This is a genomic window from Salicola sp. AFF1, from assembly GCF_056783195.1.
This window is the reverse complement of the sequence record NZ_JBXAYL010000004.1, coordinates 1-115,343: the sequence shown is the minus strand read 5'-3', so window position 1 is coordinate 115,343 and position 115,343 is coordinate 1. Positions and strand designations below refer to the sequence as shown.

The following is a 115,343-nucleotide window of genomic DNA, read 5'->3' as shown; positions in this document are numbered from 1 at the left end:
GGAAAACCAAAGCGCACCGGCCCTGGTTCAAGACTTATCCAGCCCTCACGCGGACCGGTCTCAACATAACCGTCCAGATCGCTGGTTGAGGGTGCGCCTCCGGCCGCTTGCGCCGTCACCTCACTGAAGCGCCCCCGCAATCGCCACGTGCCTTCCTTGGGCAGAGTCAGTGATACTCGCTCCATCAACCCCGTTGGATCATGCTCGGCCAAACGCCGCTGATCTTCTGCGTTAAGCACACCACTGTGCCGGACCAGCGCGCTCATCAACCCCAGATCCAGGTCCCGCGCAAGCGCTTTCACGCCATCACTGTTGCGCACTACCCGTCCAGCAAAGGCCCCCGCTTGCCGCTGCCCCCAACGGAAACCCGAGCCGCGTGCCTGCAAAAGCCACCCCTTGTTGGTGCGCTGCCAGAGAAGGTCCAGATTCAGGTCATTCAGGGGCGTCACAGCGCCCTGGGAGGACCTCAGCCCCAACTCCGGCAACTGGAGTTTCATTCGGGCCTGCTGGGGGCGCCCGCCACGAAACTGCAGCCAGGCATCCCCTCTGGCCTGAAGGGCGTCGATGGCCAGATCCCGCCACTTGTAGGGCATAAACAGCTCACTGAAGGTCCCCGCCGCCTCCAGGTCCAGAAAAAGATCCCCTGTGAGGCCGCTGCTGAGCAGGTGCCTGCCCTGCAGTGCAAAGGCCCCAATGCGCCCCTTCCCATCGCCGGCGCCCAACAGGCGCCCGCTGGCAGAGAAAAGACCATCCTCGAAGCGCACGTCCATGGCCGGAATCCTGAGCTGTATCGGATCCCCCTCGGCCGGTTCAACCCGCAGGCGCACATCCGTCACGCTCACCACCGGGTCGGACAGCAGCTGGCCCAGCCACTCGATACAGGCCCCCAGCCGCTCGTCCAACGCCTCCAGGGCCCCGGAGGCCGGATTGGCAACCGCCTGAACCTCCTCACTATCCCCGGCCGGCTCCCAAACACCAGCGACCGCAAAACGCCCGTCCGGCTTCTGAACCAGCGTCGCTTCACTACCACTGGCGCGGAATTCGCGGAACACCAGGCGCCAGCGAAGCAGCGACGCCCAGCTATCGAGCCGTATCCTCAGTTGCCCCAGTGATGCGTCCGCCTGGTTCTTCCTGCCAATGCGCAGATCCGCCACCCGAACCACAGGATCCACTCCCTGCCACTGGCCACTCAACCCACTGATCTCAACAGGCCTGCCAAATGCCCCTGTCAGCGCCGTTTCAATCTCGGGTTCGAAGTGATGGAGGTGGGCCATGAACTGGCGCCCCAGCCCCACATAAAGGGCCACGAGCATCAGCAGCGTCAGGGCGCTTACCCAGACCAGGGTCACCATACGGTTGAGCAGCGCCCACAGCGCCGGTGGGATCCTTCCCAATGCCATCCGTTTCATAACACAGTCCCCGGGACCAGGCAGCCGATTGGGCTAGAGCAGGACCACATCGTACTGCTCCTGGCTGTAGACCAGCTCAACCTGGAACTTGATGGTCTTGCCAATGAAGGTCTCGAGATCCGCCACATTATCCGAGTCCTCATCCAGAAGACGATCAATCACGCTCTGCGAGGCCATGACCAGAAGTCCCTCCACGTCATAGGCCCGGTTAATGCGCATGATCTCACGGAAAATCTCGTAGCAGACCGTCTCCGGTGTCTTGAGAAAACCCCGGCCATCACATACCGGGCAGGGTTCGCACAGCAGCTGGCCCAGGCTTTCGGTGGTACGCTTACGCGTCATCTCCACCAGTCCGAGTTCGGAAACTCCGGTAATTTTGGTTCGGGCGTGATCCCGCTCAAGCATCTTCTCCAGCATGCGCAATACTTGGCGCTGATGCTCTGGATCGGCCATATCGATGAAATCGATGATAATGATTCCACCCAGGTTACGCAGTCGAAGCTGACGGCTGATGGCTCTCGCCGCTTCCAGATTGGTCTTGAAGATGGTTTCCTCAAGGTTGCGATGGCCGACAAACGCACCGGTGTTCACATCAATGGTCGTCATCGCTTCGGTCTGGTCAATAAGCGCATGGCCGCCGGATTTGAGCTGTACGTGGCGGCTTAGCGCCTTCTGGATCTCATCCTCCACGCTGTAGAGATCAAACAGCGGCCGCTCACCGGGGTAGAACTCAATCATCTCGCGCAACTGCTCAACGAACCGGTCCGCGAACGCCAGCAGCTTCTCATAGCTTTCCCGGGAGTCAATGCGGATCTTTTCGGTTGGAGTCCGCACCAGATCCCGCACCGTGCGGATGAACAGGGGGAGGTCCTCGTAGATCACCCCCGGGGCCCGCACATCCCGCGCCCCTTCCATGATGGAGGCGGACAGACGGTTGAGGTAATCCATGTCCCGGCGAATGTCGTCTTCACCCACACTCTCGGCGGCGGTACGAACAATGTAGCCCCCGGCATCCAGCTCGTACTCGCTGGCAGCCGACTGGATCAGATCCCGCAGGCGCCTGCGCTCAGCCTCGCCCTCAATCCGTTGGGACACGCCGATGTGCGACATCGCCGGCATATAGACGAGATAGCGTGATGGAATGGACAGGTGGGTGGTCAGGCGTGCGCCCTTGGTACCGATGGGGTCCTTGGTCACCTGTACGATGATCGACTGGCCCTCGCGCAGCAGTGAGCGGATGTCAGGCACGGTGCGCGGTGAGCCGCTGTCCCCATCACCACCAAGCTCGGCCACATCCGAAGCATGGATGAAGGCCGCCCGCTCCAGGCCAATATCCACAAAAGCCGCCTCCATGCCGGGCAATACCCGCACGACCCGTCCTTTGTAAATGTTACCGACAATCCCCTTGTTCCGGGTGCGCTCCACATAAGCTTCCTGGAGCATGCCGTTTTCCACCAGCGCCACCCGCGTTTCAACGGGCGTGACATTGATCAGGATCTCTTCACTCATCCATTGCCACCCACCACTGATGCACTGGCTGGTCCACCTGATAGAGAAGGTCCGTCACCGCCTCAAGCGGCAGGCCCACCACGGCGGTATAGCTGCCGATCACCTCCGCCACCAGCGCCGCCCCGCGACCCTGAACCCCAAACGCCCCAGCCTTATCCAGGGGCTCACCTGTGGCCACATAGTTATCAATTTCGGCGCTGGAAAGCGGGCGCAATCGCACCCTCGAGGTAACCACGCGTTCCCGCACCGCACTGGGCCCGGCCAGGGCCACACCACTCATAACCTGGTGCTCCCGCCCGGAAAGACGCGCCAGCATGGCACGGGCTTGCTCCGCATCAGCCGGCTTGCCCAGTATCTGGCCATCAACCACAACCGTTGTATCCGCCCCCAGAAAGACCCGCCCGGGCTCATGCCAGCCCTGTTGGCAGGTCAGCGCTTTCTGCCTGGCCATCCGCAGTACGTAGAGGTCTGGAGCCTCTTCCTCTCCAGGGGATTCATCAATGGCAACAGGGGCGTCCTGATACCGGACCCCAATCTGATCCAGGAGTTCACGCCTGCGGGGTGATGCAGAGGCCAACACCAGTGGCGCCAGGGCAGAACGGCTCATTCGGATTACTCCAGCTTACGATTCACGAAATCCCAGAAACCGCGGAACACTGGCCAGATCAGGCCACTGCTGACCGCGGGAAGCAGGTAATTAAAGCCCCCGCCGGCCTCTCCCAGTAACTGGTGCAGGAAGTGGACCACCATATGCGCAACGCCGATCATGAGAAAGACCACAAGGGATTGCTGCGCCAGCCGGAAGAGCTGAAGCCGCTGATGGGACGCAAGAACCATGAAGGCGAGGAGCGCCATGGCAAGGGCATTCATGCCCAGAATGTCCGCCCGCAGCACATCCACCAGAAGCCCCAGGCACCAGGCCAGAACGATGCCAAACGCTTGCGGGGCTCGCAGCACCCAGTAGATCACAACCAGGCCGACCCATTCCGGGCGCCAATGCCCAAACTGCTGTGGAAACAGCGCGATTGTCCCGACCAGCGCTGCAACAGCGCTCAGGATCGCAACCGGGTAACTGATCGAACGCAGCACCACTTCAGCCTTCCCCTCCTGACGGCTCCGGTTCACTGGCTGGCTCTGACGCGAGACCGCCACTGAAGACCACCAGGACCAGGCTGCTGCTATCGAGCTTCGCCAGGGGCCGCGCCTCGACCTGGGCAAATGGCTCTCCCGGGTTGTGCTCCAGGCTGCTGATCCGTGCCACCGGATACCCCTGAGGGAAGCGCCCCCCGAGGCCAGAGCTCACGAGCAGGTCTCCAACCTCGATATCCGCAGTATCCGGAACATGGGCCAGTTCCATACGATCAGGCTCACCCGTACCAAGCATGATAGCGCGCAACCCGTTACGATTAACCTCAACGGGCACCGCATGACTGTTGTCGGAAATCAGAATAGCCCGGGACGAATAGGTGCTGGTATGGACAATCTGCCCCATGAGCCCACGAGCATCCAGAACGGCCTGCCCCTCTGCCACGCCGTCGGACTCGCCTTTATTCAAAACGATTTCATGGGTCAGGGGATCCGGGGTCACCCCGATCACATCCGCCACCAGGACCCGATCATCCAGGTTTTCAGAGGCGTTGAGCAGCTCCCGCAGGCGTGCGTTTTCAGCGGCGAGCGCAGCATAGCGCTGTGCCCGGCGCTCCAAAACCAGCAGACGGGATTCCAGGGCCTCGTTCTCCTGCAGCAGCTCTGAGCGGCTGGTTGTGAGATCTCCCAGCCATCCAACAGCCCGTTCCGGCGCATTGCCCAGCCAATAAACCGGGGCCAAACCGGTCATCAGCCAGCCCCGCACGCGATCGCCATAGGGCAGGTACAGGTCCGCACCGATCAGCACTCCGGACAGAAGCACCACGAGCAACAGCCTGGAGCCAATAAGTGGGCCTTGGGTGAAAAGCGTGTTGATGGACCGTCCCCCGTTCACAACGACAACCGCCGCTGGCGCCTGGGCGGCAGCGGCGGTGCCTGCAGTTCAACCGGAACCGATAACGGTGCGTCAACCGTCCTGGGAGAACATGGTTACGCCGCTCCGGTCAATGCGTTCCAGCGCCTTGCCACCACCCCGCGCCACACAGGTCAGCGGGTCTTCCGCCACAACCACGGGTAGGCCGGTTTCCTCACTGATCAGGCTCTCCAGCCCCCTCAGAAGCGCCCCGCCACCGGTCAGGACAATGCCGCGCTCGGCGATGTCCGAGGCCAGCTCGGGAGGCGACTGCTCGAGCGCACTCTTGACGGTCTGGACAATCTGCGCCAGCGACTCCTGAAGCGCCTCCAGTATCTCGTTGCTGTTGAGGGTGAACTGGCGCGGCACGCCTTCAGCCAGGTTGCGACCGCGGACATCAATCTCGCGGATATCCAACCCCTCGTAGGCACAGCCGATCTCGTGCTTGATGCGCTCGGCCGTCGAGTCCCCGATGAGGCTGCCATAATTGCGGCGGACATAGGTGACAATGGCTTCGTCGAACTTGTCACCACCGACTCGTACTGACTCGGCATAGACAATGCCATTGAGCGAAATGATCGCGATCTCCGTGGTGCCACCACCAATGTCGACGATCATGGAGCCACTCGCTTCTTCTACCGGCAGCCCGGCGCCAATGGCAGCCGCCATGGGCTCCTCGATGAGAAACACTTCCCGGGCACCCGCACCGAGAGCGGACTCACGGATCGCCTTGCGTTCCACCTGGGTACTCTTGCTGGGCACGCAGACCAGAACCCGCGGGCTCGGGGTAATGAAACTGTTCTCATGCACTTTATGGATGAAGTGCTGGAGCATTTTTTCAGTGACCACGAAATCCGCAATCACGCCATCCTTCAGCGGACGGATGGCGGTAATATTGCCAGGCGTTCGGCCCAGCATGCGCTTGGCCTCGCTGCCCACGGCTGCCACTTTTTTCTGACCGTTGGATGTGCTTACGGCAACAACGGAAGGCTCATCCAGAATGATCCCTCGACCACGGACGAAGATGAGCGTGTTGGCAGTTCCCAGATCAATGGACAGATCACTGGAGAACGCGCCTCTGAGTCTCTTGAGCATCGGTGCTGTTTCAACCTGGCTTTACGGATTCGATGGCCGGCCTCGCCCTCCCCGTTTCCGTGGCGAAACCTCTTGGATGCCGGAACTTTAGCAGTGGCGGGGGGTTCAGGCAAGACAGCACGCATTGTGCCTGCTTAACAAACAATGGAACAGATCGGCTGCCACAGCCCCAGAATACCCCATGCGCCATCACCAGGGCCCGCGAGGAATGCTGCCAGCAATCGCCACTCCGGCTTCCGCTTTGAAGCCCCGGGGTTCAGAATGCATGCGTATCTGCTATCATCGCGCGTTCCAAAGGGAAGGAATCGGCATGAGCATTTCCAGAGACAAAATCGAACAGGTGGCCTGGCTGGCTCGCATCCAGCTTGAAGAGCCCGAAAAAGAAGCGCTCGAAGGCAAACTGAGCGACATCCTCGGGATGGTTGACCAGCTCCAGGCGGCGGATACCGACGGCATCACCCCAATGGCCCACCCGCTGGACGCCACCCAGCGGCTGCGCCCGGACGAAGTCACAGAAACCAACCAGCGCGAACGGTTCCAGGCCGTAGCCCCCGAGACACAGGACGGGCTCTATCTGGTACCGCGGGTAGTGGAGTAAGCGCCGGATGCAAACCAGAACGCTTTCAGAACTGGCCAAAGCCCTGGAATCAGGTGATACCACCAGCGAAGCCCTGACCCAGGAAACCCTTGAACGCATCCGTGCTCATGACGGGGACTACAACAGTTTCATTACCATCGCGGACGAGCGCGCCCTGGAACAGGCCCGACGTGCCGACCAGGCTCGGGCCAGCAGCCAGGCGGGCCCGCTCACGGGCGTCCCCTTTGCGCACAAGGACATATTCTGCACAGAAGACCTGCGCACCACCTGTGGCTCGCGCATGCTCGAGAACTTTGCACCGCCCTATAACGCCACGGTTGCCCAGAAGCTGGACGACGCTGGCGCCGTGTGCGTGGGCAAGACCAACATGGACGAGTTCGCCATGGGCTCGTCCAACGAGACCAGCTACTTTGGCCCGGTGACCAACCCCTGGGGGGACAACCTCGTTCCGGGTGGCTCCTCCGGCGGCTCCGCCGCGGCTGTCGCCTCGGGCCTGGTCTGCGCTGCCACCGCCACCGACACCGGCGGCTCCATCCGCCAGCCAGCGGCACTGTGCGGCCTCACGGGCCTGAAGCCCACCTATGGCCGGATTTCCCGCTACGGTATGATCGCCTTCGCATCCAGCCTGGACCAGGCCGGCACCCTGACCCGCACGGCCGAGGACAGCGCCCTGATGCTCAACGCCATGGCTGGCTTTGACCCGAAGGACTCGACCAGCCTCGACCGAAAGGTTCCCGATTACACCAGCAACCTCACGAGCGAGCTGAACGGGCTCCGCATTGGGTTGCCAAAGGAATACTTCTCGGACGAGCTGTCACCGGCGATGGCAGAGCAGGTCCACAATGCCGTCCGCGAGTACGAAAAACTTGGGGCCATCGTTCAGGAAATCAGCCTGCCGCACTCACACCTGGCAGTCGCCGCCTACTACGTGATCGCCCCGGCCGAAGCCTCCGCCAACCTCTCGCGCTTTGACGGGGTGCGCTACGGCCACCGCTGCGAGAATCCGCAGGACCTCAACGACCTCTACCTGCGCTCGCGCTCCGAAGGCTTCGGCGAGGAGGTCAAACGCCGCATTCTGGTGGGCACCTACGCCCTCTCGGCCGGCTTCTTCGACGCCTACTACCTCAAGGCGCAGAAAGTCCGCCGCCTGATCCAGCAGGACTTCACCAACGCCTTCAACGAGGTCGACCTGATCATGGGGCCCACATCGCCCTCGCCGGCCTTCGCCCAGGGCGACAAGACCGATGACCCGATCAACATGTACCTGGAGGACGTGTTCACCATCGCCTCCAATCTGGCGGGCGTGCCGGCCATGTCGATCCCCGGCGGCATGGTGAACAACCTGCCGGTGGGGCTGCAGATCATCGGCAACTATTTCGACGAAGCCCGCATGCTGAACGCCGCCCACCGTTTTCAGCAGGTGACGGACTGGCATAAGCAGGTGGCGCCGAACAGCGTGTGATGGATCGCCCAGACAGGAACAACCACTCGCGCCGGTAACAGCGGACCGGGCAGAAGGATTAATGACAGCTGGACCGCCCCGGGCGTGGGCGCGGGGTGGTTTTACAGGAAGCGCGGTCGCCATGGATGGCGACCGCGCAGCGTCCAGGGATGGATTCATAGCGATTCCTGTAAAACCACCCCGTGCCCGCGCCTGCATTACGGCCAGCAGGCTAGAGACAACTCCGCGGGAGCAGACAATACCATGCAATGGGAAACCGTGATCGGGCTGGAAGTCCACGTACAGCTCGCCACCCAGTCCAAGATCTTCTCCGGCGCCAGCACCGCCTTCGGCGCCGACCCCAACGCCCAGGCCAGCGCCATCGACCTGGCTATGCCCGGCATGCTCCCCGTTCTCAACGAGGGGGCCGTACGCATGGCCGTCCAGTTCGGCCTTGCCGTTAATGCCGAGATCGCACACCGCTCGGTATTCGACCGCAAGAACTACTTCTACGCCGACCTGCCCAAGGGTTACCAGATCAGTCAGATGTACCACCCCATCGTGGGCAAAGGAGAGGTCAGCGTGCACCTGTCCAATGGCAGCGAACGCACCATCGGCATCGAACACGCCCATCTTGAGGAAGATGCCGGCAAATCCCTGCATGAAGACTTTCAGGGCCAGTCCGGTATCGACCTCAACCGTGCCGGGACTCCCCTGCTCGAGATTGTCTCCGAACCGGACATGCGCAGCGCCGAAGAAGCCGCCGCCTACCTCCGCAAGATCCACTCAATCGTCACCTATCTGGGCATCTCCGACGGTGACATGTCCCAGGGGTCCATGCGCTGCGACTGCAACGTCTCCGTGCGCCCCAAGGGCCAGACCGAGTTCGGCACCCGCACCGAGATCAAGAACGTCAACTCCTTCCGCTTCGTGGAAAAGGCCATCAATACCGAGGTGGAACGCCAGATCGAACTGATTGAAGATGGCGGCAATGTGGAACAGGAAACCCGCCTGTACGATGCGGATCAGGACGAAACGCGCTCCATGCGGACCAAGGAATTCGCAAACGACTACCGCTACTTCCCGGACCCTGACCTGCTTCCGGTCGAGATCAGCGACCAATACGTCGAACGCATCCGCGACCAGCTCCCGGAACTGCCAGACGCCAAGCAAGCCCGGCTCATCAGCGACTATGGCCTGAGCTCGGATGAAGCTGCGCCACTGGTCCAGAGCCAGGCAGTGGCTGACTACTTCGAGCAGGTCGCACAGGCCAGCGGCGATGCCCGCCAGGCTGCCAACTGGATCATGGGCGAGCTGGCGCGACTGTTGAACCAAAGCGAGCGTGAGATCCAGGACTGCCCTGTCAGCGCAAATGACCTCGCCACCCTGATCCTGCGGGTTCAGGACGGCACCATTTCCGGCAAATTGGCCAAGCAGGTCTTTGAAGCCCTCTGGAATGGCGAAGGCAGCCCGGACGAGATCATTGAACAGCAGGGCCTCAAGCAGGTCTCCGACAGCAGCGAGATCGAGGCACTGGTTGACCAGGTCCTCACTGAAAACCAGGCGATGGTGGATGACTACCTGGGTGAGGACGTCGCCAAGAAGCAGAAGAAGAAGTTCAACGCCCTGGTTGGGCAGGTCATGAAAGCCTCCCAGGGCAAGGCCAACCCAGCCCAGGTGAACGAGATCCTCCAGCAGCGGCTCGCGAACAACCAATAGAGGACTACATTTTGTAACAAAACCGCACCCTCCCGTGCGATGGCACAGGTTTGTGGACCCCGGGAACAACGGCTACGCTTTCGTTAAATCGCGTTACCCGGGGTTGACTCATGGCAGCGACATCCGTCCTGGATCGCTTGAGCGAGCGGCCTGGCCTGCGCCACCACCACCGCATTCAGGTCACGCTGAAAGCCTCCCTTGAACGGGGCGGGGAGTCGCTGCCAGACACCACCATCAACACCCTGTCCCGCTGTGGACTCCAGGTGGTGTGCCCACCGGAAACGCTGGAACAACTCATTCCCAACGGCCAACCCGTAGCCCCGCACATGGCCATCCCGGTTCACGTCACATTCCGCCTTCCAATCCACGGTGCCGGAAGTTCCTGCATTCGCGCCCGGTGCGGAGTGGTCATGGTTCGCCGCACCGCCCGGGATTGCTACCACGTCGGAATGTCCTTCACCGCGCTCGCCGACGATGCGCATGCCCTGCTCGAGCATTACATCAGAGAGCAACTTGCCGCCGGTGCCTGAACACCCTTCTTACCCACCCCAGGACTCTGGTATAATCCTTTGTTCAGTTGAAGCCGGCTCTTATAAGAGGCGGTTCCATTCCGAGTCAACAGCGGTACAGAGCGCGATGACCCAATACAACCTCACGCACCTCAAACAGCTGGAAGCGGAAAGCATCCACATCATGCGGGAAGTAGCAGCCGAGTTCGACAACCCGGTGATGCTCTACTCCATCGGCAAGGACTCCTCGGTGATGCTCCACCTGGCCCGCAAGGCCTTCTGGCCCGGACGGATCCCCTTTCCCATGCTGCACGTGGACACCACCTGGAAGTTCAGGGAAATGATCGAATTCCGGGACCGGATGGCCGAGAAGTACGATCTCGACATGATCGTCCACATCAATGAGGAAGGCGTGAATCAGGGCATCGGGCCCTTCAGCCACGGCAGTGCCAAACACACCGACGTGATGAAGACCCAATCACTCAAGCAGGCACTCGAAAAGCACAAGTTCGATGCCGCTTTCGGTGGCGCTCGCCGGGACGAGGAAAAATCCCGCGCCAAGGAGCGCGTCTACTCCTTCCGGGACGAGAACCATCGCTGGGATCCCAAGAACCAGCGCCCGGAGCTGTGGAACATCTACAACGGCCAGATCAACAAGGGCGAAAGCATCCGCGTCTTCCCGCTGTCCAACTGGACCGAGCTGGACGTCTGGCAGTACATCCATCTCGAGAACATCGAGATCGTGCCGCTGTACTTCTCCAAGCCGCGCCCCGTGGTCGAGCGCGACGGCACCCTGATCATGGTCGATGACGACCGCATGCCACTGGAGCCGGGTGAAGAGCCCGAAATGAAGTCCGTGCGCTTCCGCACCCTGGGCTGCTACCCGCTGACCGGCGCCATTGAGTCCGAAGCGGATACGCTGCCCGAGATCATCCAGGAGATGCTGCTGACACGCAGTTCCGAGCGCCAGGGTCGGGTCATTGACCACGACAGCGCCGGCTCCATGGAGAAGAAGAAACAGGAAGGCTACTTCTAAGCGCGCCCAACCCGGTTTTCGGAGACAAGACCCAATGTCACATCAGTCAGACCTGATCGGCACCGACATCAACGCCTATCTCAAGCAGCACGAGCAGAAAGAACTTCTGCGGCTGCTGACCTGCGGCAGCGTGGACGACGGCAAGAGCACCCTCATCGGCCGGCTGCTGCACGACACCAGCATGATCTACGAGGACCAGCTGGCCGCGCTGGAGTCCGACAGCTCCAAGGTGGGTTCCACCGGCGAAAAGCTGGACCTGGCGCTGCTCGTGGACGGCCTCCAGGCCGAGCGGGAACAGGGCATCACCATCGACGTGGCCTACCGCTACTTCTCGACGGACAAGCGCAAGTTCATCATGGCGGATACCCCCGGCCATGAGCAGTACACACGGAACATGGCCACTGGCGCCTCCAACGCGCAGCTTGCGGTCATCCTGATTGACGCCCGCCACGGCGTACTCACCCAGACCAAACGCCACTCCTTCCTGGCGTCGCTTCTGGGGATCAAGCACGTGGTGGTCGCCATCAACAAGATGGACCTGGTCGACTACAGTGAACAACGCTTCAACGAGATCAAGGAGGCCTACCAGCACTACTGCGGCCACCTCGGTCTTGAGGACGTACGCTTCGTCCCCATTTCCGCCCTGGAAGGCGACAACGTCGTCAACGCCAGCGATAACATGCCCTGGTTCGACGGCCAGCCCATGATGCAGGTGCTGGAAACCGTACCGATTTCCCGCGACAAGGATTTCGAGCACTTCCGGTTCCCAGTGCAGTATGTCAACCGCCCGAATCTCGACTTCCGGGGCTTTTCCGGCACCATCGCCAGTGGCGTGGTCAAGCCGGACGATGAAGTGGTTGCCCTGCCCTCGGGCCGCTCCACCCGCGTGGACCGGGTCGTGACCTTCGAGGGCGACCAGGAGAAGGCCCATATCGACCAGGCCGTCACCCTGACCCTGAAGGACGAGATCGACGTCAGCCGCGGTGACATGCTGGTGCACGCCGGCAACATGCCCGAAGTGGCCACGGCCTTTAACGCCAACGTCGTCTGGATGACCGACGACCCCCTCGCTCCTGGACGCCAGTACGACATCAAGCAGGGCCCACGCTACACCTCCGGCGCCATGCGTAAGGTCCACTACAAGACCGATGTCAACACACTGGAGCAACAGCAGGGCAGCGAACTGGCCCTGAATGAAATCGGGCTGTGCGAGTTCGCCGTCAGCCACCCGCTGGCCTTCGACCCCTACCCGAACTGCGGCTCCACGGGCGCGTTCATCATCATTGATCGACTGACCAACATCACCATCGGCGCCGGCATGATCAAGAGCACGGCCAGCGACGCCGAAGGGCTGATGAACCCGGTCACCATCGAGGAATGGCAGCGCCGGCTCGACCAGAAGCCATTGATCATCAACTGTGGTGGGGATGCCGCGGACAAACTGGCCACAGCGCTCCAGCGCAGCCTGTTCGACGTGGGCAAGACCGCCACCGTGCTCGACAATACGAACACGGACTCGGAACAGGACCGTGGTAATATGGCCGAGGTCATGCGCAGCCAGGGACTGATCGTGCTGACCGCCGGCATCAGCGGCACGCCAGCGGACTACAGCGTCAATGCCGATGATGACGCCGGTATCAGCAAGGCGGTCCAGGAGCTGTTGCAAACACTACGCCGGGAACAGCGGTTGCAGGGCTGACCCATGGCCATCCACCAGCTCCGGCTCATAAGGGCCACCCTCCCCGGCGGCGGCCAGCCTGCCCAATCCACCGCGGGCGAGGCCATGGCCGAGCCGGGCGAGGATTACGAGGCGCTGCACCGTCAGCTCAAAAAGCTGTTCAACAGCCGGCCCGGCAAGGCTTACGGCCGCTTTTCAGACGACATCGCCAGCCACCCCATGCGCGGGTGGCTGGGTGACTACCTCGACGGTCGCCAGACCTTCGAGGCCTTCACCAACCAGGTCCTGGACCAATGGCAGGACGAAATCACCCGCGCGGACACGGACCCCGAGCGCCCACTGCTGATCGTGCATGAATCACTGGCCGATGGTGAGGTGCTGTACCTGTTCGCACTGGAAATGGATCCGGTCTTTACCCTGGACCCCAGCCTGGAACTCAAGCCCACCGAAACCATCAGCCGCTCCCGCCTGAACCTCGCGGCGCGGGTTGAGCTGGAAGGCTGGCGCGGCGAGCAGGGATCGGACAACTACCTGACGGTGCTCCAGGGTCGGGGTACCGGCGAGATCGGCAAGTGCTTCACGCGCCTGGTAGGCTTCCAGCAGGAAGTGGACGTAGAGGCGGAAACCCAGACCTTTCTGGAAGCGGTGGAGTCCTTTGCCCAGCAGCAGAAGGAGCCGGAACACGCCCAGACCGTGCGCCATCGCGCGTTTGAATTCTGCAACGAGCAGGAGGCACTGGGCGAGCCGGTACCGCTCTCAGCCCTTTCGAGCTATATTGATGACAGTGAGCCAGAGCGCTTTGCCGACCATGTTGCCGAATCCCAGGCGGTAGGGCCGGACCAGGTCCTGCACCCGGACCGGCGCAAGGTGAAGAAACTGGTCCGGATTGCGGGCAAGGGCAACGGACTGAGCCTGTCGTTTTCCTCCGACCTGGTCAACCAGGCCGTCCACTACGACCGCGACCGGGATGCGCTGGTGATCACCCAGGTTCCCCGCAGCCTCAAGGAACAGCTCCAGAGCTTTCTCGATCAGGGGGATGAATAACGGGGGTTTTTAAGGGACGAACATGCATCAGCGGGGGCTCTCATTGTGACCACCAACGCCGCTAGCTCGAACGCCAACCAGGGTGACACAGCCCTGACAACCTGCTTGCGCGAGGAGACCCGCCCCGAACACGACCGCATTGAAGCGGCCTTGGACATCCCCGACAGTATCCGCGAGCCAACGGATTACGTACGCTTGCTGGCCGGCTTCTATACGTTCTACCAGCCGTTGGAACAGCAGCTTCTGAGGCTCGATTGGCAGGGCAGCGACATTGATATGGAAGCGAGGTGCAAGGCCCCGCTTCTGGCCAGGGATCTGGAGGCCTGCGGCACGAAACCGGAAGGGCTCACCTTTTGTTCCCAGCTGCCGCCGCTACGGGACGCAGCTGAAGGCCTTGGCTGCCTTTATGTGCTGGAAGGAGCCACTCTGGGCGGGGAGGTTATCCATCGCCGACTGCATACAGGCCTTGGCTCCTGGCTGGAAAACCGGGACCGTTTCTACCGCTGCTACGGCGACGAGAGAGGCCGTATGTGGCGAGCGTTCAAGCAGGCTGCGAACCATTTCGGTCAGGCATGCGACCCGGCAGACCAAAGCCGCACCATCGACACAGCAAGGACCACCTTCCGGTTACTCCAGGCCTGGCTGGAGCGGCGCTGAAAACGCGTAACGCCGACCGGACTCCCCTTTGATGCTGTACATGGCCTGATCCGCCGCCCTCAGAAGAGATTCCGGATCCTCGCCATCCAAGGGATGGATCGCAATCCCCACACTGCTCGAAAGCCGGATATCACCGTGCTCAAAACGCAGTGCCTCCAGTGCCGCCACCAACCGCTGCGCACAGGCAGCCCCGTCTTCGCGGGCCGAGGCAATATTCTGAAATCCCTCCAAAAGACACACGAACTCATCTCCGCCCACCCGGGCCACCGTATCCCCCTCCCTCAGCACCGCGACGAAACGCTCTGCCACCCGCTGGAGAATGGCATCGCCAACCTCATGGCCGTAGTGATCATTGACAGGCTTGAAACCATCCAGATCCAGGAACAGCACAACCACATGCTCCCCTGTTCGGTTAACACGACGGAACACCTGGTTCAGCCGGTCGTCGAGCAGGTTGCGGTTGGGCAGCTGGGTCAACGCATCATGATTGGCGCGATACCGAAGGAGCCGTTCCACCTCACCGGCAAGATGGCTGGCAAGCCCATTCATCAAACGCTCCGCCGCCATATGATGGGCTTCTCCCCAGGGCAGGCTGCAACCACGCACCTGCCTTTGCCAGGCACCAAAGGAACGACGCGGATGAATACGGGGGCCACCGTCGGGCTTGTTGGTAACATCGCCCTCATTCGGGTCGCCCGCCCACAATTCGTGACGGACACGCTCACTACGCAGAAACAGCAGGGCGTCATTACGACCGCTGCCCAATCGCGCATAGAGAAAACCGCCCAACCAATCATACGAATGGCCCGCGGGTAGGGCGTGAATGCGATCCCGGATGTGACTACTGCTGACAGGCGCTAGCTTGGCCTCCTCGGCCACCTCGCTCTCGATTGCCTCCACAACGCCCGCCGGCACCTTTCGACCCAAGGTCACGCTCTGGCCGTGCAACCGCACCACCAGCGCTTCCGCGTCAAAAGCCTGAAGGATCTCACAGTGTTGCTTCAGCGCTGACAGCAACCCGACTTCGTCGTACTCAAGTTGATGGAGCACGGTGCGCATCTGGCCCACAATGGCCTCCGCCTCCTGCTCACGCTCCCTCTGTAGCGCCACGCGCAAAGCATCACCAGTACTCTGGACCACCATCCGCAGATAGGAGCGCAACATGGGCGAAATACGGTGCGGACGGGAATGATGGCACAGGATCATGCCCCAGAGCCCACCGTCGATCATCACCGACAGTGACAGACTGGATTCAACGCCCATGTTGCGCATGTATTCACGGTGTACCGGTGAAATGCTGCGGGTGGCACACCACGTCATATCCAAGGATGCTTGAGTGACGGGGTTCGGAGCGGGTACTAACGGCACAGCTTCATAACGGACTTCCGGTGTATGACGCACAGGATTAACCGCATAGAGGGCCCGGGCCTGCACCGGGATATCCGAAGCCGGGAAATGGTGGCCCAGGAACGAGGGCATGAACGCCTCGCGACACTCCGCGATCACCTCCCCATTCCAGTCTGAGTCAAACCGGTAGGCCATCACCTGGTCATAGCCGGTGCGACGGGCCACTTCATCCACCGCCGTCTGAAGGACCGTCATACTGGATGTTACCCGGCGGAAACCAAAATGGAACTGTTCCAGAGCCCGGAAAACGGTAGCACTCGTTTCTGACGCTGCAGGATAGGCTTCCACCTCGAGCACCAGCATGGCGCCGGTGCGATAGAGTGAGACCATGACCGACACCGGCGTGCCATCTGCCGCTTCCAGTTCCAGGTCGGTACGCTGAGGGGGTTCCCCGTCAACACTGGCATCACAGCCATGCAGAAACTGGCGCAATGCGGCAGGCAGAACCGTATCCAGCGAACGCCCAACCGCATCGGGCTGCTCCAGTCCAGGATAGTGAGCCAGGTTGGCGCTTACCTGAAGAACCTCAAAGGTCTCCGGGTGGGCAACCAACAGGCAGCCATGGGGCTGAATGGCATCCGGTATATGGATGGGTTCCCTATCACAGCCACTGAGGTCGCCAGTGGACGCGGGATCGGGATCTGGCGTCATATTGATGCGTGCATCCCCAGTCTGGCGGTTCGCCTTGCTGGCCAACCTGAAAGTCATTTCACTAACGACATAGTGGGCAACCCTCGCCAACTTCGCAAGCAAGTACCTCTCCCTCAACTGCAGACCGTTCCGAAACAGAGGTTGGCGTCAGGGTAACTGACAACGAGCCAGCACCCTGCTGACCACACTCGCTTCAGAGGACACTTACATCCCTACCTGTCCAGACGTTATAATCGCCGATCTTCCAACCACACAGAACGCCAGCAACCATGGGAAAGAAACTCTTCATCAAGACCCACGGCTGTCAGATGAACGAATACGACTCCTCGCGCATGATCGACCTGCTGCGCGAGAGTCACGAGGTGGAGTTGACGGATACCGCCGACGACGCGGACATCCTGCTGCTCAACACCTGCTCAATCCGCGAGAAGGCCCAGGAAAAGGTCTTCCACCAGCTTGGCCGCTGGAAGCACCTCAAGAAGGATAATCCGGACGCCATCATCGGCGTTGGCGGCTGCGTTGCCAGTCAGGAAGGTCAGGCCATCATCGACCGGGCCCCCTACGTGGACATGGTCTTTGGTCCCCAGACCCTGCACCGGCTGCCCGAAATGATTACCAAGGCCGATCATGAAGGCAGCGTTGGCGTGGTGGACGTGAGCTTCCCGGAGATCGAAAAGTTCGACGAGCTTCCTGGCCCGGGCGTGGACGGCCCCACCGCTTTCGTCTCCATCATGGAGGGCTGCAGCAAGTATTGCTCGTTCTGCGTGGTGCCCTACACCCGTGGTGAAGAGCTGAGCCGTCCGGTCGAGGACGTGCTGGAAGAAGTCCGGGACCTGGCCAGCCAGGGTGTTCGGGAAGTCAACCTTCTGGGCCAGAACGTCAACGCCTACGACGGCGAGACCCTTGATGGCGACACCATGGACCTGGCAGAGCTGATCACCTGGGTGGCGGACATCGACGGCATTGACCGCATCCGCTTCACCACCTCCCATCCGGTGGAGTTCTCGGACGCACTGATCAACGTCTACGCTCAGGTGCCAGAGCTGGTCAGCCATCTCCACCTGCCGGTCCAGGCCGGCTCGGACCGGATCCTGGCCCTGATGAAGCGCGGCCATACCGCCCTGGAATACAAGTCCAAGATCCGCAAGCTGCGCCGCATCCGCCCCAACCTGAGCCTGTCGTCGGACTTCATCATCGGCTTTCCGGGTGAAACGGAGAAGGACTTTGAAGACACCATGAAGCTGATCAACGACGTTGGCTTCGATGTCTCGTTCAGCTTCGTCTACAGTGCCCGCCCCGGCACTCCGGCAGCGGACCTGCCCGACGACACCCCCGAAGACGTCAAGAAGGAGCGTCTTTCAATCCTGCAGGACCGGATCAACCAGCAGGCCATGGCCATCAGCCGGAATATGGTCGGTAATATCGAGCGTATCCTGGTCACGGGTGTATCCAAGAAGGATCCGGGTGAGTACCAGGGCCGGACCGAGAACAACCGGGTGGTCAATTTCCGCACCGATGTGCCGGACGTGATTGGCTCCTTCGTGGACGTCGAGATCACCGAGGCATTGCCGAATTCCCTGCGCGGCGTCATGATCGACGCCAACCGTTACTGAATCGAGGCCCTTTTGAGCGCCGATACCCGCGAATTCCAGCTCGAACCCGCCGACACCGAACGTCTGGCCGCGCTCTGCGGCCAGTTCGATGAACACCTCAAGCACATTGAAAAACGCATGGGGGTGCGCATCGGCTACCGGGGGCACCACTTCCGGGTTACCGGTGATGGCGAGGCAGCCACTGCCGCCATGGAGGTGCTTAAGCACGTCTATCGAGAAACCGAAGCCAACGACGACATCAGCCCGGACACGGTCCACCTGTTCATCCGAGAGTCCGGCTTTGAACGGCTGCCCGAGACCAGTGACTACAACGGCACCCAACAGGTCATCGATACCCCCCGACTCAAGATCCAGCCACGGGGGGATAACCAGCAGCGCTATGTACACGCCATCCGGACTCATGACATCAACTTTGGCGTGGGTCCAGCCGGTACCGGCAAGACCTGGCTGGCGGTGGCCTGTGCCGTGGAAGCGCTCAAGGCGGAAGAGGTCAAGCGCGTCATGCTGGTGCGCCCGGCCGTAGAAGCCGGCGAAAAACTCGGCTTCCTGCCGGGAGATCTGTCCCAGAAGGTTGATCCCTACCTCAAGCCGCTCTACGACGCCCTTTATGAAATGCTCGGCTTCGAGCAGGTCAACAAGCTCATCGAGCGGGGCGTGATCGAGATCGCACCGTTGGCGTTCATGCGCGGACGCACACTGAACAACTCCTTCATCATTCTGGACGAGAGTCAGAACACCACCCGGGAACAGATGAAGATGTTTCTCACGCGCATCGGTTTTGGCTCCACGGCCATCATTACCGGTGATATCACCCAGATCGACCTGCCGCGTGGCCAGCATTCCGGGCTGGAGCATTCACTGCGGGTACTGCGGGATGTGAAGGGCATCGGCATCACCTATTTCGGCGCCGAGGACGTGGTCCGCCACCCGCTGGTCCAGCGCATTGTGGAAGCCTACGACGACTGGGACGACCGCAACGCATGAGCCAAGTCACCCTCGATCTGCAGCCCGCAACCCACAGCGCCAACGTCCCCACCAGGCATGATTTCCAGCGCTGGGTACGACAGGGCTGGCAGGGTGATCATGACACCGAGGTCACGCTGCGGCTGGTCGATGAAGCCGAAGGCCATGAGCTCAATCAACAGTACCGCGGCAAGGACTATCCCACCAATGTCCTGTCCTTCCCGTTTGAAGGACCGGCTGGCGTGGATCTGGGCCTTCTCGGCGACCTGGTCATCTGTGCTGGCGTGGTCGAACACGAAGCCCGGGAACAAAATAAGCCCCTTGAAGCCCACTGGGCACACCTGGTCATTCATGGCATGCTTCACCTTCAGGGTTATGATCATCAGGACGCCGCCGAGGCAGAGGCCATGGAAAGCCTTGAAGTACGCCTCCTTGCGGAACTGGGCTTTCCCGACCCCTATCGGTAGCATCCCGCGTACAGGAATCCGGAAGCGACCCCATGAGCGACGACTCATCCAATAGCCAGACGAAGAACTCCTGGCTGGAGCGATTATCCCAGGCCTTTTCCAGTGAGCCCCGTACACCTGAAGACCTGCTGCGCATCCTGCGCGACGCTGAGTTCCAGCAGCTGATCGACTCGGATGCTATGAGCATCATCGAGGGCGCGATGCAGGTCACGGACATGCGCGTGGAGGAGATCATGATCCCGCGCTCGCGCATGGTCACCGTCAAGGCGGAAGCGGATCCTGGCTCCTACATCAACGAGGTTATTGACTCCGCCCACTCACGCTTCCCGGCCATCGGGGATACATCCGATGACATCATTGGCATCCTGCTCGCCAAGGACCTGTTGCCGCTGGCCCTGCGTAACAACCTGACCCGGGACAGCATCCGCGACATCCTCCGCCCAGCCACGGTGGTGCCCGAAAGCAAGCGCTGTAACCAGCTGCTCAAGGAGTTCAAGGAGAACCGTAACCATATGGCAATCGTGGTGGACGAGTACGGCGGCGTGGCCGGGCTGATCACCATTGAGGACGTGCTTGAACAGATTGTGGGGGACATTGAGGACGAGCACGACGTGGATGACGATGACCGGATCCGCGAGCGCGAACACGGCATCTACGCCGTCAAGGCGCAGACCCCCATTGACGAGTTCAACGAATTCTTTGGAACAGCGCTGGATGAGGAAGCCTTCGACACCGTGGGCGGATTGATGCTCAAGGAGTTCGGCCGCCTGCCCAGACGGGGCGAAACCACGACCGTGGACCGGTTCCGGTTCAAGGTTCTCAACGCCGACAACCGCAAGATCCGCCTGATCCAGGTTAAACCCATCGCATGATGCCAGACACACCGTGATCCATAACCGCCTCTTCCGAATTCCCGCGCTGATCGGCGCCGGCGCACTCCAGACGCTGGCCTTTGCTCCCTTCTATCTATGGCCCACTGCCCTGTTGTCCCTTGTGCTGATCCTGCTCCTGTGCAGCGCCCGGGACGCAAGACCGCTGTTCCGGGACGGCTGGTTCCTGGGGCTGGGACTGTTCGGCAGCGGCGCTTCCTGGGTCTACGTCAGCATCCATGAATACGCGATGACGCCGGCTCCTTTGGCAGCGCTCATGACGCTTCTGTTTGCCATGGGCCTGGCCCTGTTTCCAGCCATTGCCTTCTGGTGCTGGGGGCGACTTGCCGGCAGCCACACCGGACGGAGTCTCTGGTTGTTCCCAGCGGTCTGGGTCCTGATGGACTGGGTGCGCGGCTGGCTCCTCACCGGCTTTCCCTGGCTTTATGCCGGCACCGCCCAGGTAGACGGCCCGCTCGCCGGCTGGGCGCCGGTTCTGGGCGTGCACGGCGTCACGCTGATCACAGCCGCCACGGCAGCCCTTCTGGTGGCGGCATGGCACCACCATCGGTCAACCGCCCGCTGGATCCCCGCCGCTTTCACGGCGCTCGCCCTGCTGCCCTGGCTGGCCGCGCCACTGCTCAACCTGGCGCAATGGACCCAGCCCGACGGCGATCCGCTATCGGTGGCGGCCGTCCAGGGCAACATCTCCCAGCATGACAAATGGGACCCGGCCATGCTCCGGAAACAGATCCGGATCTACCGGGAGCTCACGGAGCCCCTCTGGGGCCGGGACCTCATTCTCTGGCCTGAAACCGCCCTGCCCGCCACCCAGGGACAGGCCGTCCAGGTATTGGATGCCCTCGAAAGCCGCGCCTTTGCGAACGGCACCACCCTGATCACCGGCCTGCCCTGGTACGGTAACAGCCGGCACTATCCAGAGCCGGTGTTCCATAACAGCCTGATGACTGTGGGACCCGGACAGGGCACCTATCACAAGCAACGGCTCGTTCCTTTCGGTGAGTACGTGCCGTTTGAGTCACTGCTGAGGGGCACCCTCCAGTTCCTGAGCCTGCCCATGTCGGTTTTCCGGCCCGGCCCGGAAAACCAGCCGCCGCTACGGTTCCAGGATGTCAGCACCCACCCGGCCATCTGTTATGAAATTGCTTATGCGGATTTCGTCGCCCAGCAAGCGGCGGACACCAGCTTCCTGACCACCGTGAGCAACGATGCCTGGTTCGGGCATTCCCTGGGCCCCTTCCAGCATCACCAGATTGCGCGCATGCGCGCCCTGGAAACCGGCCGGGAACTGCTGCGCAGTACCAACAACGGCCTAACCTCGATTGTTGACCGGCAAGGCCGGATCCGCGCCCAGGCCAGGCACTATGAACGGGATGTTCTGAAAGGAGAGATCCAACCGGTAACAGGAACCACGCCTTTCATGGCGACAGGCTCCTGGCCGGTGGTAACGCTGGCGGCCGTGTTGATCGTCTTCGGCCGCCAGCGCCGCAATACCCGTTAAGCGACGAAGGCGACAAGCCCATCAAGGGCCATCAAACCACCCAGAAGTACGCCACCGAGAGCGAGCGCCAGCAGCGCATTCACGGAATACTTAAGGGCTTTGTACTGGCGCCGGTTGGTCTTTTTGAGCTCACGCACCCTGGCCAGAGCCGGAGAAATGCGCGCAAACAGGTTGTTGGCAAAGCCACGCTGGTCGCCATCCATGTTGGGCACGACCGTCAGGCGCATCAGGCCCTTGTAGAAGAAATTGATCACCCGCCCCAGCAACCAGGTGGGCCGCTCCACGTCACACATCAGGATGAGCCGGTACTGGTCCGCGTCGTTGTGGGCATAGTGGAGGTAGGTCTCGTCAAAAATCAGGTCGTCCCCGTCCCGCCAGGAATAGTCCCTGCCATCGATGTTGATGTAGCAGCGATCATCATTCGGGGTTGCCAGGCCCAGGTGATAGCGCAGCGAACAGGCCACCGGGTCCGCGTGGCGCGTAAGCTGGGAGCCCACCGGCAGGATCGAGAACATCGCTCCGTTCACCGACGGTACCTGATCCAGGATCTTCAGCGTTTCCGGGCAACTCGATTGTGCCGAGTTGTGCTTGGTGCCGTACCACTTGAGGTAGAACTTGCTCCAGCCGTACTTCTGGAAGGTGCGGAAGCCGATGTCGTAGTAAGCACTGGAGTCCGGATCACTGGTCTGGTCGAAAACCCGGTCCTCATACAAGCCCAGCGCTTCCTGACGGATGGTTTCCCAGTTGTCCTGGATCACCTGGAGTTCCGGGAACTGCTCCCTGTCCATGATGGGCGCCCGCGCCCGCTTTTTCGTGAACAGGTACAGCAGGCAATTCAGCGGACTGAAGATCGGCCAGCCCTTGCGCCAGTATTCACCAGCGCTCTTATACCGTTCCTGGCCCCGGAAGCGGTACACGTAGACCATGGAGCCCACGACAAAACCAACAATCAACAGAAAAACGGCCAGAGAGACCGACATAGCAACACTCCCAGAATACATGCCTCAATGAAGCATGCATTCTGGGACAGTTAGAGAACTCATTCAAAGAATGCAGGCTCAGACTGTGCTGGGATCCACATCCGGCGTATGCGCCGTGACCCGCTCAAAGTAGTGGGATTCACACCACTCGCACGGCTCCAGGCGCGTGGTTTCCGCCAGTGTTCTCATACGGCCACAGTTCAGGCACCGCAGCACCCCCGCCATGGCCAGCTCACCCGCGAAATAGTGGTCCGGATCCGTATCCTGCAGTTTCTGCTGCAACTCCAGGGTATCCAGCCGGGTAGGGTCGGCAATCGACAACAGGCGATCGACCAGCCAGTCCTCAATCAACTCCAGGTCCACCCGCAGCCACTCGGCCACACCGTCGCCCGTTCCGGAGACAAACCCCAATAGATGGGAGAGATCCCGACGCAGATAAGTCGAGAGCAGGTTGAGCTCATCACGGGTCAGTTCCGTCACCTCCTGCTCAAACTCAACCGCTTCCTCAATCTCCTGCTGCAGCTGTTCCCAGGTACGCTCCTCCGCCTCCGCCAGACGGGACTCCACCCGTTCGAGCATGCGATTATAGGACTTCTCGGCACCGTCACTGAGACGGGGGCGCTGTTTTTCGGCCACGGTTCTCTCCTTATCTTGAATTGGCGATCAGCATGCCTACCTGTCACCTTTTCTCTACGCTAGAATGAGTCCTCTCCCGATGCAACAGCCATTTTTCGATCCGAAAGCATAAGGCACCCGAACCCATGGAAGAGCATTACCGCCCCGACGCCGTCGAACGCAAAGCCCAACAGTACTGGGAAACCAACGATGTCTTCGCGGTACGGGAAGATCCCGGCAAGCCCAAGTACTACTGCCTCTCCATGTTCCCCTACCCCAGTGGCAGACTGCACATGGGGCATGTGCGCAACTACACCATTGGTGATGTGATCGCGCGCTTCCAGCGGATGCAGGGCAAGAACGTACTGCAGCCCATGGGATGGGATGCCTTTGGCCTGCCGGCTGAGAATGCGGCCATCAAGAACCAGTCGGCACCGGCCAGCTGGACGCGGCAGAACATTGAGCACATGAAGACCCAGCTCAAGCGCCTGGGCTTCGGCTACGACTGGCACCGGGAACTGGCCACCTGCGATCCCGAGTATTACCAGTGGGAACAGTGGTTCTTTACCAAGCTCTATGAGAAGGGGCTGGTCTACAAGAAGAACGCCACTGTTAACTGGGACCCGGTTGACCAGACGGTGCTGGCGAATGAACAGGTTGTGGAAGGCCGGGGCTGGCGTTCCGGTGCCGTGGTGGAACAGAAAGAGATTCCCCAATGGTTCGTCCGGATCACCGAGTACGCGGATGAATTGCTGGACGATCTGGACAAGCTCGACGGCTGGCCCGAGCAGGTCAAGGCCATGCAGCGCAACTGGATCGGCCGCTCCGAAGGCGTGGAACTGGACTTTGAAATGGAGGACGGCAGCGAGACCCTGAGGGTCTACACTACCCGTCCGGACACGCTTTACGGCGTCACCTACATGGCCCTGTCCGCGCGCCACCCGGTGGCGGAACAGGCGGCCGAGCGCTCGCGGGAAGTGGCGGATTTCGTCGAGGAATGCCGCAATACGGTCGCCTCCACCGCGGATATGGAGACCATGGAGAAGAAAGGGGTGGAGACCGGGCTCTACGCACTCCACCCGCTGACCGGTGAGCGCGTCCCCGTCTACGTGGCCAACTTTGTGCTGCACGAGTACGGCACCGGTGCCCTCATGGCTGTGCCCGCCCATGATGAGCGCGACCACGAATTTGCCCGCAAGTACGGCATCGCCATCCGCCAGGTGATCAGCCCCAATGACCAACGGGACGTGGATACCTACGAGGAAGCTTTCACCGAAAAAGGCCTCCTGATCAGCTCCGGCCCCTACACCGGGATGAGCTCGGACGAGGCCTTTTCGGCCATTGCACAGGACCTGGAAAAGCGCGGCATCGGGCAACGCAAGACCAACTACCGTTTGCGCGACTGGGGGGTTTCCCGCCAGCGGTACTGGGGCGCGCCCATCCCCATGCTGACGCTTGAAAACGGCGAATCCGCGCCGGTACCGGAAGACGATCTGCCGGTTACACTGCCCGAAGACGTCACCATGGACGGCGTCCAGTCGCCGCTCAAGACCGATCCCGAATGGCCAAAGACCACCTACAACGGGGAACCGGCCTTCCGCGAGACGGACACGTTCGACACCTTCATGGAGTCCTCCTGGTACTTTGCGCGCTTCTGCAGCCCCTGGAAGGACGACGGCATGCTGGACCCCGAGGCGGCCAACTACTGGCTGCCCGTGGACCAGTACATTGGCGGCATCGAGCATGCAATCCTGCACCTGCTGTACGCCCGCTTCTTCCACAAGCTGTTGCGTGATGTCGGCCTGGTCAACAGCGACGAGCCCTTTAACCGTCTGCTGTGCCAGGGCATGGTGCTGGCCGAGACCTGGTATCGGGAAGCAGCCAACGGTGCCACCCAATGGTTCTCGCCCCAGGACGTGGAGGCCGAGTACGATGGCAAGGGCAACGTGGTCAGCGCCACGCTGAAGTCCGACGGCCAGCCGGTCTACCCCGGCGGCGTGACCAAGATGTCCAAGTCCAAGAACAATGGCATCGATCCGCAGGCGATCATTGACCAGTACGGCGCCGACACCGTGCGCCTGTTCATGATGTTCGCTGCTCCGCCCGAGCAGGCCCTGGAATGGTCCGACAGCGGCGTGGAGGGTGCCCACCGCTTCCTGCGCCGGCTCTGGCGCATGGTGCACCAGCACGTCACGGCCGCAAGCACCGGCCATGCCCTGCCCAGCGAGGCGGATGAAAACCAGCAGGCCATGCGCCGCAAAACCCACCAGACCATTGCCAAGGTCACGGACGACTTCAGCCGGCGCCTGACCTTCAACACGGCCATCGCGGCCGTCATGGAGCTGCTGAACGAGGCCGGGCGCTTTGAGGTTCGCGGTGACGGCGACCGCGCCGTGATTCAGGAGGTACTGGAAACCGCCGTGCTGGTCCTGGCGCCCGTGGCGCCGCACATCACGCACGAGCTGTGGCAGGCCCTGGGCCATGACACCGCCGTGGTGGATGCACAATGGCCCGTTGCGGATGAGTCCCTGATGAAAGAAGACCAGATCGAGTTGGTGGTGCAGGTCAATGGCAAGCTGCGCTCGCGCATCCAGGCCGACGCGGAGGCCGAACGCGACCAGCTGGAAGCCCTGGCCCTCGCGGACGACAACGTGCAGCGCTTCATCGCGGATAAGACCGTGCGCAAGGTGGTTGTCGTGCCCGGCAAGCTCGTCAACGTGGTCGCCAACTGATCCGCCGGAGGTCCGCCATGGCGCAGGCCGCCTGGAAATCCCTTCTAACGGTGGCGCTCGCCACCGTTCTCTCCGCCTGCGGTTTCCAGCTTCGGGGCACGGCCATGGTGCCGCAAGCCCTGGCACCGCTGGCCCTTTCCTGCAACCAGGAAGTGCCCGAGCCGGTATGCTCGGGGGTTCGCGACCGGCTTGACCTGTACCAGGTGCGGGCAACCAATGAGCAATCCCCAGCGTACCACCTCACCCTCAGCGGTTATGGCGAACAACGGCGTACCAGCGCCCTGAATGAACGCGCGGCCGCCGCCGAATACGAACTCAGTGCCCGGACAACCATGGAGCTCACCACACAGGACGGTATTCCACTGCTTGCGGAGACCGAGGTAAGCGCCAGCGAGTTCTACCAGGCCGATGAGCAACAGGTGCTTGCGGGAGAACGCGAGCAGAAGGGCATGGAAGGGCTGCTCCAGCAACGGCTGATCCGGCGGATCACGCGCCGGCTGATGCCGTTTACTGAACAGCGCATCCGCCAGCTGCGCCGCGAGCAGGACCGCAGCAAGGACACTAATGAATGAAGGTAAGTCCCGAACAGCTCCCGGACCAGCTTGCCAAACGCCTGGACGCTGCCTACCTGGTAACCGGCGATGAACCGCTTCTGGTCCAGGAGGCCTGTGACCGTATCCGGGAGCGGGCCGTGGCGGAGGGGTACGAGGAGCGTACCGTCTTCCAGACGGATCCACAGTTCGACTGGCAGCAGGTTCATGATGAGGCCCAGGCGCTGTCTCTGTTCGCCAGCCAACGGCGTATCGAAGTGCGCCTGCACAGCGGTAAGCTGGGCAAGGGCCGCGAGGTTCTCGAAGCTTTCGCCAAGGCCCCGCCGGAGGATGTGGTATTGGTCGTGTCCGGTCCCCGCCTCGACAGCAGCGAAACCAGCAAGTCATGGTTCCGGCACTGGCAGAAGGTCGGACTCCATGTCCCCGTCTGGCCGGTGGACCCGGCGGACTTCCCCCGCTGGCTTGCACGCCGCGCCGAGGCCATGGGCCTGAAGCTCACCCGCAACGCCGTGGCCCAGCTCAGTGAGCGCCTGGAAGGCAACCTGCTCGCGGCACACCAGGAACTGGAACGGCTCAGGGTGGTGGCCGGCGACGAGCCCGTGGATGATGCGGTGGCCATTGGCGGCGTTGAGGACAGCAGCCGTTACAATGCCTTCGAGCTCAGTACCGAAGCGCTGTCTGGCAACCGAATCCATGCGCTTCGGATGCTGCGACGCCTGGAGGAGGAAGGCACCAACACACTCGCCATTCTGGGCGTTCTCCAGCGGGACCTGAAGCATCTCACCAACCTCCAGCACAGTCTGCGCCAGGGCAGCAACGCCGCCACCTGGTTCAAGCACAACGGCGTCCGCCAGCCGCCTCTCAGAAAAGCGCTGGAAAAAGCCTCTCGCCGACACAACAGCCATTCCATCAGCAGGGCGTGGCAACAGGCCAGGCAGGTGGACCAGGCCAGCAAGGGCAAGGACCCGGCGCTGCCGCCCTGGTCCGCCCTTGCCGCCCTGATCGAAACGCTCTCCGCTTAGCCGAACTCGGCCTCGTCAAGCGCCATCATGCTGTCGCCCCCATTACGGATGGATTCCGCCAGGGCGACCGATTGCGGCAGGATGCGATCAAAGAAAAAGCGCGCGGTCTTGACCTTACCGCTGTAGAAGCCGGAGGTATCCCCTTCCGCCTTCGGAGCCGCCGCCTGAACCATCCGTACCCAGAGATAGGCTTCGGCGGTAAGCCCGAACAGATCCAGATAGTCCACGGCCGCCGCCCCGACTTCCGCCGGGTTACCGTCCGCCGCCTTGATCACCTTCTCCGTTACGTCGGACAGGCGCTCAAGCGCCGCCGCCAGGGGCTGGGTGAACGCCTGGATCGTCGGGTCGTCCTGATTCGCGTTGATGTAATCCGCAACCTCGTTGGCGAACAGCTCGTAGTACTTGCCGCCATTGGCCACCACCTTGCGCCCCATCAGGTCCATGGCCTGGATGCCATTGGTGCCCTCATAGATCTGGGTGATGCGGGTATCACGCACCAGCTGCTCCTGACCCCACTCGCGGATGTAGCCATGGCCACCATAGACCTGCTGACCAATGACACAGGTATCCAGCGCCCTATCGGTCAGGAAGGCCTTGGCCACCGGCGTCAGCAACGCCACCATGCCATCCGCCTTTTCCTTTGCCTCGGCATCCTCGGCGAACTTGGCCTGGTCCAGCCACTGCGCGACATAGGTGATAAAGGCACGACCGCCCTCGGTGTGGGCTTTCATCTTGAGCAGCATGCGGCGGACATCCGGATGCACGATGATCGGATCCGCTGCCTTGTCCTGGGCCTGGGGTCCGTTGGGGGAACGGCTCTGCAGGCGCTCGCGCGCATAGGCCAGGGCGTGCTGATACGAGGCTTCCGCCGCCCCCACGCCCTGAATGCCCACGCCGAGGCGCTCATAGTTCATCATGGTGAACATCGCCATCAGCCCTTTGTTGGGCTCACCCACGAGCCAGCCGCGGGCATCGTCAAAGTTCATCACGCAGGTGGCCGAGCCGTGGATCCCCATCTTCTCTTCCAGCGAACCACAGGAAACACCATTGTGGGCGCCCAGCGAACCATCCTCGTTCACCTGATACTTCGGCACCAGGAAAAGAGAGATTCCCTTGGGGCCGGCAGGGGCATCCGGCAGTTTGGCGAGCACCAGATGGATGATGTTCTCCGCCATGTCGTGATCGCCCCAGGTGATGAAAATCTTGGTACCGGAGACATTGTAGGAGCCGTCGTCATTGGGCTTGGCCTTGGTCCGGATGATGCCCAGGTCCGTACCCGCGTGCGGCTCGGTCAGGTCCATGGCGCCAGACCAGGTGCCGTCGTACATCCTGGGCAGGTACTTCTCCTTGAGCTCCTCACTGCCATGGGCGTGCAGCGCCAGGCAGGCGCCAGCAGTGAGCATGGGGCAGAGCCCAAAGGCCATGTTGGCCCCCTGCATCATCTCCTCGACCTGACCCACCAGGCTCTTGGGCATGCCCATGCCACCATAGTTCGGGTCACCCCCAAGACCGACCCATCCCCCTTCGGCGAAGGTCTGATAGGCCTCTTTGAAACCATCGGGCGCGGTGACCTCACCATCCTGCCACTGGCAGCCCTGCTCGTCGCCACTCTGGTTGATGGGCGCCAGTGTGCCTGCTGCGATTTTCCCAGCTTCCTCCAGAATGGCGTCCGCTGTTTCCGGGTCCACACTCTCGCTCAGCTCGGGCAGCGATGACCATTGCCTCGGCGCATCAAAAATCTCATTGAGCAGGAAGCGCATATCCTGCAGGGGAGCCTTGTAGTCCGCCATGGATTGATCCTCATGCTGTAAAGTTCTGCGGCGTATTCTACACCGCGCTTTCTCACAGAAAAGCCCGCACGCGGCGGGCTTTTCTGGGTTGACCGGACCTTATTCCTGATCAGAACGCGAAATGTTCCTCCGGCATTTCCATCAGGTTCTCGGCGCCACTGGTCATGGCATCAGCGTGGGCCTTGGCCCGCGGCAGCATGCGCTGGAAGTAGAAGCGCGCGGTCTGGAGCTTGGCCTTGTAGAACGCTTCCTCGGAGGTACCCTCCTGCAGCTTGCGATGGGCAACCTCGGCCATCTCCGCCCAGAGGTAGGCGAGCACCCCATAACCGGAATACATCAGATAATCGTAGGAGGCCGCACCCACCTCTTCACGATTCTTCATGGCCGAAGAACCAAGCTTCATGGTCAGGTCGCCCCACTCTTTGTTGAAGGCCGCCAGTGGTTCGATGAACTCGGCCAGCTCCTTGTTGTCACCATGCTCCTTGCAGAACAGGTGTACTTTCTTGGTGAAGCGCTTGAGGGATTCGCCCTGGGTCATCAGCACCTTACGGCCCAGAAGGTCAAGTGCCTGGATCCCGGTGGTGCCCTCGTAGATCGCACCGATGCGCGCGTCCCGCACGATCTGTTCCATGCCCCACTCGGAGATGTAGCCGTGACCGCCGTAGACCTGAACGCCCAGGTTGGCAGCCTCGATACCGGTCTCCGTGAGGAACGCCTTGGCGATCGGCGTCAGGAAGCTCAGGAGCTCATCGGCCTCCTTGCGTGCTTCAGGGTCTTCACTGCGCGTGGTGATGTCCGCCTGTTGAGCCGCGTAGTAGATCAGGGCACGCCCGCCTTCAGCCAGCGCCTTCTGGGTCATCAGCATCCGGCGCACGTCCGGGTGCACGATGATCGGGTCCGCCTTGCCTTCCGGGTTTTTCGCGCCGGAAAGCGCCCGCATGGCCTGACGCTCCCTGGCATACTCAAGGGAACCCTGGAAGGACAGTTCAGCGGAGCCCAGCCCCTGGATCGCGGTGCCGATACGGGCAATGTTCATGAAGGTGAACATGTAGCTCAGCCCCTTGTGCGGCTCGCCAATCAGGTAGCCGATGGCCTCGTCAAAGTTGAGGACGCAGGTGGCGTTGCCGTGGATGCCCATCTTCTCCTCAATGGAGCCCACGGAGACGGCGTTGCGCTCGCCGGGATTGCCATTGGCATCGGGAATGAACTTGGGCACGACGAACACGGAGATACCCTTGGTCCCTTCAGGGGCATCCGGCAGCCGGGCCAGTACCAGGTGGATGATGTTCTCTGCCATGTCATGGTCGCCGGCGGAGATGAAGATCTTCTCGCCGGAAATGCGATAGCTGCCATCGGCATTGGGCTGCGCCTTGGAGCGCAGGATGCCCAGGTCGGAACCACAGTGGGATTCGGTCAGGCACATGGTACCCGTCCACTCACCACTGATCATCTTGGGCAGATAGGTCTGCTTCTGCTCCTCAGAGCCGTGAGCCTCCAGCGTGGACATGCAACCATGGCTCAGCCCCGGATACATCCCAAAGGACCAGTTGGCGGTGCCCACCATTTCGCTCATCACCATGGAAAGCGAATTCGGGAGCCCCTGGCCACCCAGCTCCACATCACCAGTCATGGAGGGCCAGCCACCTTCAATGTACTGCTGGTAGGCTTCCTTGAAGCCGCTCGGCGTTTTCACTTCACCGTTTTCCAGCTGGCAGCCCTCATTATCGCCGGTCTGGTTCAGGGGCGACAGGACCTCCTCACAAAAGCGGGCGCCTTCCTGGATAATGGCATCCACCATGTCCGGGGTGGCTTCCTCGCCGCCGGGAATGTGCTGGTAATGCGTCTCAGCGTCCAGAAGTTCATTCATGACAAACTGGATGTCACGCAGCGGGGCTCTGTACTGGGGCATGGTTTTCGACCTCGGTTCATGCAATTAAACGGGTGTTTGAAACATACGTTTGGGCCGGGTCTGATGTCAAGGGACACAGCCACCAGGAACACATTTTGCCGAGCAAGGGAGGGATTCAGGCTATGGCGCTGAAACGGGGTTCAGCATTGAGGGGATCGGTGGAATCCAGGGAAGGCATATCATCCACATCCCGGAAAAGGTTCACCCGGGCATCGCCATCACCGGAGCGTCCAGACGGAGAGGCCTGCGTTTCCCCTGTTGGACCGGGGCTGTCATCCCCCTCCTTCTGGCTACTGGAACGCAGCTCTGACTGTGCCTGGAGCAGCTGGCGGGTTGCCTCCTGGGCCACGCTTAGATCCTGGGGAGAGGGATCGGCCGGTGCCAGCGCAGCGGAGCGGACGGTGCGCATCTTGCTGATTGTGGCCCTGGGATCATCGCGAACGGGGCTGGTATCAATGGAAACCTGCCCGCCCACGGCATAGAGCTGCCCCTCCGGTCCACGCTGATAGGTGTACGTCGGCGCGCCAGCGTACTGGCCGCCCACCACCTGGTGAGCCTGTTCATGCTGGCGCACCTCCCGGTCACGGCCACGCAGCTCCTGAATTACCGAGTCCTCCTCCGGAGTAGGTCTCTCTGATCCCTGCTCCGGATCTTCACGGTTCCCCTGGCTGGCCTCCTGCCCGCGCTCTTGCTGGTTCCCGCTGCGAGCGGACCCCGGACGTTGCGAGTCCGCGCTATTGCCCTCAGAGGAAGGGTTCGAACTCTGTTGCTGCGGGGACTGCTGGCCTCCCTGCTCACTGATGGAAACCTGAACGCCCGCACCGCCATCGCTGTCTTTGCTGCGGGGCGCGGTGGGATCAGGCTTAGGAACTGGCGTTGTACTGACGGATTGCGTGGAAGCGACTAAAGAGCCGTCAGCACTGGACGAAAGGGGCCGTGGCACAGCGCTGGCAGCTGCACCTGGGGTTGCGTTGCTGCGGGTTACAGCACCGCCGCCATTAGTGATTGCTGGCTGTATGGATGTAAGCTGCACGGCAATTCCATTCCGGATTCAGGCACGTTCATCGAGCAGCGTCCCCACCATCTCGTCCGCTGTCCGAACCACTTCAACCGAGGCTTCCGCATTGCGCTGATTGACCTTCAGATCCACCAGAGACTCCGCAAGGCCGTCACTGTTAGCACCGGCTTTACTCGACGCAACCTCCTGAGCAGGGGCGTCCGTGGTCCCCGTCCGCGCAATGCGCCCAGCCGCCTCCTGCATGCCCTTTTGAGCATTCTGGACGCCGTTCACACCTAAGGACATCGCATTACTGATCACGGGCCCACCTCACGCCCAGAGTATTCACATGCATTACACCACAGCAGTGTTCAATTTTCAAACAGCGGCATAAGATCCCAGCCTAATGGTCTGGCAAAGGTAAAGAGAGATGGCGCGCGGCTTCCTCCGCCATAGCCTCCATCTGTTCAGATGCCAGCCAGGGCACGCGCCCCATGCAGGGAGCCGGCATGCGCTCGCACAGCGTGTTGAAGGTGTCTTCCTCGCGCGCCATAGGCTCCGGCGTACAACGGTTGGCAATCCACCCCGCCAGGCGGCAGCCGTCACGCTGGATCGCATCGGCACTAAGCAGGGCATGGTTGATCGCCCCGAGACGAAGTCCGACCACCAGGATCACGGGCAGCTGCAGTTCCTTCACCAGATCCGTCCAGGTTTCATGATCATTGAGAGGTACCCGCCAGCCACCAGCGCCCTCCACCAGGAAAAGGTCCGCCGGTCGCGTCATGGCACCCCGGCAGAAACCCGCCAGGCGCCCTGCGCTGACCTGGCGCCCGGCTTCCCGGGCCGCCACGTGCGGCGCGATCGCTGGCTCCAATGCCACCGGGTTAATGGTTTCATACGCCATGGATTCAGTCATCGCTCCGGACAGCGCCAGGGCATCCGCGTTGCGCAGCCCCTCTGGTGTCCGTTCACACCCCGAGGCCAGCGGCTTCATCGCCCGGGTACGGAGTCCATTGCGAGCAGCCAGGCGCAGCAGCCCCGTGCTGACGATGGTTTTACCGGAATCGGTGTCAGTACCTGTCACAAAGAAGGATTGTCTTGGCATCAGCGTTACACAACGAGTGGGGGTTATTGGCCGGGGCCGGTAAGGTGAACATAGGCCACTTGCCAGGTTGCGGGCACACCATGGCCGGGGTCCCGATGGCGGTTATAGGCCCGGCGCATGGCCTTCAGGCGCCCTGGCCCGAGCGCGCCGCGATGACGCTGTTCATCCTTATAGCGGGCGCCCAGCGTCTTGAGCTCACCCAGCAGCGCCATCACATCGGGGTACCAGAGAACCAGTGGTTCCACATCAACGGTCACCCCTTCAAAGCCGGCGGCCAGCCGCGTTTCCAGTTCCGCTGGCGTCAGGAAACGATTGACATGGCGCCGCCCTGGGTCGGCCTCCGCCCAGGCGGCCTCAAGCTCGGTCAGCGTTCCGTCCACCAACGTCGCCAGATGGGCCTCGCCGCCCGGTCGGAGTAACCGGGCCATCTCCTGGGCAACGGCACTGGTGTCTTCGCACCACTGGATCATCAGGCTGGAGTGGAGCCAGTCCAAGCTGCCCGAGGCCAGTGGCAGGTTGGCCGCATCAGCTACCAGCCAACGCGCGTTCACGCTCCGGTGCGAGCGCGCATAGTCGATCATGCCAGGCGACAGATCGGCAGCGATTAACTCAGCCGGCGCCAACGCTTCAGCCAGTCTGGGCAGGCTGAAACCGGTACCGCAGCCAAGGTCCAGCCCAACGCCCCCCACTGGAGGGTCCATACGAGCCAGCAGGTTCAGGGCCACACGCTGCTGCAAGCGTGCCGCCTCGTCATAGCTGTGAGCCGCGGCCCCGAAATCCTCTGAGACCCGGTGGCGACTGACTTGATTGGCCTGGGGGGCATTCATGGGGTCAACGACTCCAACGTCTTACTGATCCAATCCGTCACGCCTGGGACGGTCCCCGGCCAATGGCAGGCCTCAGCTGCCAGATGGTACCGCTCACCGGCGAGCCCAAGCGCCCCTGGCACCGAGGCGTTCACCAGCGCATCCCGGGCACCAAAGAGATGCCGGGCCCAGGCACCTGCCTGTTGCCACAACGCCCGCTGATCCAGTGCTGCCAGCCATTCAAGGCTGTTCACCAGCCCCCGTTCATAGTCGGGCGTGAGGGCCGGCCAATCCTGAGCCTGCAATTCCCGCCGAACTGTTCTCGGAGAAGGAGCACCCTGGCTCACCAGCGCACAGAAGCGCCCCAGGGTCTGCTCCACATCCGCCAGGACGCCCTCCCGGAAACCACGGAACTCGGCCTCCGCCATACCGGTGGGCCAACCCGGAGCCTCCAGGAAGCAGGGTGTGGAACAGAGCGTGATGACACCTCCAACCCTGTCGGAAAACCGTTCGCGCGCCGCCATTGCGACCTGCCCGCCCAGGGACCATCCGAGCCAGGGTACCCCCCAAGGTACCGTTTCCATGACAGCCGCCAGCGCCGCATGGAGATCGCCATGCCTGGCCGCCATGCTGGTGGGATCCAGTATCACCGGCTCTACCCCCTCGGGCAGCAAGGCACAAAGTGGCGAGGCGGGGATGCCCCAACCACCGACGACCACCACCTGCCTCATGCGACCCCCGATTCACTGCGCGCGGCCTTGAGTGCCTCCAGCAGGCGCTCCATGTGTTCATCCGTATGGCTGGCGCTGAAAGTGAAGCGCAGACGTGCCTCGCCCTGGGGGACCGTAGGCGGACGAATCGCCGGTACCAGGATATCCCGCCGCGCCAAAGCCTCACTCAGCGCCATGGCCCGCTCCGAGGGCCCCACGATCAGGGGCTGTATCGGCGTCCAGGACTCCATCAACCGGTAACCGAGGGCTGCTGCTTCGTCCCGGAACCAGGCCACCAGCTTCGCCAGCCGCTCCCGCCGCCAGCCCTCTTCCCGGCACAGTTCCAGGCTGCGCAGGGTGGCGGCCGCCATTGCCGGTGGCATGGCCGTCGTGTAGATGTAGGTCCGGGCCTTCTGGAACAGGTAATCCACAAAGGCGCGGGAACCGGCAACAAAGGCACCGCCAACGCCCAGCGCCTTGCCCAGGGTTCCCACGAGTATGGGGACGGCGGACTGGTCCAGCCCCCGGACCTCGGCAATGCCGCCACCACTGCTGCCCAGCACACCCAGGCCATGGGCATCATCCACCATCAGCGGCACGCCCCGCTCGCGACAGAGAGCGGACAGGCCATCCAGCGGCGCCAGGTCGCCGTCCATGCTGAACACACCATCGGTTGCGACCAGCGCACAGCGCTCGTCCGCATCAAGCATGCGCGCGGCAGCATTGGTATCCGCATGGGTATAGCGCTTCAGGCGGGCGTCCGCAAGACGCGCACCATCAAGCAGCGAGGCGTGGTTGAGCCGGTCCTGGAGGATCACGTCATGGCGGCCGGCCATGGCGGCGATCACGCCCAGGTTGGCCATGTAGCCGGTGGAGAACAGGGCGGCTGCTTCACGGCCTGTATGGGCCGCCAGGGCTTCTTCAAGCTGGTGATGGCAACGGTGGTGGCCGCTGACCATATGCGAGGCACCGGCCCCCACACCATACTTGTACGCCGCCTGGGCAAGGGCCTCGGTCACCCCCGGATGACTGGCAAGCCCCAGGTAATCATTGCTGCAGAACGCCAGCATTCGCCGACCATCCACAACGATCTCCGGGCCCTGGGCAGAATCCAGGACCCGGCGCTCCCGCAGCAGCCCCTGCTGCCGCAGCGCTTCGAGCTCCGCGTCGTAATCAGGCATTAGCCGCGTCATAGAACAGGGCACTTTGGCGTTCCTGCTCCATGCGGCGGCTCAGCTCCTCGGCTTCATCCTCGTCCGAGCGGTGTGTTGCCAGCGGCTCCGGCACAATTCCCAGGCGCCGGAACAGGGCTCGGTCCTGCTCGGCCTGCGGATTGTCCGTGGTCAGGAGCTGGTCACCGTAGAAGATGGAATTGGCACCGGCCATGAAGCACAGCGCCTGCATCTGGTCGTTCATGTCCTCACGGCCTGCGGACAGGCGCACATGGCTCTTCGGCATCAGGATGCGCGCTACCGCGATGGTCCGTACAAACTCGAAGGGATCCATATCCTCAACGTCTTCCAGGGGCGTGCCCGGCACCTTGATCAGCATGTTAATGGGGACGCTTTCCGGGTGATCCGGCAGGTTGGCCAGCTGCAGCAACAGCCCCGCCCGGTCATCCTCATCCTCGCCCATTCCCATGATACCGCCGCAACAGACCTTCATGCCGGCCTTACGCACGTTATCCAGGGTATCCAGGCGTTCCTGATACGTCCGGGTGGTAATGATCTGGTTGTAATAACGCTCGGAGGTATCAAGGTTGTGGTTGTAATAGTCGAGACCCGCCTCCGCAAGCTCACCAGCCTGGTCCTCGGTGAGCATACCCAGGGTCATGCAGGTCTCAAGGCCCATCTCCTTCACGCCACGGACCATCTCCAGCACATGCGGCATATCCTTCTTGGTGGGACTGCGCCAGGCCGCGCCCATGCAGAAGCGGGTGGCACCAGTGTCCTTGGCGGCCTTCGCCTGTTCCAGAACCTTCTCCACCTGCATCAGCTTCTCTTTCTCAAGACCGGTATTGTAGTGACCGCTCTGCGGGCAATACATACAGTCTTCAGGGCAGGCGCCGGTCTTGATGGACAGCAGCGTGGAAACCTGCACTTCATTGGGATCGAACCACTGGCGGTGCACCTGTTGGGCCCGGAAAACCAGGTCATTGAATGGCATATCCAGAAGTTCACGGACCTCCTTGAGGGTCCAGTCGTGACGGATGGCATCGGAAGCGGTCATACTGGTGTCCTTATTCCTGCTGATCGATGGTCTGCCACACGGAGGTGCCCAGACGAATGAAAACCATGATAAGGATGGCCGGACGGCTGTCAACCAGAGCAACCAGACTGGTTAACAAGGGTAACACAGACCGGTTCCGCCTGAGCCGCTGCGTCATCTGCCTGGGCCCGGATGAGAGCCACGGGCTCTGCCACGCCTGCTTGCGCGATCTGCCAGGGACCCGCCCCTGTTGTGAACGCTGCGCCCTGCCACTGTCCATTGGGGAACGCGGCGCCAGCCTGTGCCAGCAGTGCACCCGTACCGACCCGCCGCAGGACCTCAGCCGCATCCCCTGGCGTTACGAGTGCCCGGTGGATCGGATGATCCAGAACTATAAATATCACGGTGCCCGCGCCCAGGGGGCCGCGCTCGCCCGCAACTGGCTGGCAGCCTGCGGCACGCCCGAAACCCTGCCCCAGGCGCTGATTCCGGCCCCCATGGACAAGCGCCGACTGCGCGAGCGCGGCTTCAGCCAGACGGGCGAACTGGCGGACTGGTTCAGCCGCGCTACAGGCATTCCCGTACTGGCAGACCGGCTAAGGCGCCATCCTGGCTATCAGGCCCAGGCCAACCTTTCGCGCTCTGAGCGCCGGCGCAACCTCCAGGAGGCATTTTTTGTTTCCAACGGCAATGATCTACCAGCCCATGCGGCGCTGGTAGAGGACGTGGTCACTACCGGCGCCACGGCGGAGGCCATGGGCCACTGCCTACGCGAAGCCGGCGTTCGGCGGCTGGAGGTCTGGGCACTTGCGAGAACGCCGTAAACATTATGCCAGCCGCTCAAGAACCCGGTCGGCAAGCGCCAGAGAGGCGGTCAGCCCGGGGGACTCGATACCGAACAGATTCACAACGCCGCTCAGTCCATGCGTTTGCGGCCCCTGGATGCAGAAATCCGCGGGTGGGTCGTCCGGCCCATGGATGCGGGGCCGAACGCCCGCGTAGGCCGGCGTGAGACGCCCAGGCTCCATCGCTGGCCACCACCGTTGGACCGCACTGGCAAACGCGGGTGCCAATGATTCCGGCACGGACCACTCCAGCTCATCCACCCAGTGCGCATCCGGACCAAAGCGCGCCTGTCCGGCCATGTCCAGAGTAAGGTGAACGCCCAGGCCACCGGCTGCCGGCAGCGGATAAATCAGGTGCTTAAAGGGATGACGACCGCTGTAGGCAAAATAATGTCCCTTGGTAAACCACTGCCGGGGTAGCGCTTCAGAGGGCAGCCCTTCCCAGCGACGCGCCAGCGGCACCGCCCCAAGTCCGCCGGCATTCACCACGACCTCGGCGCTGAGTTCACAGGGATCATCGCCACCAACCTGAATCCGATGGCGCCCCTGCACGCTCTCGATGCGCTCCACCGGCGCCCGCCGCACCAGCCAGCCCCCATGAGCCTCCAGGTCTCCCTGAAGCGCCCTCATGTAGGCATGAGCATCCACAATGCCACTCATTGGCGATGCCAGCGCCGCCACGGCCTCCAGCTCCGGTTCCTCCCGGCGCTCCCGGCTGCCAAGCCATTCCAGAGCCACATCATTGTCCGCCGCATTGCCCTGCAGCCGCTCCAGGGCCGGGATTTCCTCCTCGCTGACGGCAACCAGCCACTTGCCACAGCGTTGATGGGGCACACCATGACGCTCACAGAAGTGATACAGCCGGTCACGACCCTCACGGCACAGAACGGCCTTAAGCGATCCCGGCGGGTAATAGATCCCCGCATGGATCACTTCACTGTTACGCGAGGAGGTCTCCTCACCCGGGAGAGCGTTGCGTTCCAGCACCAGGACCTCATGCCCGGCCCTGGCCAACGCCCGGCCCACGGCCAGCCCTACCACCCCCGCACCGATAACAACCGCATCAACCTGCTCGGAATCCATGATCAAAGGATACCAGTCAGGGCTCTGATTGAAACGCCCAACCGGTTATACTGGGGCCGAGTTCACTCACTGGGGGAAGCATGCCGGATACCCACCCGCTCACCGCGACCGCGGTCGCTGCAACGCCGCTCACCGCAGCGGGAGGCGGTTAATCCATGGAGACAATGGCGCACCCCTACCAGCACCTCACGCCCAGCCTGGTTCTGGATGCGGTTGAGGCCTGTGGCTTTCCGGTCAATGGCCGGCTCTTCCCGCTCAACTCCTATGAAAACCGGGTCTATCAGGTGGGGGTCGACGACCGCCAGCCCGTGATCGCCAAGTTCTACCGCCCCGGACGCTGGTCGCGCGCTCAGCTGGAAGAAGAGCACGGTTTCGTGGCCGAACTGGAAGCCGCTGAAATCCCAGTGGTTGGCGCCATGCCCATGCCCAACGGCGGGTATCTCGCGGACTACGGCGGGTTCACGCTCGCGCTCTACCCACAGCGCGGTGGCCAGGCCCCAGACATCACCATGCCGGATACCCTCTTCCGTATCGGCCAGTGGCTCGGCGGCATCCATCAAGTGGGCGCGCGCGCCGATTTCGAGCACCGCCCCACCATTGACCCGGTGCGGATGATTGAGGAGGGCCACCGGTACGTTCTGGACGCCGGCTTTGTCCCGGACGATCTGCAGCCAGCGTACCGAAGCCTGATCCCGGATCTTCTGGACGCAATCAAGAGGTGCCAGGAACGCGCCGGCGATGTGACCCTCCAGCGGCTGCATGGGGACTGCCACCTTGGTAACATTCTGATGCGCGAGGAACAGCTGCTGTTTGTGGATTTTGACGATGCCCGCCAGGGCCCCGCCATCCAGGACATCTGGCTGATGCTCAGCGGTGATGCCGAGGAACAGCGCTCACAGCTGGGCGAACTTATTGAGGGGTATGAGCAGTTCAACACCTTCAACCCGGCGGAATGCCACCTGATTGAACCGTTGCGCACCATGCGACTGATCAATCAGGCGGCCTGGCTGGCCTGGCGGTGGGATGACCCCACTTTCCCCATGCACTTCCCCTGGTTCGGCCAGGACCGGTTCTGGTCGGACCACATCCTGATGCTGCGCGAACAGCTCGCCAACCTGCAGCAGCCACCCGTAAGGCCGCCCGGCCCCTGACAGCGCAAACGACCAACGGAAACCGCAGCATGAATGACCCAACCGGCCGCTTCGATACCGAGACCGATGCCGTTTACGCCGGCACCAGCACCTCTGATGACCCTTTCCGGTTTGATGAGGCGGTGGCACGCGTTTTTCCGGACATGATCCGGCGCTCGGTGCCCGGCTATACCACCATCGTGCCCATGATTGGCATCATTGCCGCCCGCTTCGCGCGTCCGCACACCACGCTTTACGATCTGGGGTGCTCACTGGGCGCTGTGAGCCTGGCCATGCGCCACAGCGTCAAGGCCGAAGGCACACGCATCGTGGCCGTGGATAACGCGGCCTCAATGATCGAGCGCTGCCGCCATTACGTCGCCCTGGACGATGGCCAGCTGCCGGTAGCGCTGCAATGCGCGGACATCCGCAGCATCGACTACCAGCCCGCCAGCGTTGTGGCGCTGAACTTCACGCTCCAGTTCCTGCCCCCACAAGAGCGGGATACGTTGCTACACCGACTCTGCCAGGCGCTGGCGCCGGGCGGCGTACTGGTGCTTTCGGAAAAGGTCGCCTTCGAGGATCCGGCGGAACAGTCCCTTCTTGAAAACCTCCACCTGGATTTCAAGCGCGCCCAGGGCTATTCCGAGATGGAGATCAGCCGTAAGCGCAACGCACTGGAACAGGTGCTGATTCCAGAGACTATTGCCACCCACAGACAGCGCCTTCAGCACGCCGGCTTCGAGCAGGTCACTCTCTGGCACCAGTCGTTGAACTTTGTCTCCATGATGGCCGTGGCACCGGAGGGCACCCCATGAACCAGACGCTCAACTGGCGGGAGGAATACGCCAACCTCCTTGAATGGCTCCGCGCCACCGGTCGGGACCAGTGGCGGCACCAGCTGGAACAGCGCCTGAGCACTGTTTTCGAAACCCATCCCCATGGCGATCTGCCACGCTGGCTGGCGGCCCTCGACCAGCTACCACCGGTTGCTGGCGTGGAAGCTGAGCTGGATCAGGCAACGGTCACCCTCAGCGCCCCGGCACCGCTTGATGATGCCCGCCAACGATCACTGGAAGAGGGCCTGAAAGGGCTCATGCCCTGGCGTAAGGGCCCCTATTCCTTCTTCGGGACTCCCATCGACACCGAGTGGCGTTCCGACTGGAAATGGGAGCGTGTCCGGCCCGGGCTGAGCGATCTTCGGGACCGCACCGTCCTCGATGTAGGCTGCGGTTCCGGCTACCACTGCTGGCGGATTCTGGGTGCGGGTGCCTGCCGCGTCGTTGGCATCGACCCGGGCATGCTGTTCCTGGTGCAGTTCCAGGCGGTACGCGGTTATCTGGATGACCCGCCGGCCCACCTCCTGCCCCAGCGGCTGGAAGACCTGCCCCACCAGCTGCAGCTTTTCGACACCACCCTGTCACTGGGAGTTCTCTATCACCGGCGCTCGCCCATTGACCACCTTTTGGAGCTCAAGGGAACCCTCAAGCCGGGTGGGGAACTGGTGCTGGAGACTCTGGTCATCGAGGGGGAACTGGGTGAGACACTCATGCCGGAAGACCGTTACGCACGCATGCGCAATGTCTGGTTCATTCCCAGCGTGCCCACCCTGGAGCGCTGGCTCCATCGCGCCGGCTACAAAGCGATTGAGTGTGTGGATGTAACCCGCACGACCACGGCCGAACAACGCGCCACCGAATGGATGCAGTTCCAGTCACTGCCCGACTTCCTGGATCCAGCCAATGAACACCGCACCATTGAGGGCTACCCGGCACCCCGCCGGGCCACCCTCGTGGCCCGCAAACCTGCCTGAAGCTCAGGCGTTGAAGGGATGCCTCAGGGTGACGGTCTCGACCCGGTCGGGTCCGGTTGAGATCACGTCGATCGGTGCCTCGATCTGCTCTTCCAGAAAGCGGATATAGTTGCGGGCATTCTCCGGCAGCTGATCAATGGAGGTGATGCCCGAGGTGCTCTCGGACCAACCCGGCAGGCTCTCGTAGACGGGTTGAATGGCGTCGTACTGTGCGCCCCGGATCGGCGGCCGGGTAACGCGGCCCTCGCGGGTGATGTAGCCCACGCAGACTTTCACTTCATCCAATCCATCCAAGACATCCAGCTTGGTCAGGCAGATGCCGGAAACACTGTTGACCTGGATGGCGTGGCGCAGCGCCACGGCGTCGAACCAGCCGCAGCGGCGGGCCCGGCCCGTGGTGGTCCCGAACTCATGACCCTGGCGCGCCAGATGCTCGCCACAGGCATCGGACAGCTCGGTCGGAAAGGGACCGGAGCCAACCCGGGTGGTATAGGCCTTGGTAATGCCCAGGATGTAATCCAGGTACTGCGGACCAAAACCGGTCCCCGTGGCTGCGCCCCCAGCCGTGGTGTTCGAGGAGGTCACGAACGGATAGGTGCCGTGATCGATATCCAGGAGCGCCCCCTGGGCCCCCTCAAACAGGATATGCTCACCGCGCTTGCGCAGATCATGGAGCATGTCCGTCACGTCCGCGGCCATGGGCAGCAGTTGCTCGGCATACCCCCGGAATTGCTGGAGGGTCGCCTCCACATCCACAGGAGACTCCCCGTAATACTCGGTCAGCACGAAGTTGTGATAGGCCATGAGCTCCCGCAAACCGCGCTCGAACGCCTCTGAATCCGCGAGATCCCCAAAGCGCAGCCCCTGGCGGGAGACCTTGTCCTCATAGGCGGGTCCGATACCACGCCCGGTGGTGCCGATGCAGTCCTTGCCGCGGGCCCGCTCACGAGCCTGGTCCAGGCGCTCGTGGGTGGGCAGGATCAATGGGCAAGCCTCGCTCACGCGGAGCCGCGAGCGCACATCCACGCCCCTGGCCTCCAGCTTCTGGATCTCTTCAAGCAGAGCATCCAGCGCCAGCACGACCCCATTGCCGATCATGCAGGTGACATGCTTGCGGAGAATACCAGAGGGAATCAGGTGAAGCGCTGTGGTCTCACCATCAATCACCAGTGTGTGGCCGGCATTGTGCCCGCCCTGGAAGCGCGCGACAGCAGACACTTCCTCGGTGAGCAGATCCACGATCTTGCCCTTGCCTTCGTCACCCCACTGGGTGCCCAGCACTACGACGTTCTTACCCATGAATGGCTCGCTGATTCCTGCAGAAACTCATGATTGACGTTCGCGCCGCTGTGGCTACAGCGGCACCACCTGCCAGTCTCCATCCCGCCAGACCAGCTGGCGATCGCACCCGGGCGGTACCCGGTCACTGGCTTCGTCATCCAGTTGCTGGATGACGGTTTCACTCTGGCGAAGCTCGCTGATGCGCTGGCGGAGTGCCGCATCAGAGCCGGCCGGCGCCACGATAGCGCCAGCGCCACTAACACAGGAGCGCCGCCCCGCATCCAGAAGCCGGTTGAGATCGGCACTGAACCCCGTCGCTGGCCTTGCACGACCGAAGTCCTCGCCAACGGCATCGTAGCGCCCGCCCTGGGCGAGCGCCTCCTCCTGTCCTGGCGTATAGGCCGCAAACACAAGGCCCGTATGGTAGTTGTAGCCACGCAATTCGCTGAAATCGAAGCCAACGGCGACGTCTGGATGGCGATCACGCACCCGCTGGGCAGTCTGCTCCAGCTGATTGATGGCTTCGAGGACTGGCGCCGGGGCATTGGCCAGCCGTTGACGGGCGGCTTCCGGCACTTCCTCACCGCCGGTGAGTCGGCCCAGGTCGCGCAGCATGGCTCGCGCCGAGCCGGCTTCAGCACTCCCCAGCAGTTCGTCCAGCTCCGGGATGGCGCAGCGACGCAGTGCATCGAAAACCCGCTGCTCCAGGTCAGCGCCCAGAGCGGCCTGCTCCGCCAGGCACTGGAAGATGCCTACATGAGCCATATCCAGATGCACAGTTTCAACGCCGGCCGCCGTCAGCGTCTCCAGCATCAGGTCGATGATCTCCTGATCGGCGCCACTACTGCGGCTTCCGAAGAGCTCGCAGCCCACCTGCAACGGGGTACGGTTGGCCAGCATACTGGTGGGCCGTGCGTGCAGTACATGACCGGCATAGCAAAGGCGGGTAACACCCTCGCGACGCAGACTGTGGGCATCCATCCGAGCCGCTTGCGGGGTCATGTCCGCACGCACGCCCATCATACGGCCGGTCAACTGGTCGGTAAGCTTGAACGTCTGCAGGTCCAGATCGTTCCCCGTACCCGTCAACAACGACTGCAGATACTCGATCATCGGCGGGATAATAAGCTCGAAGCCCCAGCGCCGATAGGTATCTATCAGCTCCCGGCGCAAAGCCTCAACTCTCTGGGCCCGGGGTGGCAGCACATCGGCCACGCCATCGGGCAGTAACCATCGATCAGACGTACTCATGACGCTTGAATCCGTGATTAGTTGACTGACTGAACAGGAACGTCTTCAGTGGCCCTGGTCACCTAGCGAGCAACATAAAGCAGGATCACACCGACCAGCATGCTCGCAAAGCCCGCCCAGCGCATACTCGAGGGCGCCACCTGGGCCAGGAACTCAACCAGCCGCTGCCATCGCTGGGGATACAGGAACGGCATGATGCCCTCAATAATGAACACCAGCGCCAACGCTGTCAGCAGATCCTGCCACATGGCAATACCGGGCACCGTCTGGGGTTATTACAAAGCCGCAATTCTACGCCCTAAAGGTCCACAAAAAAACCGGAGCCGCGGCTCCGGTTTATAGGGCAATCCAGGCCACTTCCTATTGCGTGCCCTCCGTCCCCTTGAGCAGATCCAGGAACTGGCTCTGGGAATCCATGACGAACATGTCCTTGCGGCTGCTGAAGGTTGACCGATAGGCCTCCAGCGTCCGGTAAAGCTCGTAGAAATCCTCATTACGACCATAGGCGTCGGCATAGATGCTGGCCGCTTTGCCGTCGCCCTTACCCCGGACTTCCTGGGCCTTGCGGTTCGCCTCCGCCAGCAGCACAGTCACCTGTCGATCCGCCTCCGCGCGCAACGCTTCGGCCTTCTCACGTCCACGGGAACGGTATTCCTGAGCCTCCGCCTGGCGCTCGGTCCGCATGCGCCTGTGTACCGTCTTGCTCACCTCCTGAGGCAACTCGATACCCTTGATCCGGATATCGATGACACGGATCCCAAATTCCTCCTTGGTCATCTCATTCACGTCGTCGGTAATCTGGGCCATCAATTCATCCCTTGACCCCGATACCACCTCGGTCATATTACGAACACCGAACTGGTCCCGCAGTCCATTCTCAATCCGCGAGCCCAACAACTCCTCGGCCTGGGCCTCACGGCCACCGGTTGCACGATAGAAGTCAGCCACATCCTGAATCTGCCATGTGACATAGGAGTCCACATCAAGCGGCTTTTTCTCAATGGTGAGATAACGCTGGGGCTCAATGTTCTGCGTCAGGATCCGCGTATCAAATTCACGGGCGGTTTCAATCCATGGCAGCTTGAAGTGCAGCCCCGGCTCCACGCCGGTTTCCACCAGCTCACCGAAGCGAAGTACCACACCACGGTGGGTTTCAGGGATGATGTAGACCGTTGCCGAGACGAGGTAGAGAACCACGACACCGGCAATCAGGGCCAGTATGCCTCTAGAGTTCATCTTAGCGCCTCCCTCGGCTGGCGTTACTGTTCTTTTCCCGGATGCGGTCGATGACCTGGTCGGCCAGATCGTCTATCCGCTCCTTGGTGGAGCCAATGCGCTGCTTGCCGTCGTTGCCAGAGCCATCCTGCTGACTGGAGGAACTGGCGGAGTCCGCCATGGCCTTGGCACCTCCCTTCGCCATCTGATCCAACGGCAGCATCATCAGGTTGTTGCCTTTCTCAACATCCATGACCACCTTGCTGGTTCCGGTAAGCACGTCCTGCATCGTTTCGATGTAAAGCCGCTTGGACGTTACCTTCGGCGCCTGCTGGTAGACACCCAGCACTTCAAGGAATCGGGCCGTGTCACCCTCGGCGGCCTGTACCACGCGGGACCGATAGGCCTCCGCCTCCTCACGGATACGTTCCGCCTGCCCACGAGCTTCAGGAACCACGCGATTGCGGTACTGCTCTGCCTGGTCGATGAAGCGCTGCATGTCCTCGCGGGCCCGCTGCACGTCACGGAAGGCCTCCTGTACGGCTTCCGGCGGCTGGGTGCTTTCCACGTTCACGCGCAGGATCTGCATGCCCACGGTGTATTTATCCAGAAAACGCTGCAGCCGTTTCTCCACCAGCCGGCCCAGTTCAGAGCGACGCTCGGTCAGAACACCATGCAGTGTCGAGCTGCCTACTTCGTGACGGAGCGCGCTGTCGGTGGCGTACTGGAGGGTCGTGGTGGGTTCCCTTACGTTCAGTACGAATTTGCGGGGCTCTTTTACCCGATACTGGACCCCCAGGTTCACGCTCACGATGTTTTCATCTCCAGTGAGCATATGCCCCCTGGATTTGAATGAGCGCACATCCGTCACCTGGACCATACGCACATCGTCCAGAAGCGGGATCTTGAAGTTCAGGCCCGGCATTGTGGTCTTGTGGTACTCGCCAAAGCGCAGAACCACACCGTTCTCCCGTTCGTCCACGATGTAGACGGACTGGTAGGCCAGAAAGCCGAAAACCAGCAGGCCGATGACCGCCAGGATGAGGCCAAAGCCGCCGCTCCCCTGGCCACTGCCACCACCTGGACCGCCACTGCCACCGGAACCGCCCTTGTTCCCGAACAGTTTGTTCAGCTTATCAAGGCCCTTTTTCAGGGCTTCATCCAGATCCGGCGGTCCCTGGTCGTTGCCCCCGCGATTACCTGATCCCCAGGGATCGCGGTCGTTATTACGGTTACCACCCGGTTCGTTCCAGGCCATAGTGTTCTCCGTCTGAAGTTGAACGCTGCAGCAGCCCGGGCCTGCCGGGCACAACAGATGCAAATAGTAGGTGTTCTGACAGGCCGCGACAACCGGGGCGACCTACACAGCCTCGGCTGCCATCCAGTCATGATCGTCCACGCACGCCAGTTCGTTCTCATCCATGCCAGCACGGGCCAGCACCTGATGCCAGTCGCGGGATTCCATTCTCAGCTCCAATACCGGTTCCCCCCGCTCGGTCATCCGCTCTGCCACCACAGCTCCGCTCTGGTAGAACTGGGCCCGCAGCCAGCCGTCCGCCGGGGAGAGCTTGACGTACCGATGCACAACATCTTCTCCGAGCCGCTCAGCAACCGCATCACGCAGCTCGCTCAGGCCGTCCCCGGTGTGAGCGGACAACCAGACCCGCACCGGACGGCCACTTTCATCCCGCTCCACCCCCGGCTCGGCCCCGGGAATGAGATCAATCTTGTTGCACACCTCCAGCACCGGCACCTCACCAGCACCAATCTCCCCCAACACTGAGTTGACCTCGCGAATGGTGTCATCCCGGGCGGGGTCGGTGTTATCAATGATGTGCAACAGGAGAGACGCCTCCACCGTCTCTTCCAGTGTGGCGCGGAAGGCCTCCACCAGCGTGTGCGGGAGGTGGCGGATAAAGCCCACGGTATCCGCCAGCACCACTGGCCCCACATCCGGCACGCTCACACGGCGCACTGTCGGATCCAGAGTGGCGAAGAGCTGGTCCGCCTCAAAGACCGTGGAGTCGGTCAGCTGGTTGAACAGGGACGATTTGCCGGCATTTGTATAGCCCACCAGCGACACCACGGGAATCTCGGCGCGCTTACGCGAGCGTCTGGCTTGTTCGCGCTGGCGGCGAACCTTCTCCAGGCGGCGGTTGATCTGATTGATCCGTGCCTGCAGCAACCGTCGGTCGGTTTCAAGCTGGGTTTCGCCGGGGCCGCGCTGGCCGATGCCGCCCTTCTGGCGCTCAAGGTGCGTCCAGCCCCGCACCAGACGGGTGGCCATATGTTCCAGCTGGGCGAGCTCCACCTGGAGTTTGCCCTCATAGGTACGGGCGCGCTGAGCGAAGATATCGAGGATTACGCCAGTGCGGTCCAGAACGCGGCACTTGAGCTCGGACTCGAGGTTCCGCTCCTGACTGGGGCTGAGCTGATGGTTGAACAGCACCACGTCCGCCCCTTCAGCCTTGAGGACTTCACGCAGCTCTTCAAGCTTGCCCGAACCGAGAAACAGGCGGGAGGTAGGCTGGTTCCGGGATCCGGTAATGACCGCGGCGCAGGTAACCCCCGCGGACTCGGCCAACTCACGGAATTCATCCGGGCTCTCGGGTTCTGTCTCGGATGCCAGTGTGATGTGTACGAGCAGCGCCCGCTCACCAACCTCGGGACGTTCAAACAATCAGGTGCTGCTCCTCATTCGGTCTCGGCCAAGTCGCTCTCGTCACCGGGATGCTGGGGGGCCTTGATGCTGCGCGCCGGCACAACCGTGGAGATGGCATGCTTGTAGACCATCTGGCTGACTGTATTACGCAGCAGGATGACAAACTGGTCAAAGGACTCGATCTGCCCCTGAAGCTTAATGCCATTAACCAGAAAAATGGACACGGGGATACGTTCCTTGCGAAGGGAATTCAGGTAAGGGTCTTGTAGAGAGTGCCCTTTTGACATGCTGTGGCTCCTGTTTTTTTATGATTGCTCGTCCCCGGAGCAGTCCCCGGGCACTGTTCCTTTCCGACCATGCGGCGGCGCGCCTGGATCACAAGAGACAGTGGTGCCGCCGTGGATGATTTTCAAGGCATCGTCTACCGGATCGCTGCCCTCACTGTTGAGCCAGTGAGCGCCCGGCCACTTGCGCAACCAGGTCAGCTGGCGCTTAGCCAGCTGACGCGTGGCCGCAAGCGCGCGTTCGATCATAACATCATAACGGGTTTCGCTGCTCAGGTACTCCCATACCTGACGATACCCCACCGCCCGGATCGAGGGCAGCTCCGGGGACAGATCACCGCGCGCATACAGGGCTTGCACTTCCTCGAGAAGCCCCTGTTCCAGCATTGCCCGGAACCGACGTTCGATCCGCTCATGCAGAACCCAGCGCTGTGGCGGCGCCAGCGCTAGGCTTACGGTGCCCTCCGGCAGCCCGTTGCCCCCCTGACGCTGGGCGTCCGCCCAGTACGCCGAAATCGGTCGCCCGGAAAGCCGGTAGACTTCCAGCGCACGAATCAGGCGCTGGCGGTTGTTCGGGTGCAAGCCAGCGGCGGCCTCCGGATCCACGGCTTCCAGCTCCTGATGGAGAACCGCGCCGCCTTCAGCGTCAAACCGGTTTTCAAGCTCTGCCCTGAGCGTTTCATCGGCCTGGGGCATCGCGGCCATGCCCTGGCGCAATACATTGAAATAGAGCATGGTGCCGCCCACCAGGATCGGCACCCGGCCCTCGTTCCGGATACGCTCTATAAGAGCTCCGGCATCGGCTGCGAACGCCGCCGCCGAATAGGGCTCAGCCGGATCGCGGATGTCGATCAGGTGATGGGGAGCGTGGCGCAGGGTGGCGGCATCCGGCTTGGCGGTACCAATATCCATGCCCCGGTAAACCAGGGCCGAGTCCACACTGATGAGTTCGCCACCCAGCTGCTCCCGCAGCGCAATGGCCAGGTCCGTCTTACCCGAAGCAGTCGGCCCCATGACCAGAATTGCCGGAGGCCGCCGTGGCATGGCTACTGCCCCCGCATGAAGAGTTTGTCCAGATCCCGCATGCTCATTCGCGTCCAGGTGGGACGACCGTGGTTACACTGGCCACTGCGCTCCGTGGCCTCCATATCCCGCAGCAGTGCGTTCATCTCGGGAATGGTGAGCTGGCGGTTTGCGCGCACCGAGCCGTAGCAGGCCATGGTTCCCAGCAGGTGCTCGATGCGGGCCTCGACCTGCTGGCTCCGGCCATGGGTAACAAGATCCGAGAGCACATCCCGCACCAGTTGCTCCATGTCCGCATCCCGCAATAGCGCCGGAATCTGGCGAACAGTGACTGTCTCCGGCCCCATCCGGTCCAGGCGCAGCCCCAGGGTCGCGATGTCCTCAGCATACTGCTCGGCATGGTCCGCCTCGCGCTGGCTCACATTGAGCGTGAGCGGCACCAGCATGGGCTGGGAAGTAACACCTTCCCCGGCCACGCCGCGTTTCATACGCTCGTAGACAATACGCTCATGGGCGGCGTGCATGTCCACAACCACCAGTCCATCGGCGCTCTGGGCCAGAATGTAGACCCCGTGCAGCTGCGCAATGGCGTAGCCCAAGGGGGGCGTTTCTCCGTCGCCTGTCTCCACGGTGCCGGAAGGCGCTGTGGCGCGACTCTGGATGAAGGGGGTGGGTGAGGCCTCGCGCACGGCATTGCCGGAAGGGCCGCCCCCTTGATGAAGTCCGCCATAGAACGCCATCTGGGCCTCCGTCTCCGAGGGGGCTGCAGGCACCTCGCAGCCCCGGGCCTGCCCCTCGGCGACAGTGTGCGCCGAAGGGGTCGCGTCAGCCGAACCAGCCTCCACGGCCTCGGAAATCTCTGCTTCCTGGTCCCGGGGCTCACCGGCATTGTCATCGCCCGGGCGTACCTCGGCCAGGGCACGATGCAGGCTGCGGAAGAGGAAGTCGTGCACCAGCCGCCCGTCCCGGAAACGCACCTCATGCTTGGTGGGGTGGACGTTGACGTCCACATTACCAGGATCCACCTCAAGGTAGAGCACAAAGGCCGGATGCCGCTGATTGTAGAGCACATCCCGGTAGGCCTGGCGTACCGCATGGGCAACCAGCCGATCCCTTATTGGGCGGCCATTAACGAAGAAATACTGCAGATCCGCCTGGCTGCGCGAGAACGTAGGCAGCGCTACCCAGCCCTGCAGGCGCAGACCCGAGGCTTCGACGTCAATGCCCAGGGCATTCGCCATGAACTGGCTGCCGCACAGGCTGGCGACCCGCTGCTGCTGGTCACGCTCGGTGGTTGCCGGGCGCAACGACTGCACCGCGCGACCGTTGTGCTGCAGCGTAAACCCCACATCAAACCGGCTTAACGCCTGGCGCCGCAGGTTCTCCTCAAGATGATTGAACTCGGTTTTCTCAGTGCGAAGGAACTTACGCCGGGCCGGCGTGTTGAAAAACAGGTCCCGCACCTCAACAGTCGTACCCTGTGGGTGCGCTGCCGGCGACACTCGGGTCTGCATGTCCTGGCCCTCGGCCTCCACGCACCACCCTTCCGTTTCCCCCTCGGCGCGGGAGGTCAGCGTCAACCGGGCCACGGAACTGATGCTGGCCAGTGCCTCGCCGCGGAATCCCAGCGAGTTCACGGCTTCCAGGTCATCAAGACTGTGAACCTTGCTGGTGGCGTGGCGGCTCAACGCCAAAGGCAACTCATCATGGGCAATACCCTGGCCGTCGTCACGCACCCGGATCAGGCGTGCGCCCCCCTGCTCCACCTCCACTTCAACACGGGATGCACCTGCGTCCAGCGCGTTCTCGATGAGTTCCTTCGCGACCGAGGCCGGGCGTTCGACGACCTCTCCGGCGGCGATCTGGTTGGCGAGACGGGTTGGTAGGGTCTGGATGGCTGCCATGGCGCAATGATACCAGATATACCGGATCAGGAGGACGGGATGCTGATGACCTCACCGATGTGCAGCGTCTCGCCATTCAGGTTGTTTGCGGTTTTCAGCTTCTGCACGGACACCTGGTTGCGCCGCGCAATGGCTGAAAGGGTATCCCCGCGCTGAATCTCATACTCACGCTCGCTGCCGCCATTGCGCTGACGGTAGGCAATCAGGGTGCCCGGCGGCGGCGAGGCGCGGAAGTGGCGGTCAATGCCATCCACCATGGCATCCACGATGCGCTTCTGATGCGCGGCCTGCGTCAGCTTCTGTTCATCCGTGGGATTGGAAATGAATCCAGCCTCCACGAGGATGGACGGGATGTCCGGGCTCTTGAGCACGACGAACCCCGCCTGCTCCACGGAGGATTTGTGCAGCTTGCCCACGGTGTCGAGCTTATCCAGAACCCTGGAGCCAACGCCCATGCTGTGTTCGATGCTCGCCGTTACGGAAAGGTCCAGCAGGACGCCCGCAAGCATCTCGTCCTTATCCTTGAGCGAGACGTCACCAACACCACCAATCAGGTCGGAGCTGTTTTCGCTCTCGGCCAGCCAGCGAGCGGTTTCACTACTGGCGCCATCGGTGGATAGGGCGTACACGGACGCACCCCGGGGATCCGGCGAGTGGAAGGCATCCGCGTGTACGGACACGAACAGGTCCGCGTTGTAGTCGCGTGCGATTTCAGTGCGCTTGCGCAGCCCAATGTAGTAATCACCCTTGCGGGTCAGGTAGGCCTGGAACCCCTCCATGGCATCGACCCGTTCCACCATCCGCTGGGCCAGTGACAGCGTGACCTCCTTTTCCTGGACCCCGGAAGGACCGATCGCGCCAGGATCCTCGCCGCCATGACCGGCGTCAACCACCACCACGACATCCCGGCGTTTACTGTCACTCTGGTCCGCCAGAACCGCTTTCTGTTCCTGCTTGCGGGTCTTGTCGAGATCCATCAGGTCCACGACCAAACGGTGCGGATACTGTTCATTGGGCTGGAGCAGGAAACTGCGCGGCTCAATCTCCCTCTTCATATCCAAAACCACACGCAGGTCGCCGTTTTCCTGGCGACCGGTGCGGATTCGCTTGATCGGCGTCCCCTCCAGATCCAGCGCACCAAGGTCGGTCTCCAGATCCGCCCGCTCAACATCAATCACCAGCCGGCGGGGAGAGTCCAGCTCAAAGAGCCGATGCTCCACGGATTCAGCGGTCTCCAATACCAGCCGCGTGTGGTCCGTAGCCGGCCAGATCCGGGCGTTATCGACCGGGGTACGGGCTTGCGCCCCGATCGCCACCAACAGCGCCATGCCAGCGAGAACACGTGCCACCCCTAATCTCATCAACTGCTGCTCCCTCCTGCCAGAGCGTGTGATACAGCCCGGGTAACCCGCTCATGCGCATGAATACGCGCGCTGCGCCCATCACCCAGGTCCACCAGCTCAACCCGGCATGCCGGCGCCGGCAGTACACTACTGGCACGCTCCGGCCACTCAATCACGACCAGGGCTCCTTCTTCCATATAGTCGCGGATGCCCATCATTTCCAGTTCCTCGGGATCCCCCAGCCGGTATAAATCAAAGTGGTAGACCAGCGGATCCAGCGCTTCATAGGGTTCCACCAGGGTGAACGTGGGGCTGCGCACCGCGCCTTCATGGCCCAACGCGTGCACCAGTCCTCGTGCCAGGGTCGTCTTGCCAACGCCGAGGTCGCCCACCAGATGGACCACGCCACCACCGGAAAACGCTTCTGCCAGGGCCGCGCCCAGAGCTTGCGTGGCCTGCTCGTCCGTGAGGGTCAGCGTCACAGGCTCATTCATCGCGCGCTCCCCGGCGACTCTGCCCCAGCCGCTGCCCCAAACGCCGCGATGAGATCATCAGCCAACAGGCCCAGGGAGCCCACCCCCGCCAGGGCGTAATCGGCCGCCGCCGCGTGCCAGCCAGCACCGGTAACCGCGGCCTCCATGGGCGCCATCCCCTGCCCGAGCAGTGCTCCCAGGGCACCACTCAGCGCATCCCCCATGCCTGCGGTGGCCATGCCGGGGTTGCCCCCTTCGATCACGACCGGTTGCCTTCCGGGCGCGCCCACGAGACTGCCAGCGCCCTTGAGAATGACGGTCGCTCCCTGTTGCTCAACCAATGTTGCCAAAGCCTGGTAACGGTCCGCTTCCACCTCCGGCACCCCATCCCCCAGTAACCGGGCCGCCTCGCCAGGGTGCGGCGTGAGAATCCACTGTCCGGCATCCATGGGCAGCCCCAACTGCTGCATCGCTGTCAGGGCGTCCGCATCCGCAACGACCGGGCCGCTAAACCCGGCCACCCGCTGCAGCATCTGCTGCCCCCAGGCGCCACGGCCCAGGCCGGGGCCGACCACGACCACGTCAACGCGTTCCAACAAGGGATCCAGCTCATTACCGTGCGCCACCGCGCGCGCCTGGATTTCCGGCCGCCGCGCCAGCGCCGCCGGCACATGCTCGCCCCGGGTCGCCAGGAAAACCAGTCCAGCGCCACAGCGCAGCGCCGCCTCGCCAGCCAGAATGCCCGCACCGCCCATGCCCTCGTCGCCACCAACGACCAGAACACGGCCGCACTCCCCCTTATGGGTTGTGGCATGGCGCTGGGGCAGCCCCGCGACTGCTGTTTCCGGTGGCCAGAGCCAAGCTGCAGGTTCCGGCCCCGAATCGTAGACCGCCGGATCCACGGCGAGATCATCGAAGCTCACCGGGCCGGTGCAATCCCGCGCCTGCCCTGTATAAAGGCCTGTTTTACGCCCTATAAAGGTGATGGTGGCCTCCGCCCTCACCGCAGTGCCCAGAACGCGTCCGGTCCCACTGCAGAGCCCGGACGGAATATCCACGGCCAACACCGGCACCGGCGAGGCATTCAATTGGTGGATCACGCCGGCATAGGGAGCCCGAACCTCACCAGCAAGCCCCGTTCCGAGCAGAGTGTCCACAGCCAGGTCCGACTCAGCCAGCAATGAGGCCAGGCCATTCTCCCCGAGCGACTCAAACTGTGTGATTTCGACCCCACCTTCCCGGGCGAAGTCATAGGCGGAAGCCGCCGAGCCGCTGAGCTTCGAGGGGTCAGAAACCGCCACGCAGCGACAACCAATCCCCTGCCGGGCGGCCAGACCAGCCACAACATAGCCATCACCACCGTTATTGCCGCCCCCACAAAGCACAAGCAGCTGCCGCGCTTCGGGCCAGCGGCGGTGCGCCAGGCGGAAAGCGGCTTTACCGGCCCGCTTCATGAGATCAAAACCATCCACCCCAAAATCCTCGATGGCGGTCTGATCCAGGTTGCGTACCTGCTCAGCGGTGTACAATGGCAGCGGCTGACTCGACATATTTTGGCTCGAAAAAGAAGACGTTATCACAATGCGGTTTAAAAGATTCGCACAGGACCCTGATAAGCATAGCAAATGCCGGCGCGAGCGCCATAGCACTGTATGACGGATGAACTCAGCACCACCACCGGCAAGATTCGCGACTGGGCTTATGAACTGGGGTTCCAGGCCCTTGGCGTCACGGACACGGCGCTGGATGAGGCCGGCAGCCGACTGCATCGTTGGCTGGACCAGGGCCTGAACGCGGACCTGGATTACATGGCCACCCACGGCAGCAAGCGCTACCGGCCCGACGAGCTGGTTCCTGGTACCCAGCGGATCATTGCCGTGCGCATGGATTACCGGCCCGAACCGGATGATCCCGGGACGGTGCTCGCCGATGAAGAAAAGGCCTATATCACCCGCTACAGCCTGGGCCGGGATTACCATAAGCTTATGCGCAAGCGCCTCGCCAAGCTGGCAAAATGGATTGATGAGGCGCTGCCCGGCTATTATCACCGTCCCTTCGTGGACAGTGCACCGGTGCTGGAAAAGCCCATCGCGGTTAAGGCCGGCCTGGGCTGGCAGGGCAAGCACACCCTGCTGCTGCACCCGCAGGCGGGCTCCTGGTTCTTCCTGGGCGAGATCTACACCAGCGCCCCGCTGCCCGTGGATGCGCCCTGGACCACGGATCATTGCGGCAGCTGCACCGCCTGCCTGGATGTGTGTCCCACCAATGCTTTCCCGGAACCCTATGTACTGGACGCTGGCCGCTGTATCTCCTACCTCACCATCGAGAACAACGGCCCCATTCCGGAGGAACTGCGCCCCCTGATGGGGAACCGCGTCTTTGGGTGCGACGACTGCCAGCTGGTGTGCCCCTTTAACAAGTTCAGTGAATCCACCGAGGAGCCGGACTTCCAGCCGCGCCACGGACTGGATAACAGTACCCTAGCGGAACTGTTCCTGTGGGATGAGGAAACCTTTCTGAAACGCACCGAGGGGTCCGCCATCCGGCGCGCAGGCTTTGAGGGGTGGCTGCGAAACCTGGCAGTGGGGCTGGGGAACGCGCCCAGCACCGTTCCGGTAATCGAAGCGTTGAAGGCACGGAGGGAGCATCCCTCAGCGATGGTGCGCGAGCATGTTAGCTGGGCCCTTGCCCGGCATGATGTCGATTGACCGAAACCAGGGGTTTTGACGAGCCGGCGCTCCCGCACCGGCTATCACCCTCGCCCTCAAAGCCCGAACAGAGTCTCCCGGTAATGCTGCAGCTCCGCAATGGACTCGCGGATATCGTCCAGTGCTTGATGCGCGCCCTTCTTCTTGAATCCTTCCAGAGCGTCAGGATTCCAGCGTTTGGCCAACTCCTTGACGGTGCTCACATCCAGGTTGCGGTAATGGAAAAAACCCTCCAGCTCCGGCATGTAGCGGGCGAGGAAGCGCCGATCCTGGCAGATGCTGTTTCCGCAGATGGGCGAGGTGCGCTCATCCACCCACTCCCTCAGGAAAGCCAGGGTCTCCAGCTCCGCGTCGCGCTCAGTCAGGGTGCTTTCACGCACGCGCCGGGTCAGGCCGGAGTTGCCGTGGGTTGCGGTATTCCACTCATCCATGGCCTCAAGCACGGCGTCGGACTGATGGACGGCCAGGACGGGCCCTTCCGCAAGGGTATTGAGGTCAGAGTCGGTCACGATGGTGGCCACTTCGATGATTCGGTCACTGTCTGGATCCAGGCCGGTCATTTCCAGGTCGATCCAGATCAGTCGCTGGGCCCGCTCGTTGTGCTGCGCCATGGCTGATGTACTCCTTTTCCGATAAGCTGTTGGGTTACCAATATCCTCTCACAGCTTCAAGACAAGACACAGTGGCCCGCAAACGCAACCTATCCCACCAGCAGCAACGCCGCATCCAGTCCCGCCAGCGAGAGTGGCAGGACACCGAACGCGATGAAGGCCGTGATGCCACCGTGGTGGCGCATTTCGGCGGCGAGCTGCTGATCGACTACCCAGTAGAAGGGCGCTGGGAACAGCGCCGCGCCCAGGCGCGCAGCAACCTCGGGGGACTGGTCGCCGGCGACCGGGTGGTATGGCGTGAAGAGCCTGACGGCACCGCCGTGGTTGTGGCCCGCCACCCTCGCGAACGGGAACTCCAGCGCCCCGACCGTTACGGCCGGCTCAAGACCATGGCAGCCAACATCGACCGGCTGGTGCTGGTGATTGCGGCGATGCCCGGGCCCCAGCCGGCACTCATGGACCGCTACCTGGCGGCGGCAGAGATCCATGGGCTGTCCGTGGTCATCCTGCTGAACAAGGCGGATCTTCTGGACGAAGAGAGCATGGAATTGCTGGAAGAGGTGCTGGCCCCCTACCAGGAGCTGGGCTACCCCGTGGCCCTCACCTCGGCCGCGGTGGAAGATGAAGACGTCCTTCCGGAGCCCATGAACGACACCGCCACCAGCATCATTGCCGGACAATCCGGGGTCGGCAAGTCCAGCCTGATCCGCCGCTGGCTGCCCGGCACCGAGATCCGGACCGCTGAGCTTACCCGGCGAGGGGAAGGCACCCACACAACAACAACCGCCTGCCTCTACCGGTTGGCCAACGGTGGGGCCATCATTGACTCCCCCGGTATCCGTGAATTCGGGCTCTGGCACATCGACCCGGAGGACGTGATCGATGGGTTCCCGGATGTGCGCCAATGGATCGGCCACTGCCGCTTCCGGGACTGCCGGCACAACAAGGAACCGGGATGCGCTCTAACGGCAGCGGTGGAAAACGGAGAGCTGGACCCCGAAAGGGTTGAGAACTATCTCATGATCCGTGACGAAGCCGAGGCCGGTCGGGCTACCAGTTGACCTCGGATTCATCAACCTGATCCTCACGCGCACGCTCCATCCAGTTATCATCGGCCATGGTTTCACGGTCCTCCGCATCCGCGGTATTGCCGGACTCCCGCTCTTCCATGGCCTTGCGTGCCGCCTCGGTCAGCACAATGATCGAGATACGGCGGTTAACCGGCGCCTTGGGATTCTCTTTGTTGAACAGCACCGAGTCCGCCAGCCCCACCACCCGGCCAATCTGATCCTCCGGCACGCCACCGGCAACCAGGGTTCGCCTTGCCGCATTCGCACGGTCCGCCGAGAGCTCCCAATTGGTGTACTGGTCATTGCTACGGGCGAACGGAGTGCGATCCGTATGGCCCGTAATGCTCAGTTTCTTGGATACCTTGGCAAGGGGCTCCGCCAATTCAAACAGAATATCCTGGGAATAGGGCTTGAGCTCATCGCCCCCACTGGCGAACATCGGCCGCTGGGAACGATCAACGATCTGGATGCGCAGCCCCTCGTCGGTAATATCGATCATCAGCTGATCCTTGAATTTCTGCAGGGTTTCACTTTCCTTGAGTTTTTCATCCAGTTCCTGCATCAGCTGCTCGGTCTGACGGCGCTCCATCGCCTCCGCCAGCTCCTCAACCTGGTCTTCCTCAAGGCTCAGGGGCTCAGGGGCTACATCACTGGGGCCAGAGCTGCGGGTTACCGCCGGGGCACCGCCGAGATCCACGGGGTTGGGGTTGCCGCCCTCCTCATACCCCACGGGGTCGGAAAAATACTTTGAAATATCCTCTTTCTGCTCAGGCGTTGCCTGGTTGGTGGCCCACATCACCAGAAAGAACGCCATCAGCGCCATGGCAAAATCGGCAAACGCCACTTTCCAGGCGCCGCCGTGATGACCGCCTTCGACTTTCTTAACCCGTTTTACAACAATGGGACGGTCTTCCAAGGGGTGCCTCTTCTCAGCTTCAGCGAGTGGCGCTTACTTGGAGCGCATATGGTCGTCGAGCTCCTGGAAGCTCGGCCGGGCCTCCGTTGGGAGCACCTTGCGCCCGAACTCAACCGCCATCTGGGGGGCCTGGCCGGAGACCGTTGCCAGCAGCGCGTTCTTCACACATTCATAGCAATGCATCTCTTCATCCACCTGGCGCTCCATGGTCTTGCTGATTGGCCCGATATAGCCATAGGCCGCCCAGATCCCCGTCAGCGTTCCGGCAAGCGCCGCCCCGATGAGCCCGCCGATCTTGCTGGTACTGCCCCCCAGGTAGCCCATCGTGATGATGATCCCGAGGATCGCTGCAACAATCCCCAGACCGGGCAGCGCTTCTGCCACCCCGGCAACCGCGTGCGCGGGCTCTTTCAGTTCTTTCTCGCGCTTCTCAATCTCCTGGTCCATCAGCCCTTCCAGTTCATGCGCTGCCATGTTGCCGGTGCTCATGATCCGCAGGTAATCCGTGATGAAATGCAGCAGTTCCTCGTTCTTGATGATTGCCGGATACCGCGTAAAAATCTGGCTCTCTTCCGGATCATCCACGTCCGCCTCAATGGCCATGATCCCCTGCTTCCGCGTCTTGTCGAACACATCGGAAAGCAGGCTCAACAGGTCGGTATAGAAGGCCTTGTTGAAGGGCGTGCCCATGATCAGCCTGGGCCAGGTGGCAAATGTTGCCTTGACGGTATGGAAGCTGTTACCGATCAGAAAGGCCCCGAAGGCCGCCCCAAAAATAACCAGCAGTTCGGTGGGCTGCCACAGCACGGGCAGCTTGCCACCATGCAACACATACCCCACCAGCACACTGAACGTAACAACGACCACGCCGATAATGATGAGCATGAGTGAGCGAGACTCCTGAGAATGGGGGTGGTATCAGAGTGTGTTTACGACACGCCTTTTATTCTGGACCAGAGTCCCAGCCCCCGCAAATGACTGCCGGCAGCGCAAAGGACTTCACGCTGGTGCTACCAAACGTGGTAGAATGCTAATTGATATTTATCATCACTGGAACAAAGCCCCGATGCCGTTCCACAGCCTACGCGTGACACTGACTGCTCTGCTGCTCATGGCCACCATGAGCGCGTTTGCATTCAATCACACCCCCTCAGCGCCAATAGACACCGCTGGCCTGAGCATCGCGGAATACTGTGACCTCAGCGGCGACGGCAACGACGATACGCCCCGGCTTGGCCCCCTTGCAGCCAACCTGCCTGGCGCCTGTGCACCGACCCCAAAACAAACCGGAACGCCCGGTACTCCGCTGCGGGTCCTCGGGAGCCGGCATCACCTGACCCGTTTCCCGATACTGCCCCAAGGGCCGCCCCTCGCTTCTGAACGATCCGAGCACCGCCTTCACGGCGATCCTTAGTACGATCATTCTTCAGGAGCGATACCATGAGTACCTATCAGCCCATTCCTACAGTCCGGGAACTGGAAGCACAACACATCGCGCACCCTCAAATGCATGCGGACCTCAGCACCGAAGCCCCCGCAACAACACTGCTTATCGATTTCCGCGAACAACGGCCGCCGGTTATCGATGGCCATCTGGAAGCGGGCGAGGCCAAGATCCGTATGCGGATGGCCGACTCCGCCCTCAAGCTGGTCCTCAACCCATCGGAAGATTGTGTCGGCCTGCTGACACTCAAGGATGTGCTTGGGCGCAAGGCAATGGCACGCGCCCATGAGATGAGGCTGACCCCGGAAGAGGTCCCCATCCACGAGATCATGCAACCCATCGGGCGCCTGCCCGCCATCTCCATGGAAGACCTTGAAGCTGCTCGGGTGGGGGATCTTGTGCACACCTTCAACGACGTACATGAAGAGCATATGCTGGTCACCGAGGACTCTCCAGAGGGTACCAGTGTTGCCCTGCGAGGGGTCATCCCGGCCAGCCATGTCACGAGACGCCTGCAAGTGTCGCTGGATAGCCGGGCGCGCGCGAGCTCGTTCGCGGAGATCGTCCGGGCCGTTAACGGCGAATTCGATTGAGGAGACGCTGCATGCCTATCAGAAAGGTACTGATCGCCAATCGGGGCGAGATTGCCGTCCGCATTGCCCGGGCCTGCCAGGAGCTGGGCATCACGGCGGTCGCGATCTATTCCGAGGCGGACCGGTATTCGCTGCACGTGAAAAAAGCCGATGAGGCCCACTGCATCAGCCAGGACCCGCTATCGGGGTACCTCAACCCGCACCAGGTGGTGAATCTCGCGGTGGAGACAGGGTGCGACGCCCTGCACCCGGGATATGGCTTCCTTTCCGAGAACGAAACACTGGCGGCGGTGTGCCGTGAACGCGGTGTTCGTTTCATCGGTCCAGCCCCGGAAGTCATCCACGCCATGGGCGACAAGACCGAAGCTCGCAACACCGCCATCCGCGCCGGCGTACCGGTGACGCCGGGCTCCGAGGGCAACCTCGGGGACGTGGAGGAAGCGGTGACCCAGGCCGCGCGCATCGGCTATCCGGTGATGCTCAAGGCCACCTCCGGCGGAGGTGGCCGAGGCATCCGCCGTTGCGACGATGAGCAGCAGCTGCGCCAGAACTACGAGCGGGTCATATCCGAGGCGACCAAGGCCTTTGGCAGCGCCGAGGTCTTCCTGGAAAAATGCATCGTCAATCCCCGTCACATCGAAGTACAGGTGCTGGTCGACAGCCAGGGTAACGCCATACACCTTTATGAGCGCGACTGTTCCATCCAGCGGCGCAACCAGAAGCTGATCGAGCTGGCCCCCTCCCCCCAGCTCTCCGACACGCAGCGCGAGACCATCGGCGATCTGGCCGTGCGTGTAGCCAAAGGCTGCGGCTATGAGAACGCCGGCACGGTTGAGTTCCTGTTGGATGACAGCGGCGAGTTCTACTTCATGGAGATGAACACGCGGGTGCAGGTGGAACACACCATCACCGAAGAAATCACCGGCGTAGACATCGTCAAGACCCAGATCCGCATTGCGGCGGGAGATCCCCTGCCCTACGACCAGTCCGGCATCAGTTACCGGGGCTTTGCCGCCCAGTTCCGGATTAACGCCGAGGACCCACAGAACGGCTTCCTGCCGAGCTTCGGACGCATCAGCCGATATTACTCGGCGGGTGGCCCTGGCGTGCGAACCGACGCCGCCATGTACACCGGCTATGAGATCCCGCCGCATTACGACTCCATGTGCGCCAAGCTCATTGTCTGGGCTCTGCAGTGGGACGAACTGCTGGAACGCAGCCGGCGCGCCCTCAACGATATGGGCATCTACGGCGTCACCACGACCATCCCGTACTACCAGCAGATCCTGCAGCATCCGGAATTCCGTGCCGGTGGCTTCAATACCAGCTTTGTGGAGAACCACCCGGAACTGCTCGAATACAGCACCAAGTCCAGGCCCGAGTCCGTCGCCACGGCCATTGCCGCAGCCCTTGCCGCCCAGGCCGGTCTGTGACCCCGAATCAGGAGAGAAACCATGAGCCAACGCAAGATCCACATCACTGACGTTATCCTGCGCGACGCCCACCAGTCCCTGATCGCCACGCGCCTGCGGACCGAGGACATGCTCCCGGCCTGTGAATGGCTGGACCAGGCCGGCTACTGGTCACTGGAATGCTGGGGCGGTGCTACCTTTGATGCCTGTGTCCGCTTCCTCAAGGAAGACCCCTGGGAGCGGCTGCGCCAGCTGAAAAAGGCGCTGCCCAATACCCGACTGCAGATGCTGCTGCGTGGCCAGAACCTGCTGGGTTATCGCCATTACGCGGATGACGTGGTTGAAGCCTTTGTCCAGAAGGCCGCCGACAACGGCATCGATGTTTTCCGCATCTTTGACGCGCTCAATGACGTGCGCAACCTTGAGACCAGCATCCGGGCGGTCAGGAAAGCCGGCAAGCATGCCCAGGGTACGCTTTGCTACACGGTCAGCCCAGTTCATGGCACCGAAGCCTTCCTGGAGCAGGCCAAAGCCATGGTGGATATGGGCGTGGACAGTATTGCCATCAAGGATATGGCCGGCCTGCTCACGCCCGCCGCGACCTCGGAGCTTGTCAGCGGCCTGAAACAGCGCTTTGACGTGCCGGTGTTCCTGCACTCGCACTACACCTCGGGCATGGCCAGCATGTGCCAGCGGGCCGCCGTGGAAGCAGGCGTCGATCACCTGGACACCGCGATTTCCTCATTCGCGGGCGGCACCAGCCACCCGCCCACCGAGTCCATCGTGGCAGCGCTCCATGATGCCGGCTATGAGACGGGTCTGGACCTCCAGAAGCTGGACAGCATTGCCCGCCATTTCCGCGAAGTACGCAAGAAGTACCACCAGTTCGAAAGTGAATACAACGGGGTGGACACCACGGTGCTCATGTCCCAGGTGCCTGGCGGCATGATGTCCAACCTGGCCAACCAGCTGAAGGAACAGGGCGCGCTGGAGCGGATCCAGGAGGTCTTCCAGGAGATCCCGAGGGTACGGGAAGAGCTCGGCTACCCGCCGCTGGTCACGCCGACCTCCCAGATTGTGGGGACCCAGGCGGTGATCAATGTGCTGTCCGAGAGCCGGTACGGCACCATCACCAACGAAGTGAAGAAATACCTCCAGGGCTGGTACGGCAAGGCACCGGGCGGGGTGGATCAGACCCTGCAGCAACGCGCTGTTGGCAAGGAGGAGCTGATTGAGGAGCGCCCGGCCAACCTGCTCACCAATGAGTTCGACAAGCTCCGGGAGCAGGTCTCGGACGTTGCCGAATCCGAGGAGGATGTACTCACCTACGCCATGTTCCCGGATCAGGCACGGCCCTACCTGGAGCAGCGCCGTGACGGCACGCTTCAGCCGGAGGTACTGGAGCCGGCGCCCTCGGAGAAGACCTCGAGCCATGTGCCCACCGAGTTCCGCATCCAGGTTCATGGCGAGACCTACGACATCCAGGTTACTGGCGTCAGCCCTGGTGGCGACGACCGGCGCCGTTTCTACATGACGGTGGACGGCGTGCCCGAAGAGATCGAGCTGGAAGCCGTGGGCGAATCCGCGCCCGGCGGCGGCCAGCGTGCCCGCGCCACCCGTGAGGGGCACGTAACCACCAGCATGCCGGGCAACATTGTCGATGTGCTGGTGAGCGAGGGAGACAACGTCTCGGCGGGGGATCCGGTGCTGATCATCGAGGCCATGAAGATGGAAACCGAGGTCAAGGCACCGGTGGCGGGCGCCGTATCCGCCGTGCATATCCGCAAGGGTGACCGCGTCACACCGGGTGAGGTGCTGGTCGAGATCGAATAGTCTCGTGCGCACCCGGGGCCTCTGGTATCCTTCGCCTGAATACGCACGATACCGAGGCCCCAATGACATCCCTGCCGATGATTCTAGAGCCCGATGCCCTGCTTCAGCAGCTCTACAATGAACAGCTGCTGATCGTGGACCTTTCAGGACCGGAACATTACGCCGAAGCGCATATCCCCGGTGCCCTCCATGTCCATCCCCGTGAGACGCGCGGCGCGACAGCTCCCGTTCCCGGCCTGCTTCCGGAAAAGGCGGAGCTGGACCAGTTGCTTGGGCGACTCGGGCTGAGGCCGGACCATCACGTCGTTGCCTACGATGATGAAGGGGGCGGCTGGGCCGGGCGCTTCATCTGGCTTCTCGAATCCGTTGGCCACAGGAACTGGAGCCTGCTCAACGGCGGTCGCATTGCCTGGCGGGCTGAAGGCTACCCCACCACTCCCGAGGTACCCGCTTCTCCCGAGCCGACCGAGCCGCCCATCAACCTGGACCCAGCCACCACGGCCAACCTGGAACAGGTCCTGGACGCCGTTAAAGCTGGCAATACCACGATCTGGGACGCCCGCGCGCCGGCCGAATACCGGGGCGAGCGCCAGTCCGCGGCGCGCTGCGGCCATATTCCGGGAGCGGTCAACCTGGAATGGACAGAGCTCATGGATCCAGAGCGGAACTACCGGTTGCTGCCGGAAGACCAACTTCGGGCCACCCTGGCATCCCAGGGTATAGAGCCCTCAAAACCCGTCATCACCCATTGCCAGAGTCACCACCGCTCCGGGCTTACCTATGTGGTGGCACGGGCGCTGGGCTTCACCGATGTCCGAGCCTATGCCGGCTCCTGGGCGGAATGGGGCAACCGCACGGAGACCCCCATCGAATGATTCGCCCGCTCATCAATACTGGCTTCATCAGTGCCCAGCACCTGACCCCCCAACACGCCCTGTCGCGACTCGCCGGCCGTATAGCGGACTCCCGGCACCCGGCACTGCGCCGTCGCCTGATCAACGGCTTCATCCGGCGCTACGGCGTGGACATGAGCGAGGCGGCGCAGCCGGACCCGGAAGCCTACACCAGTTTCAACGACTTCTTTACCCGGGCCCTGCACGCCACCGCACGCCCCATCGAGGGCGATGAGCACACCCTTGCCTGTCCAGCCGACGGGGCGATCAGCCAGAGCGGCACCATTCAGCGGGGACGCCTGTTCCAGGCCAAGGGCCAGAGCTTTTCCGCTGCCGAGCTCACGGCACAACCCGAATCCGACCTGTCAGCATTTGAGCAGGGACGCTTCGCTACGATATACCTGTCCCCAAAGGACTATCACCGGGTGCACATGCCCCTGGCCGGCACACTGGAGGCAACCACCTCGATCCCAGGCCGTCTGTTCTCGGTCAACCCGGTGACGACCCGTAACGTGCCCCGCCTGTTTGCGCGCAACGAGCGCCTGGTCGCCTGGTTCCGGACAGACGTCGGGCCCATGGCGGTGATCATGGTGGGCGCCATGATTGTGGCGGGTATCGAGACCGTCTGGGGTGGCCGGATGTCACCCGGTAGGCACAGCATCCGGCATGAGTCGCATAACGGCCCCCACCTGGAGCGCGGCGCCGAAATGGGGCGTTTCTTCCTGGGCAGCACCGTTATCCTGATGCTGCCCCGTGACACCGTTGAACCAATCGGGCAACTGGCCCCGGACCAGCCGGTCCGCATGGGGGAACCCCTCTTCCGAGCCGGCTGAGCCGAGCGGCTCAGAGACGCGAACCGGGAAAAGCCATCACGTCGTCCAACGCACTCGCGCCGGTCTGGTGCATCAGGAGTCGGTCCACGCCCAGCGCCATACCACTGCATAACGGCAGCCCTGCTTCGAGGGCCTGCAACAGCATGTGGTCTGGCTCCGGCATGACCTGGCCCGCGTCACGGCGCCGCTGGTTATCCCTCTCAAAGCGCTCGCGCTGCTCATCCGCATCCAGCAATTCCTCGTAGGCGTTCCCGATCTCGATCCCGTCCAGATAAAGCTCAAACCGCCGGGCCACGGGCTCACCGCGCACACTGGAAACCGCCGCCAGAGCGCATTGATCCGGCGGATAATGCTGAACAATGACGGGGCCAAAGCCCGCCAGCGCCGGCTCCACGCATTCGCTCATCAACAGATCCAGGGCGTCCCCCCGATCCAGTTGCGCCTCCGCAATGCCAGCCACCCGCGAGGCCTGCGCCACCAGCTTTGGGGTACTGTCCTGCCATGGGTCCACACCGCCATAGGTCCGCATCAGATCCCGGTACTCGCTCACATGGGGGCGGGGCACCTCCAGCACTTCCTGCACCAGGTCCCCGACCTCCGCCACCAGTGCCTCCAGGCCAAAACCAACGCGATACCACTCCAGAAGGGTGAATTCCGGATTGTGGCGCCGTCCCTGCTCACCCGAGCGGAACACCGGCCCGATCTGATAGATGGAGCCAGAGCCAGCCGCCAGCAGACGCTTCATGAAATACTCGGGAGAGGTCTGAAGCCATCCATCCAGCCCGTTCACCGTCGCAGGCACGCTTTCGATCGCGGGTTCCGTGACGGTATGGCGCCCCCAGACCGGCGTCTGGACCTCCATGACGCCGCGCGCATCGAAGAAATCCCGCAGCGCCCGCAGCAGCCGGGCCCGGGCGTGCAGCATTGCAGGGGTGGCGCCCGGCTCCCAGCTCATCCCTTGCGGATACGGGAGACGTACTCGTTCTTGCGGGTATCGACCCGAACCACCTCACCAATCTCGATGAACAGCGGTACGTTGACCACCGCACCAGTGGACAGAGTGGCCGGCTTGGAACCGCCCTGAGCGGTATCACCCTTCACCCCCGGATCCGTATCCACTACTTCGAGATCCACAAAGGCCGGCGGCGTGACGTTCAGCGGCGATCCGTTGTACAGTGTCACACTGTAAACATCCTGCTCCTTGAGCCATTTGGCGGCATCGCCCACGGCCCGTTCGTCCGCGGCGAACTGCTCATAGGAGCCATCGGTTTTCATGAAGTGCCAGAACTCGCCGTCGCTGTAGACGTACTCCATGTCGAGTTCAAGCACATCCGCCGCCTCCAGGGTTTCCCCGGATTTGAAGGTACGCTCCCAGACCCGGTTGGTCATCAGATTGCGCAGCTTGACGCGATTGAATGCCTGGCCTTTGCCGGGTTTGACGAACTCATTTTCAAGAATCACGCACGGGTCACCGTCGAGCATGACTTTCAGCCCGCCGCGAAAGTCGTTGGTAGAATAGGTCGCCATCGATGCCTCGCTCGAATTGCCAGTAAACTTGGGATGCCAATGATACAGTCCGGTCACGCGCCTGTCGAAACCACAACCATCGCCAGCGACCGCCCACGGTGGCAGAAAGAGCTGGGACGCGCCGTAACCACCCCAGCGGCGCTGTGCCAACGGCTGGCCCTGCCGGAAACCATGATCGAGGACATGGCGCCCGGCCACCGCCAGTTTCCAATCCGGGCCCCCGAGCCCTGGCTGCGCCGTATCGAGCCCGGCAACCCGGATGACCCGCTGCTGCGCCAGATCCTGCCCTTCCCTGAGGAAGCCGACGATCATCCGGGTTACGTCAACGACCCGCTTGCAGAAGTCAGCGGCGAGCAAGCCAGCGCCACTTCCGGACTCGTGCATAAGTACGCATCACGAGCCCTGCTGATGGTGACCGGCGCCTGCGCCATCAACTGTCGATACTGCTTCCGTCGCCACTTCCCCTATGATGAACACCAGCTGGGGGGCTCTGACTGGGACGCGGCACTGAGCCGCATCGAAGCCGACCCGGCAATCAACGAGGTCATCTTCAGTGGCGGCGATCCGCTGGCCAGCCCGGACCCGCTCCTGGCCCGGCTCGCCACGGCCGTGGCCGCCCTGCCCCGGATACGCCGCCTGCGCCTTCATACACGGCTGCCGGTGGTGATCCCCCAGCGTGTGAATGGTGAGCTTCTGGAGTGGCTCTCTGAAAGCCCGCTTCAAAAGATTGTCGTGCTCCATATCAACCATCCGGCAGAGATTGATGACGATGTTCACGCAGCGCTGAAGGCATTGGCGGGTACCGGCACAACCCTGCTCAACCAGGCGGTGCTGTTGCGCCGCATCAATGATGATGCCGACACCCTGGAGCGTTTGAGCGAACGGCTTTTCGAGTGTGGCGTGCTCCCCTATTACCTGCATGCCTTTGATCCGATTGCCGGTGCCGCGCACTACGACCCTGGCGATGAACGGGCCCGGGAGCTGACCCGGACCCTGCTTGAGCGTCTGCCGGGGTTCCTGGTGCCAAGGCTTGTGAGAGAAGTGCCCGGAGAACCCGCAAAACAACCTCTCAACCTTTGAAAGCGCTTGTAAAATCAACAGCAACAGCCTGTTGCGCTTGCTATTGTGTCAACCGTGAACTTGTATTGTATCTGGAACTCCCAGTAACCAATGGTAACGGCCAATGGCGGGCACAACAGGACAGCCGGACCTCACGCTTCCGGACCAACAACTCAACAGCCTCTCCTTCTGCGAGGCCTCCCCGCGTGCCCTGAAGCTCTGGGTCGAGGGTCTGCCCATCGCCAATGTTGGAGAATCCGCACGCCAGCTCTACCACGCCATCATTGAGCTCAACCAGCTGGATGCCTCGCCCGCCCTTCGCATGAAGCTCCTGGGCCTTCTGCGCCCCAAACTCAACTTCATCTGCGAACAGCTTTCCCATCATTTTCTGGGGCGCTCAGTGGTTCTGACCACCAAACAGCGCAAGGTCGCCAACCTTGCCCAGGCGCTGCAGCGCCACCTGGCCACGGGCTATAAGATTGTGGTGAGCCAACAGGCCGCGGCATCCCATCCCGACAGGCACAAAATGGCCAACGCCAGGGCCTGCCACCGGGCCATATCCAGCCTTGGCAGCACCGTCCTGCGCGCCAGCCAGCTGTACGCGCCCTGCCCGGAAGGCACCTGGTACGAAGCGCACCAGATCTTCAACTGGGCCCTATCAAGGCAGATCACCGGCCTCGCCATAGAAGACCCGGTCAATGAGTACTACAGCCAGACCACGACCGAGGACGCCTACAAGCGATTGCTGCTGCTGGGGTGCTGCCGCCCCAACCAACTCCGCCAGAAAGAGCTGCGGGATGTGTATGGCCTGTTTGAATGCTGGACTGGCCATACCCGGATTCTTCAACGGGGCATGAACGAAGCGCTGTTCGTGATCAACCTCGATCAGGATGCACCGCCGACCTATCGCAACCTGCTTCGTTCGCCGCTGGCCAGTCATCACATCGGCTTCGACAGCACCGAGCTGGCAGGGGAACTGAACGCTCTGGCGGAGGGCGGAAGCCACAATGACCGGAAAAACGCCCCTGAGCTGCCCACCCGGATCAGCGAGGCCCTGCTCACGCACCTGGGTCAGGCACTGGGTGTTCTGACCCAGCGCTCCTACTCACGCATCGACAGCTCAGGCAGGCTGGAAGTAGCCGTGGGCATGACCGCTGCCCACTATTTCTGTGCGGGCGGCGAACCCTTCAACCATTTTGTGCACAGCCAGGACACAGAGCCCCAGGAGAACGTCTTCCTGGGTGCCGCGCAGCGGCGCAATGACCCGTGGGCCAACGCCTTTGACGCCGGCCACAATGAAACCATGGCCTCCCCGGATACGCCCATCGATTTCCGCGGCTCCGGAGGCGAGAGGGCCGGCGAGGACGAGCAGACCTATCCGCTCTACGACGTCAGCCTGGAGAACACCAGCCCCGCTGGTTACTGCCTCAACTGGGATGCGGCAATGCCCTCGACCCTGCAGACCGGCGAAATCGTGGGAGTCCGCGAAAACAGCGGGCAACCCTGGAATATCGCCCTGATCCGCTGGATCCGCCAGGGCGGCGCACGTGCCACCCAACTGGGCATTGAACTGCTGGGGCCAGGCGCCACGCCCTGCGCGGTGCGGCTCGACCACAAGAGCGGCAGTGGCAGCGAATTCCTGCGAGGACTGCTGCTGCCGGAACTCAGAGCCATCAACCAGCCCGCAACCCTGCTCACTCCAAGCATGCCCTTCCAGACCGGCCACCGCATTACACTGTTGCGCGACGGCCAGAAAGAGTCCGCCCACCTCACCCGGCGGGTATCAGCCACCAGCAGCATCAGCCAGTTCGAATTGCGCTTTCACCAACCTTCAGCCCAGCGCCGTTCCAGCTCTGGTGACGACGATGACTTTGATTCACTGTGGCAATCCCTGTAAAACTATGACACGCAATCAATTCAGGGAGTCCCCGCGGCATCATGCCCCAGAAGACTGAAACCATCCATTTGCTGCTCCTTGACCCATCCCAGAACGATGCGGAACAGGTGGTGAGCCTGCTGCGCAACGCGGGACGCGCTACACGCGCGCATCGGGTCACCTCCACGGAAGATCTCCAGGAAACGCTGAGCACCGGCACCTGGGACCTGTTGCTCATTCGGGACATGGAGCAGGAGCCATCACCGGAAGAAGCACTGGATCAGATCCGGCGCCAGGACCGGGACCTGCCCGCCGTCCTCATGACGGGGGAGGCGGACGATGAACGCCGCAGCGCCATCATGGAGCGCGGCGCCCAGGACGCCGTGCCCTTCAACAACAGCACCCTGCTTCGCCAGGTCATTGACCGCGAGCTGGCCAACCTGGCGGAGCGCCGCAAGCGCCGCTCACTGGCCTGGCATCTCAAGGACGCGGAGCAGCGCTGTCACCTGCTTCTGGAAAGTTCCAAGGACGCTATCGCCTACATCAACGACGGCCTGCACGTCTACGCGAACCACTCCTACCTGGAGCTGCTGGGTTACGACGATCCGGACGACCTGCTGGCCCTGCCAGTGCTCGACACCCTGAAAAGTGACAGCCAGCAGGACTTCAAGGAGGCCATGAAGCAGTTCCGGGAAGGTGAGACCCCCGAGGAACCGCTGACGGTGACCATTGAGCGCCCTGATGGCGAAACCATCGACGTTACCGCCGAACTCTCCGCCGCCACCTATGATGGCGAGCCCTGTATCCAGATTGTGGCACGACCGGTGCAGGATAGCGCCGAACTGCAGGAAAAGCTCAAGGAGATCAGCAGCAAGGACGTCCTCACGGGGCTCTACAACCGTCACCACCTGATGGACACCCTGTCCCAGACCATCGCACGGGTCCAGAAAGAAGGCTCAGACGCGACACTGGCCTACATTGCTCTGGATGAGTTCGTGCACAAGAAAAACCAGATTGGTATCTCCGGCGCCGACCTGGTGATTGGTGACATGGCCGCACTCATCTCCGGCTGCGCCAGGGATAACCAGGTGGTCGCCCGCCTCAGCGACGATGCCTTCTGCATCCTCGGCCCCCAGGATACGATCGACAGCATGAAGGAGGTGGCCGAAAACCTGCGCCGGCGTGTCGAGGATTACCTGTTCGAGGCCTCGGGCCGCACGCTTCAGCTGACCGTCAGTATCGGCATTGCCGCCATCACCGAGAACGCCCCTCAGGCGGAGGATCTGGTCGGGCGGGCGCATACCGCGGCTGACGACGTCCGCCAGCAGGAAGGGCATGAGCACGGCAACGGCATCAATGTCTACGAACCACAGCTGCAGAGCCATGGTGGCAGCCTGGAAGGCACCGCCGATGCCATCCAGCAGGCGCTGGATAACGACCAGTTCCGGCTCCTGTTCCAGCCCATCATCAACCTGCGCGGCGAAGGCGAAGAGCACTACGAGGCCTTCGTCCGGATGCTGGACCAGAATGACAACGAGGTCTCGCCCTACGACTTCCTGCCGCCGGGCGGCCCGGTCAACACGGCGGCCAAGATTGACCGCTGGGTGGTACTGCAAACGATCAAGCAGCTGGCCAGTCATCGTTCCAAGGGGCATGAGACCAAGCTTTTCCTGAACCTGACCGCCGAGACGATCCAGGACCAGACCTTCCCGTCCTGGCTGGGCGTAGCGCTCAAGGCAGCACGTTTGCCGGGCAACTCACTGATATTCCAGTTCTCGGAGCGCGACGCCACGACCTACCTCAAGCAGGCCCGGGATTTCTGCAACGCGCTGCGCGAGCTGCGCTGCTCGCTGTCCATCACCCACTTCGGGGGTGCCCTGAACCCCTTCAACACCCTCAAGCACCTGGATGTGGACTACGTGAAACTGGACGGCACCTACACCGATGAAATCCAGAAGGATGAACAGTCGCGCGAGACGGTCAAGGAAATGATCCAGACCCTGCACCAACAGGGTAAGCTTACGGTCATGCCACTGGTCGAGAGCGCCTCGGTCCTGGCCACGATCTGGCAGGCGGGCGTCAACTACATCCAGGGCTACTACCTGCAGGCGCCGACACCGGACATGGACTATGACTTCGGTGAAGGCGACTGAATAGCGCCGGGCGCGGCGCTACTGGTCCCTGTTCACGGCGACCAGGTCGGGGGCCCGATCCGACTCCCGGTAGCCCAACAGATACAGGATGGCATCCAGCCCCAGCGTGGAAATGGAATGGCGGGCGGATTCCTTGACCAACGGCTTGGCGCGGAAGGCCACACCCAGACCGGCTTTGCTGAGCATGGGCAGGTCGTTGGCGCCATCGCCAACAGCAATCACCTGCTCCAGCCGGATGCGCTCCTGATCCGCGATCTGCTCCAGCAGCTCAGCCTTGCGCTGGCCGTCCACAATACGGCCGGCCACCTCGCCGGTCACCCGACCGTCCTGGATCTCAAGATCATTGGCGTAGACGTAGTCGATATTGAGCTGCTTCTGCAGGTGCCGTGCGAAGTAAGTGAAGCCGCCTGACAGAATCGCCGTGCGATAGCCGAGGTTGCGCAACGTATTAATGAGCCGTTCGGCCCCTTCCGTCAGTTTCAGCCGCGCGGCCACGCGTTCGAGCACGGACTCTTCCATGCCTTCCAGCAGTGCCACCCGTTCCCGGAAGCTCTGACTGAAGTCCAGCTCCCCGCGCATGGCGCGCTCGGTAATCTCCGCCACCTTGTGGCCGACACCGGCCTCTTCGGCCAGCTCATCGATAACCTCCGCCTCGATCAGGGTTGAATCCATGTCAAACACCACCAGACGGCGGTTGCGGCGGTAAATGGAGTCCTCCTGGAAACCAATGTCCACGTTCAGATCCGTGGCGATGTGCAGGAAGTCGGAGCGCAATGCCTCCAGGTCCTGGGGCGTGCCCCTCACGGAGAACTCCACACAAGCGATGCGATCACTGCGCTCCAGGCCCGTGCGGCCGGACAGGCGCGCAATATTGTCGATGTTGAGCCCGTGCTGGGCGGTAATGCTTGAAACGCGGGCAATCTGGTTCGCCGTAATGTCCCTCGCCATGAGGGTGACCACATAGCGCCCCCGCCCTTTGCCCGCCACCCACTCCTGGTAGGCCTCCTCGGTAATGGGCTCAAAGCGGACCTGCATATCCAGCTCATGGATACGGAACAACAGCTCCTTGAACACCTGGGGCGCGTTATCCTCCTCCGGAATCTCCGCGAGGATCCCCCAGGTCAGATGGTCGTGGATCACGGCCTGACCAACATCCAGTATGCGCACATCAAACCGCGCCATGATGCCCGTGATCTCCGAGGTGAGCCCGGGTTTGTCCCGCCCGGACACATTGATCAGTACCAGTTCACTCATCCGCTGAACCCGCCTCCCCGGCGTTGTTGTGTTCAATCACGTCGATACGATCGACCCTTTGGAGCCCTCGCGGCAGCTTGTGGCCACGCCGCCCGCGTTCGCCCCGGTAATGTTCAAGGTCACTGAAGCGCAGGGTCAGATGACGCTTGCCCGCATGGAGCACCAGCTTGTCCTGCTCCCCAAAGGTGGTGACCGTCACCATGAACTCCTCGCCACTGCGCACCTGCGCCGGCGGAATCCCGAGCATCTTGTTGCCCTTGCCCTTGGCCCGTTCCGGCAGCTCGCTCAATGGGAAGACCAGCAGACGCCCTTCGCTGGAAACAGCCGCGAGCCAGACATTATCTCCCTCGCGCACGGTTTGCGGCGGCAATATGCTGGCCCCCTCCGGAACGCTGAGAACCGCCTTGCCATTACGATTACGGCTCACCAGCGAAGTAATCGGGGCCACGAAACCATACCCGGCCGAGGTACTGAGCAGCACCCGGCCCTCGCCCGCCATGAGGAGTCCGGCGAAACCGGCGCCGGTGGGCGGATTGATGCGGGTGGTCAGTGGCTCGCCCTGGCCCCGGGCCGACGGCAGCGTATGGGTATTGAGGGCATAGCTGCGACCAGTGGTATCCAGCACCAGCGCCTGTTGGTTGTTACGCCCCCTCGCCGCCAACGCGAAGCGGTCACCGGCCTTATAGCTGAGACCACTGGGATCAATATCGTGACCCTTGGCGGCCCGGATCCAGCCTTTTTCGGACAGCACAACCGTCACCGGATCCCCGGACACCAGATCCGTCTCACTGAAGGCTTTCGCCTCGCTCTTCGCCTCAATGGGACTGCGCCTGTCGTCACCAAACGCCTCGGCATCCGCCTCGAGCTCAGACTTGATGAGCTCACGCATCCGCACTTCAGAGCCCAGTGTGGCCTGAAGGCTGTCACGCTCCTGCTGGAGTTCATCCTGCTCGCCACGGATCTTCATTTCCTCAAGCTTGGCCAGATTGCGCAGCTTGAGTTCCAGGATGGCCTCGGCCTGTTCGTCCGAGAGCCCGAAACGGTCCATCAGTACCGGTTTGGGTTTATCCTCGTCACGGATGATCTGGATCACTTCATCAATGTTGAGATAGGCAACGAGCAACCCCTCAAGGATGTGCAGCCGTGCCCTGACCTTGCCCAGACGGTGTTCAAGACGGCGACGCACGGTCTCGTGGCGGTATTCCAGCCATTCGGACAAAAGCCCTCGCAGATCCCGAACGCGGGGACGCCCGTCCAGACCGATGACATTGAGGTTCATCCGGTAATTCTTTTCCAGGTCCGTGCTGGCGAACAGATGCTCCATCAGACCTTCCGTATCCACCCGGTTGGAGCGCGGCGAGATCACCATCCGCACCGGGTTCTCATGATCCGATTCATCGCGCAGATCCGTGACCATTGGCAGTTTGCGGGACTGCATCTGTTGTGCGATCTGTTCCATGATCCGGTTGCCCGAAACCTGATGCGGCATGGCGTTGATGACGATATCACCGTTTTCAACCTGCCAGCGGGCCCGCATGCGCAGCGTCCCGCGGCCCGTACGGTAAAGCTGACGCAGATCCTCCCGCGAAGAGACAATGGCTGCGCCCGCCGGGAAATCAGGCCCCTGGATGTGATCACAGAGGGCGTCCACATCCGCCCCGGGTTCATCCAGCAGCCGGATGCAGGCGGCGACCACCTCCCGCAGATTATGCGGCGGAATATCCGTGGCCATGCCCACGGCGATCCCCGTGGTCCCGTTGAGCAGCACATGCGGCACCCGCGCCGGCAGCGTCGCTGGCTCGTTCAGGGTGCCGTCAAAGTTAGGCTGCCAATCCACTGTACCCTGGCCCAGCTCACTGAGCAGCACCTCGGAAAACTTCGCCAGTCTGGCTTCGGTGTAACGCATGGCAGCGAAGGACTTGGGGTCGTCCTGGCTGCCCCAGTTACCCTGGCCATCCACCAGCGGGTAGCGGTAGGAAAAGGGCTGTGCCATGAGCACCATGGCCTCATAACACGCCGAATCCCCATGGGGGTGGAACTTGCCCAGCACATCGCCCACGGTGCGCGCGGACTTTTTGTACTTGGCGGTGGCGGAGAGCCCCAGCTCCGACATGGCATAGACAATCCGGCGCTGGACGGGTTTCAACCCATCCCCGATGTGCGGCAGGGCCCGGTCAAGAATGACGTACATGGAATAGTCCAGGTACGCTTTCTCCGTGTAATCCCTCAGCGCAACGCGCTCATAGCCCTCGTCGGTGGTCTCGAATTCCGGCATAGCCCCTCGGTGCTCCGTCATGGGTGGGTGCCCCTTTTCGGGCAAAGCGCCATTATAGGGAGGCTTGCGCTGGACTCCAAACAAGCGGTAGTGGATTTCCCGAATAGTGGCCAGGGAGGCTCAAGGCTAACGTGAAACCACCTTCTGCGACCATCCTGTTATCACGGTGGAACCGAGACCCCTTATGGCATCGAGTCGAATACGCGCTGCGCGTCGGGCTGCGGCCCAGGGACTCATGGTGGGCCTGCTCACCTTCGTGCTGATCATTATGGTGGAATACATGTGGGCGGGTGGCCTCGTGGACCTGCGTCTCTACGGCCTCACCAGTCTGGGGGTCAGTATCCTGGTTTTTTTCAACCTGCTTCTAACCAGGCACCAGCGGCGGCCCCGCCAGGAGGCCACCGACCGGTCACGCCGTCGTCACTGACGCACGCCCTCCACTGACAGCATCAGCGTTACCTGCTCGGCTTCCGGGCCCAGATCGTAGTCAATCCCGAAATTCTCCAGCGTCAGGGTTGTGGTGCCCTCAAAACCCATGCGGTAGTTCCCCCAGGGGTCCTTGCCGTGGTTGATCAGCTCCATATCCAGATCCACCTCACGCGTCACGCCGTGTAACGTCAGGTCGCCGGTCACCGTCGCGGAATCCTCACCTTTCATTTCCACGTCAGTGCTCTCGAAGGTTGCTTCCGGGTACTTGCTCACATTGAGGAAATCATCGCTGCGAAGGTGTTTATCCCGCTCCGAATGATTGGAATCCACGCTGCTGGTATCCACGGTCACGCTGACCGAGGATTGTTCCGGATTCTCCGCGTCGTACTTGAAGCTGCCATCAAAGTCATTGAAGCGCCCGTAAAGGGTACTGAAGCCAAGATGGCTGATGCGGAACTGGATGAACTGGTGCTGCCCTTCGCGATCAAAGGCATAGGTGCCGCTCGGATCCGCCGCCAGGGCCGGGCCCGAACCCACCATCGCGACCGTGGCTGCCGAGGCGACAAAACTCCGGGTCAGGGTTGTCAGATTCATAGTCTTCTCCTTGTCTGTGTCGTTATTGAACGTTCGTCCTGGAATCACTGCTGGCGCAGCTTCATGCACAGCATCCGCCGCAGTGTATCGTCACGATCCCAGAAATGGTGTTTGAGCGCGGCCACGCCATGAAGGCCGGCGAGAATGACCACCGTCCACCCCATCCAGCGGTGCCAGTCCCCCGCCACGTCCTCCATACCCTGCACATTACCGGTTAGCGCCGGGACGCTGAACCAGTCAAAGACCGCCACGCCACGCCCGTCAGCCGTGGAGATCAGGTAGCCACTGATCACCATGGCCAGCATCAGGGCGTACAGGAGCCAGTGGGCAGCATGGGCGCCCAGGTGCTCAACCCGGCTGTGGCCGGGCACTGGCGCAGGCGGCGGCGAAACGAACCGCCACACCAACCGCAGCACCAGGGCCGCGCCCAGCAGCAGGCCAATGCTGCGATGCCAGTCCGGCAGCACGTTCCGCAGCGGATCCATGTACCCGAGATCCACCATGTAGAGCCCGATCGCAAAAAGAGCGACGACGGCGATCCCCATCAGCCAATGAAAGCCAACGCTGACAATGCCCCAGCGGGCTTTTGTATTGCGCCACTGCATCGTTTTCCGCCCCTTGTCCATGGATGCCACACAGACTAGCTTTGTTACAGGATCGGCGAAACCGAAAAGTTCTGTCACTGATATTCAGAAAAACTGACTGTCCGAAACCGTTTTTCGCCGTTGCCCGGGTTTCAGGTGTGTCATTACATACGTGGAATTGGCACAATCTTCGTGGCTGTCAGGAGGAGGGCCCAAAACCGGACGTCGTTCAAAGTGCAATCAGGCCCATGCCACCATTCGACCAGAGCAGTACCGCCAGCGATCTTGAGCGTATCAGTGCCCTGCTGTCTCCCACAGGCGATGATGATACCTGGGTGGGCCACTACGAGGGTCTGATGCTGCGAACCGCGCTGCAACCGATCTTCAGCATCTCCCACAAGCGGATCGTTGGCTACGAGGCCCTGATCCGCGCCTTCGATAACGACGCGGCACCGGTCCTGCCTCCGCATCTGTTCGAGCTGGCCGAGGACCACCCCTCAAACCTGCTTCTCGATCGCTTATGCCGGACGCTTCACGTCCGCAACTTTCAGGGCGTTGCGGACGAGATCAACTGGCTCTTCCTCAATGTCTCGCCGCAGTGCATGGCAAGCGGCATGCAGTCGGATGCGTTCTTTGGCCGATTATTACAGGATTCCGGCTTTCCCGCCCACCGCGTGGTTGTGGAAATCGTCGAAAAACCCAGCGACGATCCCGACCTGTTGCGCCGTACCGTGGAATACTATCGCTCACTGGGCTGCCTCACGGCGATTGATGACTTTGGCGCCGGCCATTCCAACTTTGAACGCATATGGAACCTGCGGCCGGACATCGTCAAGCTTGACCGCCAGATGCTGGCCAGGGCAACCGAGGAAAAGCGTGCCCGCCAGATCCTCAAGGGCATTGTTTCCCTGCTGCACGAATCCGGCTGCCTGGTCCTTCTGGAAGGCGTGGAATCCCAGGAGCAGGCACTGATCGCCGTGGACGCGGGCGTGGATTTCGTCCAGGGCTATTACTTCCATCGGCCAACCACCGAGCTGGGTTGCGCCGTCCAGGGGAACGCCGATTTCGAGACGCTGCTGGCACACTACAAGCAGAACAAGCAGCAGCAATCCGACCCCACACAGACCATCACCGGCTTCTTCAGCCACCGCTTCGAGCGGGTCATCAGCGCGCTCCAGGCCGGCCAGGATTTTGAGCCCGCCTGTGGCCCACTGGTCAACCACCATACGGTCTCGCGCTGTTACCTCATCGGTGATGATGGGGTCCAGGTCCACGACAGCCTGCTGTCGCCGGAAAGTGCCCACCGCCTGGACCCGCGCTTCCGGCCACTGGAAAACACCGTACAGGCGGACTGGTACCGCCAGCACTACCTGCGCCGCGCCCTGCGCCATCCCGGCGAGCTCCAGATCACCCGCCCCTACCTGTCGGCAACCGGCGCACACATGTGCATCACACTTTCCCGGGCATTCGTTTACGGCGATCAGACGCTGGTGCTTTGCTGTGACATCCTGGCCGGGGAACAGCCCCGAACCTGAGCAACGCTGGCACACTTCCCAATACCAGTAATTTTCCTTTAAACGAACACGTGTTAGCTTTATGCCCTCACACGCGCAGTCAAAGTGTGGGAACAGAGTATCAAGCATTCCAGGCCCGAGTCTGTTACCGTAACAGCTGTAATTCTCAGGAGATCGCCATGACAGTGGCCCAATTTGACAAAGCCGATCTGGAACGCTGTGGGAGAGGCGAACTCTTCGAAGGCGACATGCGGCTGCCGGTCGACCAGATGCTGATGCTGGACCGGATTCCCCATATCAGTGATGACGGCGGCGACTACGACAAGGGCCAACTGATCGCGGAACTGGACATTGATCCGGATCTCTGGTTCTTCCACTGCCACTTCAAGGGCGACCCTGTTATGCCGGGCTGCCTGGGGCTGGACGCGCTGTGGCAGCTGACCGGTTTCTTCCTGGCCTGGCAAGGCGGCCAGGGTCGCGGGCGGGCGCTGGGCTGTGGTGAGGTGAAATTCACCGGCCAGGTGCTACCCTCAAACGAACTGGTGCGTTACCAGCTCGACATCAAACGCATTGTCCGGCGTGGCGTTACCATGGGCATCGCCGACGGGATCGTCTCAGTGGATGGGCGCCCCATCTACCACGCCAAAGACCTGCGCGTCGGGCTCTTCACATCCACGGAAAACTTCTGAGGCAGAGCAAGCAATGAGACGTGTCGTGATTACCGGGATGGGGGTCATCTCCAGCCTGGGCAACAATCAGGAGGAGGTCACCGACTCCCTGCGCCAGGTACGCCCGGGCATCGAATTCAGCGAAGAAGCACGGGATAATGGCCTGCGCAGCCAGATCTGCGGTGGCATCCATATCGACCCCAAGGAACACATTGACCGCAAGCTGTACCGGTTCATGTGTCCCGCTTCCGCCTATGCCTATCTGGCAATGCAGGAGGCTGTGGAACAGTCCGGACTGACTGAGGATGAGATCAAGGCGGATACCACCGGCCTCATTATGGGTACTGGCGGTGCCTCCACCGTGGAACTGACGGATTCGATCGACACCCATCGTGAGAAGGGAATCCGCCGCGTGGGCCCCTACCGTGTTCCCAGAACCATGGGATCGGCGATTAACGCCAACCTGGCCACCGCTTACGGTATCCGGGGCGTGAACTACGGCATCACGTCCGCCTGCGCCACCAGCGCCCATTGCATCGGCCATGCGGCCGACCTGATCGCCCTGGGCCGCCAGGAAGTGATGTTTGCCGGTGGCGGCGAGGATCTGCACTGGACCCTGACGCTCCTTTTCGACGCCATGGGCGCGCTGTCGACCAAGTTCAATGATACCCCCGAGAAAGCCTCACGCACCTATGACGCAGACCGGGACGGTTTCGTCATTGCAGGCGGCGGCGGGGTCCTGGCGCTTGAATCACTGGAACACGCCCAGGCAAGGGGAGCCCCCATCCTGGCGGAGCTGGTCGGCTTTGGCGCCACGTCCGATGGTGTGGACATGGTGGCCCCCTCCGGCGAGGGCGCCGTGCGGTGCATGCAGCAGTCACTCAAAGGCATTGATGAGCCACTGAGCTACATCAACACCCATGGCACCAGCACGCCCACAGGCGATGTAGTGGAACTGGATGCCATCCACCAGGTGACCGGCGACGCCATGCCGCCCACGGGCTCAACCAAGCCGCTGACCGGTCACTCGCTCGGTGCCGCAGGCGTGCATGAAGCCATCTATACGCTGATCATGCAGCGCGAAGGCTTCCTCACGCCTTCCGCCAACATCGAGAATCTGGACGAAGGCGCCGAGGGCTACCCCATCATCCGCGAGTTCCAGGACAATGTGGATCTGCCGCTGGTGATGAGCAACAGCTTCGGCTTCGGTGGCACCAACGCCACCCTGGTCTTCCGCCGCTTCAACGGCTGACCCGCCGAAACAAGGCCGGGGCCGGGGTCAGCCGACGACCTCGGCCTCATTGCCGTATTCCTCCAGCCAGCTGCGGCGATCCGCCGCGCGCTTCTTCCCCAGCAGCATATCCATACGGTCGTCCGTGCCGTCATCCGGGCTCAGTGACAGCTGAACCAGACGCCGTGTATCCGGTGCCATCGTGGTCTCACGCAACTGCAGCGGATTCATTTCGCCCAGGCCCTTGAAGCGCTGGGTCTGTATCTTGCCCTTACGCTTCTCAGCCGCCAGGCGATCAATGATGCCCTGCTTTTCGTGTTCGTCCAGTGCGTAGAAGGTTTCCTTGCCCAGATCGATGCGATACAACGGCGGCATGGCCATGAACACATGCCCCGCCTCGACCAGAGGCCGGAAATGCTTGACGAAGAGTGCACACAGCAGGGTCGCGATGTGCATGCCATCCGAGTCCGCGTCCGCCAGGATGCAAACCCGGTTGTAGCGCAGCCCGGTCAGGTCCCCGGAGCCAGGATCCACGCCAATGGCGACGGCAATATCATGCACCTCCTGGGAACTGAAGATCTCCGCCGAGTCCACCTCCCAGGTGTTGAGGATCTTGCCCCGCAGCGGCATGACCGCCTGGTATTCGCGATCCCGTGCCTGCTTGGCGGAACCACCGGCGGAGTCGCCCTCCACGAGGAACAGTTCCGACTGGGCCGGGTCCGTACCGGTGCAATCCGCCAGCTTGCCGGGCAGCGCCGGGCCGGAGGTGACCTTCTTGCGCTGCACCTTGCGTGACGCCCGAAGGCGGCGCTGGGCATTACCGATGACGAACTCCGCCAGCGCCTCGGCGATGTCCGTGTGCTGATTCAACCAGAGGCTGAAGGCATCCTTGACCACGCCGGAGATGAAGCTGGCCGCCTCCCGGGACGATAGCCGTTCCTTGGTCTGGCCCGAAAACTGGGGTTCCTGCATCTTGAACGAGAGCACGTAACTGCAGCGCTCCCAGATGTCGTCCGGGGTCAGCTTGACCCCGCGCGGCAACAGGTTATGCAGCTCGCAGAATTCACGCAGCGCCTCCAGAAGCCCGGTCCGAAGGCCATTCACATGGGTGCCACCCTGGGTGGTGGGGATAAGGTTCACATAGCTCTCGGCCACCACGTCGGTGTCCTCGGGCAGCCACTGCAGAGCCCAGCTCACCCTTTCGGTATTGCCACTGATCTCACCGGTGAACGGCTCCTGGGGCAGACACTCCCGGTCCGCCAGGGCGGTTTTCAGGTAATCGGTCAGCCCGTCCTCGTAATACCACTCGTCCTTTTCGCCGGTTTCCTCCTGCAGCAGCGTCACGGTCAATCCCGGACACAGCACGGCCTTGGCGCGCAGGTTATGGCGAAGGCGGGGAATCGAGAATCTCGGGCTCTCAAAATACTCCGGGTCCGGACGGAAGCTCAGGGTTGTGCCCGTGTTGCGCTTACCCACCGTATCAATGACATTCAGGTCCTCGACCTTGTAACCATGCTCAAAGCGGATGCGATGCAGCTTGCCATCACGCCGGATCAACACCTCCAGCTCCGTGGAGAGCCCATTGACCACGGAAACGCCCACGCCGTGCAGCCCACCGGAATACTGGTAGTTACTGGTGCTGAACTTACCCCCGGCATGCAACCGCGTCATGATCAGCTCAACACCAGGGATGCCCTCTTCCTGGTGGGCGTCCACGGGCATACCGCGGCCATCATCGGTCACCGAGAGGCGGCCGTCCGCGTGCAGCACCACGTCGATGCGCTTCGCGTGGCCACCCAGTGCCTCGTCCACGCTGTTGTCGATGACTTCCTGGGCCAGATGATTGGGACGGGAGGTGTCGGTGTACATGCCCGGCCGCTTGCGCACCGGGTCCAGCCCCTTGAGGACTTCAATGGAATCGGCGTTGTAATCGCTGCTCTGGCTCATAGGCTCGGGTGTCCATCAACGGGAATGGGGCAAGCGGCCCGAAGGCCGCCCTGGTACGTACGCAACAGTACCAGAGAACGGCAAAGGATTCAGTGCCCGGCCGGCGCCTCCAGGCGCAGCGGGAAGCCCTCGGCATCCATCCGCACAGAAAGGGTCGACCAGCCCTCGCCCGGCACCGACAAGGCCAGGCACGGTGTCGTAATGACCTGTGCCAGCATGGCGTCACTGTCCGGCTCCGTGTAGCGCAGGGCAACGCTCAGATTTCCCGCCACCTTTTCGGACTCACGCAATTCGCCACCATATCCCGGCGTGGGACGCTGGCCGAGATACACAATGACCACATCACGACCGGACTGGAGCGCTCCCTGCGCCGATGACATCAGCCGATCCACCTCCGGAAGCTCTGCCTTCGAGCGCACCAGGGCAAGGCCGGGGCTTTCAACGTGGCACTGGGACGCCTGACCGATCACCTCAACATCGGGAAGGACCTCCTTCTCAGCCTGGCCCGCCTGGCACCCCACCAATAGCGGCACCAGCAGACCCAGTAAACGCCGACTCACCATTGCCTAACCTCCTTGCCGCTAACTCATTGATCAGTGACTCGACGGTAGCCGGGATCCACCTGGGTATCAACCGGCCGCGTAAAGGCGGTTTCCAGCTCAACCTCCCGATTCATCGCCTGGGTTACGGTTATGGGCTCCGCCTGCCCGGTAAAGGGAAATTCGGCACAGGCTTCACCCGGGCCACAGAAGGCACCATCGTTATCCATGTCACTCCCCGCAATCAGGAGGTACTCGCCCGGCTCAATGTCGGACGTATCAAACGAGAAACGGTACTGACCGTTTTCGGCTTCCGCGATTGTCTGTTGCACTTCCATGCCCGGTTGGGATGGGTCCCGAGGGATCAGCTGCACGAAGTGCACCCCTGCATTACGGGCCCGGGTATCGGCTTCCAGGGTCGCCGTAACCGGCAGCTGGAAGGAGCGCTGGTCACTGCCGGCCTGATAGGTCACTTCGAGCACGGACCGATAGAGCGCCCCTGGCGTGAGCCTGTCCGTGTTCAGGCGTACGCGGAAACGACGGCCACCGTGGGACTCAACCTGATCAAGCCAGGGCGCGCTCCCGGAAACCGCCAGGCCGCTCAAGGAAACACTACCCTCTCCCACCCGACGGAACGACAGCTCAACCTGATCGGTACCATCGCTGAAATCGATCATGCCGGGCTCCGGGGCCAGTGCGGCATAATCCGTCCAGGTTGATGAGGCGGCGGCCCGGGCATCCACGATGCCCCGCCCTCGCTCAAGATCAAAGGCGCCGCTGCCCTGCACGATCTGCCCCTCGCGCACCAGGGCCCTGACAGTGGCCGGCGCCAGATCCGGGTTGGCCTCCAGCAGCATTGCCACCACGCCACTGACATGGGGGGCCGCCATGGAGGTTCCCTGCAAACCGCCCGCGCCGCCGGGCACGGCGCTGTGGATGAAGCGCTGATCGTCACCATCAACGTCCTGGCAACCATTCCCCGCGCCCCCTCCGGCAGGCGCCATCAGGTCCAGCCAGGCCCCAAAGTTGGCAAACTCCGAGCGCGCGCCGGTGCAGTCCACGCCGCCAACCGCCAAGACAGAGGGGTAGGCAGCTGGGTAGAAAGGACGGTCGGTAGGCAGCTGGGTAGAAAGGACGGTCATTGCCGGCATTCCCCGAGGCGCCCACCACAATGATCCCCGCGGCCTCCGCATCGGCGATGGCATCCGCCAGGGCCGGGTTGCTCGTCTGGGTCCCGAGGCTGAGATTGATGATCCGCGCCCGGGGCCTGCCCTGGTTGATGACCCAGCGTACCCCCTCAATGACATCCGCCATACTCCCCTCGCGGCTGCCCAGCACCCGGACGGGAACCAGGTCTGCATCGTAGGCCACACCAGAGACCTGATCCGACTTGAGCGCATCCGCGCCAACAATGCCCGTCACATGCGTGCCATGACCTGACCCGCTGTCATCCCGGGGCCATGCGTCATCATCAACGGTGTCCAGGCAGCCCGTTTCCCCGCAAGCAATAGTCGGTGCCAGATCCGGATGCCAGTCATTATTGGCGTAGCTGATGCCAGTATCGAGCACAGCAACATGAACGCCCTCGCCTGTCCGGTTGCTCGACCAGGCGCCCTCGGCGTTAATACGGTCAAAATGCCACTTCTGCAGCGAATAATCACTCTGGGTCATCGGTGGCAGGTGGGTATCAGCGCGGCGTACGCGTATATTGGGCACAGCCTGAACGACCCCGGGCGAGTCCCGCAGCTGTTGGATCCACGCCAGCGTCTCCTTCACGCGCGCCCGCCCGGACGCATTGGCGGCCATGACCGCCTCACGCTCGAGCGGCATTCGCACATGATGCTGGCGGCCTCCCAGGGATCGCTGCGCAGCCACCGGGAGTTCCCGTCCAGCCTGGGCACGGACCCGCTCCTTCCCGCCATCCGCCCCCAGGGTCACAATCGCCTCGCCGGGGATGACATCCGCAACGCCACCTCCCAGGGACTGGCCCTGATCCAGGGAAGTGGCGCGGATGACATAGCGGGCGGGGCCACTACGCTCCCCGGCCCTGACGCTCAGGTTATACTCCCCAGCATCGTGCGCCTGGACAGAAAGACTGGTAGCGCCCCTGCCTGAACTCACACTCGAGTGCCCTGAGGCAACTGCTTCCAGAATGACCTCGACATCCGGCTCCGGCTGGCTGGAGCGGCCAACCCGATAGGGAGCCGGAAACACATTCACCACCACTCGCTGGCCTTCAACCAGGCTCAACCGCAGCACATCGGACGAGTCGCGAGGGAACGCAAGACCACCGTTATACTGACCGGCGTCGGCACTGATAAAGCCGCCAGCGATCACGTTGCCGGGGAAAGGGCTGTCCGGGTTCTGCACGCCAGAAACCGGTTCGGCCCGGGAACTGGCCAGCCCCTCCTCTGTCAGGGTCAGGGCGGTATCCGCGTCCACGCGTGAGCCCGGGGCAATGGCGATGGTGCCCTGAAGCACACCGGCCTCTTCACCGTCACCGCCTCCGCCGCCCCCACAGCCAGCAACAAGCAGGACAAAGCCTGTCAGCACCAGTCGTTTCCAGAGGCAGGTTTGCACCGTTGCACTCAACTTTATGCCATTAGAGGGTCTTGGCGCGCAGCCATGGTTCAACCATAAAACAGCAACGGTACCAATGCCACAACCGTCAGGGTCAGCCCCATCACCATCAACGGGAGAATCAGGCGCTGGAAACGCCGGTAGAGATTGGGTGCCTCGGGCTCTGGCACAAGCGCCTCCTTGACCCCGACCACCTGGCGGGTCAGCAGGTGATTGAGCGCCACTGGTGGCGTAAGGTAGCCCAGTTCAAAGGCCACAATGGTCATGACCCAGAAGTGCAGCGGATCCACCCCCAGCCCGATCGCGGGCTGGGCAATGGTGGCGGAGACCAGAACCACCGCCGCGAAGGGGTCCATGAACATGCCGATGACCGTCAGCAGCACCATCAGCGCCAGTACCACCAGCAACACCGAATCCGCCTCTGCCGGGAAGAAGCTGGCAATCACGTGGGAACGCTCCAGCACACCACCAACCGTCATGGACAGGCCAATCAGCGTCAGCAGCGCGCCCACGTGCACGGCGGATTCACCGGCGCCGATGGCAATGCGCCGCCCCGCCCCCATTACACGACTCTGGGGCCCGTTATAGTCCAGGACCACCAGCGCCATCATGATGATCGGTAGTATGGTGGGCGCCGAGAATTCATTGAACGCCATGCCCAGCACCAGCTGGAACAGGCCCACAATGACGGCAATCAGGATGACATCCGGGATCAATGCCCGCAGCGCCTTCAGCGATTGCTTCATGGCCAACCGCGGATGACTCACGCGTGGCCGCCATTCCTTTTCGCTGCGCGTTACGATCAGTGTGAAGATGATGGCGGACAGCAGAAAAACCCAGAATCCCCATCCGAAGAGTTCACCCGTGGTCACTTCCTTGTTCAGCGCGGCTACGACCACGATGAGAAGGCAGGGATTAAGCACCACACCCAGACTGCCGGACATCGCCGTGGTAGCCAGGGACAGCTGGCGCCCGGCCCCGGCACGCCGCAACTCGTCATAGATCGTTCCCCCCACCGCCAGGATGAAGATGCCGGAGGCGCCGGTGAACGCTGTCGGAAACGCCGTCACAAAGATGACCAGTGAGGCCAGCGTGGCCGGCGGGAGCTGCCAGGGCTGAACCACTGCCAACAACCGGTCCGGGATGGTGGTCTGCTTGAGCATCATCCCGACGAACACATAGAGCCCAATGTTGACGAACAGTGAGGAATGCTTCGTCAATTGGTTCAGGTAGACCCCGAGACCAGCGGTATCCCAGTTACCACCATTGGCGAAGTAGAGGTAGCCCAGTACCCCCATCCAGCAATACAACGGAATCGCCAGGGGGGATGCCAGGGTCATTTTTCCCCGTGGCAGCTCGGTGGGCATGCTGACAAGCCGCACCAGATTGATGCCAGCCAGGATGGTGAACAGTGCCATCCAGGCTTTCTGGAGCGCCTGGAGCCGCCCCGTGTCCGGGGTATCCATCAGGTTCCCTAGATGGTTATAGAGCGAGAACACCATCAGCAGGTTGACCACCATCTGGCCGCCTTCGGCCAGCCGCCAGTCCACCCGGGTGATGGGCGGGCGGATACTGATATGGTGATTGGAAAAGGCCGCGGTAGCGGCGCCGAAGCCAAGCAGCGCTATGAAGAGATAGGTGGACAATGAGCGGTTGTCCGTCAGCCACTCCGCCATCCCCCGCTCCACGGTCTTATAGGCCATCAATACCGGCGTAATGCGCTCTTGCATGGCGTGGTACTGCTCATGACGCTGCTGACAGCGCGCCACGTTCTTTTCGATGGAACGCCGCAGCTGCTCTTTGCTGGGACCGCCGCCGCCCAGTCCGAAGGGATCGTCTTCCTGCTTCGAAAGCTCCTCCTGCACCCGCCGACCAATGTCGACGTCGGTTTCACAGCTGGGCGCCTCCGCCCCCGGATCCAGCGAATAATACCCCGGCCAGATCTGTTCACCGAGCGCCAGCATGCGCGTGTGCATGGAGCCCCCCAGCCCCATCAGCAGCAACGCGAGCAATAGCAGAAGCACAAGCGCGCCGTGCAGCCGACGCGCATGGGCAGGAGCACGGGCACTGCCCCAGGAGGAAGATGGTTCCGACATGACGACCTCTCTACGTCAGGAACAATGGGCGTTATTCACGGTCCGGTGCTGTACACTCGGAGGCTTCCGGATCGATCCGGCAGCGCACCTGGCGCAAAAGGGTCAGCATTTGCCCGTTGTAAACCTGCTCCACCTTCTCTCCATCGGCGGTAACACCATCCCGGAGTTCAATACGGTTCTGGCGGAACATCTCCTGATAGTCCTCAATGTCGCTGTCCGGGATCTCAATCCAGGTGTCATCCGGGATGTCCGCCTCGTAGTCCTCAACTTTGGCAATGGCATCATCAAAATGGTTGAAGGCCACTTCGCGGGACGTCCGGGCCTGCTCCTCGGTCAACGCATCATCCCTTACGACAATCTGCATCGTCAGCTGCCCGAGGGGATAATCCACCACACCCCCTTCATCACCAATGCCGCGATACAGCTCCAGTGCCTCATACGCCCAGCCCGGGGCATAGGCGGCATCCACTGACCGGTTATTGAACTTACCCCCAAAATCGGTGATCTCAGACGGTTCAACACTCGCATTGACGTAATTGACCATGTGCACCGCATCCGGATGATGATTCAGGGTCGCGATGCGCTTGCCGGCCAGCTCCTCCACCGTGTCCATGTCCCTGTCGGTCACGAACAGATAGGCGGCCCCCGCAGGGAAAATGCCAGCAATCTCATAGTCACCTTCTTTCATGTACTTGCTGGCCTTGGGTTTATTGATCGCCGCCAGCACCATCTCCAGGTGCTTGTAAGAAGGAATCGCCCCAACGGCACTGAGCGTGCCGGTAAACTCGTTGTACCGCCGAATCCGGAGGTCCGTTGCGGCCAGGGCATCACAGTCGCCCGCTGAGAACGCGGACATGGCGACTCCCTCATCGGTATAGGGCTCCAGGTTGAACTTGACCCCCTTTTCACGCATGTCGATCGCATAGTTCTCCACCAGTGCGTACTGGTCGCCACTGGCCCCGATCAGGTCGAACACGCACATGTCTACTGTCTTTTCCTGCGCCTGGGCCAAAGGGGCCAGCCCAAGGCAGAGCACTGCTGTGAGATTGCGGAGTCGCATGGACCTCTCCTGTTTACTGTTGTTGTTCATCAATCCATAGTCCGGGCGCCGTCACAACAGCCCCTTGGTATCAATGCGTTCACTCTCGTCCGTCCGGGTTCCAGTCTCCCCAAACCGGTTTTTCGGAGTCCGGTAGCCGTGTTCGCGGGTCCAGAATCGATCCGATACAGCCCGGGCAATGCGCATTGCAACGTGGTCCGCCAGTTGATAGCGCTCCCAGACCTCAAAGTCATCGGACGTCTCGTCCAGATAGGCAAGCACCTCGGACAGGGTGTCATCACGGCCGACGTTCTCGGCCATCATCAACTCCAGGGCCGCCGGGATGCGGAGTCCTTTCTCAACACCAAGCCGGCGATTGCGAGCCAGTACCTCCCAGGTTCCAGCACTGACTTCCTCCGGCTTCAGGTCCGGCAGCAAGACCCAGATCGTGGCCCTCAAACCCTCTGGAATGCCGGCCCACTCGCTGTTGCTCACGCAATAGGTGGAACGCTCGACCTGGGCCGCCAGCCTGCGGGAGACATCGGCGCGGCCCCGCGCCTTGCCATCGTCCAGCACCGCCTGGGCCCCGGCGAGCAGCCCCACCAGGAAGGTGATCTCATCCTGGTCGGAATGCAGCTCCGGACACGCCGCATCCGGTGTCGGTTCATAGTTGAACGCCGTCAGCATGCGGTTGAAGGCCCGTTCGCGCCGCTCCGCGGTAGTGCCATACCGGCGCTGCATCGCTTCACGGGCATCACGCAATTCCTTGGTGTTGCCCTGGTAGTCCGCCCTCAGGTAACGCAGCTCCTGTTCAAAGGCCTCCTGCTCCATGCAGATGCCCGCCAATACCGACAGCAGCGTCCCGGTCTTGGCGGGCTCCCGGGTAACGCGGGAGAAGGAATAAAGCAGAGGATCAACGGACTCCCCGAGTGAACAGGCCTTGCCCACATCACTCATCGCCAGCACATACGGCGTATTCTCAGCCTCGGCATAACCGGTCATCACATCACCGGTTATCTTGTGAAGGGGGTTAACGGAACACCCGGCCAGCACCATCAAGGCGACAAGCACACCAGTGATGCGGGTCAGGGAGATGCCGTTATAGGTTTTGTTCGGCATGGCCAGTCTCCATCTGTCCTGCGGCCGCCCTGCAAGCGGGTATTTCCTTTGGGGGTTCGCCTCCGGTGCAAACGGTGCGTGAACCGTGTCACGGGGTTGACGAACGTCAAGGTCCGACAATGAAACGGCAGTCGAGAGATGGATGCAAGCCTGCAGGCTGGCCGAAATGTCGGGGATGTGACGTCGTTACAGCGAGTGACCCTGTGTAACAAGGCTTTAGCCGGAACACACAAAGTGGCCGGCAATGCCAATCGTCGGGTAGCGAGGATCAGGGCGACGGGATCTTCAGCATCGTCATCACATGACCGGCCAGATCCTCAATGGTCATGTCGCCGTCCGGACGATACCAGGTGATGGTCCAGCTCAGGGCACCGGTGAGAAAACGCCGCAGGATGAACGGATCCGCTTCCAGCAACCGCTCGGCCCGGGCCTTCTCCAGCGTTTCCAGCCATAATCCCTCATAAACCTCACGAAGCTTCAGGATATCCGCCTGACTGGCCTCGGACAGACTCCGCCACTCGTAGACCAGTACCGCCATGGCCTCGCCGGTGTCACCGTTAATCGACTCCAGCTCACACTGCACCAGCGCCCGCAGCGCCGAGCGGGTATCCGGCGCCGCGTCCCGGCGCTCGCGCATGCGCGCTGTATTCACCAGGATCGCCTCCGTCATCACGCCTTTCAGGATCTCCTCCTTGGTCCGGAAGTGATGGAAGATGCTGCCTGACTGGATCCCCACCGCCGCAGCCAGATCCCGCACCGTAGTGCGCTCATAGCCCTTGTCCCGGAACAGGTGGGCAGCCTGGCGCAGGAGGCGGCCCCTGGGGGATTCGGGATCCGTGAAGCTGGGTGCGGAATCAGTCGTTTGGGTTAACAAGTCGAGGATCTCCAGGAAATAAGGCCCTAAAACCAGGCCGATTCTAGCAGTTGAAGGCCGCCATGAGCTGCGAGGCGCCGGATCCTCATTCTAGCACCGTTTACAAACCAAGCGCTTGCTAGGTATATTCAATTCAAACGATACCCGTACAAAGGACAACCGCCATGAATGCCCCCCAGTCCCTGCGCATCGGCTGCGCCGCCGCCTTCTGGGGCGACACCCAGACCGCCGCGCGGCAGCTCGTGGAAAAGGGCAACCTGGATTACCTGGTCTTTGACTACCTGGCCGAAATCACCATGTCCATCATGGCCGGCCAGAAACTCAAGGACCCCTCGCAGGGCTACGCCCGTGATTTTGTGGACACCGTCATGGGCCCACTGCTCGGAGAGATCAGCAACCAGGGCCTCAAGGTCATCAGCAACGCTGGCGGGGTAAACCCAGTCGCCTGCCGGGACGCCCTTCAGGCCCTGGTGGACGAACAGGGACTGGCGCTGACCATTGCCCTGGTCCACGGCGACGACCTCATGCCGCAAAAGAGTCAGCTCTCAAAGAGCGGCATCACCGAGATCGATACAGGCGCCCCCCTACCGGGCACGATGGTCAGTCTCAATGCCTATCTCGGGGCCCCCGGCATTGCCAGCGCGCTGGAACAGGGGGCTGACATCGTCATTACTGGACGAGTGGCGGACAGTGCCGTGGTCCTGGCGCCATTGATGCACGAATTCAGCTGGCGCCAGGACGACTATGACCGTTTAGCCCAGGGCAGCCTCGCGGGTCACCTGATCGAATGCGGCGCCCACGCCACGGGGGGCAACTTTACCGACTGGGAAACCGTCATGGACGGCTTCGACAACATGGGATTCCCCATTGCCGAGGTCCAGCCCAACGGTGAATTCACCATCACCAAGCCCCCAGGGACCGGTGGCCGGGTCAGCTTCGGCACCGTCGCGGAGCAGCTCGTCTACGAGATCGACGACCCTCAGGCCTACCACCTGCCAGACGTCGCCTGCGATTTCAGCCAAGTATGTCTGGAAGAAACCGGCCAGGACCAGGTCCGGGTCACCGGTGCCCACGGCCTGCCGCCGACCGACACCTACAAAGTCGCCGGCACCTGGCCCGATGGGCACAAATGCACCGTCACCTTCCTGTTGGCGGGAATGGAGGCGAGGCGCAAGGCTGACGCCGTGGCCAACGCCATACTGCGCAAGTCCGAACGGCTCATCCAGGACCACGGCCATGCCCCCTACACCGACACCAGCGTGGAACTGCTCGGCACCGAAAGCACCTATGGCCCCCACGGCCGTCACGGCGATACCCGTGAGGTTGTGATCAAGATCAGCGCCACCCACCCGGACAAGAAAGCCCTGGTGACCTTCTCCTGTGAAATTGCGCAGGCCGCCACCGGCATGGCACCAGGGCTGACCGGCATCGTCGGCGGCCGCCCCACGGTCTGGCCCAAGATCCGGCTGTATTCATGCCTCGTGCCCAAGGCGATGGTTTCCGTTTCCGTGGACCTGGGCGGTGACGTCTCCAGCGTGGCGGTACCGACGGAAGGTGGCTATGCCGGCACGAACAAGCCAGCAGAAGCGCCAATTCCCAGGACAACCGGTCAGGCGGATACCGACGTACGGCTGGTCGACCTGGCCTGGGCCCGCAGTGGTGACAAGGGCGATCACTGCAACATCGGCGTGGTGGCCCGGCGCGCGGATTACCTGCCCTGGATCGCGGCTGCGCTGACGCCAGAGCGGGTGGCTGAATGGATGGGGCATACACTGGATCCGGAGAAAAGCGAAGTACTTCGTTGGTATATGCCCGGAATTAACGGGTTGAACTTGCTGCTGAAGCACAGCCTCGGTGGTGGCGGCGTTGCCAGCCTGCGGATTGATCCACAGGGGAAGGCGTTTGCCCAGCAGTTGCTGGAGATTCCAGTGGCGGTGCCTTCGGGTTTGTTGCAGTGATCCTAGGCATGCTGGCTGGTTCTGGGCGCCACAGTGGGGAGTGCTTCCGGGAGGCGCGGCGGAACGAAAGGTTAGCGCTACCCAAACATTCTGAAGCCCCGATGTGGGGGATCCCTTTTCAGGAGGCTCGGCGGCAGGACGCCGCCGCGCCAGCGCCCATGGGTTCGCGCGAATAAGCGCGAACGGGCATACAGGATGTATGCCCTGGACCTGCAAGCGGAGCATGGAAGCGTAGCTTGCAGGGGTTCACAGCGGTCCTGAAAAGGGATCCCCCACAGCGGGGCCTGCGAAAAACAACCAAGCTTGGGACGAGGACTCCAATACCCAATGAGCTACCAATCAATCTTCAAAGACGACCTGTTCAGAAACCAGACCATCATCGTCACCGGCGGCGGCTCCGGCATTGGCCGCTGCACCGCCCATGAACTGGCCGCCCTGGGCGCCAACGTCATCCTCATCGGCCGCAAGCTCGAAAAGGTCCAGGTCGTCGCCGATGAAATCAGCGAAGACGGCGGCACCGCCCACCCTTACTCCTGCGACATCCGCGACGAGGACGCCGTTAAACCCGTCGTCCAGACCATCATCAGTGAGCACGGCCCCATCCACGGCCTCGTCAACAACGCCGGCGGCCAGTTCCCCTCGCCGCTGGCCGGCATCAACCAGAAAGGCTGGGAAACCGTCGTGCGCACCAACCTCACCGGCGGCTTCCTCGTCTCCCGTGAGGTCTACAACCAGAGCATGACACAAACCGGCGGCGCCATCGTGAACATCGTCGCCGACATGTGGGGCGGCATGCCCGGCATGGGCCACTCCGGGGCCGCGCGGGCCGGGATGGTGAATTTTACCCAGACCGCCGCCGTGGAATGGGGCGCCTCCGGCGTGCGGGTCAACGCCGTGGCCCCCGGCTGGATCGCCTCCAGCGGCATGGACAGCTACCCGGACAGCATGAAGTCCTGGATCCGGGGACTGCGTGATGCCGTGCCCTGCAAGCGCATCGGCACCGAAGCCGAGGTCAGCAGCGCCATCTGCTTCCTGCTCTCCCCCGGCTCACGCTTCATATCCGGCGACACACTGCGCATCGACGGCGGCGCCTCCCAGGGCGGCAGCGTCTGGCCGCTGCCGAAGGCCAAGAACAACCAAGCCTTCAACGGCTTCCACCGGGCGGTCACGCCCCGGGTACTCCAGGATGACGAGGACTGAACGCCATGCAGGTGATTGAATCCACCATCGATCCCAACAGCCCGGAGTTCGCGGAGAACGCCGAAGCGATGCAGGCGGAGATCGAGACGTTTCGCGGTGTCGAGCGGCTGGTGCGCGACAAGGCGGAAGAGGCCCGCGACAAGTTCAACCAGAAGAACAAGCTCCTGCCGCGGGACCGCATCGGCCTGCTGCTGGATCGTGGCAGCCCCTTCCTGGAGATCTGCCCGCTGGCCGGCTACAAGATGCACGACGACAAGGACGGCTCCATGGCCGGCGGCGGCATGATCTGTGGCATCGGCACCGTCGGCGGCGCCCGCGTAATGGTCTCCGCCAGCAACAGCGCCATCAAGGGCGGCACCATCACTCCGGCCGGGCTCGACAAGACCCTGCGCGCTCAGGAAATCGCCATGGAAAACAACCTCCCGGTGATTTCGCTGTCCGAAAGCGGTGGCGCCAACCTCAACTACGCGACGGACATCTTCGTTCCCGGCGCCCGGGGCTTCGCCAACCAGGCCCGCATGTCCGCCGCCGGCATCCCCCAGATCACGGTCGTCCACGGCAACGCCACCGCCGGCGGCGCCTACCAGCCCGGCCTGTCGGACTACGTGGTGGTGGTGCGCGGCCAGTCCAAGATGTTCCTGGCCGGCCCGCCCCTGCTCAAGGCCGCCACCGGCGAAATCGCCACCGATGAGGAACTGGGCGGTGCCGAAATGCACAGCGAGGTGGCGGGGACGGCTGAATACCTGGCAGAAAACGACGCCGACGGCGTGCGCCAGGCCCGCGAGATCATGGCCTCGCTGGACTGGAACAAGTCCACGCCGGCACGGGCAAACCGCGACTGGGAGGAGCCGCTCTACAGCCCGGACGAACTCCCCGGCGTCATCCCCGCTGACAGCCGCAAGCCCTACGACGTGCGCGAAATCCTCGCCCGCATCGCCGACGGCTCGCGCTTCCTGGACTTCAAGAACGACTTCGACAGCCAGACCGTCTGCGGCTGGATCGAGCTCTATGGCCGCACCCTCGGCATCATCGGCAACAACGGCCCCATCACCCCGCGCGGCGCGGCCAAGGCCGCCCAGTTCATCCAACTCTGCGACCAGTCCGGCACGCCGCTTCTGTTCCTGCACAACACCACCGGCTTCATGGTCGGCACCGACTCGGAACAGAACGGCATCATCAAGCACGGCTCCAAGATGATCCAGGCCGTCACCAACGCCCGCGTCCCGCGCATCGCGGTCGTGGTCGGCGGCTCCTACGGCGCCGGCAACTACGCCATGTGCGGCCGGGGCCTTGATCCCCGCTTCATCTTCGCCTGGCCCAACAGCCGCACCGCCGTCATGGGCGGCGCCCAGGCAGGCAAGGTCATGCGCATTGTGGCCGAGGAAAAACAACGCAAGAACGGCCTCGAGCCCGACCCGCAGCAACTGGATGTCCTGGAGCAATCCACGGCCAAGAAACTCAACGACGGCTCCCATTCCCTCTTCGGCACCGCCCGACTCTGGGATGACGGGCTGATTGATCCTCGGGACACACGTCGCGTTGTGGGGGAGGCGCTGGCGATCTGTGCTGAAGGGGATGCTCGGCGTTTGCAATCCAACAGCTTCGGGATTGCTCGATTATGAGCAGGGCATCGGGCCTTGGGGCTCTGGGGACGGTGACCCTTGCAGGGACCGCTGTGAACCCATCCATGGGCGCTGGCGCGATGACATCCTGTCATCGAGCCTCCCTGCAAGGGTCACCGTCCCCAGAGCCAAAGCAGAATCAGGGCTCGGAGTGGGCATCAAAGAAGAAGTTCGAAGCCCTAGAGTTCGAAATCGAGACAGCCGGATTTACCCGGAAGTTCGAGAGGCCCGGGAATAAAGAATGCTGTCAGTATCACCGGCGCAACCCGGAAAGTTATAAGGCGCCGGAGTGGGGCTGTTTTCAGGGAGGCTCGGCGGCAGGAAGCCGCCGCGCCAGCGCCCATGGATGGGTTCACAGCGGTCCCTGAAAACAGCCCCACTTCGGCGCCCGGCACAAAACAACCAGTCTAGAGACAGAGGCCAGAACCCAATGCAATTCACCGAAGAACACCAGGCCCTAAGAAAAACCGTCCGCGATTTCGTCGAAAAAGAAATCAACCCCAATTGCGATGAATGGGAACGCGACGGCCGCTACCCCATCCACGAAGTCTTCAAAAAACTCGGGGACCTCGGCCTCCTCGGCATCCAGAAACCCGAGGAATTCGGCGGCATGGGCCTGGATTACAGCTACAACCTCGTCGCCGCCGAAGAATTCGGCATCGCCAATGCCGGCGGCGTTCCGCTGTCCATTGGCGTCCAGACGGACATGTGCACCCCGGCCCTGGCACGATTCGGTTCCCACGAGCAGAAGGAAGAATTCCTGCGCCCCGCCATAACCGGCGAGAAAGTCGGCTGCATCGGCGTCAGTGAAGTGGGCGCCGGATCGGACGTGGCCGGGCTCAAGACCAACGCCAAGTCCGACGGCGACGACTACATCATCAACGGCCACAAAATGTGGATCACCAACGCGCCGAGCGCCGACTTCATCTGCCTGCTGGCCAACACCAGCGATGACAAGCCGCACAAGAACAAGAGCCTGATCATCGTCCCCATGGACACCCCCGGCATCAGTGTCGCACCCCACCTGGATAAGCTCGGCATGCGTTCCTCCGAGACCGCCCAGGTTTTCTTCGACGACGTGCGCGTTCCCAAGCGCAACCGTATCGGTGCCGAAGGCACCGGATTCATGATGCAGATGCTGCAGTTTCAGGAGGAACGACTCTGGGGGGCGGCCAATGTGATCAAGGCGCTGGAGGGTTGCGTGGACCGGACCATTGAGTACTGCCGCGAGCGCGAGACCTTCGGCCAGCCGCTGATCAACAACCAGGCCATCCACTTCCGCATGGCCGAGCTGCAGACCGAGATCGAGGCCCTGCGCGCCCTCACCTACCAGGCCTGTGAGCTGCACGTGGCCCAGAAGGATGTAACCCAGCTTGCGTCCATGGCCAAGCTGAAGGCCGGGCGCCTGGGCCGTGAGGTGACGGATGCCTGCCTGCAGTACTGGGGCGGCAACGGCTATATGTGGGACAACCCGGTATCCCGTGCCTACCGGGACGTTAGGTTGGTATCGGTAGGCGGCGGTGCGGACGAGATCATGCTCGGCATCATCTGCAAACTCATGGGCACGTTGCCCGGCAAGGACAAAGGAGGCGCGTAATGAGTGCCCTGCCCGACTGCGAGACGCTTAAGCTGGAACAGGATGGCGGCATCCTGCATATCACTCTCAACCGGCCGGACAGTCGCAATGCCATGAGTCTGGCCATGGTGCACGAGCTGCGCGCCGTCTTTTCGGCGATACGGGATGAGGCTGAGCCGCGCGCTGTGGTTCTGCGTGGCACGGGTGGCCATTTCTGTGCCGGTGGTGATGTGAAGGATATGGCCTCGGCGCGGAGCCAGAAGCCGGACGCCGGTGAGGATCCGATCTTTGAGCTGAACCGGGCTTTCGGGCGGTTACTGACCGAGGTGGAGTCGGCGCCGCAGACGACGGTGGCGGTGCTGGAAGGGGCCGTGATGGGCGGTGGTTTCGGGCTGGCCTGTGTGACGGACGTGGCCCTGTGCATGGAGGACGCGAAGTTTGGGTTGCCGGAGACGACGTTGGGGATTACGCCGGCGCAGATTGCGCCTTTTGTGGTGCGGCGGATTGGGTTGACGCGGGCTCGGCGGTTGGCTTTGACGGGGCATCGGTTTGATGGGAGTGAGGCGTTCTGGCTTGGGGTTGTGCATGACTTTGCCAAGTCCGGTGAGGAACTGGGGGCGAAGGTGGCCAAGACGCTGGAGCGGGTTCGGCATTGTGCGCCGCATGCGAGTCGCGTGACGAAGGAGTTGCTTTTGTCGGTTGAGACGGAGCCTCTGGAGTCGTTGTTGGATAGGGCGGCTCGGGATTTTGCGGCAGCGGTGCGTGGTGATGAGGGGCAGGAGGGGACTATGGCGTTTATGCAGAAGCGGAAGCCTTCGTGGGCTGAGGAGTAGGTTTGGTTTGTCTCCAGACGGCTGGTTGATTGCGGGGGCCGGTGCGGGGGAGGTCTTTCAGGGACCGCTGTGAACCCATCCCTGGGCGCTGGCGCGATGACATCCTGTCATCGAGCCTCCCTGAAAGACCTCCCCCGCACCAGCCATCAGGCTTCGCTGCAAAACGCCTCTAGGAAAAAGCGCGCTGCAGAGAAAAACGACAAAACACCACCGGTATAGGGGTGATAAATGTTCAATAAAATTCTGATTGCCAATCGCGGCGAAATCGCGGTTCGGGTGAACCGGACGGCGCAGTCGTTGGGGTATCGGACCGTTGCAGTGTTCAGTGAAGCGGATCGGGACGCGCCGCATGTGAAGCTGGCGGATGAGGCGGTGTGTATTGGGCCGGCGTCGGCTTCGGCGTCCTATCTGAATGTGGATGCGATTATGGAGGCTGCCCGGAAGACGGGGGCTGATGCGGTTCATCCGGGGTATGGGTTTCTTTCGGAGAATGCGGGTTTTGTGTCGGCCTGTGCCGACAACGGTATTACCTTTATCGGGCCGCCGGCTCATGCCATGGAGCTGATGGGGAGTAAGCGGCGGTCGAAGGAGGCGATGGCTGAGGCCGGGGTGCCGACGGTGCCGGGGTTCCAGAGTTCGGAGACGGAGCCGGGGGCCTGGGAGGAGGCTGCCGAGGCGATCGGGTATCCGGTGATGATCAAGGCGTCCGCCGGGGGTGGCGGGCGTGGGATGCGGTTGGTGCATGAGCCCTCGGCGCTTGCGGATGAGCTGGCTCGGGCGCGGTCGGAGGCGGAGTCGGCCTTTGGTGACGGGGAGTTGATCCTGGAGAAGGCGATTGTTCGGCCGCGGCATATTGAGATCCAGGTGTTTGCGGATCAGCAGGGCAATGCGCTTCATCTGGGGGAGCGGGACTGTTCCGTGCAGCGTCGGCACCAGAAGGTGGTGGAGGAGGCGCCCTCGCCCTTTGTTGACGAGACCATGCGGCAGGCCATGGGGGACGCGGCGGTCAAGGCGGCGCAGGCCTGTGGTTATGTCGGGGCCGGGACGGTGGAGTTTATTGTTGATGAGTCCGGGGCCTTTTACTTTCTGGAGATGAACACGCGGCTGCAGGTGGAGCACCCGGTGACGGAGGCGGTGACGGGGCTGGATCTGGTGGCGTTGCAGCTTCGTGTCGCGGCCGGTGAACCGCTGCCCCTGATTCAGGACGAGGTGCGGATTGAGGGGCATGCCATTGAGGTGCGGCTGTACGCGGAGGATCCTGCACAGAACTACATGCCGCAGACGGGGCCAGTTCATTGCTGGATACCACCGAAAGGCGACGGGATACGGGTGGATCACGGGGTTTCGTCCGCCATGCGGGTGACGCCCCATTACGACCCCATGATTGCCAAGGTGGTTGCGGGCGGACCGGATCGGGGCACGGCACGCCGGAGGCTGATCCGGGCACTGGAGGACACGGTGCTTCTGGGAGTGACCCATAACGCCTGGTTCCTTTCCCGGGTCCTGGCCCACGAAACCTTCGCCGCCGGCGAGGCGACGACAGCCTTCCTCGAAACGGAATTCAAGGGCGACCCCAGCCTGCAGCCAATCCAGGCAACCTCAATGGAACTGGCCGTTGCCGCACTGGCGCTTTACCGGAACGGGATCCGGTCCGAGTACGCGGACCGGGGCGGCTGGAGCAACAGCCTGCCGAGTGCCTGCCCGATGCTGCTCAATGACGGCCACACCGGTACCTGGGTTCGTCTCAGGGACTCAGGATCGCAAGCTCGCATTACGGTGGGTGACCAGGAACACAGCCTGGTCGCCGAGGACCACCGCGATGGGGAGTTGATCCTCAGTGCGGATGGCGTGCGCCGGAGCTGCCGGTATCAGCTCGTGGATCACACCCTGTATTGCCACCTGTCAGGGCGTACCCTCATCCTGCGGGACGACACTCACGCCCCGGCCCGGCGCGCGGACGAACAGGGCAGCGGCGACGTCCGCGCCACCATGGATGGCGCGGTCATTGAGGTCGGGGTGGCCGAGGGGGACTCCGTCCAGGCGGGCCAGACCCTGGCGGTGCTCGAAGCCATGAAGATGGAGCACCCGCTCAGGGCAGACCGTGACGGAACCGTTTCAGACATCCGCGTCAGCGCGGGGGACCAGGTCCGTAACCGGCAGGTGTTGATGACCGTCTCTGTCCCGGAGTCACCCCAATCAGGAGAAAACGCACGGTGAAAGGCATGCCGGCCCCGATTCAGAGCGTCTCCAGGAGTGCCCTGATTTCCTCGCGACGCCCTTGATCGGCCAACGGGCGATCGGGTCGGTCGGGCGCGTTCAGGGCTCGCTTAAGATAGGTTCTTGCCCGCTTTTCCTCGCCTTGCTCGACCAGAAAATCGCCAAAGAAATAGTTGGGGTCAATGCCGTCCGGGTTGATCGCCAGCGCCTTGCGAAGGTGCTTGCGGGCCTGCTCGTTATCCCCGAAGCTGAGTGGCCAGCCCGGCACCTGGTAGTAGAGGCTCCCCAGCGATGTATGGGCAGAGCCCTCCAGGGCCGTGGGATCAATTTCAAGCGCTTTCTCAAGCACCTCCCGTGCGTCACTGACCAGCCCCAGCGCACTGAATGCACCGGAGGAACCAGCCCAGGTACTCAACACGATGCCCCGCCAGACGAGCGGTTCGGCGCGGTCCGGGTACGCTTCAACAAGCGACTCCGTCTCAGCTGCGAGCTCTTCGAAAGCATCCGCACGCTTGCCTTCATCCAGGTCATACTGGATCTCTGCCCAGCGATGCTGAATAGCCAGCAATTGATCCGACATGGGCGCGGCCGAGACCGGCAGCGCCAGAAGTGCCACCAGCACAGCAAAGCAAACTCTCATGATGAAACCCCCGTTCCCATAAACCGCCGGATCACTGGCAACTGCTTTTTCAGTGCCCGGTCCACGACTTTCGGAAGCACGCCATTGATAACGGCGAACAGTTTTTCCGGCCAGCCCAGCAGACGCCGGGGCCGGTCCTGACGCATGGCCGCAAGGATCTGGCCGGCAACGGCCGCTGGCTCGTCCATGGTGTTGCCAAGCGCCTGGTTCATTTCATTGACCGACTCCGGATTCATCGAGGTGATGGTCGCACGGGGCGCCACATGGAGAACCTGCACCGGCGTGTCCGCCAGCTCCCGGCGCAGGGCCTCGGTGAAGCCACGCAGGCCGAACTTGGTGGCGCAGTAGGCGGTATAGCCGGGATAACCGATACTGCCGAACGTGGAGCCGACAAACACCAGATCCCCCTTGCCCGCCGAGGCGAAGCGTTCACCAAAGTGGCGACCCACAAGCATCGCGGATCGCAGATTGACAGCGATCTGGGCATCCAGGTCCTCGACGGACAGCGACGCCAGTGCGCCAAACTGATTCTGTCCCGCGCAATGGATCACGCCATCAATATCCGGGCGGTCCTGACTCAGCGACTCGAGCTGGGCGTCAAGGTCATCGGCTGCAAGATCCAGCCGAGCCGTTGTCACACCCTCGGGCAATGACAGCTGCTCTGGCCGGCGGGAGGCGACGATGACCCGCGCGCCCGCCGCCGTCAGGGGCTCGATCAGTGCCTGGCCAATCCCCCCGGAGCCACCCAGCAGCAGGAAGACACGATCATGCAGCTTCATGGCTGGCACCTCCCTCGGACCGCCCGGCCATCACCGGGATGCTGTGAAGCATATCGCCGTAGAGCCGGTAGACCATCCGCGCGGATTCGATGATGGCCTGCTGGTCGGCCTCGTCGGTGATCCGGTCCATCAGGTTCCGGTAGAACTCGAAGTGATCCTGATCAAGATCGCCGTGGGAATACAGGTAGCTGAATGCCTCGTCCGGGAGGTCCAGCTGTTGCTGGATGGCTTTACCCATGGGTGTCGCCAGCTCGATGGACGTCCCCTCCAGCACCTGGACCATGCCGAAGAACGCCATGGGATTGCCCCGCTGAATCCGGTCGTAAAGATAGGCGACCATCAACTCAACCGGCGTATCCGGCTGGCCGTTGCGCACCTTTTCCTTGTCCACGCCACAGGCCGCCAGGTCGTTGAGGATCCACTCCTGGTGACCGTATTCCTCCTCGATGTACTCCACGAGGGCCTCGCGGACGAATTCGAGCCGCTCCGGCAGGCGCGCGCCACAGGCCATCATCAGCGGCACCGTATGCTTGACGTGATGGTAGGCCTGGGTCAGGAACCAGGTGTAGCCGGACAGATCGAGCCGCCCCTCCCGGATTGCCTGCAGTGCCGGCGCCTGATGAACATGGGCGCGGGCCGCTTCAGTCTCTGATTGCAGTTGGTCGAAAAATGCCATGGTGTTGTCTCCTGCTGTTTCGCTTGGGTTGTGAACGATGTCGATTTCGAACAAACGCGCCGTGGCCCGCAGATGCGGCAGATCGGACCCAATCCGGTCACGGACCAGCCGCCCGTTTGCCGTGAGATACCCACCGGAAGCCGACAGGGGCCGGGCCAGCCGATGAATCCGGGCAATGCGCGCGTAGTCCGGCAGCGTCCTGTTCAGGTTCGCGACCGCGCATCGGAGCTGTTCGTCCGTCCGGTCCGCAGGCGCGACCAACAGGGCACTGAGGTGCGCCTCGCCGTCACCAAAGACAAACGCCTGGCCCATGCCGGCGCCCTGGATCAGCTCGCTCTCGATCCATTCCGGGCTGACGTTGCGGCCAAAGCTGGTGATCAGGCGATTGCGGGCCCGCCCGCGGACGTAGAGAAAGCCGTCCTCATCCATTGCGCCGATGTCACCCGTGTCGAGCCACTCATCGACCGCCTCCTTGCTGCCGAGATAACCGAGAAACCCGTTACCCCGCACCCGGATATGCCCTTCGCCGTCGACCCGGACGGCGACATGGGAAAGGGGCTGCCCCACGCTTCCCTCGCGTGTCTGTCCGGGGGCGTTCAATGCCACGACGGAGCTGCACTCGGAAAGCCCATAGCCCTCGTAAAGCGGAAGACCGATGCGGTGTGCACGGGTCAGCAGCTCGGGCGCCACGCGCGCGCCACCAACCGCCAGAAACCGGAATGAGGATGCCGGAAGATTCCCGCTCTCTACTGCGCCAACCAGTGCCTGGGCCAGTTCCGGTACAAGAATCAGCGAATTGGGGCGACTCTGCTGCAAGGCCCCAACCAGGCTGGACAGCTGCAACCCGCTGCTGCCCGACAGCCCCAGGTCCGCGAGGGGCCGAACCTCGACACAACCACCCAGCAGCAGGGGCACGTAGACGCCGGCGATGTTCTCCAGCAGGGTCGCAAGCGGCAGCACGCACAGGTGGTGGGCAAGGCCAACCCCCTCGAGGCGATCCCGCAGGGCAACCGCCGTGGCGCTCATCTGCTCCAGGGACAGGCAGCCCCCCTTGGGCGTGCCCGTGCTACCGCTGGTATAGGTGATCTTGAAGGTGCCTTCCGGCATGGGTTGAGCGTCAGCGCCGGGCGGCAGTGACTTGAATGAGACACCATGGCCGATGGGCGTCCCCTCGCGACCGAGCAGCCCGTCCAGGCCCGATTGCGCCACCAGGTGTGCCGACTGGCTTTCAGAGAAAAACGGCGGTATGGGCACGCAGGCAACGCCCGCCAGCAGGCACGCCAGGTCGGCAAGAACCCAGCCAGGCGTGTTGTCACCGCACAGGCCCACCCGGCGCACGCCGAGGCCGACCAGCTCCTCGGCAAGCCCGGTCGCGGCCTCAAGGAGCTCGCCGTAATGCCAGCGCTCCCCCGGTCCAACCAGCGCCAACCGGTCAGGGTAGCGGCGGGCCTGCTCCTTCAACAGCTCAGGCAATAACGCCATAATTGCCTCCCCCGGTGCCGCCTTCCAAACCAACCTCCGAGATCTTCTTCATCAGCCCAAGGCGCGCCATGGCCTGATGCCCCTGTTCCACGCTCAGGGCCATCACCTCGGGGCTGTGCTCGTAGTATTGCCCCCAGCCTCTGCCCTGGTCCGGCAGGCGTAGCGGGTCGGCTGCCCCCATCGGGTGCACGTCGATTCCCAGTCGTTCAAAACCGTTACGCAGATGGGGCGTGCCCGTGCAGACCACCCATTCGCAGGCGAGGTCAAGCAGGTATTTCGACAGTGCCGGAAAGAGATAGCGGCCGGCACCGGCTTCGGAACCCGCCAGGTGGGCAATCTCGGTTAAGCGGCGGCGATCCGGCCGTGTTCCGGGAATGAGCCGCTCGACCGGCTGATCCAGGTAATCCTCCAGGAACAGATGCTCTCCCTCGGCACACCGGATACCCACGGCGGCGATCAGATCGCCGTGATCTGAAACCAGTGCCAGCAGGTCGGGAATCCGCAACGGCGGCTGGGCCTGATAGGCCAGCCGGAAACGCTGGTGGATGAAATCGGTCGTTCGGTTCGCGGCTTCCGAGCCCGCAGCCACGCTGCACAGTGTCCAGCCATTGCCAGCCATCACCGGCGTCAGGCTCGAGCGCTCAGCACTCAGGCTGACAGGCATCATCAAAGGACTTTTCATGTTGGCTCCCCTACCGCCGTTGGACTCATCGCCCTGCTGGGACGATTTCCACAATAGGCGGCGAGGCTTAAAGGGAACTTAAGGCGTGCGCACGGAAACCTTAAGACCAACTTAAGATTTCTCAAACGGTCTCTTAAGCCTCCCTTAATCGGTCAATGGGAGCATGCGGAGCATTGATCAGTGGTTAAGGAGAGTTGAGTGGGTCAGGCCGGTCCAAAAAGGAAAGTCAGTACAGACCTGTTCCGTTTCCTGGCAGTCGGAGCGATTGCGACAGCGACTCACTGGCTGGTTATGGCAGCCATGGTCAGCCAGGGGGCAAGCCCGACGGCATCGACCGCGACTGGGGCCGCCGTTGGCCTTCACATCAATTACATCGGCCAGCACCGGTTCGCGTTCCGTTCAACGCTTCGTCATGGAACTGCCTTTCCGCGCTATCTGGCCAGCGCCGCACTTGGATGGATCGTCAACCTCACAGTCTTCATGACCGCAACTGAACTGGTGGGGCAGATTGCAGTGGCACAGCTCATGGCGACTTCCGCAGCCACCATCATCAATTTTACCGTTGCAAGGGGGATGGTTTTTGATGCAGGACCGACATAACCCAATCACCGAGCCCAGATTGAGCATCGTGATCCCGGTGCATAACGAATCCGAGGTTATTCCGGAACTGCTCGGCCGACTGGCCGAGACCTGCCGAAAACTGGGGGAACCCGTGGAGTGGCTCTTCATCGATGATGGTAGCCAGGACGACTCGTCATCCATGTTAAGAAGCGCCCGCATAACCTATCCAATGATCCGTGTGATCGAGCTCTCCCGAAATTTCGGGAAGGAAGCCGCTGCGTCCGCGGGTTTGGCCCGGGCACTCGGCGAGGCGGTCATCCTTATGGATGCCGATCTGCAGGACCCGCCAGAGCTGATTCCTCGAATGGTGGAGCAGTGGCGTGCCGGTTATGACATGGTCTTGATGAAACGTGATTCGCGTGCCGGCGAAAGCTGGCTAAAACGCCTGTCCGCCTCCTGCTTCTACCGGTTACTGAATCGCATCAGTGATGCTGAACTGCCCGTCGATACCGGCGATTTCCGACTGATGAGCCGACGGGTGGTCAATGCGTTCAATGACCTGCCCGAGCGCAACCGTTACCTGAAGGGAATGATTGCCTGGATCGGGATGCCGACCATCACTCTGACGTTTAACCGGGATGCTCGCGCTGCTGGTAACACAAAATGGAATTACCTGAAGTTGGCGCAACTCGCTATGGAAGGCATCACTTCATTTTCTGTAAAACCGCTGCGACTGGCACTGATACTCGGCTTGTTGGCGGCGGCCACGGGCGGCGCCTTCGGAGCCTGGGTCGTCCTGAAGGCCCTGCTGTTCGGCGTCGCCACGCCGGGGTACGCCTCAATCATCACTGTCATCACTTTCCTGTCCGGCATCCAATTACTATGCGTTGGCCTGCTCGGCGAATATGTAGGGCGAATCTACATCGAAACCAAACAGCGTCCTGTGTACCTGGTTGCCGATGACTCAGCCGACCAGGGCCAAGCCATCAGTGCGCGGCCCGAAAGCCGGGCAAGGAGAACAGTTAATAATGCAGTTTCATCTTAAGTTCCTGCTGTCGCTGCTCGGACTGGTTCTGCTGTCACGGCTCGGCCTGTCCGCTCTGGTCCCATTCATGGATACAACGGAACCACGGTACGCGGAAATCGCTCGCCTGATGGCCGTTTCCGGGGATTGGATCACACCCTGGTTTCGGGAAGGGGTTCCTTTCTGGGGCAAGCCTCCGCTCTCCTTCTGGGCCCAGGCACTGTCTTTTCGCTGGCTGGGTGTCAATGAATTCGCCGGTCGACTCCCCTCCTGGCTTGCGAACCTGGGCATCGTGATTCTGATCATGCGCACTCGTGCCGCCTTCCTGCCCGACCCGGGCTCTGCGTTGTTTTCGCACGACACGGTATGGGCAGCTCTCATTTACTCAACCATGCTGCTTGGATTCCTCAGCGCCGGAACCGTCATGACCGACTCGTTTCTGGCGCTGGGCACAACACTGGCTCTGAGCAGTGTCCTCATCCGGCTGCAGGGTGGAGACGCCTCCTGGGGATGGCTCTTCTTTGTGGGTCTCGCCATCGGGCTACTCGCCAAAGGTCCGCTAACGCTCGTGCTGACCGGGGCCCCAATCGCCGCGTGGGTGATCGTCCATCAACAGTGGCGAGCACTGCGCCAGAGTTTTCCCTGGTTCCTGGGGACCGGCCTGATGCTGGCTCTCGCGGTTCCCTGGTACGTGCTTGCCGAGATCAAGACACCCGGTTTTCTTGATTATTTCATCGTCGGCGAGCACTTCAAGCGGTTCCTGATCAGCGACTGGAACGGAGACCTGTATGGCAATGCCCACGAATTCCCTCGCGGCACCATCTGGATCCACCTGACACTGGCGAGCTTTCCCTGGGGATTGATTGGGGCCGCAATCTGCATCAACCGTTATTACCGCTTTTCCCGGCTGCTTTACGACTGGCATGGCGCAACGAAGGGCATCACTGGACTGGTACTGATGGGCGCTTTGACTCCGGCCGTATTTTTCTCCTTTTCCGGGAACATTCTCTGGACCTATGTACTGCCGGGCCTGCCCTTCCTTGCCGTCATCCTGTCCGCATTGATACCAGTGACGATACCGGCGCGGCATCACGGGGCGAAGCTGCTTGTCGCATTGATTGTTCCATTCGTCGGCATCGGTCTTGGCCTCTGGTCCATCGCCAGCCCTGAGCTATTGAGAACCGAAAGGCCCCTTGTGCGACAGGTACGAGATCACCCGCGCTGGGAGCTCGAGGACCTGGCATATGCTGATGAGATCCCTTTTTCTGCGCGGTTTTACACCAGCGCCAAGGTTCGCAGTGTGCCACGTTCCGAACTTCTTTCCCGACTGGGTTCAGTAGCGCGGCCCCCGCACCATCTGGTCGCTGTGGAACGCGATGATGAGGCATTGATCAACAAGCTGGAATCAATAGCACAGCCCATTGCGCAGTCGAAAGAGTACACTGCATTCCCGGTGGGCATGGCCAGGGGCAAGAGCCGACAGGCTGGGCACCGCATGCAATGCAAGTCATTGCCAGAATCAAGCTGTTCATGATTAAAGTGCTTGGTAGTATCAAAGGAATGCTGGTTCTTGGTTGGACCGCTGCTCCGGCGCCGAGCACTACATCATGAGCGCCCTGAGGCATTTTCTGGGCCGCAACCAAACAACACCCACAAACCTGTAACGCTATAGAACGCCTATGCGAATCCTACTGGTTGAAGACGATCATCCGCTGGCTACCACGATGGTCGACATGCTGCGTGAAGACCAGCACTCCGTTGACTGGCTGGATGATGGGCGCCAGGCCTGCCAGGCACTGCTCAACGATCATTTTGACCTAGCCATTCTCGACCTGACACTGCCGCGCATGGATGGGCTGGATATCGTTCAGAAGGTCCGCTCCAGTGACATCAACACTCCGATCATCATTCTCACCGCCCGTACCCAGCTGGATGACAGGCTTCAGGGGTTGGATACCGGAGCCGATGACTACCTGACCAAACCCTTCGCGATGGCGGAGCTGAAGGCCCGTATAAGGGCCATCCAGCGGCGGGGTTCGGGTTCGGCGCCTTCAAGGAACGTTCAGGTGGGCTCCCTGGCCCTTGATACAGAGAACGCCACGCTGAGTATCGACTCGCACCAGAGCCGTCTGCCTCGCAGTGAATACCAGATCCTGCTGTATCTCATGAAAAACCCCGGCCGCGTCGCTCCCCGGCAGCGGCTTGAGGAGCAACTCTACGGATGGGACCAGGGGGTGGAGAGCAACGCACTGGAGGTTCATATTCACCACCTGAGACGACGAATCGGTAAGGACGCCATCAAGACCGTTCGCGGCATTGGCTATCTACTCAACCCAGAGGCCCTGGAGCACCCCTCCTGATGTCACTCACCCGAACGCTGACAATGGCCATTTCCGCCGTTGTGCTGCTGCTCGCAACGAGTGCAACACTCTGGGCCTACCTGGAAAGCAACCATGAACTCAATGAGATCTTCGACGCTGAACTGGCGCAGAGCACCCGCATCGTCCAGGGCCTGCTGCGCCACCTTTCTGACACCCAATCCCCTGAACAGCTCTCCCACACGCTGGAACAGACCCTTCAACTGCCCAGGTCAACAATGTCGGGAACCGAGATGGAGGGGGACTATGACGAGATACTGCCGGGAGGACTCGGCCACAAGTACGAGAAAAAGATTGCGTTCGAAGTCTGGGATGCCAAACGTAACCCCATGCTCGACACACTGCAATCCGACCGTCAGGAGGAACTGCAAGCCGGCTATGACTGGGTCGAATCCGGGGGTTACCAGTGGCGAACCTTCACGTTGAAAGACCCTGCAACCGGCCATTGGATAAGAACAGCGCAGCGAGCGGATGTGCGATCCGAGCTGAGCGGCGAACTGGCCTGGGGTAACGTCGTGCCCATCGTCGCTGCGCTGCCGTTATTGATCCTGACATCGGTAATCGTCATCCACCTGAGCTTCCGGCCACTTCGCAACATCGAGCGGCCAATACGCCATATGGCGCCTGAACGTTTGCATATTCTGGATGAGCGCCATGCCCCCCGTGAAGTGCAGGGGCTCGTGGAGGCAGTGAACACGCTTCTCAATCGCCTCGATAAGGCATTTGAACGGGAACGCCAGTTCTCATCCGATGCCGCACACGAGCTCCGGACGCCCCTCGCCGCGCTGAGGCTGAATCTTGAACGGCTCGAATCCCGTCACCCCGGGGAAGGCGCCGGACTGATGGCGTCCGTCGACCGGATGAGCCACCTCGTGGAGCAGATACTGTTGCTGAGCCGGCTTGATGCGGATGTAGCAGGGCACAGCACCATGGAATCCAATGACCTTCCCTCACTGATCCGCACCACCGTCGCCGAGATCATGCCGATTGCCATGGACAATGCTATCGATATCGGCTTCGAAACCAACACAGAGTCCCTGAGCATCCACTGCCACCCGTCACTCATCACGACGATGCTCCGATCACTGCTCGCCAACGCCATTCAGTACAGTCCGGCCAATACCGAGGTCGTCCTGAGCCTGGAGGCAAGCCCCGACGAGGCGACAGTCATGGTTACCGACCAGGGCCCCGGCATTCCCGCCGAAGAGCGCGAGCGGGCTGTCAGCCGATTCACACGACTCGATCAAAGACAGGGAACTGGCGCAGGGCTTGGACTCGCCATTGCCAAGCGGATCGCCGAACTGCATCAGGGAACACTTACCATTGCCTCCCCCGGAGCAGACACCGTCGGGTGCCGTGTGGTTTTGACTCTGCCATTGAAACCCACTCCCCGCTCCTCCTGCGAGTCCCCGCTCCCAGAAGCCTGACAGGGACTAGCCGGGGTTCTATGGTCTTCCTCGTGCCCGGATTACTGGGGGCGAACGGATTGGTCATCACCCTCGCCCGATTGCGTCAATAGAGCCAATATCAGGCTGTCGCATCATGCTTACATTGTGACTGGTCGGCTTAGGACATCCTCAACATCAACATTGAGGATCAGGGCATTGAAACCACCGTGATTGGGGGAGACACTATCCGGGCCCCTGTCCGCAACCGACAGACCGTCTCTGCTCAGGGCCCATCCACGCAGGAGAGGAACCATCAATGACGAGTAACCTGAACGGAAAAACGGTCCTTATCACCGGCGGCAGCCGCGGCATCGGCCGGGCCATTGCCCTCGCCTGTGCCCGGCAGGGCGCCAACATCGTCATCGCGGCGAAGTCCGATGAACCGCACCCCAAGCTGCCCGGCACCATCCACACGGTGGCCCAGGAAGTGGAAGAGACAGGCAGCAAGGCACTGGCATTGAAGCTGGACGTACAGGACGAGAACCAGGTCAAAGAGGTCATGCAGAAGGCCGCTGACCACTTCGGCGGCATCGACTGCCTGGTCAACAACGCCGGCGCCATCCGTCTCCAGGGCGTGGCCGACCTGCCGGTTAAACGCTACGACCTGATGCAGTCGATCAACGCGCGCGCCGTCTTCGTCTGCTCCCAAGCCGCCCTGCCCTGGCTGCGCGAGTCCGACCACGGGCACATCCTGAACCTGTCGCCACCCATCAGCCTCAACCCCAAGTGGTTCGCCAACAATGCCCCTTACACGGTGAGCAAATACGGCATGTCCATGCTCACCATCGGCATGGCGGAAGAGTTCCGGAAGCTGCCGGTGGCCGTCAACGCCCTCTGGCCCCGAACCCTGATCGCCACGGCCGCGATCGAGTTCGAGGTTGGTGGACCCCAGCTCATGAAACAGGGCCGCAAGCCCGAGATCATGGGTGACGCGGCAGCCGCCATACTCCAGCGCCCACCCTCGCACACCACGGGGCAGTGCCTGATTGACGACGACGTCATGGCCGAGGAAGGCGTAACGGATCTGGAACACTACCGCTATGACCCGAACGGGCCGGAGCTGATGAAGGACTTTTTCCTGGACGACTGAGACATCGTACTAAGAGGGGGAGCGGGGAGTTCTTCACGGGAAACGCTGTAAATACATCCATGTACGCTGCTCTTCCGCCATCCATGGCTCCAGAGCTTCCCGTGAAGAACTCCCCGCTCCCCCTCCTCCAAACGCCTCGATATAAGATCACCATGACCACGGACCAGATCAAAACCACCGACGTCATCCGCAAAGTGCCAGGTCTCATCCGCAAGGCGCCTCACATGGCCCGGGGCCTCTATTACTATTCACTGAACAACGACAACAAGCCCCAGAGCATCGCCACGCTCGTCGAACGCAACGCTCGGCGCCACGGCAACAACCCGGCGCTCCATTACGGCGAACAGACCCTCACCTGGACCCAGTTCAACCAATGGGCCAACCAGTACGCCCACTGGTTCCGCAGCCAGGGTCTGAAACGCGGTGACACCATCGCACTGCTGCTGGAAAACCGCCCCGAGCTCCTGGCCATCGTCACCGGCGCCGCCAAGATCGGCATCGCCTGCGCCATGCTCAACACCGCCCAAAAAGGCGAGGTTCTCATCCACAGCATTGGCTTGGTTTCGCCCCGCAAACTCATCGTGGGCGACGAGCTGCTAACCACTTTCAACGCCATCCGCGATCGGGTCACCCCCGCTGAGGCCACCCCCCTTCTCTGGCTGGCCGACACCGACACCCGCAGCTGCTTCGGCCAGGCGCCCGAGGGCTACCTTAACCTCGCTGAAGCGGTCAGCCACTTCGATACCCTGGATCCCGGTCCGGCGGATCCACCCCGGCTGGGCGACACCGCCGTCTACATCTACACCTCCGGCACCACCGGCATGCCCAAGGCCGCCCCCAGCAGCCACCGCAAATGCTTCAAAGCCAGTGGCAGTTTCGGTTTCATGGCGCTGACCATGACGCCGGACGATGTACTCTACTGCAGTCTGCCGTTCTACCATGGCACCGCCCTGCTGGTGTGCTGGGGCGCCGTGCTCGCCGGAGGCGCCTCACTGGTCATGAAGCGGCGCTTCAGCGCCAGCCGCTTCTGGGACGACGTGCGCTACTACGGGGCCACCACCTTCGGTTATGTGGGCGAGCTGTGCCGTTACCTGCTGAACCAGCCGGCCACGCCGCAGGACCGCAACCATCCGCTACGAAAGATGATCGGCAATGGACTCCGTCCGTCCATCTGGAACGAGTTCAAGGAACGGTTTGGCATTGAGCACGTAGCCGAGTTCTACGCCTCCAGCGAGGGCAACATCGGGTTCACCAATGTCCTGAATCTCGACTGCACCGTGGGCCTGACCACGGCCCCCTACAAGCTTGTGCAGGTGAAGGAAGGCACCAAAGAGCCCATACGGGACAGCCATGGCCGCCTTCGGGAAGTCCGCAAGGGCGAACCCGGGCTGCTGATTGGCGGGATCAACCAGAAATGGCACTTCGAGGGCTACACCCGCAAGGAGGACACCGAGACGTCCATCATCCGGGATGCCTTCAAGCAGGGAGATGCCTGGTTCAATACCGGTGACATCATGCGCGACATCGGCTGGCGGCACCTGCAGTTCGTCGACCGCATGGGCGACACCTTCCGCTGGAAGGGTGAGAACGTCTCCACCAATGAAGTGGAAAACATCATCGACGGCTTCGGAGGATTTGAAGACGTGGTCGTCTATGGCGTGGCCATCCCGGCGCACGACGGCAAGGCCGGCATGGCCACACTGGTACCGCGCGACCGGATGCCGGAGCTGGACGCCCTCCACCGCTACCTCAAGGCCAACCTGCCGCCCTATGCGGTGCCGGTTTTCCTGCGACTGACCGAAGCCATTGAAACCACCGGCACCTTCAAGTACCGGAAGACCGACTTGCAACGACAAGCGTATCACCCCGGCGACAGTGGCGATCACGTCTTTGCTCTGTTGCCGGGCAGCAATGGGTACCAGGCGCTGGATGCCCCCACCATCGCCCGGATCGACCGTGGCGAGATCGCGTTCTAGGAGATTTCCATGACCGAGTACAGCCCCCAGATCCATGCTTTCCAGGACGACGCTCTGGGCACTGACGACGCTGTTGCGCTGAGGGCACGCCTCAAACGGGGCGAGGTATCCGAGCAGGAACTCAACCAGGCGGCCATTGAACGGCTGCGCCAGCTGGATCCCCAGCTGAACGCACTGGTCGTGGAATGCTTTGATACCCCTCACCGGGATGCACGCGGCCGAAACCATGGTCTGGCCGGCATCCCCTCACTGCTCAAGGACAACACCGACCTCAAAGGTTTGCCCAGCCGGCATGGCTCGGCCGCCATCCGGCCTCATCCGGCAAGCCACGATGGCGCTTACGCGCGCGAGTTCATGACCTCAGGCCTGACGCTGCTGGGCAAGACGGCCCTGCCAGAGTTCGGCTTCAACGCCACCACCGAGCCGGCCCACGACCAGCCCACCCTTAATCCCTGGAATCCGGCGTATTCGCCGGGCGGTTCATCAGGCGGCTCGGCAGCCATGGTGGCCGCCGGTGCCGTGCCCATGGCCCATGCCAACGACGGCGGCGGCTCAATCCGCATCCCCGCCGCGTGTTGCGGGCTCGTAGGGCTCAAGCCCACGCGCGGCCGCCATGCCGTGACGGAAACCGCGCGCCCCCTGCCCATCAACGTCATCAGCGAGGGCGTGGTTACCCGCAGCGTCAGGGACACAGCCCTTTTCCACGCCACCATGGAGAACGTTCACCGGAACCGGTCACTGCCGCCCATCGGCCACGTTCAGGGCCCCGGCCACCAACAGTACCGCGTGGCCCTGATGACGGACTCGGTCAACGGCACGCCCACCGACGACGCCACTCGGCGCGCTGTGGAAAACACCGCGCATCAGCTGGCACAGAATGGGCACCGGGTTGAAACCGTTACCCCACCAGTGGATCCCTCCTTTCCGGAGGACTTCAAGCACTATTGGGGCATGCTCTCATTTCTGGCCACCCGTGGCGGCCGCTTCGCGTTCGGCAAGGGGTTCGATGCGGATCAGGTGGATGGACTGAGCCGGGGTCTCTACCACCGCTTCCGCCGTAATATGCACCGGTTACCCGCCATCCTCACCAGACTCAAGCGCACCCAGAGGGAATACGTCCGTTTCTTCCAGCAATACGACATCCTGCTGTCCCCCGTGCTGGGCCATACCACACCGGAACTGGGCTGGCTGCATCCGGACGTCCCCTACGACACCCTCATGGAGCGCCTGTCCCACTACGTCAGCTTCCCCCCCTACTGCAACATCGCCGGCGGCCCGGCGCTGTCCATGCCGATGGGCTGGACCGAAGCCGGCCTACCCATCGGCGTCCACCTGGCCGCCGGTCACGGGCAGGAACGGCTGCTGCTGGAGCTGGGCTACGAGCTGGAAGGTGCGCAACACCATTCCTTCCCACTAAACAGCTCAACCTGAAGAAGGCTGCCCGGAGGGTCGTCTGGGGACTCTCCGTGCAGCCGTCACATCCTCAAGAACCTCAATGACTGCGCCACCATCCTGTTTCAGGCTAGGCGACGCCCGTAAGCGGTCCACGAACTACGCGGTAACCGCCCCTTCCTGACGCCAGGGCAGCAGCCGGTCCAGCTGCTCATCGGTG

At 62.3% G+C, this 115,343-nt stretch carries 101 protein-coding genes (1 of these 101 running past the window's edge); 49 read left to right on the top strand and 52 right to left on the bottom strand.

The window, feature by feature from the left end:
* From AC1RQI_RS04070 to AC1RQI_RS04045, 6 genes are all read right to left on the bottom strand, one after another.
* Nucleotides 1–1,409, bottom strand: the 5' portion of a protein-coding gene (locus AC1RQI_RS04070) for a YhdP family protein (RefSeq protein ID WP_481903764.1). It extends 2,581 nt beyond the left edge of the window; only the first 1,409 of its 3,990 coding nucleotides appear in the window; it begins with the start codon at nt 1,407–1,409; its stop codon lies beyond the left edge, outside the window.
* Between the two features lie 33 nt (nt 1,410–1,442).
* Entirely contained in the window at nt 1,443–2,918 is a 1,476-nt protein-coding gene (rng, locus tag AC1RQI_RS04065) for a ribonuclease G (RefSeq protein ID WP_481903763.1), read from the bottom strand.
* The gene (locus tag AC1RQI_RS04060) at nt 2,911–3,525 is read right to left on the bottom strand and encodes a Maf family protein (RefSeq protein ID WP_481903762.1); all 615 of its coding nucleotides are present in this window, start codon (nt 3,523–3,525) and stop codon (nt 2,911–2,913) included. The genes rng and AC1RQI_RS04060 overlap by 8 nt, the downstream gene beginning before the upstream one ends.
* A gap of 5 nt (nt 3,526–3,530) precedes the next feature.
* Complete coding sequence (gene mreD / locus AC1RQI_RS04055) at nt 3,531–4,043, bottom strand: rod shape-determining protein MreD (RefSeq protein WP_481903761.1); 513 nt, start codon at nt 4,041–4,043, stop codon at nt 3,531–3,533.
* On the bottom strand, nt 4,012–4,899 hold the full coding sequence (gene mreC / locus AC1RQI_RS04050; protein WP_416635279.1) for a rod shape-determining protein MreC: 888 nt from the start codon (nt 4,897–4,899) through the stop codon (nt 4,012–4,014). The genes mreD and mreC overlap by 32 nt, the downstream gene beginning before the upstream one ends.
* A 72-nt stretch (nt 4,900–4,971) precedes the next feature.
* On the bottom strand, nt 4,972–6,012 hold the full coding sequence (locus AC1RQI_RS04045) for a rod shape-determining protein (protein WP_416635280.1): 1,041 nt from the start codon (nt 6,010–6,012) through the stop codon (nt 4,972–4,974).
* 310 nt (nt 6,013–6,322) lie between these two features.
* Here AC1RQI_RS04045 and gatC point away from each other — a divergent pair, with 310 nt between their 5' ends.
* From gatC to AC1RQI_RS04005, 8 genes are all read left to right on the top strand, one after another.
* Nucleotides 6,323–6,610 carry an Asp-tRNA(Asn)/Glu-tRNA(Gln) amidotransferase subunit GatC gene (gene gatC, locus AC1RQI_RS04040; protein ID WP_481903760.1) on the top strand — a complete coding sequence of 96 codons (288 nt, stop codon included), beginning with the start codon at nt 6,323–6,325 and terminating at the stop codon, nt 6,608–6,610.
* Nucleotides 6,611–6,617: 7 nt separating this feature from the next.
* Nucleotides 6,618–8,072: an Asp-tRNA(Asn)/Glu-tRNA(Gln) amidotransferase subunit GatA gene (gene gatA / locus AC1RQI_RS04035; protein WP_481903759.1), complete on the top strand. Its 1,455-nt coding sequence runs from the start codon at nt 6,618–6,620 to the stop codon at nt 8,070–8,072.
* Between the two features lie 243 nt (nt 8,073–8,315).
* Entirely contained in the window at nt 8,316–9,770 is a 1,455-nt protein-coding gene (gene gatB, locus AC1RQI_RS04030) for an Asp-tRNA(Asn)/Glu-tRNA(Gln) amidotransferase subunit GatB (protein WP_481903758.1), read from the top strand.
* 110 nt (nt 9,771–9,880) lie between these two features.
* Nucleotides 9,881–10,300, top strand: a complete 420-nt coding sequence (locus AC1RQI_RS04025; RefSeq protein ID WP_416635284.1) for a PilZ domain-containing protein — start codon at nt 9,881–9,883, stop codon at nt 10,298–10,300.
* Nucleotides 10,245–11,315, top strand: coding sequence for a sulfate adenylyltransferase subunit CysD (cysD, locus tag AC1RQI_RS04020; RefSeq protein ID WP_481903757.1), 1,071 nt, complete (start codon nt 10,245–10,247; stop codon nt 11,313–11,315). Before AC1RQI_RS04025 ends, cysD begins: the two co-directional genes overlap by 56 nt.
* A 34-nt stretch (nt 11,316–11,349) precedes the next feature.
* Nucleotides 11,350–13,014 (top strand): sulfate adenylyltransferase subunit CysN, encoded by a 1,665-nt coding sequence (gene cysN, locus AC1RQI_RS04015; protein WP_481903756.1) that lies wholly within the window; start codon nt 11,350–11,352, stop codon nt 13,012–13,014.
* Nucleotides 13,015–13,017: 3 nt separating this feature from the next.
* Nucleotides 13,018–14,037, top strand: coding sequence for a nucleoid-associated protein (locus AC1RQI_RS04010; RefSeq protein ID WP_481903755.1), 1,020 nt, complete (start codon nt 13,018–13,020; stop codon nt 14,035–14,037).
* Nucleotides 14,038–14,082: 45 nt separating this feature from the next.
* Complete coding sequence (locus tag AC1RQI_RS04005; protein WP_481903754.1) at nt 14,083–14,694, top strand: biliverdin-producing heme oxygenase; 612 nt, start codon at nt 14,083–14,085, stop codon at nt 14,692–14,694.
* Here AC1RQI_RS04005 and AC1RQI_RS04000 read toward each other — a convergent pair.
* Complete coding sequence (locus AC1RQI_RS04000; RefSeq protein WP_481903753.1) at nt 14,665–16,752, bottom strand: bifunctional diguanylate cyclase/phosphodiesterase; 2,088 nt, start codon at nt 16,750–16,752, stop codon at nt 14,665–14,667. The two genes, AC1RQI_RS04005 and AC1RQI_RS04000, sit on opposite strands and share 30 nt — an antisense overlap.
* A 269-nt stretch (nt 16,753–17,021) precedes the next feature.
* On the opposite strand from AC1RQI_RS04000, the gene miaB reads away from it, so the two are divergent.
* From miaB to lnt, 5 genes are read left to right on the top strand one after another with little or no spacing between them, the layout of a single operon-like run.
* Nucleotides 17,022–18,365, top strand: a complete 1,344-nt coding sequence (gene miaB / locus AC1RQI_RS03995) for a tRNA (N6-isopentenyl adenosine(37)-C2)-methylthiotransferase MiaB (protein ID WP_481903752.1) — start codon at nt 17,022–17,024, stop codon at nt 18,363–18,365.
* Nucleotides 18,366–18,377: 12 nt separating this feature from the next.
* Nucleotides 18,378–19,349: a PhoH family protein gene (locus AC1RQI_RS03990; RefSeq protein ID WP_481903751.1), complete on the top strand. Its 972-nt coding sequence runs from the start codon at nt 18,378–18,380 to the stop codon at nt 19,347–19,349.
* Complete coding sequence (gene ybeY, locus AC1RQI_RS03985) at nt 19,346–19,795, top strand: rRNA maturation RNase YbeY (RefSeq protein WP_481903750.1); 450 nt, start codon at nt 19,346–19,348, stop codon at nt 19,793–19,795. The genes AC1RQI_RS03990 and ybeY overlap by 4 nt, the downstream gene beginning before the upstream one ends.
* A 32-nt stretch (nt 19,796–19,827) precedes the next feature.
* On the top strand, nt 19,828–20,667 hold the full coding sequence (locus tag AC1RQI_RS03980) for an HlyC/CorC family transporter (protein WP_416635296.1): 840 nt from the start codon (nt 19,828–19,830) through the stop codon (nt 20,665–20,667).
* Nucleotides 20,668–20,680: 13 nt separating this feature from the next.
* Nucleotides 20,681–22,186 carry an apolipoprotein N-acyltransferase gene (gene lnt, locus AC1RQI_RS03975; RefSeq protein ID WP_481903749.1) on the top strand — a complete coding sequence of 502 codons (1,506 nt, stop codon included), beginning with the start codon at nt 20,681–20,683 and terminating at the stop codon, nt 22,184–22,186.
* Here the strand turns inward: lnt and AC1RQI_RS03970 are convergent.
* Nucleotides 22,183–23,166 (bottom strand): aspartyl/asparaginyl beta-hydroxylase domain-containing protein, encoded by a 984-nt coding sequence (locus tag AC1RQI_RS03970; protein WP_416635299.1) that lies wholly within the window; start codon nt 23,164–23,166, stop codon nt 22,183–22,185. The two genes, lnt and AC1RQI_RS03970, sit on opposite strands and share 4 nt — an antisense overlap.
* A 78-nt stretch (nt 23,167–23,244) precedes the next feature.
* Entirely contained in the window at nt 23,245–23,802 is a 558-nt protein-coding gene (locus tag AC1RQI_RS03965; protein WP_416635300.1) for a zinc ribbon-containing protein, read from the bottom strand.
* 125 nt (nt 23,803–23,927) lie between these two features.
* Here AC1RQI_RS03965 and leuS point away from each other — a divergent pair, with 125 nt between their 5' ends.
* The 3 genes from leuS to holA are packed head-to-tail and all read left to right on the top strand — an operon-like array spanning nt 23,928 to nt 28,086.
* Entirely contained in the window at nt 23,928–26,513 is a 2,586-nt protein-coding gene (gene leuS / locus AC1RQI_RS03960; protein WP_481903748.1) for a leucine--tRNA ligase, read from the top strand.
* A gap of 17 nt (nt 26,514–26,530) precedes the next feature.
* A complete protein-coding gene (locus AC1RQI_RS03955) occupies nt 26,531–27,085 on the top strand; it encodes an LPS-assembly lipoprotein LptE (RefSeq protein WP_481903747.1) in 555 nt (184 codons plus the stop codon).
* Nucleotides 27,082–28,086, top strand: a complete 1,005-nt coding sequence (gene holA / locus AC1RQI_RS03950) for a DNA polymerase III subunit delta (protein WP_481903746.1) — start codon at nt 27,082–27,084, stop codon at nt 28,084–28,086. Before AC1RQI_RS03955 ends, holA begins: the two co-directional genes overlap by 4 nt.
* On the opposite strand, the gene AC1RQI_RS03945 is transcribed toward holA, so the two are convergent.
* The 9 genes from AC1RQI_RS03945 to bioB all read right to left on the bottom strand — a co-directional run bounded on the left by AC1RQI_RS03945 (nt 28,083) and on the right by bioB (nt 37,632).
* Nucleotides 28,083–29,876, bottom strand: coding sequence for an acyl-CoA dehydrogenase C-terminal domain-containing protein (locus AC1RQI_RS03945; RefSeq protein ID WP_481903745.1), 1,794 nt, complete (start codon nt 29,874–29,876; stop codon nt 28,083–28,085). The two genes, holA and AC1RQI_RS03945, sit on opposite strands and share 4 nt — an antisense overlap.
* A gap of 109 nt (nt 29,877–29,985) precedes the next feature.
* Complete coding sequence (locus tag AC1RQI_RS03940) at nt 29,986–31,785, bottom strand: acyl-CoA dehydrogenase C-terminal domain-containing protein (RefSeq protein WP_481903744.1); 1,800 nt, start codon at nt 31,783–31,785, stop codon at nt 29,986–29,988.
* A 115-nt stretch (nt 31,786–31,900) separates the two neighbouring features.
* Complete coding sequence (locus tag AC1RQI_RS03935) at nt 31,901–32,728, bottom strand: putative metalloprotease CJM1_0395 family protein (protein ID WP_481903743.1); 828 nt, start codon at nt 32,726–32,728, stop codon at nt 31,901–31,903.
* A gap of 108 nt (nt 32,729–32,836) precedes the next feature.
* Nucleotides 32,837–33,103, bottom strand: a complete 267-nt coding sequence (locus AC1RQI_RS03930; protein WP_481903742.1) for a flagellar biosynthesis protein FlgE — start codon at nt 33,101–33,103, stop codon at nt 32,837–32,839.
* Nucleotides 33,104–33,185: 82 nt separating this feature from the next.
* Nucleotides 33,186–33,887 carry a dethiobiotin synthase gene (gene bioD / locus AC1RQI_RS03925; protein ID WP_481903741.1) on the bottom strand — a complete coding sequence of 234 codons (702 nt, stop codon included), beginning with the start codon at nt 33,885–33,887 and terminating at the stop codon, nt 33,186–33,188.
* Nucleotides 33,888–33,910: 23 nt separating this feature from the next.
* On the bottom strand, nt 33,911–34,714 hold the full coding sequence (gene bioC / locus AC1RQI_RS03920; protein WP_481903740.1) for a malonyl-ACP O-methyltransferase BioC: 804 nt from the start codon (nt 34,712–34,714) through the stop codon (nt 33,911–33,913).
* Entirely contained in the window at nt 34,711–35,424 is a 714-nt protein-coding gene (locus AC1RQI_RS03915) for an alpha/beta hydrolase family protein (protein ID WP_481903739.1), read from the bottom strand. The genes bioC and AC1RQI_RS03915 overlap by 4 nt, the downstream gene beginning before the upstream one ends.
* Nucleotides 35,421–36,584 carry an 8-amino-7-oxononanoate synthase gene (gene bioF, locus AC1RQI_RS03910; protein WP_481903738.1) on the bottom strand — a complete coding sequence of 388 codons (1,164 nt, stop codon included), beginning with the start codon at nt 36,582–36,584 and terminating at the stop codon, nt 35,421–35,423. The genes AC1RQI_RS03915 and bioF overlap by 4 nt, the downstream gene beginning before the upstream one ends.
* Nucleotides 36,577–37,632 carry a biotin synthase BioB gene (gene bioB, locus AC1RQI_RS03905; RefSeq protein ID WP_481903737.1) on the bottom strand — a complete coding sequence of 352 codons (1,056 nt, stop codon included), beginning with the start codon at nt 37,630–37,632 and terminating at the stop codon, nt 36,577–36,579. Before bioB ends, bioF begins: the two co-directional genes overlap by 8 nt.
* Nucleotides 37,633–37,688: 56 nt before the next feature.
* Between bioB and AC1RQI_RS03900 the strand changes: the two genes are divergently transcribed.
* On the top strand, nt 37,689–38,435 hold the full coding sequence (locus AC1RQI_RS03900; protein WP_481903736.1) for a double zinc ribbon domain-containing protein: 747 nt from the start codon (nt 37,689–37,691) through the stop codon (nt 38,433–38,435).
* A 3-nt stretch (nt 38,436–38,438) separates the two neighbouring features.
* Here the strand turns inward: AC1RQI_RS03900 and AC1RQI_RS03895 are convergent, their stop codons facing one another.
* Nucleotides 38,439–39,539 (bottom strand): NAD(P)/FAD-dependent oxidoreductase, encoded by a 1,101-nt coding sequence (locus AC1RQI_RS03895; RefSeq protein ID WP_481903735.1) that lies wholly within the window; start codon nt 39,537–39,539, stop codon nt 38,439–38,441.
* A gap of 155 nt (nt 39,540–39,694) precedes the next feature.
* On the opposite strand from AC1RQI_RS03895, the gene AC1RQI_RS03890 reads away from it, so the two are divergent.
* The 3 genes from AC1RQI_RS03890 to cmoB are packed head-to-tail and all read left to right on the top strand — an operon-like array spanning nt 39,695 to nt 42,482.
* Nucleotides 39,695–40,690: a serine/threonine protein kinase gene (locus AC1RQI_RS03890; protein ID WP_481903734.1), complete on the top strand. Its 996-nt coding sequence runs from the start codon at nt 39,695–39,697 to the stop codon at nt 40,688–40,690.
* Between the two features lie 29 nt (nt 40,691–40,719).
* A complete protein-coding gene (cmoA, locus tag AC1RQI_RS03885; protein ID WP_416635322.1) occupies nt 40,720–41,487 on the top strand; it encodes a carboxy-S-adenosyl-L-methionine synthase CmoA in 768 nt (255 codons plus the stop codon).
* On the top strand, nt 41,484–42,482 hold the full coding sequence (cmoB, locus tag AC1RQI_RS03880; protein WP_481903733.1) for a tRNA 5-methoxyuridine(34)/uridine 5-oxyacetic acid(34) synthase CmoB: 999 nt from the start codon (nt 41,484–41,486) through the stop codon (nt 42,480–42,482). Before cmoA ends, cmoB begins: the two co-directional genes overlap by 4 nt.
* 3 nt (nt 42,483–42,485) lie before the next feature.
* Here the strand turns inward: cmoB and AC1RQI_RS03875 are convergent, their stop codons facing one another.
* The 12 genes from AC1RQI_RS03875 to AC1RQI_RS03820 all read right to left on the bottom strand — a co-directional run bounded on the left by AC1RQI_RS03875 (nt 42,486) and on the right by AC1RQI_RS03820 (nt 55,468).
* Complete coding sequence (locus AC1RQI_RS03875) at nt 42,486–43,781, bottom strand: adenylosuccinate synthase (protein WP_481903732.1); 1,296 nt, start codon at nt 43,779–43,781, stop codon at nt 42,486–42,488.
* 54 nt (nt 43,782–43,835) lie between these two features.
* Nucleotides 43,836–45,014: an ATP phosphoribosyltransferase regulatory subunit gene (locus AC1RQI_RS03870; protein ID WP_481903731.1), complete on the bottom strand. Its 1,179-nt coding sequence runs from the start codon at nt 45,012–45,014 to the stop codon at nt 43,836–43,838.
* A 62-nt stretch (nt 45,015–45,076) separates the two neighbouring features.
* On the bottom strand, nt 45,077–45,262 hold the full coding sequence (locus AC1RQI_RS03865; protein ID WP_481903730.1) for a DUF2065 domain-containing protein: 186 nt from the start codon (nt 45,260–45,262) through the stop codon (nt 45,077–45,079).
* A gap of 112 nt (nt 45,263–45,374) precedes the next feature.
* Nucleotides 45,375–46,250: a protease modulator HflC gene (gene hflC, locus AC1RQI_RS03860; protein WP_481903729.1), complete on the bottom strand. Its 876-nt coding sequence runs from the start codon at nt 46,248–46,250 to the stop codon at nt 45,375–45,377.
* A gap of 1 nt (nt 46,251) precedes the next feature.
* Nucleotides 46,252–47,487 (bottom strand): FtsH protease activity modulator HflK, encoded by a 1,236-nt coding sequence (hflK, locus tag AC1RQI_RS03855; protein ID WP_481903728.1) that lies wholly within the window; start codon nt 47,485–47,487, stop codon nt 46,252–46,254.
* 102 nt (nt 47,488–47,589) lie between these two features.
* Complete coding sequence (gene hflX, locus AC1RQI_RS03850; protein ID WP_481903727.1) at nt 47,590–48,909, bottom strand: ribosome rescue GTPase HflX; 1,320 nt, start codon at nt 48,907–48,909, stop codon at nt 47,590–47,592.
* 14 nt (nt 48,910–48,923) lie between these two features.
* The gene (gene hfq, locus AC1RQI_RS03845) at nt 48,924–49,178 is read right to left on the bottom strand and encodes an RNA chaperone Hfq (protein ID WP_416635332.1); all 255 of its coding nucleotides are present in this window, start codon (nt 49,176–49,178) and stop codon (nt 48,924–48,926) included.
* A gap of 18 nt (nt 49,179–49,196) precedes the next feature.
* On the bottom strand, nt 49,197–50,219 hold the full coding sequence (gene miaA / locus AC1RQI_RS03840) for a tRNA (adenosine(37)-N6)-dimethylallyltransferase MiaA (protein ID WP_481903726.1): 1,023 nt from the start codon (nt 50,217–50,219) through the stop codon (nt 49,197–49,199).
* Between the two features lie 2 nt (nt 50,220–50,221).
* Entirely contained in the window at nt 50,222–52,102 is a 1,881-nt protein-coding gene (mutL, locus tag AC1RQI_RS03835) for a DNA mismatch repair endonuclease MutL (protein WP_481903725.1), read from the bottom strand.
* Between the two features lie 26 nt (nt 52,103–52,128).
* The gene (locus tag AC1RQI_RS03830) at nt 52,129–53,451 is read right to left on the bottom strand and encodes an N-acetylmuramoyl-L-alanine amidase (RefSeq protein WP_481903724.1); all 1,323 of its coding nucleotides are present in this window, start codon (nt 53,449–53,451) and stop codon (nt 52,129–52,131) included.
* Nucleotides 53,452–53,462: 11 nt separating this feature from the next.
* On the bottom strand, nt 53,463–53,939 hold the full coding sequence (tsaE, locus tag AC1RQI_RS03825; protein WP_481903723.1) for a tRNA (adenosine(37)-N6)-threonylcarbamoyltransferase complex ATPase subunit type 1 TsaE: 477 nt from the start codon (nt 53,937–53,939) through the stop codon (nt 53,463–53,465).
* Complete coding sequence (locus AC1RQI_RS03820; RefSeq protein WP_481903722.1) at nt 53,936–55,468, bottom strand: NAD(P)H-hydrate dehydratase; 1,533 nt, start codon at nt 55,466–55,468, stop codon at nt 53,936–53,938. The genes tsaE and AC1RQI_RS03820 overlap by 4 nt, the downstream gene beginning before the upstream one ends.
* 102 nt (nt 55,469–55,570) lie before the next feature.
* Here AC1RQI_RS03820 and queG point away from each other — a divergent pair, with 102 nt between their 5' ends.
* The gene (gene queG / locus AC1RQI_RS03815) at nt 55,571–56,626 is read left to right on the top strand and encodes a tRNA epoxyqueuosine(34) reductase QueG (protein WP_481903721.1); all 1,056 of its coding nucleotides are present in this window, start codon (nt 55,571–55,573) and stop codon (nt 56,624–56,626) included.
* 56 nt (nt 56,627–56,682) lie between these two features.
* On the opposite strand, the gene orn is transcribed toward queG, so the two are convergent.
* Complete coding sequence (orn, locus tag AC1RQI_RS03810) at nt 56,683–57,237, bottom strand: oligoribonuclease (protein WP_481903720.1); 555 nt, start codon at nt 57,235–57,237, stop codon at nt 56,683–56,685.
* A 71-nt stretch (nt 57,238–57,308) separates the two neighbouring features.
* On the opposite strand from orn, the gene rsgA reads away from it, so the two are divergent.
* Nucleotides 57,309–58,298 (top strand): ribosome small subunit-dependent GTPase A, encoded by a 990-nt coding sequence (gene rsgA / locus AC1RQI_RS03805; RefSeq protein ID WP_481903719.1) that lies wholly within the window; start codon nt 57,309–57,311, stop codon nt 58,296–58,298.
* Here the strand turns inward: rsgA and motB are convergent.
* Together motB and motA are read right to left on the bottom strand one after the other, a co-directional pair.
* Nucleotides 58,288–59,223 (bottom strand): flagellar motor protein MotB, encoded by a 936-nt coding sequence (motB, locus tag AC1RQI_RS03800; RefSeq protein ID WP_481903718.1) that lies wholly within the window; start codon nt 59,221–59,223, stop codon nt 58,288–58,290. The two genes, rsgA and motB, sit on opposite strands and share 11 nt — an antisense overlap.
* A 33-nt stretch (nt 59,224–59,256) precedes the next feature.
* The gene (gene motA / locus AC1RQI_RS03795; protein WP_416635345.1) at nt 59,257–60,108 is read right to left on the bottom strand and encodes a flagellar motor stator protein MotA; all 852 of its coding nucleotides are present in this window, start codon (nt 60,106–60,108) and stop codon (nt 59,257–59,259) included.
* A gap of 181 nt (nt 60,109–60,289) precedes the next feature.
* Here motA and AC1RQI_RS03790 point away from each other — a divergent pair, with 181 nt between their 5' ends.
* The 6 genes from AC1RQI_RS03790 (at nt 60,290) to asd (ending at nt 66,231) form a co-directional block, all read left to right on the top strand.
* Nucleotides 60,290–60,637 carry a hypothetical protein gene (locus tag AC1RQI_RS03790; protein ID WP_481903717.1) on the top strand — a complete coding sequence of 116 codons (348 nt, stop codon included), beginning with the start codon at nt 60,290–60,292 and terminating at the stop codon, nt 60,635–60,637.
* Between the two features lie 26 nt (nt 60,638–60,663).
* A complete protein-coding gene (locus AC1RQI_RS03785) occupies nt 60,664–61,260 on the top strand; it encodes a CBS domain-containing protein (RefSeq protein ID WP_416635346.1) in 597 nt (198 codons plus the stop codon).
* 11 nt (nt 61,261–61,271) lie between these two features.
* The gene (locus AC1RQI_RS03780) at nt 61,272–62,693 is read left to right on the top strand and encodes an acetyl-CoA carboxylase biotin carboxylase subunit (protein WP_416635347.1); all 1,422 of its coding nucleotides are present in this window, start codon (nt 61,272–61,274) and stop codon (nt 62,691–62,693) included.
* A 21-nt stretch (nt 62,694–62,714) separates the two neighbouring features.
* Complete coding sequence (oadA, locus tag AC1RQI_RS03775; RefSeq protein WP_481903716.1) at nt 62,715–64,505, top strand: sodium-extruding oxaloacetate decarboxylase subunit alpha; 1,791 nt, start codon at nt 62,715–62,717, stop codon at nt 64,503–64,505.
* A 62-nt stretch (nt 64,506–64,567) separates the two neighbouring features.
* Nucleotides 64,568–65,380 (top strand): sulfurtransferase, encoded by an 813-nt coding sequence (locus AC1RQI_RS03770; RefSeq protein WP_481903715.1) that lies wholly within the window; start codon nt 64,568–64,570, stop codon nt 65,378–65,380.
* Nucleotides 65,377–66,231: an archaetidylserine decarboxylase gene (asd, locus tag AC1RQI_RS03765; protein ID WP_481903714.1), complete on the top strand. Its 855-nt coding sequence runs from the start codon at nt 65,377–65,379 to the stop codon at nt 66,229–66,231. Before AC1RQI_RS03770 ends, asd begins: the two co-directional genes overlap by 4 nt.
* A 10-nt stretch (nt 66,232–66,241) precedes the next feature.
* On the opposite strand, the gene epmA is transcribed toward asd, so the two are convergent.
* On the bottom strand, nt 66,242–67,186 hold the full coding sequence (gene epmA, locus AC1RQI_RS03760; RefSeq protein WP_481903713.1) for an EF-P lysine aminoacylase EpmA: 945 nt from the start codon (nt 67,184–67,186) through the stop codon (nt 66,242–66,244).
* The gene (gene efp, locus AC1RQI_RS03755; protein ID WP_416635352.1) at nt 67,183–67,758 is read right to left on the bottom strand and encodes an elongation factor P; all 576 of its coding nucleotides are present in this window, start codon (nt 67,756–67,758) and stop codon (nt 67,183–67,185) included. Before efp ends, epmA begins: the two co-directional genes overlap by 4 nt.
* 39 nt (nt 67,759–67,797) lie before the next feature.
* On the opposite strand from efp, the gene epmB reads away from it, so the two are divergent.
* From epmB to AC1RQI_RS03740, 3 genes are all read left to right on the top strand, one after another.
* Entirely contained in the window at nt 67,798–68,838 is a 1,041-nt protein-coding gene (epmB, locus tag AC1RQI_RS03750) for an EF-P beta-lysylation protein EpmB (protein ID WP_416635353.1), read from the top strand.
* Between the two features lie 103 nt (nt 68,839–68,941).
* Complete coding sequence (locus AC1RQI_RS03745; protein ID WP_481903712.1) at nt 68,942–70,714, top strand: GTPase; 1,773 nt, start codon at nt 68,942–68,944, stop codon at nt 70,712–70,714.
* Between the two features lie 41 nt (nt 70,715–70,755).
* Nucleotides 70,756–72,846 (top strand): EAL domain-containing protein, encoded by a 2,091-nt coding sequence (locus tag AC1RQI_RS03740; protein ID WP_481903711.1) that lies wholly within the window; start codon nt 70,756–70,758, stop codon nt 72,844–72,846.
* An 18-nt stretch (nt 72,847–72,864) separates the two neighbouring features.
* Here the strand turns inward: AC1RQI_RS03740 and serB are convergent, their stop codons facing one another.
* Together serB and parC are read right to left on the bottom strand one after the other, a co-directional pair.
* Nucleotides 72,865–74,100 carry a phosphoserine phosphatase SerB gene (gene serB / locus AC1RQI_RS03735; protein WP_416635356.1) on the bottom strand — a complete coding sequence of 412 codons (1,236 nt, stop codon included), beginning with the start codon at nt 74,098–74,100 and terminating at the stop codon, nt 72,865–72,867.
* A complete protein-coding gene (parC, locus tag AC1RQI_RS03730) occupies nt 74,093–76,396 on the bottom strand; it encodes a DNA topoisomerase IV subunit A (protein ID WP_481903710.1) in 2,304 nt (767 codons plus the stop codon). The genes serB and parC overlap by 8 nt, the downstream gene beginning before the upstream one ends.
* A 163-nt stretch (nt 76,397–76,559) precedes the next feature.
* Between parC and AC1RQI_RS03725 the strand changes: the two genes are divergently transcribed.
* A complete protein-coding gene (locus AC1RQI_RS03725; protein ID WP_481903709.1) occupies nt 76,560–76,802 on the top strand; it encodes a hypothetical protein in 243 nt (80 codons plus the stop codon).
* Here AC1RQI_RS03725 and AC1RQI_RS03720 read toward each other — a convergent pair.
* Together AC1RQI_RS03720 and AC1RQI_RS03715 are read right to left on the bottom strand one after the other, a co-directional pair.
* Nucleotides 76,796–77,398, bottom strand: a complete 603-nt coding sequence (locus AC1RQI_RS03720) for a YceI family protein (RefSeq protein ID WP_481903708.1) — start codon at nt 77,396–77,398, stop codon at nt 76,796–76,798. The genes AC1RQI_RS03725 and AC1RQI_RS03720 overlap by 7 nt on opposite strands.
* 44 nt (nt 77,399–77,442) lie before the next feature.
* A complete protein-coding gene (locus AC1RQI_RS03715) occupies nt 77,443–78,003 on the bottom strand; it encodes a cytochrome b (protein ID WP_481903707.1) in 561 nt (186 codons plus the stop codon).
* A 227-nt stretch (nt 78,004–78,230) separates the two neighbouring features.
* Between AC1RQI_RS03715 and AC1RQI_RS03710 the strand changes: the two genes are divergently transcribed.
* The 3 genes from AC1RQI_RS03710 to fabB all read left to right on the top strand — a co-directional run bounded on the left by AC1RQI_RS03710 (nt 78,231) and on the right by fabB (nt 81,416).
* Nucleotides 78,231–79,517 (top strand): EAL domain-containing protein, encoded by a 1,287-nt coding sequence (locus AC1RQI_RS03710; protein ID WP_416635361.1) that lies wholly within the window; start codon nt 78,231–78,233, stop codon nt 79,515–79,517.
* A 158-nt stretch (nt 79,518–79,675) separates the two neighbouring features.
* Complete coding sequence (fabA, locus tag AC1RQI_RS03705) at nt 79,676–80,185, top strand: bifunctional 3-hydroxydecanoyl-ACP dehydratase/trans-2-decenoyl-ACP isomerase (protein WP_416635362.1); 510 nt, start codon at nt 79,676–79,678, stop codon at nt 80,183–80,185.
* A gap of 13 nt (nt 80,186–80,198) precedes the next feature.
* Nucleotides 80,199–81,416, top strand: coding sequence for a beta-ketoacyl-ACP synthase I (gene fabB, locus AC1RQI_RS03700; protein ID WP_481903706.1), 1,218 nt, complete (start codon nt 80,199–80,201; stop codon nt 81,414–81,416).
* Nucleotides 81,417–81,443: 27 nt separating this feature from the next.
* Here fabB and parE read toward each other — a convergent pair whose 3' ends face one another.
* From parE to AC1RQI_RS03660, 8 genes are all read right to left on the bottom strand, one after another.
* The gene (gene parE / locus AC1RQI_RS03695; RefSeq protein ID WP_481903705.1) at nt 81,444–83,342 is read right to left on the bottom strand and encodes a DNA topoisomerase IV subunit B; all 1,899 of its coding nucleotides are present in this window, start codon (nt 83,340–83,342) and stop codon (nt 81,444–81,446) included.
* 89 nt (nt 83,343–83,431) lie between these two features.
* The gene (locus AC1RQI_RS03690) at nt 83,432–83,905 is read right to left on the bottom strand and encodes a protease complex subunit PrcB family protein (RefSeq protein ID WP_481903704.1); all 474 of its coding nucleotides are present in this window, start codon (nt 83,903–83,905) and stop codon (nt 83,432–83,434) included.
* A gap of 23 nt (nt 83,906–83,928) precedes the next feature.
* Nucleotides 83,929–84,942, bottom strand: a complete 1,014-nt coding sequence (locus AC1RQI_RS03685) for a S8 family serine peptidase (RefSeq protein ID WP_481903703.1) — start codon at nt 84,940–84,942, stop codon at nt 83,929–83,931.
* On the bottom strand, nt 84,839–86,434 hold the full coding sequence (locus tag AC1RQI_RS03680; protein WP_481903702.1) for a S8 family serine peptidase: 1,596 nt from the start codon (nt 86,432–86,434) through the stop codon (nt 84,839–84,841). The genes AC1RQI_RS03685 and AC1RQI_RS03680 overlap by 104 nt, the downstream gene beginning before the upstream one ends.
* Before the next feature lie 77 nt (nt 86,435–86,511).
* The gene (locus AC1RQI_RS03675) at nt 86,512–88,557 is read right to left on the bottom strand and encodes a TRAP transporter large permease subunit (protein WP_481903701.1); all 2,046 of its coding nucleotides are present in this window, start codon (nt 88,555–88,557) and stop codon (nt 86,512–86,514) included.
* A gap of 31 nt (nt 88,558–88,588) precedes the next feature.
* Nucleotides 88,589–89,617 carry a putative solute-binding protein gene (locus AC1RQI_RS03670; protein WP_481903700.1) on the bottom strand — a complete coding sequence of 343 codons (1,029 nt, stop codon included), beginning with the start codon at nt 89,615–89,617 and terminating at the stop codon, nt 88,589–88,591.
* Nucleotides 89,618–89,668: 51 nt separating this feature from the next.
* Nucleotides 89,669–90,715 carry a hypothetical protein gene (locus AC1RQI_RS03665; RefSeq protein ID WP_481903699.1) on the bottom strand — a complete coding sequence of 349 codons (1,047 nt, stop codon included), beginning with the start codon at nt 90,713–90,715 and terminating at the stop codon, nt 89,669–89,671.
* Between the two features lie 268 nt (nt 90,716–90,983).
* The gene (locus AC1RQI_RS03660; RefSeq protein WP_481903698.1) at nt 90,984–91,589 is read right to left on the bottom strand and encodes a TetR/AcrR family transcriptional regulator; all 606 of its coding nucleotides are present in this window, start codon (nt 91,587–91,589) and stop codon (nt 90,984–90,986) included.
* 164 nt (nt 91,590–91,753) lie between these two features.
* On the opposite strand from AC1RQI_RS03660, the gene AC1RQI_RS03655 reads away from it, so the two are divergent.
* The 6 genes from AC1RQI_RS03655 to AC1RQI_RS03630 all read left to right on the top strand — a co-directional run bounded on the left by AC1RQI_RS03655 (nt 91,754) and on the right by AC1RQI_RS03630 (nt 100,995).
* Nucleotides 91,754–93,547 carry an acyclic terpene utilization AtuA family protein gene (locus AC1RQI_RS03655; RefSeq protein ID WP_481903697.1) on the top strand — a complete coding sequence of 598 codons (1,794 nt, stop codon included), beginning with the start codon at nt 91,754–91,756 and terminating at the stop codon, nt 93,545–93,547.
* Between the two features lie 327 nt (nt 93,548–93,874).
* Nucleotides 93,875–94,747, top strand: coding sequence for an SDR family oxidoreductase (locus AC1RQI_RS03650; RefSeq protein ID WP_481903696.1), 873 nt, complete (start codon nt 93,875–93,877; stop codon nt 94,745–94,747).
* A gap of 5 nt (nt 94,748–94,752) precedes the next feature.
* Entirely contained in the window at nt 94,753–96,369 is a 1,617-nt protein-coding gene (locus tag AC1RQI_RS03645) for an acyl-CoA carboxylase subunit beta (protein ID WP_481903695.1), read from the top strand.
* Between the two features lie 430 nt (nt 96,370–96,799).
* A complete protein-coding gene (gene atuD / locus AC1RQI_RS03640; protein ID WP_481903694.1) occupies nt 96,800–97,966 on the top strand; it encodes a citronellyl-CoA dehydrogenase in 1,167 nt (388 codons plus the stop codon).
* Nucleotides 97,966–98,778 (top strand): enoyl-CoA hydratase/isomerase family protein, encoded by an 813-nt coding sequence (locus AC1RQI_RS03635; RefSeq protein ID WP_481903693.1) that lies wholly within the window; start codon nt 97,966–97,968, stop codon nt 98,776–98,778. The genes atuD and AC1RQI_RS03635 overlap by 1 nt, the downstream gene beginning before the upstream one ends.
* 228 nt (nt 98,779–99,006) lie before the next feature.
* On the top strand, nt 99,007–100,995 hold the full coding sequence (locus AC1RQI_RS03630) for an acetyl/propionyl/methylcrotonyl-CoA carboxylase subunit alpha (protein WP_481903692.1): 1,989 nt from the start codon (nt 99,007–99,009) through the stop codon (nt 100,993–100,995).
* A 19-nt stretch (nt 100,996–101,014) separates the two neighbouring features.
* Here the strand turns inward: AC1RQI_RS03630 and AC1RQI_RS03625 are convergent, their stop codons facing one another.
* From AC1RQI_RS03625 to AC1RQI_RS03610, 4 genes are read right to left on the bottom strand one after another with little or no spacing between them, the layout of a single operon-like run.
* On the bottom strand, nt 101,015–101,635 hold the full coding sequence (locus AC1RQI_RS03625) for a tetratricopeptide repeat protein (RefSeq protein WP_481903691.1): 621 nt from the start codon (nt 101,633–101,635) through the stop codon (nt 101,015–101,017).
* Complete coding sequence (locus AC1RQI_RS03620) at nt 101,632–102,414, bottom strand: SDR family oxidoreductase (protein WP_481903690.1); 783 nt, start codon at nt 102,412–102,414, stop codon at nt 101,632–101,634. Before AC1RQI_RS03620 ends, AC1RQI_RS03625 begins: the two co-directional genes overlap by 4 nt.
* Nucleotides 102,401–104,572: an AMP-binding protein gene (locus AC1RQI_RS03615; RefSeq protein WP_481903689.1), complete on the bottom strand. Its 2,172-nt coding sequence runs from the start codon at nt 104,570–104,572 to the stop codon at nt 102,401–102,403. Before AC1RQI_RS03615 ends, AC1RQI_RS03620 begins: the two co-directional genes overlap by 14 nt.
* Entirely contained in the window at nt 104,556–105,254 is a 699-nt protein-coding gene (locus AC1RQI_RS03610) for a thermostable hemolysin (RefSeq protein ID WP_481903688.1), read from the bottom strand. Before AC1RQI_RS03610 ends, AC1RQI_RS03615 begins: the two co-directional genes overlap by 17 nt.
* A 198-nt stretch (nt 105,255–105,452) precedes the next feature.
* Between AC1RQI_RS03610 and AC1RQI_RS03605 the strand changes: the two genes are divergently transcribed.
* The 8 genes from AC1RQI_RS03605 to AC1RQI_RS03570 all read left to right on the top strand — a co-directional run bounded on the left by AC1RQI_RS03605 (nt 105,453) and on the right by AC1RQI_RS03570 (nt 115,162).
* Nucleotides 105,453–105,854, top strand: a complete 402-nt coding sequence (locus AC1RQI_RS03605; RefSeq protein ID WP_481903687.1) for a GtrA family protein — start codon at nt 105,453–105,455, stop codon at nt 105,852–105,854.
* On the top strand, nt 105,838–106,860 hold the full coding sequence (locus tag AC1RQI_RS03600; RefSeq protein ID WP_481903686.1) for a glycosyltransferase family 2 protein: 1,023 nt from the start codon (nt 105,838–105,840) through the stop codon (nt 106,858–106,860). Before AC1RQI_RS03605 ends, AC1RQI_RS03600 begins: the two co-directional genes overlap by 17 nt.
* The gene (locus AC1RQI_RS03595; protein WP_481903685.1) at nt 106,844–108,373 is read left to right on the top strand and encodes an ArnT family glycosyltransferase; all 1,530 of its coding nucleotides are present in this window, start codon (nt 106,844–106,846) and stop codon (nt 108,371–108,373) included. The genes AC1RQI_RS03600 and AC1RQI_RS03595 overlap by 17 nt, the downstream gene beginning before the upstream one ends.
* 145 nt (nt 108,374–108,518) lie before the next feature.
* Nucleotides 108,519–109,199: a response regulator transcription factor gene (locus AC1RQI_RS03590; RefSeq protein ID WP_481903684.1), complete on the top strand. Its 681-nt coding sequence runs from the start codon at nt 108,519–108,521 to the stop codon at nt 109,197–109,199.
* A complete protein-coding gene (locus AC1RQI_RS03585; protein ID WP_481903683.1) occupies nt 109,199–110,644 on the top strand; it encodes an ATP-binding protein in 1,446 nt (481 codons plus the stop codon). Before AC1RQI_RS03590 ends, AC1RQI_RS03585 begins: the two co-directional genes overlap by 1 nt.
* 277 nt (nt 110,645–110,921) lie before the next feature.
* Entirely contained in the window at nt 110,922–111,755 is an 834-nt protein-coding gene (locus tag AC1RQI_RS03580; protein ID WP_481903682.1) for an SDR family oxidoreductase, read from the top strand.
* 152 nt (nt 111,756–111,907) lie between these two features.
* Nucleotides 111,908–113,731 carry a long-chain-acyl-CoA synthetase gene (locus tag AC1RQI_RS03575; RefSeq protein ID WP_481903681.1) on the top strand — a complete coding sequence of 608 codons (1,824 nt, stop codon included), beginning with the start codon at nt 111,908–111,910 and terminating at the stop codon, nt 113,729–113,731.
* A 9-nt stretch (nt 113,732–113,740) separates the two neighbouring features.
* Nucleotides 113,741–115,162, top strand: a complete 1,422-nt coding sequence (locus AC1RQI_RS03570; protein ID WP_481903680.1) for an amidase — start codon at nt 113,741–113,743, stop codon at nt 115,160–115,162.
* Nucleotides 115,163–115,343 lie beyond the last annotated feature (181 nt).

Coding starts and splice junctions, on each gene's coding strand:
- rng (WP_481903763.1), bottom strand. CDS start 2,918: ATGAGTGAAGAGATCCTGATCAATGTCACGCCCGTTGAAACGCGGGTG.
- AC1RQI_RS04060 (WP_481903762.1), bottom strand. CDS start 3,525: ATGAGCCGTTCTGCCCTGGCGCCACTGGTGTTGGCCTCTGCATCACCC.
- AC1RQI_RS04045 (WP_416635280.1), bottom strand. CDS start 6,012: ATGCTCAAGAGACTCAGAGGCGCGTTCTCCAGTGATCTGTCCATTGAT.
- gatC (WP_481903760.1), top strand. CDS start 6,323: ATGAGCATTTCCAGAGACAAAATCGAACAGGTGGCCTGGCTGGCTCGC.
- gatA (WP_481903759.1), top strand. CDS start 6,618: ATGCAAACCAGAACGCTTTCAGAACTGGCCAAAGCCCTGGAATCAGGT.
- gatB (WP_481903758.1), top strand. CDS start 8,316: ATGCAATGGGAAACCGTGATCGGGCTGGAAGTCCACGTACAGCTCGCC.
- AC1RQI_RS04025 (WP_416635284.1), top strand. CDS start 9,881: ATGGCAGCGACATCCGTCCTGGATCGCTTGAGCGAGCGGCCTGGCCTG.
- cysD (WP_481903757.1), top strand. CDS start 10,245: ATGCGCATGCCCTGCTCGAGCATTACATCAGAGAGCAACTTGCCGCCG.
- cysN (WP_481903756.1), top strand. CDS start 11,350: ATGTCACATCAGTCAGACCTGATCGGCACCGACATCAACGCCTATCTC.
- AC1RQI_RS04010 (WP_481903755.1), top strand. CDS start 13,018: ATGGCCATCCACCAGCTCCGGCTCATAAGGGCCACCCTCCCCGGCGGC.
- AC1RQI_RS04000 (WP_481903753.1), bottom strand. CDS start 16,752: ATGACGCCAGATCCCGATCCCGCGTCCACTGGCGACCTCAGTGGCTGT.
- miaB (WP_481903752.1), top strand. CDS start 17,022: ATGGGAAAGAAACTCTTCATCAAGACCCACGGCTGTCAGATGAACGAA.
- ybeY (WP_481903750.1), top strand. CDS start 19,346: ATGAGCCAAGTCACCCTCGATCTGCAGCCCGCAACCCACAGCGCCAAC.
- AC1RQI_RS03980 (WP_416635296.1), top strand. CDS start 19,828: ATGAGCGACGACTCATCCAATAGCCAGACGAAGAACTCCTGGCTGGAG.
- AC1RQI_RS03970 (WP_416635299.1), bottom strand. CDS start 23,166: ATGTCGGTCTCTCTGGCCGTTTTTCTGTTGATTGTTGGTTTTGTCGTG.
- leuS (WP_481903748.1), top strand. CDS start 23,928: ATGGAAGAGCATTACCGCCCCGACGCCGTCGAACGCAAAGCCCAACAG.
- AC1RQI_RS03955 (WP_481903747.1), top strand. CDS start 26,531: ATGGCGCAGGCCGCCTGGAAATCCCTTCTAACGGTGGCGCTCGCCACC.
- holA (WP_481903746.1), top strand. CDS start 27,082: ATGAAGGTAAGTCCCGAACAGCTCCCGGACCAGCTTGCCAAACGCCTG.
- AC1RQI_RS03945 (WP_481903745.1), bottom strand. CDS start 29,876: ATGGCGGACTACAAGGCTCCCCTGCAGGATATGCGCTTCCTGCTCAAT.
- AC1RQI_RS03940 (WP_481903744.1), bottom strand. CDS start 31,785: ATGCCCCAGTACAGAGCCCCGCTGCGTGACATCCAGTTTGTCATGAAT.
- bioD (WP_481903741.1), bottom strand. CDS start 33,887: ATGCCAAGACAATCCTTCTTTGTGACAGGTACTGACACCGATTCCGGT.
- bioC (WP_481903740.1), bottom strand. CDS start 34,714: ATGAATGCCCCCCAGGCCAATCAAGTCAGTCGCCACCGGGTCTCAGAG.
- AC1RQI_RS03915 (WP_481903739.1), bottom strand. CDS start 35,424: ATGAGGCAGGTGGTGGTCGTCGGTGGTTGGGGCATCCCCGCCTCGCCA.
- bioF (WP_481903738.1), bottom strand. CDS start 36,584: ATGCCTGATTACGACGCGGAGCTCGAAGCGCTGCGGCAGCAGGGGCTG.
- bioB (WP_481903737.1), bottom strand. CDS start 37,632: ATGACCGCTTCCGATGCCATCCGTCACGACTGGACCCTCAAGGAGGTC.
- AC1RQI_RS03900 (WP_481903736.1), top strand. CDS start 37,689: ATGAAAACCATGATAAGGATGGCCGGACGGCTGTCAACCAGAGCAACC.
- AC1RQI_RS03895 (WP_481903735.1), bottom strand. CDS start 39,539: ATGGATTCCGAGCAGGTTGATGCGGTTGTTATCGGTGCGGGGGTGGTA.
- AC1RQI_RS03890 (WP_481903734.1), top strand. CDS start 39,695: ATGGAGACAATGGCGCACCCCTACCAGCACCTCACGCCCAGCCTGGTT.
- cmoA (WP_416635322.1), top strand. CDS start 40,720: ATGAATGACCCAACCGGCCGCTTCGATACCGAGACCGATGCCGTTTAC.
- cmoB (WP_481903733.1), top strand. CDS start 41,484: ATGAACCAGACGCTCAACTGGCGGGAGGAATACGCCAACCTCCTTGAA.
- AC1RQI_RS03875 (WP_481903732.1), bottom strand. CDS start 43,781: ATGGGTAAGAACGTCGTAGTGCTGGGCACCCAGTGGGGTGACGAAGGC.
- AC1RQI_RS03870 (WP_481903731.1), bottom strand. CDS start 45,014: ATGAGTACGTCTGATCGATGGTTACTGCCCGATGGCGTGGCCGATGTG.
- AC1RQI_RS03865 (WP_481903730.1), bottom strand. CDS start 45,262: ATGTGGCAGGATCTGCTGACAGCGTTGGCGCTGGTGTTCATTATTGAG.
- hflC (WP_481903729.1), bottom strand. CDS start 46,250: ATGAACTCTAGAGGCATACTGGCCCTGATTGCCGGTGTCGTGGTTCTC.
- hflK (WP_481903728.1), bottom strand. CDS start 47,487: ATGGCCTGGAACGAACCGGGTGGTAACCGTAATAACGACCGCGATCCC.
- hfq (WP_416635332.1), bottom strand. CDS start 49,178: ATGTCAAAAGGGCACTCTCTACAAGACCCTTACCTGAATTCCCTTCGC.
- miaA (WP_481903726.1), bottom strand. CDS start 50,219: ATGCCACGGCGGCCTCCGGCAATTCTGGTCATGGGGCCGACTGCTTCG.
- mutL (WP_481903725.1), bottom strand. CDS start 52,102: ATGGCAGCCATCCAGACCCTACCAACCCGTCTCGCCAACCAGATCGCC.
- tsaE (WP_481903723.1), bottom strand. CDS start 53,939: ATGAATGAGCCTGTGACGCTGACCCTCACGGACGAGCAGGCCACGCAA.
- AC1RQI_RS03820 (WP_481903722.1), bottom strand. CDS start 55,468: ATGTCGAGTCAGCCGCTGCCATTGTACACCGCTGAGCAGGTACGCAAC.
- queG (WP_481903721.1), top strand. CDS start 55,571: ATGACGGATGAACTCAGCACCACCACCGGCAAGATTCGCGACTGGGCT.
- orn (WP_481903720.1), bottom strand. CDS start 57,237: ATGGCGCAGCACAACGAGCGGGCCCAGCGACTGATCTGGATCGACCTG.
- motA (WP_416635345.1), bottom strand. CDS start 60,108: ATGCTCATCATTATCGGCGTGGTCGTTGTTACGTTCAGTGTGCTGGTG.
- AC1RQI_RS03790 (WP_481903717.1), top strand. CDS start 60,290: ATGCCGTTCCACAGCCTACGCGTGACACTGACTGCTCTGCTGCTCATG.
- AC1RQI_RS03785 (WP_416635346.1), top strand. CDS start 60,664: ATGAGTACCTATCAGCCCATTCCTACAGTCCGGGAACTGGAAGCACAA.
- AC1RQI_RS03780 (WP_416635347.1), top strand. CDS start 61,272: ATGCCTATCAGAAAGGTACTGATCGCCAATCGGGGCGAGATTGCCGTC.
- oadA (WP_481903716.1), top strand. CDS start 62,715: ATGAGCCAACGCAAGATCCACATCACTGACGTTATCCTGCGCGACGCC.
- AC1RQI_RS03770 (WP_481903715.1), top strand. CDS start 64,568: ATGACATCCCTGCCGATGATTCTAGAGCCCGATGCCCTGCTTCAGCAG.
- asd (WP_481903714.1), top strand. CDS start 65,377: ATGATTCGCCCGCTCATCAATACTGGCTTCATCAGTGCCCAGCACCTG.
- epmA (WP_481903713.1), bottom strand. CDS start 67,186: ATGAGCTGGGAGCCGGGCGCCACCCCTGCAATGCTGCACGCCCGGGCC.
- efp (WP_416635352.1), bottom strand. CDS start 67,758: ATGGCGACCTATTCTACCAACGACTTTCGCGGCGGGCTGAAAGTCATG.
- epmB (WP_416635353.1), top strand. CDS start 67,798: ATGATACAGTCCGGTCACGCGCCTGTCGAAACCACAACCATCGCCAGC.
- AC1RQI_RS03745 (WP_481903712.1), top strand. CDS start 68,942: ATGGCGGGCACAACAGGACAGCCGGACCTCACGCTTCCGGACCAACAA.
- AC1RQI_RS03740 (WP_481903711.1), top strand. CDS start 70,756: ATGCCCCAGAAGACTGAAACCATCCATTTGCTGCTCCTTGACCCATCC.
- serB (WP_416635356.1), bottom strand. CDS start 74,100: ATGAGTGAACTGGTACTGATCAATGTGTCCGGGCGGGACAAACCCGGG.
- parC (WP_481903710.1), bottom strand. CDS start 76,396: ATGACGGAGCACCGAGGGGCTATGCCGGAATTCGAGACCACCGACGAG.
- AC1RQI_RS03725 (WP_481903709.1), top strand. CDS start 76,560: ATGGCATCGAGTCGAATACGCGCTGCGCGTCGGGCTGCGGCCCAGGGA.
- AC1RQI_RS03720 (WP_481903708.1), bottom strand. CDS start 77,398: ATGAATCTGACAACCCTGACCCGGAGTTTTGTCGCCTCGGCAGCCACG.
- AC1RQI_RS03715 (WP_481903707.1), bottom strand. CDS start 78,003: ATGCAGTGGCGCAATACAAAAGCCCGCTGGGGCATTGTCAGCGTTGGC.
- AC1RQI_RS03710 (WP_416635361.1), top strand. CDS start 78,231: ATGCCACCATTCGACCAGAGCAGTACCGCCAGCGATCTTGAGCGTATC.
- fabA (WP_416635362.1), top strand. CDS start 79,676: ATGACAGTGGCCCAATTTGACAAAGCCGATCTGGAACGCTGTGGGAGA.
- fabB (WP_481903706.1), top strand. CDS start 80,199: ATGAGACGTGTCGTGATTACCGGGATGGGGGTCATCTCCAGCCTGGGC.
- parE (WP_481903705.1), bottom strand. CDS start 83,342: ATGAGCCAGAGCAGCGATTACAACGCCGATTCCATTGAAGTCCTCAAG.
- AC1RQI_RS03690 (WP_481903704.1), bottom strand. CDS start 83,905: ATGGTGAGTCGGCGTTTACTGGGTCTGCTGGTGCCGCTATTGGTGGGG.
- AC1RQI_RS03675 (WP_481903701.1), bottom strand. CDS start 88,557: ATGTCGGAACCATCTTCCTCCTGGGGCAGTGCCCGTGCTCCTGCCCAT.
- AC1RQI_RS03670 (WP_481903700.1), bottom strand. CDS start 89,617: ATGCGACTCCGCAATCTCACAGCAGTGCTCTGCCTTGGGCTGGCCCCT.
- AC1RQI_RS03665 (WP_481903699.1), bottom strand. CDS start 90,715: ATGCCGAACAAAACCTATAACGGCATCTCCCTGACCCGCATCACTGGT.
- AC1RQI_RS03655 (WP_481903697.1), top strand. CDS start 91,754: ATGAATGCCCCCCAGTCCCTGCGCATCGGCTGCGCCGCCGCCTTCTGG.
- AC1RQI_RS03650 (WP_481903696.1), top strand. CDS start 93,875: ATGAGCTACCAATCAATCTTCAAAGACGACCTGTTCAGAAACCAGACC.
- AC1RQI_RS03645 (WP_481903695.1), top strand. CDS start 94,753: ATGCAGGTGATTGAATCCACCATCGATCCCAACAGCCCGGAGTTCGCG.
- atuD (WP_481903694.1), top strand. CDS start 96,800: ATGCAATTCACCGAAGAACACCAGGCCCTAAGAAAAACCGTCCGCGAT.
- AC1RQI_RS03635 (WP_481903693.1), top strand. CDS start 97,966: ATGAGTGCCCTGCCCGACTGCGAGACGCTTAAGCTGGAACAGGATGGC.
- AC1RQI_RS03630 (WP_481903692.1), top strand. CDS start 99,007: ATGTTCAATAAAATTCTGATTGCCAATCGCGGCGAAATCGCGGTTCGG.
- AC1RQI_RS03625 (WP_481903691.1), bottom strand. CDS start 101,635: ATGAGAGTTTGCTTTGCTGTGCTGGTGGCACTTCTGGCGCTGCCGGTC.
- AC1RQI_RS03620 (WP_481903690.1), bottom strand. CDS start 102,414: ATGAAGCTGCATGATCGTGTCTTCCTGCTGCTGGGTGGCTCCGGGGGG.
- AC1RQI_RS03615 (WP_481903689.1), bottom strand. CDS start 104,572: ATGGCGTTATTGCCTGAGCTGTTGAAGGAGCAGGCCCGCCGCTACCCT.
- AC1RQI_RS03610 (WP_481903688.1), bottom strand. CDS start 105,254: ATGAAAAGTCCTTTGATGATGCCTGTCAGCCTGAGTGCTGAGCGCTCG.
- AC1RQI_RS03600 (WP_481903686.1), top strand. CDS start 105,838: ATGCAGGACCGACATAACCCAATCACCGAGCCCAGATTGAGCATCGTG.
- AC1RQI_RS03595 (WP_481903685.1), top strand. CDS start 106,844: ATGCAGTTTCATCTTAAGTTCCTGCTGTCGCTGCTCGGACTGGTTCTG.
- AC1RQI_RS03590 (WP_481903684.1), top strand. CDS start 108,519: ATGCGAATCCTACTGGTTGAAGACGATCATCCGCTGGCTACCACGATG.
- AC1RQI_RS03585 (WP_481903683.1), top strand. CDS start 109,199: ATGTCACTCACCCGAACGCTGACAATGGCCATTTCCGCCGTTGTGCTG.
- AC1RQI_RS03580 (WP_481903682.1), top strand. CDS start 110,922: ATGACGAGTAACCTGAACGGAAAAACGGTCCTTATCACCGGCGGCAGC.
- AC1RQI_RS03575 (WP_481903681.1), top strand. CDS start 111,908: ATGACCACGGACCAGATCAAAACCACCGACGTCATCCGCAAAGTGCCA.
- AC1RQI_RS03570 (WP_481903680.1), top strand. CDS start 113,741: ATGACCGAGTACAGCCCCCAGATCCATGCTTTCCAGGACGACGCTCTG.